Genomic DNA, 115,343 nt, shown 5'->3' with positions numbered 1-115,343 from the left:
CTTGATGCCGTACCTGCGCACGGTCACCGTCTGCTCCGTCTCTTCCTTGCCGCCGACGACGAGCAGGATCGGCACCTTCCGCGTCGCGCCCTCCTGGATCTTCTTGCCCATCGTGGCCGAGCTCGTGTCGAGCTCCACGCGCACGAGGTCCTCGCGGAGCAGCGCCTCGATCTTCTTGCCGTACGCGAGGAACTTGTCGCTCACGGGGATGATCACGACCTGCACCGGCGCGAGCCACGTCGGGAACGCGCCGCCGAAGTGCTCGATGAGGAACGCGATGAAGCGCTCGTGCGTGCCCATCGGCGCGCGGTGGATGCAGTACGGCGTCTTCTCCTTGCCGTCCTTGTCCGTGTACGCGAGCCCGAAGCGCGCCGGGACCGCGAAATCGAGCTGATTCGTGGAGAGCGTGAACTCGCGGCCCGTCACCGTGATGAACTGGAAATCCACCTTCGGCCCGTAGAACGCCGCCTCGCCGGGCGAGAGCTTGTAGTTCGCCCCCATCTCCTCCAGCGCCTCGGTCACGAGCCGCTCCGAGAGCGCCCAGTTCTCCGGATCGTCGACGTACTTCGCTCCGCGCTTCGGATCCGCCGGGTCCCAGAGCGACAAACGCATGAAGTAGTTCGTCAATCCGAACAGCGCGTAGTACCGCTCGTGGAGCTTCATGACGGCCTGGAACTCCTCCTTGAGCTGCTCGGGCGTCACGTAGATGTGCGCGTCGTTCATCGCCATGCCGCGCACGCGGGTGAGGCCCTGGAGCGCGCCCGCGCGCTCGAAGCGGTAGACCGAGCCGTACTCGGTGTAGCGCAGCGGCAGATCGCGGTACGAGTGTTTCTCCGAGGCGAACACCATGTGGTGGTGCGGGCAGTTCATCGGCTTGAGGTAGTACGACTCCTCGGGCCCGCCCGCGCCGCGCCCCTCCTCTTCGAGGACCATCGGCGGGTACATGCCGTCCTCGTAGAGCGGGATGTGCCCCGAGGTCTCGTAGAGGCCGCGCTTCGTGATGTGCGGCGTCGCGACCTTCTTGTAGCCCGCGCGGAACTCCATCTCGTGCGCGAGCTTCTCGAGCTCGTGCCGGATCGCCGCGCCGTTCGGCAGCCAGAGCGGCAGGCCCTTGCCGATCTCGTCGCGGATCGCGTAGATGCGAAGCTCTTGCCCGAGCTTGCGGTGATCCCGCTGCTTGGCCTGCTCCACGGCCGCGACGTACTCGTCGAGCTCCGCCTTCGTGTTGAACGCGTAGCCGTAGATCCGCGTCATCATCGCGTTGCGCTCGTCGCCGCGCCAGTACGCGCCCGCCAGCGCGTGCAGCTTGAAGGCGTCCGCCGGGATGTCGCTCGTGCTCGAAACGTGCGGCCCTTCGCACATGTCGACGAAGCCACCGTTTGCGTAGAAACTAATTTCGCGGTGGCCCTTCTTGTCCGCGAGCTCCCGCGCGTACTCGGCCTTGAAGGGCTCGCCCATCTGGCCCTCGATGCGCGCGAGTGCCGCGTCGAGGGGCAGGTCCTCGTGCGAGAAGGTCTGCGCCGCCGCGATGATGTCGCGCATCTTCGCCTCGATGGCGGGCAGCTCCGTGTCGCTCAACGTCTTCGGCAGGATGAAGTCGTAGTAGAAGCCGTCGTCGATGGCCGGGCCGAACCCGAGCTTCGTCCCCGGGTAGAGCGTCTGGACCGCCTGCGCCATGACGTGAGCGAGCGAGTGGCGGATGCGAAACAGCTTCTCGTCCTGGGGTTTCTCTTCGATGACGGGCATGACTCGGATCTCTCGGTTGGGCTCGGCCCTGTCCACCGGCCGAGCCCTCTCGGTCGAGGCCCCGGCCAGCACAAAGCTCTTGGTTTGGGGCGCAGAACGTGCGCCACCGCGGCCCCGAAAGCAAGCGAGGTCCGCCCGCGCTGGCCGCCTCCGGGTCGGAAAAACGCCCGGGGGAGCGCAGGCCGAGGTTGCCTCCGAGGGGCCACCTCGCTACCTTCCGCGCGCTTTGCGGCGCGGTGCGCCCGGGGCGCACACTTTCGAGGAGTAGTGAAGGCATGAGCGGCCACTCCAAATGGGCCACGATCAAGCGCAAGAAGGGCGCGCTCGACGCGAAGCGCGGCAAGCTCTTCACGAAGCTGATCAAGGAGATCACCGTCGCGTCGCGCATGGGCGGGGGCAACGTCGACGGCAACCCGCGCCTGCGGAAGGCGGTCACGGACGCGCGCAGCCAGGCGATGCCCGCCGACACGATCAAGCGGGCGATCCAGCGCGGCACCGGCGAGATCGAGGGCGTGAACTACGAGGAGATCGTCTACGAGGGCACGGGCCCCGGCGGCACGCTCTTCATCGTCGACGTGATGACGGACAACAAGAACCGCACCGTCGCCGAGGTCCGCAAGATCTTCGAGAAGCACAACGGCCAGATGAGTTCGGGCGGCTCGGCGGCGTGGGCCTTCGATCGCAAGGGCCTCATCACGCTCGCGAAGGAAGCGGCGACCGAGGACCAGCTCATGGAGATCGCCGTGGGCGCGGGCGCCGACGACTACACCGACCAGGGCGAGGAGTGGCAGGTGACGTGCAGCGTCGAGCTCACGGACCCCGTCGTGAAGGCGCTCGAGGACGCGAAGATCGCGGTGAAGTCGAGCGGCCCTGCGTACGTCCCGAAGAACAAGAAGCAGGTCGAGGGGCGTGACGCCGAGCTCTGCTTGAACCTCTTCGACACGCTCGACGATCACGACGACACGCAGAACGTCTACGCTGACTTCGACGTCTCCGAAGACGAGCTCGCCCGCATCGCGGGCTGAGACACACGAACGAAGGGGATCTTCCGCGTCGGAAGGCCCCTTCTGCGTGTGGAGCAACATTCGGACTCGGACGAGCTCTGCAACGAGCCTGGGGAAGGACCGTCTTACGAGGCCGCCCACGTGATCGCGTGGGCCTCGATCAAGACGGTCCCTGATACCCTCTGCCTTCGCATCGGAAGGAGACCCCATGGCTGACTTTGGCAAGCTCGTGCTTTCGGTCCTCGCGTTCCCGGCGTTGCTCCTCGCCTCGTCCCAGGCGCTCGCCATCACGACCCCTCCCGAGTGCGGGAAATTCGATTTCAACAAGAACGGCCTCGGCTGCGAGATCCGCGTCGAGGGCGGCTGCGAAGCCGACTGCACGTCGCTGCGGTTCACCGCCGGCTGCGAGGGCGGATGCACCGCGTCGGCGTCGACGTCGTGCACCAACAACTGCGGCGAGAGCTGCATCGCGGAGTGCGACCCCTCGAAGCTCGATTGCATCCAGGGCTGCCACGACGAATGCGAGCAGCCGTTCATCGCGGATTGCCAGGCGAACTACCCGCAGCGTGATTGCGTGACGGATGCGAAGGCGAGCTGCACCAGCCGCTGCCGCACCCAGTGCCAGGTGCAGCCGAGCAACTGCATCGAGCACTGCGACACGTGCTGCACGGGCGCGTGCACGGCGAACATCAACATGGACTGCGACCTCACCTGCTACGCGAAGCTCGAAGGCGGCTGCAGGGTGCAGTGCCAGGAGCCCACGGGCGCGCTCTTCTGCAACGATCAGTACGTGTTCGCCTCCGACGTGAAGGGCTGCATCAGCGCCCTGCTCGAGCAGGGCCTCCAGGTCGACGTCTCGGCCCAGGCGCAGGGCGAGTGCACGATCACGCTCGGCGGCGCGGATTGCGCGGGCTCGGGCGAGGCCAGCGGGCTCGGCTGCTCGGCGTCGCCGGGACAAGCCGAGTCGCCCTTCGCCATGACGGGCATCGCGCTCGGCCTCGCGGCGATGGGCATCTCGGCCTCGCGGCGTCGCAATCGCAAGAACGGCTGATCCGCTCGCGCGATCGAGGTGGAGTCGAGGCGCTCGCGGGCTGTCCGCGGGCGCTTCGCCATTTCGGGCTCAAGGGCTCCAGATCGGGAACTCGAACACGCCCCACGTGAAGAGCGCGTGCGCGAAGAGGGCCGGCGGCAAGCGATCCATCCGCATCGCGAGCCGCCCCCACACGAGCGAATAAGCGACGCCGGCCGCGACGAGCAGCGGGTTCGGCCCCACGCGCGTATCGCCGAGCAGGAACATCGTCGGCAGGTGCGCCACGCCAAACAGCGCCGCCTGCAGGAGCCACGCGCGCAGCCACCCGAACGGCGCGAGCAGCACGCGCTGCACGAGGCCCCGCCAGACGAGCTCCTCCAGCGCCGCCACCACGAAGACCACGCCCCCGAGCAGGTGCCGCCCCTCCGCCGACGGATCCCCGAGCGTGGCGTAGACGTGCATGATCCACGCAGCCCGCGGCGACGGCGGCGACGTCACGAGCAGGTGCACGCCCGTCGCCACGCCGTACAGCACCGCCGCCACGATCGCGCCCACGGTCAGATCCCCGCCGCGCGGCCGGAGCTGCTCGTCGAGCTCGCCCCGCGCGCGCAGGCGCCACACCGTGAACGCCGCGAGCGCCGCGTACACGATCACGAGCGACCCGAGCATCCACGGCGTGCCCGCGTACTCGTCCGAGAACGCAAACCCCACGGCGAGCCCGCTCGCCACGGTCACGCCGCCCGCGATGAGGAGAGCCTCGCGCTTCGACGTGGGCTCGGCTTCGACGTCTTCACCTGCGTCGACGTCCTCGTCCGGGGTCTCTTCGTCCGAGGCCTCGCTCACCGGCACCTCTGCGCCACGCGATCGAGGATGTGATCCGCGAGATCACGCTTCGACAGGACCCCGAACGCCTCTGCGCCGTGCGAGGTCACGATCGTCGCCCGGTTGTCCTCGCGCCCGAACGAGTCCTGCGCGTGGTTCGCCACCACCATGTCCACGCGCTTCGCCTGGAGTTTTCCGCGCGCGTACCCCACGATCCCCGCGTCGTCGGCCGTCTCCACGGCGAAGCCCACGAGCACCGGCCGCGCCCCCGTCCGCGCCGCGCCCACCTCGGCGAGCAGATCCGGGTTCGGGACGAGCTTGATCTCGAGCGGCTCCGCCGAGCGCTTCCGCTTCGTCGTGCTCTGCTCGGCGGGCCGGTAGTCGGCGACCGCGGCCGACATGATCAGCGCGTCCGCGCGCCCGAGATCGGCGCCCATCACCTCCCAGAGCGCCTCCTTCATCGCGAGCGCGCTCCGCACGTCGACCCGCGTCACGCCCCGCGGCGTCGCGAGCGCCACCGGCCCCGAAACGAGCGTCACCGACGCGCCTCGTGACGCCGCGCGCTCCGCGATCGCGAAGCCCATCTTCCCCGTCGATCGGTTGCCGAGGAAGCGCACCGGATCGAGGTCCTCGACCGTCGGCCCCGCCGTCACCACGATCCGGATCCCCACGAGATCCCGCGTCTCCACCGCCGCGAGCGCCGCGTGCGCGATCTCGTCGGGATCGGCCATTCGCCCCATGCCTCGTTCGCCCGAGGCCACCTCGCCCTCGATCGGACCGATCAGCGACACGCGCCCATCGGCCGCGAGCGTCGCCACGTTCCGCATCGTCGCCGGGTGCCCCCACATGCGCGGGTGCATCGCGGGCGCCGCGAGCACGGGCCCGCGCGCGCAGAGCACGAGCGCGGTCAGCAGATCATCCGCGCGGCCCGCGGCGAGCCGCGCCAGGAGATCCGCCGTCGCCGGCACGATCAACACGAGATCCGCGGCGCGCCCGAGCTCGACGTGTTTCTCTCCGGGGTAGCCCGGATCGAACATCTCCTCGTGCACCGGCTCGCCCGTGATGCCGGCGAGCGTTTGAGGTCCCACGAATTCGCGCGCCGAACGGGTCATCATCGGGACGACCCGCGCTCCGGCCTTCTTCAGCAGCCGCGCCACCTCCACGGCCTTGTAGGCGGCGATGCTGCCGCTCACGGCGAGCACGATCGTCGGGGGGACGGACGAGGGGAGAGCGGCGATCACGGGGCCGGAAAGGTTGCACGAAATGGGGCGAGCGTACATGCCCCCCGCCGCGGTAGGCTCCGGCCGTGTCCGACGCGCCTGAAACCTCTTCGACATCCGCCGATCCTCACGCCGCGCAGCGCGCGCGCCGGGACACGCTCGCGGCCGAGGCGGACGAGCTCGCGCGCCGCTCCGCGCGCCTCTCGGGCCTCCGCGGGCTCCTCTTCCTCGTGGCCCTCGGCTCGCTCGGATACGGATTTTTCCGTTCGCTCCCGACGCTCGGCTGGGTGCTCGTCGCGCTCGGCTGGGTCGTGTTCATCGCCGTCGTCGCCGTGCACGGCGCGCTCGTCACGCGCGAGTCCGAGGTGCAGACGCGGCTCGGGATCGTGGACCGCTCGCTCGCTCGCCTCGCCGGCAAATTGCCCGACGCGCTCCCGCACGGGCCCGCGGCCGAGCCGCGCCATCCGTATGCGGTCGACCTCGACGTCTTCGGATCCGCCTCGATCTTCCGCCTCCTCGACGAGACGCGCACCACGCCCGGCACCACGACCCTCGCGCGCTGGCTCGGCGAGCGCGCCTCGCCCGCCGAGATCGCGGCCCGACAGGAGGCCGTGCGCGAGCTCGCGGGCATGCCTGCGTTCCGGGAAGACCTCGCCACGATCGGCGCCTCCGCGGGCACGCGCGGCCGCCCCACCGAGCCTCTCGTCACATGGGCCGAGGCCGAGCCCGTGCTCCGCGGCGGTTTTGCGCGGACGCTCGTGCGCGCGGCGTTCGTCCTCGTGCCGCTCACCGTGGGCCTCTTTGCGCTCTCGCAGGGGCTCGGGAGCGCGCTCCCGCCGCTGCTCCGCCGGGCGTACCTCGTCCCGTTCGTCCTCCAGGTCGTCGTCCTTTTCCTCATCAGCGCGAAGATCCAGCCCGTGCTCGCGCAGGCCGCGTCGAAGGAGGCTCCGTTCGGCCGATACCGCGACCTCTTCGCGCGCATCGAGGCCGAGCCGCTGCGCGCGCCGCGCCTCGTCGAGCTCCGCGCGGCGCTGCTCGGCGGCGACGACGGCGCCTCGGCTTGCCGCGAGCTTGCCACGTTCGAGCGTGTCCTCGGCTTCGTCGAGCTTCGCCACTCGGGGCTCGTGCACATGCTCGCGAACGTCTTCTTGCTTTGGGACGTCTTCTGCATCGCCGCGCTCGAGCGATTCCGCCTGCGCGCGGGGCGCCACGTGCGCGGCTGGTTCAAGTCCCTCGGCGAGATCGAGGCGCTCGCGAGCCTCGGCGCGCTTGCGTACGAGCATCCGACGTTCACGTTTCCCGTCGTCGAGGAGGGCCCGCCGTGCTTCGTGGCCGAGCGGCTTGGCCATCCGCTGATCCCGACGCGCTCGCGCCGGGAGAATGACCTTTCGATCGACGGGCCGGGGCGCGGGATGCTCGTCACGGGCTCGAACATGAGCGGCAAGAGCACGTGGCTCCGCTCGATGGGCCTCGCGGCCGTGCTCGCGCAGGCGGGGGCGCCCGTGTGCGCGAAGAAGCTCCGCATGACGCCGCTCTCGGTGCGCACGAGCATGCGGATCAGCGACTCGCTCGAGCAGGGCGTCTCGCATTTTTATGCCGAGCTCGAGAAGCTCAAATCCGTGGTCGACGCGGCGGATCGTGACGAGCCCGTCTTTTTCCTCCTCGACGAGGTCCTCCACGGAACGAACTCGCGCGAACGCCACATCGGCGCGCGCGCCGTCGTCGTCCACCTCCTCGACAAGGGCGCGATCGGCGCTGTCACCTCGCACGACCTCGCGCTCGCGGACCTCGAAGAGCAGACGGGCGGCCGCGTCGTGAACGTGCATTTCGAGGAGCACGTCGAGGAGGGGAAGATGACGTTCGATTACGTGCTCCGGTCCGGCGTCGTCTCCACCACGAACGCGCTCCGGCTCATGCGGCTCGTGGGGATCAACGTCGCGCTCCCCGAGGCGTGACGAGATTCGCCGCGATGTTGATCTGCGGGCCCCACGTTCCGTAGAATCGGCGTTCGCTTTTCCTCGCTCGGTCTCTGGGGCCTCGCCCCGAGGAGCCTCGCCATGGTCCGACGAAGACGAACCTACCTGCGCCTCGCCGCCGTGGGGCTCGTCTCGCTCTTCGCTTCCGCGCTCCCTTCGGCCTGCGCGCTCGACGTGTACGGCTCGTTCGATCCTGACGCGCCCTGCACCGTCGGCGTCTCGGCGCCCTGCTACTCGGGCCCGCTCGGCACGGCCGGCGTCGGGGCCTGCAAGTCCGGCACGCACGTTTGTCGTATCGATCGCACGTTCGGCGCGTGCTTGGGCGAGGTCGTCCCCCAAAAGGAAGATTGTTTCGCGCCCGGGGACGAGGATTGCGACGGCAAAGCCCTCGGGGACGACGAGTGCCTCTGCGCGCCCGGCGACACGCTGCCGTGTGAGACCGGGCAGCCCGGCGTGTGTGCGGGCGGCGTCCGCACGTGCACGCCCGACGGCCTCTCCTTTGGGCCCTGCCTCCCCGCCATGACGCCTCTCCCCGAGGATTGCGCGACCGAGGCCGACGACGATTGCGACGGCGTCGCGCCCGGATGCACGGGGACCACCGATCTCGGCCTCTCCCGTGGCGGCCTGCTCTCGGACGTGGCGTTCGGCGTCGCGACGAATGGACTCGTCCACGCGACGGCCGGCGTGGTCGACGGCGACGTGACATTCCGGACCGTGAGTGCCGGCTCGTTTTATGTGGATCGGCGCCTTTCGAGCCTGACCTCGATGTGGAGCCTGGAGGTCCCTGCCATGGATGGCAAGGCGCTGGCGCGTGGCGTCGCGGTCGCGGCCGGGTCCGGGGACATCCTCGCCGCGGGGGAATTCCAGGGCTCGATGAATTTCGGCAATGGCAAGGTCCTGACGAGCGCGGCGAGCGACACCGATTCCTTCGTCGTCGCGGTGAACGCGGGCGGCGCTGTGCGGTGGGCGCGGGCGTTCGGGGGCGACCAGGTCCAGATCGCGAATGCCGTCGCGGCCGGGCCGGATGGGTGGATCGCGGTCGCCGGCGAGGCGTCGGGCGTCGTCAATTTCGGCGGCGGCGACCGCCCGGCGAGCGGCGCCGACGGATTCGTCGCCATCCTCGACGCCGACGGCAACCACATCTGGAGCCGCGTGTTCGGCGACGCCGCCCCGCAGGCGGCCTACGGCGTGGCGTTCACGGCGAGCGCCGACGTCGTCGTGGCGGGTGAATTCGACGGCTCGCTCGATCTCGGCAGCGGCGTCCTGCAATCGGCGGGCGGCGGCGACGCCTTCGTGGCGCGGCTCTCGGGCATCCATACGAACTCGAAATGGAGCGTCAAGATCGGCGACGACGCGTCCCAGCAGCGCGCCTACGCGGTCGCGGTCGGCCCCTCGGGCGAAATCGCGGTGACGGGGATGTTCGCCGGATCGATCACGGTCGCTGGCACGACGCTCACCAGCATGACGTCGGTGGACGCATTCCTCCTCGTCTTCGAGCCCGACGGCGCGCTCCGTTTCGGAAAAAAGCTCGGCGACACGACCGGCGGTGATCAGATCGGCACGGCCGTCGCATTCGACGCGGCGGGCAACGTCGTCGTGACGGGCAGCTTCGACGGCGCCATCGATTTCGGCGCCGGCGCGGTCCCCTCGGCGGGGGCCTCCGACGTGTTCGTCGCGAAATACGGGAGCGTCGACGGCGCGCTCCTCTGGGCGAGGACGGACGGCGATGACCAGGCGCAACATGCCTTTGGCGTCGCGGCCTTGCCGGAGTCGAGGACGCTCCTCGCGGGCGGGTTTGCCGGGACGATCGAATTCGACGCCCCGGTCGCGCCGCTCGTGAGCCAGGGCGAGCACGACGTGTTCGTGACACGCCTCGCGCCCTGAGCCCGGGATTTCGACGCGGAGAATTTGCGGGCAATCGTTCATCGATTTCGCGTATCCTCTCCTCGCCCATGACCTCGCTCGCCCTCGGCAGCCACATCCGCCGCGTCGTGGTCCACGCGCGCGGCGCCCTCGTCACCCGGGTCGTCACGCTCCCGACCGCGCTCCCGAGCGAGCCGTGCGAGCTCGTCGTCCCCGGCGTGACGCCGCTCTCCGAGCCGTCGAGCTTCCGCGCGCTCGCCAAGGGCGCACGCGAGGTCGTCTCCGTCGGCGCGCGCTTCGTCGTCCCCGAAGGGCCCGCCAAGACGGGCTCGGCGCGTGAACGCCTGCGTGTCCTCGAAGCCGAGCGCGACGCGCTGAACGACACGCGCACGCACGTCACGGGCCGCCGCAACTTGCTTGCCGGGTTGTCCTTCGACCTCGGCATGGATCGACGCCTCCGGCAGGCGAATCCCCGCGTGCGGATCGAGGATGCCCTCGCGACCTCGCGCCTTGCCCAGGAGGAGCTCGCCGTGCTCGACGCGCGCCTCGCGGAGACCGAGGCCTCGCTCGAACGCGTCCAGCGCGCAATCGACGCCGCGCGCCTCGCCGAATCGCAGGCGAGCGTCGAGGAGCGCGCGGGGTCGTCCCGACCGACCCTCGCTTGCCACGTGCGCCTCGGCGCGGGGCAAGGCGCGATCGAGGCGCTCGAAATCGAGTATGTCGTGCTCGCCGCGCGCTGGTGGCCGACGTACAAGGCGTGGCTCACGAAGAATGCGACGCGCGTGCGGCTCGAGCTCGACGCGCTCGTCGTGCAGGACTCGGGCGAGGACTGGAAGGACGTCGAGCTCTCCCTCTCGACGGCCGACCTCGTGCACGACGCGCGTTTGCCCGAGCTTCAATCGCTCCGGTTTGGCCGGGCGCAGCCCCCGGCGAAGCGTGGGTATCGCCCGCCGCCGCCGGGGCTCGACGCGATGTTCGAATCGTACGATGCGGCCATGGCGAAGCTGCCGCGCGCCGTGGAGAACATCCCTGCACCGCCTCCTCCGCCGCGTCCTCTGCGGCCCGGTGTGGCGGCGCCTCCCCGGGCCGGCGTGGTGCCGCAGCCGCAATCCGCCGCCGCGCCGTCTCCGCCGCCGGGGTTTGGCCCGCCGATGGATATGCCTGCGCCCGCGGCGGCCATGCCAAGGGCCGCCATGCCCATGCCCGCGCGGTCGGCGCCTGCGCCGGCCAAAAAGGCGGCGGCGGCGAGGGAGGAGGGAGAGGTCTTGTATTCTCTCGCGGCGACGCTCGGCGGGTATGGCGGCTCCGGGGATTCCCTCGAAGAAACGAGGGGCGGCGCCTACGACGAAAGCGCGCCGCTGCCGCCCTCCGAGCCCGACGATAGCTGGCTCGAATTCGACGCCCTCGTGCTCGCCCCCGTCGACGACAAACCGCGCCGCGGCCGCCTCGGCCGCGTCCCCGACGACGCCTCCCGCCGCGAGGCGAGCGCCGCGCGCGAGCGCATCGAGCACCTGCCGAGCCCTGCGCGCACGCAGGATCCCCTCGTCTCCCGCGGCCGCTTCGATCACCGCTACGACGCCGAAGGCCGCGGCGACGTCCCCTCGAACGGCCGCCCGCACCGCGTACACGTCAAGGTCGGCGAGGGCCCTGCGAGCCCGCGCTTCCGCGCCGTCCCGCGCGAATCGACCGAGGTCTACCGCGAGGCCCGCATCGAAAATCCCCTCGGCGCGCCGCTCTGCGCCGGCCCCGTCGATGTCTTCCTCGAAGGCGCGCTCGTCACGACCGCGGAGATCGCGGCCGTCGATCGCGGCGGCTACGTGCAGGTCGGCCTCGGCGTCGAGGAGCGCGTGCGCATCGCGCGAAACGCCCGCATCGACGAGAGCTCGGCCGGCTTGCTCGGCGGATCCACCGTCGTTGATCACCACGTCACGGTGGACCTCACCTCGTCGCTCGGCGTGCCCATTCACGTCGAGGTCCTCGAGCGGATCCCCGTCACCGACGACAAGGACGTCACCGTGAAGCTCACCTCCGCCGAGCCCGAGCCCGAGGTCTACGAGCAAGCGGACATCGGCGCGCCCGTGCGCGGCGGCCGTCGCTTCCGGGTCGAGGTGCCCGCGGGCGGCAAGTCGAAGATCACCTACGCCTATCGCATCAAGTTGCCTGCCAAGAGCGAGATCGTCGGAGGAAACCGCCGTGAGTGAGCCCGTGGTGGAGCAGGTTCGTTCGGACGAGCCTTCGCAGGATCGCGCTCATCCGAGCCGTCCTGCGCGCGTCACGCTCTTCGAGGACCGCGCCGAGGTCGTGCGCCGCGCCTCCTTCCACGCCTCGAAAGGCGCGCGCTGGGAGGCCCTCGCCGGCGTCTCGCTCCTCGTCGACGACGGCACGGTGCAAGCGAAGGTCACGAAAGGCGAGGCGCGTGTGCTCTCGGCCCGCGTGCTCCGGCGCGCGCACGAGGAGCGGGCGCTCGGGCGTGAGGAGATCGAGGCGCTCGAACGCGAGGCGCGCGCGGCGCGGGATCGCGTGGCCGCGGCCGACCGCGCGATCGAGCGCTCGCAGCGCGGTTTGCAGCACCATTACGAGCTCGCCACGCAATGGGTGAAGAGCGCCTCGCTCGGCCCGCGCAAGGCGTCGGATCCGGACGTCGCGGGCGCGTACCGCGACGGATGGCGCGCGATCGACGGCGCGGCGAAGGCCTCCCTCGACGAGGTCGCCCGCCTCCGCGAAGAGCGCGCCCAGGCCGAGCTCGATCGTCGGCGCGCCGAGACGCGCCTCGCCGAAGGACGCGCGGAAAAACCCCGGTACGACGCGGTGATCGAGGTCGAGATCGACGCGGCCGAGGCGGGCGAGGTCGAGGTCGAGATCACCTACCGCCTGCCCTGCGCGCTCTGGCGCCCCGAGCACCTCGCGCGCCTCGTCTCGGACGGGCCCGAGGCGACCGCGGGGTCGGTCGAGATCGTCACGTACGCGACCGCGTGGCAACGCACGGGCGAGCAATGGGACGACGTCGATCTGCGCTTCTCCACGGCCCGGCCCACGCGCGCGGCCTCGCCGCCTCTGCTCGCCGACGACGTGCTCGCGAGCCGCAAGAAGACCGACGAAGAGCGCCGCAACATCGTCGTCGCCGCGCGCGAGCAATCGATCCAGCTCGCGGGCCTCGATCGCGGCGATCGCGCCGCCGCCGAGATGCCCGGCGTCGACGACGGCGGCGAGCCGATCACCTACGCCGGCAAGGAGCGCGCCTCGCTCCCCTCGAATGGACGCCCGTGCCGCGTGGAGATCGGCCGCGTGACCGTGAAGGCCGAGCTTGCCCGTGTGGTCATCGCCGTTCGTTCGCCTGCCGCGCACCTTCGCGCCACGGCCACGCTCGAAGGTGCGGGGCCGCTGCTCGCGGGCCCGGTGCGCCTCGCGCGCGGGGCGAGCCTCGTCGGCCGCGCGCGCCTCGATTTCGTGGGCAAGGGCGAGCCTTTTGAGCTCGGCTTTGGCCCGGACGACGCGATCCGCGTGCGCCGCAGCGAGGACGAGAAGCGCGACACGCAAGCGATCACCGGCGCGCAACGCATCGAACGCAAGGTCACGTTGTACCTCTCGAACCTGTCGAACAAGGCGCGGAAGGTCGTCGTCACCGAGCGGATCCCGGTCAGCGAGATCGAGGACGTCGAGATCCACCTCGCCGAGGCGGGCGGCTTCTCCCTGGACAAGGACGGCTTCTTGCGCGCGACGATTGACGTCGGCGCGCACGCGACGCGCACGCTCGTGTACACGTTCGAGCTGCGCGCCGGCGCGCGCGTCATGTTGCCCGCGTTCTGACGTCGCGCTCAGCCGAGCACGAAATCGATCTCGAAAACGTCGTAATGCGCGGCGTGCATCCCCATCGCCGCGTACGTCGCTTGCGCGTGGTGGTTTTCCTTGTCCACGTAGAGCCGCACGCCACAGACGCCTTTGTCAGTCCGCGCCTTGCCGAGCACGTGATCGTGCAGCGCCCGGTAGACCCCCGTGCGCCGCGCGCCCTCGGCGACGTAGACCGACTGGATCCACCAGAACATCCCGTCTCGCCAGTCGCTCCACTCGAACGTCACGAGGAGCTGCCCGACCGTCACGCCCTCGCGCTCGGCCACGAGGTAAAATCCCTTCGCCGCATCCTCGATCACCGCCCGCGTGCCCCGGATCGTCGTCTCCGGATCGAGGGTCTTTCCTTCGGTCTCGAGCGCCATTGCGCGGTGGTTTTGCGCGAGCGCCTCCACGTCCCCCGCGTGCGCGAGGCGAATCGACACAGGCTCCATCGGCGCTTGCCTCACTTCCCCGGCGGCGCGATCGAAGGCTTTTGCCGTTCGTCGGGGTAAAACGTGCGGGGGATCGGCTCGTGCTCCACGAGGTAGCCGAACTCCTTCTGAAAATCCTCGATCGAGATATCGAGCACGTTCGCGAACCGGGCGAGCTGGCTCGAATCGTCGAAGTCGTCCTTGCGCAGCCGCAGCATGTATCTCCGCGCGATCATGTACCGGTCGCTCGCGATGTCCACCATCCGCACGCGCATGCGGCCCGTCCTCGGGTCCATGATCGTATCGAACGGCACGGCCTGGAACGAGCCCTGCACCATCGCCACGAGCGCGCCCGTGCCGCCCTCCGCGAGATACTTCGCCGCGCAATACCCGAGGTCCCGCGCATACTCCATGTCGTACGGGATCGGGTCGGCGCAGCGAAGCTCGTAGCCGATGTTCTTCGGGATGATCGTCGCTTTGACCCCGAACTGACGCAGCCGCTTCTGCACCTCGGCCTTCAGGATGTCGGCGAACGCGATCTCCGCGATCCGTACGTGCCCGTGCGCGTCGCGCTCCACGCCCGCGAGCCCTTCGAGGTCGTGCTCCTCCATGCGCTCGACGAGCCCCTCGGCGATCATGGCCACGCCGTCCGCGCGCCCTGTCGCGAGGCGCTTCACGATCGCGGCCGCGAGCAGGTCCACCACGGTCTTCAGCCGGACGTGCCCCTCTTGCGGGAACTCCTCGGGGATCAGCGTGAGCGTCGCGCCCGCGGCCTTGCCGATGCCGAGCGCGAGGTGCCCGGCCTTGCGGCCCATCGCGACCACGAAGTACCAGCGGTGCGTGGTCTTCGCGTCGACCATCAGGTTTTCGACGAGCTCGACGCCGATGTGGCGCGCCGTCTGGAAGCCGAACGTGTCGGCTTGCCCCGGCAGATCGAGGTCGTTGTCGATCGTCTTCGGCACGTGCACCACGCGCAGCCGCCCCTTCGACTGGAGCGCGATCTGCGACGCCGAGAACGCCGTGTCGTCGCCGCCGATCGTGATGAGCTTGTCCACTTCGAGCCGCAACAAGGACAGGACCGTCTCTTCGAGCAGCTCCTTCGACTTCGTGGGGTTCGCGCGCGCGATCCCGAGGTACGAGCCGCCGCGGAAATGGATGCGGCTCACGTCGTCGATGGACAGCGGGCGGGCGTGCTCCAGGTCGCCCTTCATGATCCACTGGAACCCGTCCTGGATCCCGATCACGTCGTAGCCGGAGAGGACCGCGCGGATCGTGGCCGCGCCGATGACTGCGTTGATGCCCGGCGCGGGCCCGCCGCCGACGAGGATACCGACCTTCTTCGGACCGAGGCTCATGACTTCGGCCCCTAGCATCCCTGGAGGGCTTTCGCTAATCTGGACGGGTGACGAGGCGCTTTGGTTCGGTCGTCCTCTTGTTCGCGCTCGTCGCGTCGCCGCTCGCGACAGCCGGCTGCGCGTCGCAAGATCAGACGCCCGAGGCGGCCACGCCGCCCGCGCCCAGGCCGAAAAACGCCGCGGAGATCGCGCGCGTGATCGTGGGCGCCCGCGTCGGCGTGATGGTCTGGCCCGAGCGGCTGAAAGGCCACCCGCTCGAGCTGCGCTTGCGCGTGATGAACCCGCTCCGGAGCATGCTCGAAGGCACGGGCATCGACGCGATCAACGACGTCGCCGCGGCCTACGTCGCCTCCACCGGCGTCACGCAGAGTGATCTCGTGGTGGCCATCGTGCAGCACAAGCTCGACGAGCAGCGCGCGCGCCAGGGCCTCAACATGATGATCGCTCGCAGCCAGCCGCGCGGCGAGTGGCTCACGACCACGAGCGTACCCACGGCGCGCGTCACGGTGCGCGGCCAAACGCGCGTCGTCGCCCTCGTCGAAGAGGGCTTCCTCGCGGTCTTGCCGGAGTCGCTCGCCCTGCAGGCGGCGCGCTTCGAGGGCACGGGTGGGTTTCCGGATCCCCTCGGGCCCGAGGCCGTCGTCGCCACCGCCACGGACCCTTCGCGGAGCCTCGCGGGTTCGCACGCGCCGCCCGTGCCGTCGACGATCCGTTCGGCCGAAGCGCGCTTGCGCCTCGCCGCGGACGGCGGCGTCGACGTATCGAGCACGGGCGAGAGCACGGACCCGGTGCAGGCGGGCGCGGACGCGGCGGCGCTCACGGCCTCGGTGGATCGGGCGACCTCGCTGAACCTCGGGATCGTAAAAGTTCGTCTCTTCGCGCCCGTCGTGTTCCGCGCCGAGGGGGCGCAGGTGAAGAGCGACCTGCACCTCACGCAGGCCGAGATCGATCGGCTCCTCACGCTCGCCGATACGTTGATGCCGCGGTGAGGCCAGGACGCGGCGCGGGGGCCGCGTCCCGCGGGGTCACGGCGCGCCGGGAGGGGGCGCCTCGATGCGCCGCTCCGGCGTGCAGGGCCGCCGGTAGAACGCGTCGATGGCGTCGCGCAGGACGGTGCCGTCGATCGTGCTCGTGCCCGCCGCGGGGCCGTGCGAGGTGACGTGCTGCGAGTCGTAGTCGGCGAAGCACGAATGAAGGGAGTCCGTGCTCGCGAGCAGCTCGCGCGTCCGCGCCGCGTAGCGCTCGGTGTAGCCGGTCTCGCCCGCATCCATGTTGCTGTCGACATCGACGCCGAGGTGCCCGAGGGGGTTGTGATCGTACTGGTTCTGGATGATGAGCAGCGGCGTGCGGATATGGCCGTGGGTCGTGAGCCAGCCGGGCTCGCGGCAGGACGTGTGCTCGTCCGAGGTCGTGGCCGCGGCATGGCAGCTCGCGTCGCCGCGGCCTCCCCAGTTGCCCGCGGCGACCTCGATGAAGATCCGTTGATCCGTGGGAACGGCGGTGCTCTCCAGGCCCGTGTTCGGATCGTAGGACGGGTGATCGAAGCGGAAGCCGGCGTCCGGCATACCCATGAAGCGCGCGCCGGCGGGCATCTGCGCTTGCACGTCGTCGACCGTGAAATGAACGCCTCCGGCGCCCGCCGAGCCGCCCGCGTAGACGATGTCCGTCGCGGCGGGGAGGTTCTCGTGCAGCATCAATTCGCGGAACACGGCCTGGATGATCGCGCGGCCGCGGAAGTGCCAGTGCTTCACGTCCGTCACGTCGGCCGCGGCCGGGTCTGCGGCGCGATCCCCCGACCAGACGTCGCTCGAACAGTAATTGAGACGAACGACGTTGGCGTCGTGGAACGTCGGGTTCTCGTTCGGATCGACGGAGAAGACGCCCCGCGAGGGGAATTCGAGCGTGCCCTGCGCGAATCGGGTGGTGAGCTGCTTGGAGCTCATCAACTTGTTCCCGCTGCTGTTCCAGCGCTGGGCGCAGGTCGCCGAATCGTAGCAATTGCCTCCGCCCTCGAGCCAGATGAGCCACTTCGTGGACGTGGTGTTTCGGTGGATCATGTACGTGCCCGGGGTGCCGTCATTGCAGAGCGCCTTGGGATAGGTCGCGGTCGAGAGCTCGACGAGCTCCCACGCCTCGCTCGTGCTGGGACCGTGCGTGACGGGCCGATCGGGCAGGGTGCAGCTCAGGGTCGCTTCCGCGCCTTGTGGCTCGGCCTCCAGCGCTTCGGAAGATGGTCCGGAGGAAAGGAGGTTGTCCGGAGGAACATCTCCGCAGCCGACGAGGAGGAAGGCGAAGGCAAGGAGGGGCTGTCTCATGCTTGTGTGCTCCACGTGGAAAGGTTCCGCGCAGAGACACGCGAGCGCAGGGGATGGGAAAAAGGAAAGTGCGCGTGGCGCTCGCCTCGTGTGCCGTGGTTCTTTGGTTATGGGCGTGGCTCCCCATTGCCTCCGGAGAGTTCGGCGAGGAGCGCTGATCCGGGGGAGGATCCCTTCGCGCCCGTCGTGTTCCGCGCCGAGGGCGCGCAGGGGAAGAGCGACCTTCACCTCACGCAGGCCGAGATCGATCGGCTGCTGACGCTCGCGGATACGTTGATGCCGCGCTCGGCGGATGACGGCATGCGCTCGGCGGATGACGGCATGCGCTCGGCGGATGTTGGCATGCGCTCGGCGGATGTTGGCATGCGCTCGGCGGATGTTGGCATGCTCCCCGGCGGATGACGGCATGCTCCCCGGCGGATGACGGCATGCGCTCGGCGGATGTCGGCATGCGCTCGGCGGATGTCGGCATGCTCCCAGGCGGATGACGGCATGCTCCCAGGCGGATGACGGCATGCGCTCGGCGGATGTTGGCATGCTCCCCGGCGGATGTCGGCATGCTCCCCGGCGGATGTCGGCATGCGCTCGGCGGACGACGGCATGCTCCCAGGCGGATGTCGGCATGCGCTCGGCGGATGTCGGCATGCGCTCGGCGGATGTCGGCATGCTCCCAGGCGGATGTCGGCATGCGCTCGGCGGATGTCGGCATGCTCCCAGGCGGATGTCGGCATGCTCTCAGGCGGATGTCGGCATGCGCTCGGCGGATGTCGGCATGCTCCCAGGCGGATGCCGGCATGGTTCTCGTCGTGGTCGCGGCCGTGTCGTTGAAGGATAAAACCGACGAGGAAGCTGAGAGGGAACGGTGCAAGAATGCGGCCTATACCCCACTTGAGGCATGTTACAATGCGTGCGAAGCAATTTGGAATATGGACAATGCGCGCTGCCGCAAGTTGCCAAGTGCGAGGGACAGGGCCATTTGCTGGGCGCAATCGAATGAGGACCGGGCGAACTGTCGGCGCGCCTGCGAACGAGAGGCAATGAAGGACAAATGCCCACGATGAAAAGGGTCGTCGCCGAAAGGATACTCGAATTCCGTCAGTCCCAGGAGTCAAAGCCTAAAAATGTCAGGGTGCGAATCGGCGCGCCTCAAAAAGAAGGAAACGATTGGTCCGTCGAGTACGAGATACGCGGGCCCGGTAGGCGGCGAGAAAAGCGGAAAGTTTGGGGGATCGATTCCGTGCAAGCGCTTCATATGGCAATGGGAAGCGTGCCCGTCGACGTGCGAGGAATTGAAATGTTGACGGGCGGCAAGGTGACATTCCTCGGAGGGGAGGATCTCATGTTTCCAAGCTTCAAATGACACTGCCCACGCACCGACCCGTCGTGCAGGGCCTCCAGAGCGCGTTCGTCCCGGAACCGAAAGGTTGTCCCCGTACGAGACACCCCGTTGCGGGACGACTTGCGGCGTGTGGACGCGGGAAATGCCATGAGAACGGTTGACGGAGGCGTTTCGGCACTCGTAGCCTTCCCCACCTGCGTCGAGGCCGAGGAGGCGGGGTCATGAGGGGGCAGCGGCTCGCAGGGGCGACCTTGGTCGCGACGTGCATGGCGGTGTGCATGGTGCCGATCGGATGCGGGGCGCGCGACGAGCACGACCGCCGCGCCCAGGCAGGGCAGCGGGCTCGCGCTTCCTCCGAGGACGGTCCGGGCGCTTCAAGCGTGCGTCGAAGAGGGGGGCCAGCGGCTTCGGCACAACGCGTACGAGATCGAGTTCGCGGTCGAGATGACGGGCGACCACGTCACGGAGGTGAGGCCCAAGGGACCGCGGCTCGACGATACCGGTGTCCAGCAGTGCATGAGGGAAGCGCTGCGGAGGATGGTGGACGCGGGGTTCTCGCCGGACCCTGACGAGCTGGTCTCGCGCGGCGGCCTCTTGCCGACGCGAGGCATGCTGGCGAACACGTGGGCGCCGCCCGATGCATGCGAGAGTGCATGGAGGCAGAAGGGTGTTCATTTTAGGAGTAAGGCTATGAAATTAGACACGGTGGAAGCTGCACGAGTCGTACGCGATGCCAGCATCGAGGCAATGGATGCTCTAAATTCGGTCGTGGTCGAGGTCGCCCCCCTATTGTCGGAGGCCAGCAGCAAGGCCCTACGATTGGCAGTCGCAAGGAGCATGACGGCGATACTCGACAATCTCGTGAACCCTGTGCTGGAAGAATATCCAGGACTCGAAGTAGATGAGGATACCTGGGGGGATATTGCAGCCAATAGGGCCAGAGCGCGGCTGGCCGCTGCCACCAATTCGTCGAACGAATGATCTGTCCAAACATCACGAACAAGACCAATGGCGACGAAGACGAACGACAAGTCGTTCGGCGCGCTGCCGGCTATGCCGTTGAAGGGTCCGACGTTCACGGAGCGAGCCGCAGAGCTGAAGCCGGCGTCTCCTCCGAGCGAAACCGGGAACCCCCCATGACGTTTCCCATGGGCGGGCCCGGGCCACGGGTGGACCACCCCCCGCGACGCTCGCCTGGCTCTTCCGCTTCGCCGGCAAGTGATCCCTCACCACCCGTTCGTCCCGGAACCGTCCGAAAAGTTTGTCGCGGCGCTTGACAACTCGGTTTGTCACGGGTAGGGTTGTCCGCGGAGGCTGACGCTGGGCGTGCGCTCCTGACCCGAGTAGCACCAAGACGCTCGCGTCAGCCTCGTCTTTTCCGGCGCAGGTTGCAGTATGCTATCCCCATCATGCCGCGCGCCGCAGCCCTCGTCCCGCTCCTTTGCCTTTCCCTCCTCCTCATCCTCGCGCCTGCGAGCGCGCGCGCAGGCGATGAGCCGAACCGCGTGGCGTTCCGGTTCGACTATACCCCGCCCCGCACGATCCGCGGCTGCATGGGCCGCGACGACTTCATCATGTGGCTCGCGTCGGGGTTCGGTTATCCGGTTGTCCGGGACGACGCGCGCGCCCTCGTGCGCGTCGAGCTGAAGCGCAGAGGCCGCGAGATCGAGGCGCACGTCTCTGCTTTGGACGAGCACGGCGCCGAGCGTTGGAACGCCGTCATCCCGACGCCGCTCGATTGCCGCGAGCTCGTGCAGGACGCGGCCTACGCGATCGCGCTGAACCTCGGGCGGTGGGAGCTGCAGAAGCAGCCGGCGCCGGAGTGGCTGCTTTTGCGCCCGCAGATCGAGGTCGGGCTCTCGGCCCCGTCCCCCTCGCTGCGACCCTTCGTCGCCTACGACGATGACGGCCCGCTTCGTCGACGCACGCCGGATCCGTTCTATGAGGTGACGACGGTCCCCGCCCCTCCGACAAACCTGACGGAGAGTCAAGGGCCAAAGTGGGAACTTGGCGCGGCGGGACTGTTCGCGCCGTACGGTTTGCCCAGGATCGGGTTTGGCGGGTCCGCCGCGGTGTCGGTGACCTGGTCCCGCTTCTCCCTTGGCGGTGAGGTTCGCGTCCTTGCGTCCCTCGTGCAGGAGAACATCGACCCCGAGCAAACCCTTCTGCTCTCCGGGTTGGTCGTTCCGTGCCTGGAGACGTCCTGGAGCTTCGCGGCATGCGCGCCCATCAGCGTCGGCCGCGCTCTCTATCTCATGGAAGGCGCGACATTCCTGGAGGGCGACGCCTTGACGGTCGCGCTCGGGCCACGGCTCGCATACAACTTCAAGGTCACCGAGCGGCTCCGGCTCCGGCCCTTTGTGGAGGCCCTGTTCGCCGTGGGCGGCAATCCGCTCACGGTGAAGCTGCAGAACGGCGATACGCGCGTACACCAGCCGCTCGCTCCGGTCTTCGTTCATGCAGGAATTGTTGTTCTCATTGATGTGCAATAGGAGAGTCGAACATGCGCGTGACCAACGTCGCGTATTTCATCACGCTCGCTGCCGCCGCCCTGCTTGGCGCGTGTTACACGGACGGCATCACGGTGGAGGTTCCCTGGTGTACCGATAACGAAGGTCGGCACATTCCTTGTGCCGACGCGGACGCCGGCCCAGGCGATGCGGGGACCTCCCAGGAAGGAGACGGCGCCACGCAGCCCGACGACGGAGAAGAAGAGGAGGCCGGCGCGGACGATGCAGGTCCACCATGCGAGGGCGAATGCGTCCCGCTCCGCCCGACGGATTACTCATTCACCGATCCGCACCATGTGTGGTTTGGCCCCGCGCAAAACCCTGCTGCTTGCCCGAGCGGCATGTTGCCGCAGTTCGTCCGATATGCGGGCCTCGTCGTTCCACCGCTCGCGTGCCCCGACTGCACGTGCGGCGCATCGACGGGCGCCTGCGCGCCACCAAGCACGTTCGTCGCGCAGGCGGCGATCTGCGATCTCGCGTCGGGTTCCGTCGAGACCTCCTTCGCCCCACCCGACGCGTGGGACGGCGCCTGCACGGCGGAGAACGCCGTCCCGGCGGACCTCGACTGCGAGGGCGTGTCGTGTATCCAGTCCATTGCGATCGGACCCGTCCAGAAGCTCGGCGAGAGCTGCGCACCGACGCCCCCGTCGACCTTGCCGATCCCCGCCACCTCTTGGGAGGAGATCGCCATCGCATGCGAAGGGCTCACCGCCATGGCCTGGGCCGGGTGCGAGACGGACGAGATGTGCGTCCCGAAGGCCGCGCCCGGCTTCCATTATTGCGTCGCCGCCGAGGGCGACGTCGTCTGCCCGACCACGGGTTATTCGGAGCGCCACCTCTTCTACCGAAACAAGGTGGACACGAGGACGTGCGCAGCTTGCTCCTGCGGGCCCGTCGAGGGCAGCTCGTGCACGGCAACGGCGACCGTATTCAAGGACGACGCGTGCGGCGTGTTCCTCCTCGGCACGTCGATCTCCTCGGAAGAAGGGGCATGTGTCGACATGAGCCGCGAGGACCGAGCCCTCGGGAGCAAGCGCGTGACCGACTTCATGTACGACCCTGGCGCGTGTGCTGCGAGCGGGGGCGGTCCGGAGGGGACGGCCACGCCGACGGGTCCCGTCACTTTTTGTTGCGAGCCCTGACGATTCTCGGGAGGGATCTGCTCGACGCGGATCCTACCAGTGGCATGAGCCACCCGAATGACGTGCGCGTCGCCATTCTCGCGCTCCGTCCTCGCCTGGTCCGCTGGTTTCTCCACTGGGAACATCAACCGGCCGACGCCGATGATCTTGCGCAGAGGGTGCTCGACATCGGCGTCGCACACGCCGACCGCTACGACCCCGAGCGGGGGAAGCTCTCGACGTGGCTCTATCGAATCGCGAAAAACGAGTCCTTTCGACACAAGAAAGGCGTCGCCGAGGAGGGCAACACCTCCTGGGGCGACCCCGACGACGCGCTGCGGGTGGCGTCGGCCGCGCCCTCGCCCGCAGCGCTCCTCGCCCGAAAGGAGATGGTTCAGCTCATCGACCGGCGCCTGCGCAGCATGGACCCGCGTTTGCGCGATGTGCTGTACGCGCATGTCTTCGACGAGCTCTCCGAAGGGGAGATCGCCGAAGCTCTCGGCATTCCCGAAGGCACCGCGCGCTCACGCCTCTCGCGGGCCTGTGCCCAGGCGCGCGAGCTTCTTCGTGGGTACGAGAGCGAGCTGCGCCCGTTCATGGCGGCGATCCTGGCGGGCTCCGCAGCGCGTCCCGCGGAATGGGGACGCCGCACAGCGGAGGTGCTCGTCTGCACCGCCGGCCTTGCCGGCGTCGCCTACGGCCTCATGAAGCCGCCCCAAGTCCTGGAGACCGCCCGGTCTTCCTCGCCCGCCGTGCAGGTGAACGTGAACGCCGGAGCCGTCGCAGAAGACCCGCCACCCGCGCCCGCGCCCGCGCCCGCGCCGCTCTGCTCGTGCGTGGATGCCTTGAACACGAGCCGGCCACGCGCGCTGGTTGCAGAGGTCGAGCACGCCGCTGCGCACGGAGACCAAGAGGCCGCTCGCGCCGCCCTCGTGCGTTACTTCCGGATGTACCCGCGCGACCCCCTGCATGCGCGCGCGCTTTTTGGGCACCTGCTCCAGCCTTAGAACACCCTCGCAGAAAAGCGATCGAACGCGGGAGGGTTCGTGGCCCGGCAGGAACTATCAGGGATGAGGCGGCGATGCGCGTCGCCCTCCCGCCCGAGCCGAACGCTCTGCTCCCGGCCTCATGAAACGAATGGGGCGCCATACGCGGGCTCGGGCGGGACTTTTTTCGATGAACGACCGGCAGAAGTGGGCGATGGAGGCGGCGCATGTCTGGGCAAGCACCTCGCGCCTCCATCGTCCTCTTCTGCCGGCCGATCCTCGCCGTCGTGGCAGCCACGAACGCCCCGCGCGCCGGGCTGACGCTCGCGCCATCCCACTGCTACGCTCGGCCCCCATGAGGCTCGTAAAGATCGGGGTTGCCAGCGTGAACGCGACGATCGGCGCCGTCCGCTCGAACGTGGATCGGTGCATCCGCCTCGCGACGGCGATGGCCGAGGACGACGTCACGCTCGCGGTGTTCCCGGAGCAGGTCGTCGGCGGGTACGCGGCGGAGGACCTCGTGCAGTGGCAGGCGTTCGTGGAGAGCCAGCGGCGCGAGCTCGAGCGCTTCGCCGTGGAGACCGCGCGGCTGCGCACGGTGTTCGTCCTCGGCCTGACCGTCGGCGTCGACGGCGACCTCTTCAACGTCGGCGCGCTCGTGCACGGCGGGAAGATCCGCGCGTTCGTGCCGAAGGAAAAACTCCCGACGTACAACGTCTTCTACGAGGCGCGTGTCTTCTCGCGCGGCGTGCCCGGCTTGGACCTCGATGCGCGTGGCGTGTTCTGCGGCGATCGGATCTTCCAGTTCGATTTCGGCCTCCTCGCGATCGAGGTCTGCGAGGACATCTGGTCGCCGGACGGCCCGATGCGGCGGCGTTGTTATTCGGGCGCGGAGATCGTCTGCAACCTCTCGGCCTCGCCGTTCCGCGCGGGCGTCGTGGGCACGCGGCGGGAGATGATCGCGACGCGGGCCGCGGACAACCAGTGCACGATCGCGTACGCGAACCTCGTCGGCGCCAACGACGGCCTCGTCTTCGACGGCGGCGGGTTCGTCAATCAGAACGGCCGGCCCATGCTGGAGGCGACGCGCTTCCGTGAGGGATACGCCGCGACGGTCGTCGACCTCGATCGCACGATCCGCAGCCGCCGCGAGGCGAGCACCTGGAGAAGCGACCTCGAAGCCTTCCGGCGCGAGCAGACGCCCGTGCCCGTGACCGCTCTTCACGAGAAGACGGCCGATCGCTCGAAGCTGCGTTACCCCGCGCCGCCGCCCGGGACCTCGTTCTTCTTGCCCTCGGCGAACCTGCCGGTGAAGACGCCGCGCGAGGAGCTGCTCGACGATTTCTACGACGCGCTCGCGCTCGGCGTCGCCGACTACTATCGCAAGATCGGCGCGTTCCGCCGCATCGGCCTCGCGCTCTCGGGCGGGCGTGACTCGCTGCTCACCTTGCTCGTCGCGCATCGCGCCGCCGAGCTGCTCCACCCCGACCTCGAAGGCGCGGCGCTTCGCGAGGCGGCGGGCTCCATGATCAGCGCGTTCTACATGCCGTCGCGGTATTCGAGCGACGCCACGCAGAACGCGGCTGCGCGCATCTGTGCTGACCTCAGCGTCTCGTTCATGATCGTGCCGATCGAGGACGCGTTCGTGCGCGAGCTCGACGCGACGCGCACCCTGCTCGGACCGGGCGGGCCCGAGCCGACCGAGCTCACGAAGCAGAACGTGCAGGCGCGGATTCGTGGCCAGCGCATGTGGAACTGGTCGAACACGAGCGGCGCGCTCTTCCTGCAGACGGGGAACATGAGCGAAAAGGCGCTCGGGTACACGACCGTCGGTGGGGATCTGGAGGGCGCCTTCAGCGTGATCGCGAACCTGCCGAAGACCGTGGTCATCGCGCTGCTCGAACGCCTGGAGAAGCGGTTTGGTTATCCGGGCATCCGCGCGACGCTGGACACGACGGCGGGCCCCGAGCTCGCGGCGAACCAGTCGGGCGAGGCCGAGCTCATGCCGTTCGAGGTGCTCGACGCGTGCCTCTACCTCTACGGCGCGGAAAAACTCGCGCCGAACGAGGTCGCGCTCGCGCTCACGAGCGTGTTCCCGGATCGGGATCCGGCGCAGCTCGCCCTGTGGGCGGAGAAGTTCGCGCGCCTGTTCACGCAGTCGATCTTCAAGTGGGTGCAATCGCCGCTCGCGATTCACCTCGGCTCGCTCGACCTCGACCGCGAGCGCGCGTTGCAATTGCCCGTCGTGCAACGGACGGAGTGGAAGGGCGGGTGAACCGAGCGGGTTTCACTGGTTGCGCTTGATCACGTGAAACCCGAACGGCGTCTCCACCACGCCGCTCGTCTCGTCCACCTTCAGCGCGAACGCCGCGTCGCTGAAGGGTTTGACCATTCCCTCCGGCTTGAACTTCCCGAGGCTGCCGAGCCTCTCCACCGTCGCCGCGTCGTCCGAATACTCCTTCACGAGCGCCGTGAAATCGTCGCCGGCCTTCGCCTTGGCGGCGACCTCCTCCGCCCGCTTTTTCGCGTCCGCCTTCGAGCGCGTCACCGTCTTCGGCGCGTTCTTCGCGCCCTTGTACGCGACGAGCACGTGCTGGGCCGCGATCGACTCCGGGGGTTTTTCCGGCGCGGCCGCGGCCTTCTCGGGCGTGGGCGCGGGCGCCGCCGTCGGCGTGGGGGTGGGCGTGGGCGCGGCCGCGGGGGCCGCGGACGTGGCGGGCGCGGGGGCCGGCGGCGGCGGATCCTGGCAGGCGAGGAGCAGCGCGGGAACGAGCAGGAGCAGAGAGCGCGGGGAGAGCATGGGGATCCTCATTTCGTCATCGTCTTCGAGAAGACCACGGCCCCGCTTCTGTCGATGAACTCGAACGAGAGCTTCGGCCCGTCGAACTCCATGTACGCGAACCCTTCGACGGCGTCCGAGAAGTAGAGCTGCTTCTCGTCCTTCGGGACGAACTCGAACGTGTCGCGCGTCTTCGCGCCTGCGCCGCTCACCACGAAATGCGTGCCGGGGCAGTCGCCGTCGCGGCCCTTGTCGATGAACTCCAGGTTGTGGTCATGCCCGGTCATGAACATGTCCGCGCCGCAATAGACGGCCTTCTGGAACGCGAACATCCCCGCGATGCCGAGCAGGTTGTTGTCCCAGAAATGCTCGCCCGAGGTGAACCGCGGGTGGTGGCCGAAGACGATCTTCCACGTCGCCTTCGAGGTCTTCACCTTCGCGCTCATCTGGTCTTTCTGCGTCCCGTTCAGGAAATCGACCGTGTCGAGCGCGAAGAGGTGCACGTGGCCGATCGTCACGTCGTACCACGCCGCGGGCATGTGCCATTTGTCGCTCGGCCGCATCCCGGGGCCGCTCCCGAGCGGCAACGACGCGTAGTCGATCTGCGCTTGCTTGTTCCCGCTCGACGTGGGGCCGTGGTCGTGGTTGCCGAGCACCACGTAGAACGGCACGCCGTGGAGGTTCGGCCGGTCGTAGGGCGCCTCGAACTTCTCGCCCCATTGCGGGTCGTCCACGCTCGCCACGCCGTTGTCGTAGAAGTTGTCGCCGTTCACGAGCACGGCGTCGCAGCCGCCCACCTTCTCGCATTTCTCGTTCATTCGATCGGCGACGGCGTGCTGGGCCTCGTTGCCCTCGCCCGTGTCGCCGATCGCGAGCAGACGGACCACCTTCGCCCCCGGGCCTCCGCCCGCGCCGCCATGGCCCGTGCTCGACGTCGACGAGCTGCCCGTCCCGCCTGCACCACCCGCCCCGCCTGCACCACCCGTGGCCCCGGCGCCGCCGCTCCCGGCGCCCCCATTCCCCGCGCCGCCTGCGCCCGCCGCGCCCGCGCCGGTGGTCGCCGTACCGCCCGTGCTCGTGGACGTGTTCACCGCGTCCCCCGAGCTACAGCTCACGATCGCGAGAGGCCCGAGGCAGCACAGGACGAGAGACGAGGCGACGAGGCGCCACGTCCGCGAAAGAGAGCGTCCGAAGTCAGCCATGGAGCGCAATGTACACAATTCGTTCGCGGATGTCGTTATGATAGGCTCCGCCGCGCGGCCGTCATGAGCGCAGAGCCCCTCGTCGTCGCGAGCTCCTCCATCGAACACCGCCGCCCCAGGCTCGGCGGGTGGCTCATGCGCGTGGGCTTCGGCGGCTTCGTCGGCTTCCCCGGGCTCATCGTGACGATCCTGGCGATCGTGGGGCCGTCGAAGGCCGATGCGTCGGTGCCTCTCTCGGTGCTGATCTTCTTCCTCGCCGCCCTCGGGCTCCTCGTCGCGCCGCTCGTGTCGATCGTCGGCGCCGTCCTCACGGCGTTATCGCTCCCGCTGCGGAGCGTCGGCGTGCTTCGGATCGATGGCCAGGGCCTCGTGGTCGTGCAGGGAGGAAAGGAGCGCCATTTCGCGCGCTCGGCCATCGAGGGCGGGCTCGTCCTGCCGGGCACGCTCCTCGATGGGAAGCGCCCGCGGGTCGAGCTTTACCTTCGCCGAGGCGGCGTGCTCACGGCCGAGGTCCCCGACGGCATTGCGGCGCATCGGATCCTCGACCGGCTCGGCATCGACGTGTCGCGGCGGCGCGTGGCCGTCCTGAGCGGCTCGGTGTATCGGCCGCTCGTCACGGGGTGCTTCAGCCTCCCGATCGTCTGCCTCCTCCTGGCGTTCCCGCTCGGCTATTTCATCACGGAATACCCCTCCGCCGATTGGCCCATGCTCGCCTTCGCGTGGGGCGTCATGCTCACGATGGTGTTCATCGTGCGGCTCGTGATGCCGCGCGAGATCATCGTCGGCAGCGACGGGCTGCGCATCCGGAGCGGCTTCGACGATCGATGGATCCCGCATTCGCTTGTTTGCACGGTCGAGGAGACGCCACGCGTGTTGTTCCTCGTCGTCGGCGAGGCCGGGAGGCCCGGCCAGCGGATCGAGGTCGCGACGGGCGACCCGAGCTTCATCCTGGCGGTGGCCGGCCGGCTGCGGCTCGCGATTGCGCTCGGGTCGAACGGCGCGGGCGGTCCGCCGGTCGGGGCGGAGCTCGATCCGGCGGGCAAGTCGTTCACGGAATGGAAGGACAAACTCCAGTCCCTCCTGCTCCACGCGGGATACCGAAAATCCGCCGTGACGTACGAGGAGCTCGTCGCCGTGGTCGACGATCCGGACCTGCCGCCGGGGCAGCGGCTCGGGGCGGCCCTGGCGCTCGGCATCGCCAAGCACCCCGACGGGCGCGAGCGCATTCGCGTGGCCGCGGAGGCGTGCGCGGACGACGCGATGAAACACGCGCTCGAAGAAGCGGCCGAGGGCGAGCTCGACGAGCGAGCGCTGCGGCGCGTCCTCGATTGAAAGGGTCAGTTGACGTCGCGGTCCTGGAGCAGGATCGTCTCCGGGTCGCGCCGGTAGACGAGCTCGCCGTCGTCCGTGACGTCGAGCTTCGCGAGGTCGTCCCGCACGAGGCGGTCGAGCGCGCGCTCGGCTTCCCGCGTGTTCGGCATGCCGAGCTTGGCCGCGACCTCGCGGGCCGTCGCGCCGCCGCCGCGCAGGGCGTCGAGCAGCGCCGCGCGGCTCACGGCGTCCACGCGCCGCGCGGACTCGACCTCCTCGATCATGCCGAGCCCACGCCACACGAAGGTGACGCCCAAAAGGACCGGGAGCATGCCATAAAGGACAAACCCGAGCGCGAGCGTCAGGATCGAGGGGGAACGCAGGGCGGAGAGCCAACCGACCGCCCCGAACGCGCTCGACAGCGCGCCCACCGTGACGAGGGTATTCCCGACCAGGCTCCTGCGTCCGCTCGTGGGCGTGCTCTGTGTACCCATGATCGCCTCGCCGGTCGCCGTGGGGCAACGGGCACGCCATTCGAGGCGAGCAGGCAGAGGATGGGTGGACATCGCCCGGGGAACCTGGAAAGTGCTGATATCGAGGCGTTGGTTCCGGGATTGCGCCGCGTCGCGGGTGAACCTGGAAAGACCGGGGCCAGCAGCCTTCTGGAACGGGCGGGCGCGGCTGGCAGGCGGGGGGCCCTTGGGCGTGCGCTCGCTCGCCGGGCCGGGGACGAGGTTCACCATGATCGAAGGGGAGGTACCGTCGCCGCGGACCGCGGGCCAAATCTTCGACGCGCCTCGCCGGCGGGGCTACGCGCCTCGCCGGCGGGGTTGCGCGCTGCGCTGACGGACCGACGCACCGCGGCGGCGGGCGGCGTGCTCACCCTCCGTGGCGGCGAGGGTGCTCGTCACGGACATTTGCGACGACATTGGCGGATGCGTGGCCGAAGCGCGTCGTTTTTGTGACCTCGCGTCGCTCACCAGGCTTGACGTGACGCCCGCTCGGCTGCTCCGATCCGCGGTTCGGAGGGCAAAAGCATGCGAAACGGGTTCTTTTCTTCGGGTGTTTCGAGGGTCGTTTGCGCGGCGGCGCTGTCCGGCGCGTGGATCGCAGCTTGTTCGGCGACAGGTAACGACACCGAATTCGCCAATTCGGGCAGCGACAATGGCTCCGGCGCGGGGAACGTCGGGGGCCAAGGCGGCGACGGCGGAGGCTTCATCCCGGCCGGCGCCGGCGGCAACACAGGCTCGGGCGGCGGCGATAGCTGCGCCGCCACGAAAAACCAGGCCCAGCAGGTGCCGCTCGACATGTACATCATGTTCGACCAGTCCTCCTCGATGAAGGACAACTCCAAGTGGAGCTCGACGACGGCGGCCCTCAAGGCGTTCCTCGAGCAGCCTGCCGCCGCGGGGATCGGCGTCGGTATCCAGTATTTCCCGCAGTCGAGCGGGGTCGTCTGTCCCGTGATCCCATTCTGCAATGTGGACGCCGATTGCGGTCCGGCCGCCTGCGGCCCCTGCGCCCCGCCCGCGCCCGGCTTCCCCATCAAGACCTGCTCGACCGCCGGCGGCGATTCGTGCAAGCCCTCCGACTACGCCGTGCCCGACGTGCCCATCGCCCCCCTGCCGGCGGTCGGGACGACGATCATCAACTCGATCAACGCCCATTCCCCGTCCGGGAGCAGCACGCCGACCGGGCCGGCGCTCCAGGGCGCCATCGATTACGCCAAGCAATGGGCGACCTTGAACCCCACGCACACGACGGTCGTCGTGCTCGCGTCGGACGGGGAGCCGACCGGCTGCTCGGGCGCCATCACCTCCGTCAACGCCGCGGCGGCTGCGTATAACGGCGTGCCCAGCATCAAGACGTTCGTCATCGGCGTCGGCAACATCACGAGCCTGAACAGCGTCGCCGCGGCCGGCGGGACGGGGTCGGCGTTCATCGTCGACGGGAGCCAGAATGCGACCGAGGAGTTCCTCAAGGCGATGAACGAGATCCGCGGCGCCGCGCTCTCGTGCTCGTACCTCATCCCGCAGCCGCCGCCCGGCGACGACATCGATTACAACGCGATCAACGTCGAGTACACGCCGGAGTCGGGGATCTCGGTCGTCATCCCGCAGGTGAAATCGGCGGCCGACTGCCCCGCGGCGGGCCTCGCCTGGTACTACGACGTCCCCGGGGCGCCGAAGCAGATCGTGTTCTGCGATGCGACGTGCTCGCAGGTCGCGAAGGACACGAAGGCCGAGATCGACGTCCTTGTCGGCTGCGCGACCATCGTGAAGTAAGATTCTCTGGAATCCGAGGTTGACAGTCGTCCCGCTTGCTTCGTAGCATCCGAAAATACCCGAGATGCATCGAAGCGCGCGTTCTTATTTTCCTTTCCTCTGGGCAACGATCGTCCTCGCCGGGTGCTCCGGCGGGGGCGGGGAAGGCACGCCTTCGGACGTCGGCGGCACCGGCGCGGGCGGCTCCGGCGGCGCGGGCGGTTCGTCGTCGTCCACGGGCGGCGAGGGCGGCGCCGGAGGGCAAGGCGGCGCGACGTGCGGGCCCTGCGGCGACCATGCGAGCTGCGACGCGAGCGGCATGTGCGTCTGCGACGCCGGATTCGTGAACGACGACGGCGATTGCATGGACGTCGACGAGTGCACCGAGCAGCTCGACGATTGCCATCCGACCGCTGCTTGCGCGAATACGGTCGGCTCGTTCACGTGCGCATGCCCGCCGGGCACCGTGGGGGATCCGAAGACCGGCTGCGAGGAGCGGTTCGTCGAGATCACCGCGGCGGCGTACCACACCTGTACGCGCCGCATGGACAACGCGATCTTCTGCTTCGGCGCCGGCGGCGGCGGCCGGCTCGGCAATGGCCTCGGCGCGAACCAGTCCGCGCCCGTGCGGGCCGGCGCGGCGGACAACTGGATTCGTGTCGTCGCGGGCTCGGCCCATACCTGCGGGATCAAAAAGACCGGCACGCTGTGGTGCTGGGGCACGAACAACTTCGGCCAGCTCGGGCTCGGGTATACCGACAACCAGACGCTCCCGGCGTTTCTCTCCCTCGAACGCACGTTCTCCAGCGTCGCCGCGGGCGACAACCATAGCTGCGCCGTGGAGAGCGACGGCGGGCTCTTCTGCTTCGGGCGCAACCAGGCGGGGCAGCTCGGGATTGGCAACCTCGACAACAAGCTCGAGCTCTCGCCCGTGAGCGTCGACCCACTCGCGGCGACGCCGGACAAGGACTGGAAGGAGGTCTTTGCCGGCCGCGACACGACGTGCGCGACGAAGCAGGACGGGCGGCTTTATTGCTGGGGGCAAAACAACGAGCTTCAGGTCTCGAAGGTCGGCGGCGGCTCCGTGAGCGCGCCGTTCCTCGTGGAGACCGCGCCGATGGCGGCGGACGCCGATTGGGCGACGGCCGCCATCGGCTTCACCACGTGCGCCGTGAAGAAGGACGGGCGGCTTTATTGCTGGGGCCGCGGGAACGAGGGCCAGCTCGGGACTGCGCTCGGGCCGGCGACGGCGGCGCCCGTGGCGATCGGCGCGGGCAAGGTCTGGAAGCGCGTGCGCGCCAATGCCTTCCACCTCTGCGCGCTCGACGATCAGAACGCCCTCCACTGCTGGGGCCGCAACCAGGCCGCGCAGATCTCGGGCGAGGCGCCGGGCTGGGTGACCGCGCCGATCGACGTCGCGCCGGGGACGAAATGGCTCGATTTCGCGGTCGGCGTCGTGCACAGCGGCGGCGTCACCACGGAGGGCCGCGTGGTCACCTGGGGATCGCGCATCTATGGCCAGCTCGGCGACGGCGCGATGAGCCTCTGGACGGCGACCGCCAACATCGGCGCGGACACGACGTGGTCGAACGTCGCCGCGTACGGCGAATCGGGCTGCGCCGTGAACGGCGCGGGCGAGCTTCAATGCTGGGGCAACAACGAGAGCGGCCAGCTCGGCTTCGGCGACAACAAGACCCGCTCCGCCCCGGCGAAGGTCGAGTTCGAGGCTGCCGCAATGGCTGCCCCTGGCCGCCAGCACACGTGCGTCCTCACGGCCACGGGCAACCTCGCCTGCTCGGGCCGCAATGCGCAGGGCCAGCTCGGCCGGGGGACGAACACCCCGGCGACGTCGTTCGCCGAGATCCTGAAGACGGGCAAGCCTTACGAAGCGCTCCAATGGAAGGAGCTCGTTGCGGGCGAGGAGCACAACTGCGCCATCGCGACGAACGGGACGCTCTGGTGCTGGGGGCGCAGCAACGAAGGGCAGGTCGGCATGAAAAACCCGGCCCTCGGCAACCTCATCCAGCTCGAGATCGTCACCGGCCAGGCGCCGCCCACCGATTGGGTGAGCGTGGCGGCCGGCCAATACCACACGTGCGCCGCGCGGGCCACGGGGTCGCTCTATTGCTGGGGCCGGAACGTGGAGGGGCAGATCGGCAATGGAATGCCGGCGGCCGGCAAGACCGCGCCGTATTTGCTGGGTGACGACTGGAAAGGGCCCGTGGCGGCCGGCGTCAACCACACCTGCGCGATCAAGAAGGACGGCACGCTCTGGTGCTGGGGCCGGAACGCGAACAACCAGATCGGGGACAATACGGCCGTCGATCGGCCGTCCCCCGTGCAGATCGGCGCGGCCACGGATTGGGCCTTCGTCGTCGCAGGCAACGCGTCGACGTGCGCCGGCAAGGTGGGCGGTGGGGTGCAATGCTGGGGCGCGAACAACGTCGGCCAGCTCGGGCTCGGGGACACGGGCCAGCGCAAGGTGCCGACGGCGCTCTCGGGGGCGTTCGTCGTGACGACCCTCGGCTTCGGCCATGCCTGCGGCGTCACGCAGGCGGGCAACCTCGCGTGCTGGGGATCCGGGGAGATCGGTCAAAATGCGCGCGGCGACGGGCTCGCGTTCGCGCCCGTCCCCATCGCGGCGTCCTATTGAATTCATCTGAAGGAGATCGGTGTTGATGTTGCGAGGCGCAAGGGCTCGGGCGTGGTTTGTCCTCGTGTCGCTCGCCGCCGCCGCGTGCGGAGGCGGGGGCGCAGGCGGGAGCGGCGGCAGTGGCGGCGCAGGCGGAAGTGGCGGCGGTGGCGGCGCCGGGAGCGGCGGCAGCGGCGGCGCGGGTGGTGATCCGTTCGCCGTCGACGAATGTGCGCTCGGCCTCGACGATTGCGCGCCCGACGCCGAATGCGTCGACACGCCGGGGTTTTACACCTGCACGTGCAAGCCCGGGTACGAGGGCGACGGCAAGACGTGCGCGGACGTCGACGAATGCACGACGCTTCTCCACGACTGCGACACGAACGCGACCTGCACGAACATGCTGGGCGGGTTCCAGTGCGCCTGCCCCGCGGGTTTCTCCGGCGACGGCAAGACCTGCGACGCGAAGTATTCGTCCGTCTCCGCGGGCCAATACCACGCTTGCGCCATCCGCACCGACAAGACCCTGCATTGCTGGGGCCTCAACACGAGCGGGCAGGTCGGCACCGGCACGTCGGACCAGGTCTTTTTGCGCCCCGTACCCGCCTCCGGCGCGACGAACTGGGTCTCCGTGAGCGCGGGCGGCACGTTCACCTGCGCGCTCGACGAGACCAAGCGCATCTCGTGTTTTGGCTCGGGGAGCGTCGGCCAGATCGGCGACGGCCTCGGCGTCGCGCAATCCACGCCGGCCATCGGCGCGGGCGGCTACGAGGACTGGGTGTCCCTCAGCGCCGGCTCGACCCACGCTTGTGGGATCCGGACGGGCGGCGCGCTGTATTGCTGGGGCCAGAACAACCGCGGCCAGATCGGCGACAACACCACGAACAACGCGCTCTCCCCCGTGCTCGTCGACGCGGGCCCGTGGTCGATGGTCTCGGCGGGGACGGAGTTCACCTGCGGCGTCAAAACGAACGGGACCCTTCATTGCTGGGGCTTCAACAATGCCCGCCAGCTCGGCGACGGCACGAACGCCGGGCAGCGCCTCGTGCCCACGCAGGAGTTCACCGCAGCCACCACCTGGGTGAGCGTATCGACGGGCAACGCATTCACCTGCGCCGCGAAGACCGACGGCACGCGCCATTGCTGGGGCGCGAACTCCGTGGGTCAGGTCGGCGACGGTTTGCTCGCGACGGTCCTCACGCCCAAAGCCGCCGACATGGCCACGGATTGGTCCGCGAACCTGGACGTCGGCGACCTCGCCGGCTGCGGCCAGAAGGCGAGCGGCGAGCTTCATTGCTGGGGGGATGGCAGCGTCGGACAAACCGGCCAGCCGAACAACGAGGGGCCGACCCTGACCCCCTTGCCCGTCGCCAACATCAGCGACTGGGTCTCCTTCTCCAGTGGTCTGCGCTTCGCCTGCGGCGTCCGGCAAACCGGCGACCTCCTTTGCTGGGGCTCGGCGAGCCGCGGGGCCCTCGGGCTGGGTTTCTCCGCGGACCGGACCGAGGTCACGCCCGTCTCCGCGGATACGGACTGGGAGCGGGTCGACACGCAGCTCGACAATGGTTGCGGCATTCGCACCGGCGGAAAGCTCTTCTGCTGGGGCCGCAACGTCTACGGCCACCTCGGCGACGGCACGACGCGCACGCGCGTCACGCCCGTGGAGATCGGCGCGGGCAAGGTCTGGAAGCGGATCACGCTCGGCCGCACGCACTCCTGCGGCATCGCGAGCGACGGCGGCAGCGGTCCGGATGTCCCGTATTGCTGGGGCCTCGACGGAAATGGCGAGCTCGGCAATGGTCCGGTCGTGACGAGCCAGCTCCTCCCCACGGCCGTGAATCCCACCGCCGGCAACGAATCGCCCTGGGTCGAAATCGCCGCGGGATACAACCACACCTGCGCCGTGCGTCAGGACAAGACCCTCTGGTGCTGGGGCCGCAACGCGAGCGGCCAGCTCGGCGACGCCTCCACGGCGACCCGGACCGATCCGAAGCAGATCGCCCCGGCCGAGCCCGCCGATTGGCTCGACGTCGCGGCGAGCGGCGATTTCACCTGCGGCCTCCGCGAGGGCGGAAACGTGTCTTGCTGGGGCCTGAACAACCTCGGCCACCTCGGGCAGGGCGACGTCGTCTCCCCCGTGAACGTGCCGAAGCCCGTCCCCGGGACATATGCGGCGATCGACGCGGGCGCGAATCACACCTGCGGCGTGCGCCTCGACGGCACCCTCTGGTGCTGGGGCCGCAACAACAACGGCGAGCTCGGCCTCGGCAATGCCGTCACGCCGATGATGACGCCCATGCAGGTCGGCAATGCGACCGACTGGGCGCGGCCGTTCCTCGGGCAAGGGTTGTCGACCTGCGCCACGAAAAAAAATGGCGACCTTCATTGCTGGGGCGTCGGCTCCTTCGGCCAGCTCGCCCTCGGCAACCTATCGAGCTTCAACGCGCCGCAGAAGATACCGAGCGTCGGCCCGTGGAAGGTCCTCTCCCTCGGCAACGAGCACACCTGCGGCATCGCGCAGGACGGCGTGCTCTCCTGCTGGGGCGCGGCGTATTACGGGCAGCTCGGCAGTGGCCTGCCGTTCCTCTCGACGCCGACGCCCGTGCTCGATCCCATCTGAAAGGAAAAAGGCCTCGCCCGGGTGAATCCCCCGCGCGAGGCCCTTCTCCGTCATCGAGCCCTTTCAGGCGTTCTTCAGCATCGCCTTGATGAGCTTGGGATCCTGGTTCGAGATGTGATCGTAGGGCAAACCCGCAGCCGTGAGGATGGTCGCGTGCACGTCCGACGGTTTCACGATCGTGCCCATTTCGTCGTCCGGCGCGCCGGTGTCGAGGTTGATCGGGCGCACGTCGTAGTTCGTGTCCCGCGTCGCGCCGATCGCCATGTTGCCTCGGATGCCCTTGCCCGCGACGAGGCACGACGACGCGAGGTGGTGATCACGGCCGCCTTGCTGGTTGATCCGGGGCGTGCGCGCGAACTCCGAGAAGCAGAGCAGCGTCGTCCGATCCCAGTAGGGCTTGCCATTCCCATCGAGCGTGTTCTTCAGGTACGTGATGAGATCACTCACCGCGTCGAAGCCCGCCCGCTGCCGCGCCGGGTGGTTCGACGGCCAATCGTCGTCGAAATGGGCGTCCGTGACGTTGACGAGCCGCAGGAGGACGACCTGCGAGATGCCATTCACGAGCGCCTGCGCCGCCAGCGCGGCCTGGCCCTTCGGCTGCCCCGCGAGCGTCGCCCCCGGGTTCGTCGGGTTCACGCCGAACGTCTCGTAGAGCTTCGCGAGCTGGCTCGTGGCGGGCGGGTTCGGCTTGAAATCGAAATGCTTCCAGAGCCCGCCGTTCGCCAGCGTCTGCGCCGAGCGCCACGCCGACAGGTGCGTCGAGATCTGCTTGCCCCGGGCGTCGAGCTGTTGGTGCAGGCAATAGTCGTCGTGGTGGAACTTCGCCGCGGCCTGCTCCACCTTGCCGTCGAGCGAGAGCGACGCATTGAGCGGCCGCAGCACCTGCAGCATCTCGTTGTAGCTCGGCACCGAGAGCCCACTCGCGAGCGGCGAGAGCCCCTCGTTGTACGTCTCCGCGCCGCCCGCGACGAGGTTCGGAATCTCGTGATGGTCGAGCAGCCCCGAGGCCGCCGCCCACCACGTCTCCAGGGAGCTGCCGCTCGCGGCGAGGCCCCGCGGGAACTTGCCCGTGAGGAAATACCGCCGCCCGACCTCGTGCGTCAGCGTGCCCATGCTCATGCCACGCACGACGCAAAGATCTTTATAGTGCGTGTTCGCGAGCTTCGACATCGTGGGCCCGTAGGCGACGCTCGAACCCACGGGCTTCACGAGGCCCGTGCCGCCCGTCTCGTCCTCGATGACCTTCTTCGTGGGCCCGTCGGTCACCATGTCGAAGCCCGTGTAAATGCCTCCCGCGGGCTCGCCGAAATCGTGGTGGTTGCGCGGGTCGAGGCTATACAGCGTGTCCCAGCCGCCCGAGAACTCGCACATCACGAGGAGCGGAGCGGTGTCCGGATCGACGTTGTCCGCGCGCGCGTGGCGCAGGCCGAGCAGACCGTCGAGGAGGAGCGCGCCGCTCGCGGCGCCGAGCGCGCCGAGGAGCGTGCGTCGTGAAAACTGGCCTTTTTGGCTCATGGCGTGTTCCTCCTCAATCGTTGTGGAAAAGGGGAGACTCGAAGAGCGTGACGCACACGCCCCGCCATCCCTCGGCTGCGGCCGTGATTTCGCTGCCGTTCGGCGACGCGACGCTCGAGACGCCCGCGTCGTAGACGGCGCGCAGGTTCGTGATCATCGCGTCATCCGCGGCCACGCGCAGGCCGAGGAAGCGGAGGACCACGTATTGCAGGTTCTCCGTCACCTCGGCGTCCGTCGCGGTCCCGTCCACGGGCGCCTTCGGGAAGAGCGCGCGGGAAGCGCCCGCGCGCTTCATGTCGTTCTTCGCCATCTGCATGCAGATGTCGCGCGCCGCGTCCCCGACGAACTTGAGGTAGAGCGCGTTCGAGACCGTGCTCTCCTCGGTCGAGGTCTGGTAATCGGGCCGGCCGAGCGCCTTGCCGAATGCGAGGTCGCTGAACCCGTCACGGTTGTTGACGCGCCAGAAGATCGGAGCGCCGTACACGTCGTTTCCGGCGACCTTCGTCATGGCGGCCTGGAGCGTGTCGATGCGCAGGCGCCGCACCCCGGCCGCGGGGCCCGGGAGCGTGCCGCCGCCGAGGTCTTCGGGCGCTTTTTCGGTTTCGCCGTTTGCGGTGACCGAGGGCGCTTCCCAGGGATCCGCGGGGCCTTTCGTGCCGGCGTCCGGCGCTTCTTTCGTGCACGCGGCCGCGGTGAGCGCGGCGAGCGCGACGAGGTACGTGAGGCGAGACGCGCTCATGGCATCCTCCGATAGGCGGGCAACTTGACGAGGTCCCGGACCGCCTGACGAATGTCGTCGTGGACCCGGAAGTCCGCGGCGATCTTGGCGAGCGCGTCGCCCTCGTAATCACCCGTCGTCGGATCGAGGTTCGGCTCGCGTTTCATGAGGTACGAGAAGAGGTGCTCGATGGCCACCTCGTGGAAGCGCCCGCTCTCGATGTCGGCCTTCACGAGATCGGCCGGACCCGCCTCGAAATGCGGCCCGATCTCCGGATGCTCGTCGTCGGCGTACTGGAGCGCCTTCAGCGTGTACGGCCTCAGATCGGGGTCCGTCTCGTCCGGGATCGCCACGTAATGGCGGTCGCACCACCCCGCGTTTTGCGGCGCGATGCCCTTGGCGCAGGCCTTGCGGGTCGGGTATTCGCGGGCGAAATCACGCAGGGACATGCTGCCGGCCTCCGTGAATTGCCCGAAGTACGCGGCGATCGGCTCCAGCGTCAAGTGGCAGTTCCGGCAGACGCAGCGGCGCGTGAGGTCGTCACTCTCCTTCGCGCAGTTCGTGTCCTTCGTGCTCGGCGGCTGGAAGTATTGCCCGAGGAACGCGATCCGGTAGCGATTCGCCCGGCCGCGGTTCGTCTGGAAGCGCAGGAGGAACGCGGGCAGGGTCAAGAGGCCCGCGTGCGGCGCCTCGCGTTCCACCGCGACCCACGTATCCACGTCCGTGAACGCGAGATCGGGCAGCGGGCCGTCCGACGCCTGGTGCTCGTTCTGGGTCCGCGAGAGCGTTTGCCGCTGCGCGTGGTACTTGAAGTAGAACGCGAGCGGACCATTGTAATGCACGCGCTTCGTCGTGAGCAGCCCCGAATACGGCTGCGTCCCGTCCGTGTGCTCGTCGACGAGCCGGAGCAACTGCTCGCGCAGCGCGGCGTGCACGAGCGGCTGCACGACGCCGGCCGGCATGCAATAGCTGAGCTCCGGGCCGCAGCCGCAGGACTTCGCCTTGTTCGTGGCGAGCAGGTGATCACACGAATGCGTCCCCGCGTCCGGATCCCCGGGCGGCAGGGTGTACGTCGCCGTCGTCTGGGCGTCGAACGCGCAGACCTTCACCTTTTTCGCCGGGTCGGCCTCCCAGAATGGATGCACCTCGACCCAGCCCTCGGCGGACCACGCGCCCGCGGCGTCGTTGCCCATGGGCTCGACGATCGGCATTCCGGTCACGGGATCGTACCCAAGCGCGTCCTGGGGCTTGTTCTGGCAGGTGTGCGTGCCGTCGCCGCCGCGGAAGAGCGCGGACTTGCCCTGGCCGGGGACGTAGTAGACCGGGCTCCCGTCGAGGTTGACGGTGCTCAGCGAGAAACCCACGTCGGCGAGGGCCGGGGCCGGGTTCGTCCAGAGCAGGCTCTCGTGATAACGACGGATCTGCACGCGGAAGGCGTCGCTCGCGAGGTACTCGTCGAGGAGCGCGTCGGGCAGCTCCGAGAGCTTCGCGACCGCGTCGTATTCGGCGACGTCGGGCACGGTCCCGCGTAGATCGATCGAGAGGCGTCGGAGCTGCCGTTCGACGGGTAGCTCCCGGTGCAAAAAACATTGCTCACCCTCGTCGGCGAGCGCCACGGAGGGCGCGGTCGCGAGGAGGGCGAAGCATAGCGCTTGCCAGCGTCGTTTGCTTTTCATGGGGGGTACGGCTCGGGGTCTAAGGGGGGCACCGCGGGCGCAGCGGACCAGACTCCAGTGGAACCGAGCCATAACGCTTCGTCAACCATCTCTTGGGCGTGGGGACGAAATTTGTTACCCTGCCAGGCCGTGCTCGACTCCCTCAATCTACAGTCCCATCGAAGAATGCCGCGTAGGCACCTCCTGCATCTCGTCGCGATGCTCTCCGTGATCACAACGGCGGCTTGCGGCGAGGCACCTCCCACGAATGCCGGCCCGAGCGGCGGCGGGAGCGGCGGCCCGCCCGAGCTCGCCGTCGTCTACGGCGCGCCCACGACATCGAACAACGAACCCGAGAGCGCCACGTTCACGATCGAGGGATACTCGACCGCGATGGGCAGCCAGGGCGCGCTCGTCACCGTGGGCACGACGACGGGCGTTTACGAGCTCGCGGCGTCGGGCCCGACGCTCCTGCCCATCGTCGGCGACGCGCCCGATTTGCCGAGCGAGACCGGCGCCGTGCGCGCGATGGTCGGGTATGAAAGCGGCGTGCTCGTCGCGGCCGAGGCCGGCGTGTTTTTCACGCCGGGCGGCGTGCTCCAGCGATCGCTCGGCGCCGCGGAGCTCGCGCCGCTCGGCATTCAGGCGATGCGCGCGCGCGTGGCGGACGACGACGGTGACGGCACGGCCGAGACGCACCTCGCGATTCGCACGGAACAAGGCGCTTACGAGCTCGGCGGCGGCGCGCTCGTGGCGTGGACCGTCGAGGGCGAGGCGGGCCGGCCCACGGCCGTCCTCGCGCAGAAGGAGCGCGTGTATCTGGCGTATGGCGAACGCGTGTACGAGATTGACAAGGCGAGCGGCAAGGCGTATCCGCTCGTCTTCGACGTCGGGTTCGTCCAGGCCATGGCGTGCGGCAGCCTCGCGTGCGAGGACGGCTCGCTTGTCTATTTCGCCTCGGACGCGGGGCTCGTCGAGCGCTCGCCGAGCGGCGAGTATTCGCTGTATCCGCTCGCCGCCGAGGGCGGGTCTGCGACGGGGATCGACGCGTTCGCGCTCGACGCGAGCAAGCAGCGCTTGTACGCGCTCGCGGGGGATTGGGTCCTCCGCGTGCGCGCGGGCGAGGTGCCGGAGATCGTGGCGACGCTCGGGCCGGCCGAGGCGCCGCGCTCGCTCGCCGTCGACAAGATCGGTGACGTGTGGACGGGCGAGGGGAAGACGACGCAGAAGCTCGCGCTCGGCACGCCGCTCTCCTTTCTCACGGACGTCAAGCCCATCATGCGCGAGTATTGCGCCGATTGTCACGCGTCGGGGACGCGCGGCGCGCCGAAGATCGATTTCGAGAACTACGACGTCGTGCTCGGCCTCGTCGACCGCGTGATCGCGCGCGTGGCCGACGAACGATCGATGCCGCCGCCGAACTACGAGAAGAAGCTCCCGGCGGACAAGATCGGGATCGTGAAGGAGTGGGCGGTCACGAAGGCGCCTTGAGGCGCCTCCCGGGCATCAGGAACGATAACGCGCGTCGTACAGGAACGCGCGCTTCGTGGTGGCCTCTTTGCCGTCGGGATTGCGCACGACGACGTCGACCATCTCGCCGTTCTTGCCCGGCGGCGTCTTGACTTCGAGCGTCGAGGCCGAGACGAACTTGACGCGCTGGGCAGGCTTGCCGCCGAAGAGCACGGCCGACTCGGCGACGAAGTTTTTCCCTTCGATGCTGACCTCCGTGCCGCCCTCGACCGAGCCTTTGTTCGGCGCGACGGAGTCGATCGCGGGGGCGGGCGAGGGGTCGTAGCGGAACGCATTCTTCACGACCGTGTTGCCCGCGTCGCCGCGGCCGACCTCGATGTCGACGAACCCCGACATGCGCGACGGCGGCGTCACGGCTTCGATCATCGTGGCCGAGCGGACGACGGCGCGCTTCGGCGCTTGCCCGCCGATCCGCACGAACACGTGCTCATCGAAAAAGTCGCCTTCGAGGACGATGCGCGTCCCGCCGACCATGGGGCCATTGCGCGGCGTGACGCCGTCGACGCGCGGCGCCGGGCGTGACTCGTACGTGAAGGCATCCTCGCGGCGCACGACGATGCCGAACCTGTCGACGAGCTCGATCGCGACGAGGCCCGGCTGCGTCCTTTGCGGCAGCTCCACCTCGATCTCGTGCCGCGAGCGCGTCCGCGAAATGGCCCGCACCTCGCCGATGCGCACCACCGTATCCGCCTCGAAATTGTCGCCGGCGAGCCGGATCGTCTGCCCGCCCGCGCAATAGCCGCGGTCGGGGCGCACCTCGACGAGCAGCGGCGGCGTGGGCTCCGCCTCGTACGTGAAGGCGCCTTCGAGCTTGGTGATTTGCCCGTCGGGGTTTTCGATTTCGAGGTCCACCAGGCCCGGCTCGTTCGCCCGCGGCGTCACGAGCTCCAGCGACTCGGCGCTGCGGAACGTGACGGTGGCCTGCTTGCCGCCGAGCCGCGCCACGCATTGCGGATGGAAATCGACGCCCGTCACGGCGACGCGCTTCGAGCCGCCGACGAGGCCCGACGCGGGCGAGACCTCGCGCGCGTACGGCGTCGCCAGCCGATAGGTGAAGAGTTCGGCCGCGAGCGCGGAGAGGCCGTCGGGGTTCGTCACGCGCAGCTCGCCGTGGAAGAGCTGCTCCTGCGGCGGCGTCACGAACCGGATGCGCGAGGGGCTTTCAAAGACGACCTCGGGCGCGCGGTTTCCGAAGAACGTGACGCGGCAGCCCTCCTCGAAGTTGCGGCCTTCGACCACGACCTCGGTGCCGCCGCGCGGCGAGCCTTCGAGCGGGGAGAAGCGCTCGATCGACGGCCCCTCATCATAGACGATCTGAATGACGGAGCGCTGCCCGTCGGGGTTCTCGATCACGATCTCGACCGACCCCGGCGCGTGCGGCGGCGCCTCGATCTCCAGCGTGAAATCGTCGAGCCGTTTCGGGTTCGTACAATCGTCGCCGTCGACGAGCACGCGGCAGCCGTCGGCGAAGTTCGCGCCGTAAAGCGAGATCTTCGTGCCGCCTTGGGTCGAGATCTTCGCCGGCCGCGCCGCCGTGACCACCGGCCCCGGCGCGCCCATCATCGGCGGCGGCGGAGGCGGCTCGGTCCCGCGCTTCTCCTCGGCCGCGGCGCCTTCGCCTTCGGCTTTCGTCGCGCTCTCGGTCGCTGCCGCGGCCTCCTTATCGAGGTCGAGCGCCGAATGCATCTCCAGGCGCACCGGCGGCTTGTCCACGAGGGCAGGCGGCTCGACGATCGCGGGTTTGTCGACAATCACGGGCGGCTCCACGGGCGCCGGTTTGTCGACCAACGCCGGCAGATCGGGCGGCAGCGGCACCGGCGCGGGCGGGAGCGGGGGCGCGTCGAGGGCGGGTTTGTCCACCAGCGGCGGCGGCGCGACGCTCACGGGTTTGGCGCGGGGCTCCCACAGCTCGACGTCCCGGCCGTCCGGATCCTTGAGCGACGCGAAGACGCCCGAGGGCCTTTCGAGGATCGGTCCCACGTCGATGCCGTCCTCGCGCAGGCTCGACGCGACGGCCTGGAGGTTCGGCACGCGCAGCGAGAGCGCGCATTCCCTGCGGCCTCGCGCGAGGGGTTCGAGCGCGAGATCAATGACGAGCGACGTCCCGCCCGTGCTCATCGACTCGTAGCGCCGTGTCCCCTCCACCCGATCAAACGAGAGCCCCGCGGCGCGCGCATAAAACGCGCTCACGGCTTCGGGGTCCGCTGCGTAGAGGACGATCTTGCCGAGCCCGAACGTTGCCATCATCACACCCGAATGCCCTTCCGCCGCGCATGGTAACAGAGCCGCGGGGGCATGGGAGGCTCTTCCCTTGACGGCGCGCGACAAGGCTGGCCTCCTCCGGGACATGTCATCGCTCGAATCGTATTTCCCGACACTCGACACGGCGCGTGCGCGGCTACCGTTGCCGGCAGGGGAGCCGGTCTTGGTGGAGCGGCTCGCGATGCTGGTCGTGCACGCGGCGTTGATCCGGCGCACGAGCTGGGCGGAGGACGTGGAGGGCGCGCTTACGACGCTCGAGCGCGGCGAGCCCTCGGTGCCGGACGATCTCGAGGTGCGCCACCATGTACGGCTCGACGCGGACCTCGGCGGCGGCCCGTGCACGGCATGCGCGGCGACGCCGGGCAAACGGACCTGCCGTGTCTGCGAGGGCAGGGGTACGATCTTCCTGTCGCCCTGCTCGTGCGCCAATGGATACATCCCGTGCCCGACGTGCGGCGGCACGGCGAAGTCGAACCGGGTGCGGCTCCGCTATTACACGGACGCGCCGGCCTTCTTGAGCGAGGCCTACATGCCCACGTACATCACGGCGGTGCCGGCGCTCTTCGGGCTGGAGAGCCGCATGGAGCAAGACATCCAGTTCCAGCAGGCGTTACCGGAGGAGCTGCGCTGCCACGACCTCACGGGCCGCGTCGTCGGCTCGGCCTATCGCGGCGGCGAGCGTCTCGTTCGGCCCGACTTCCACGGCCATGATTTCGCAGACACGATCGACAAAGGGCTCGCGGGCCTCGCGGCGATCGGTGCCGGCGCGAGCGTGGTGCGCCACGTGGTCCGGGCCTATGCGTGGCCGTTCTTGCGGGTCCAGTGGGGGACGGGGCAGGACGTGGCGATTTACGTGGACCGGATCGGGAGCCTCAAGGTGTTCGGGGAGGGCAGCGTCCTACCGTCGCATGATTGACGGGTTCCCGTTCCACCCCGGAAACGTTCCCCAAACTTTTCACGCTCCCTGGAGCCTCGCTCTCTTGCCGGCCGGGCCGGGCGTCCACTATGACGCACAGCACCATGACCCGCGTGCTGACGGAGCTGATCGAGCTGCTCTCGCTGGAGAGGATTGAAACCAACCTGTTCCGGGGCCAGAGCCAGGACCTCGGCTGGGGCCAGGTCTTTGGCGGTCAGGTGCTCGGCCAGGCGCTCTCGGCCGCCGCGCAGACCGTGCCCCCCGAGCGCCAGGTCCATTCGCTCCACGCGTATTTCCTCCGCCCCGGCGACGCGCGCAAGCCGATCGTCTACGACGTCGATCGCATCCGCGACGGACAGAGCTTCACGACCCGCCGCGTGGTGGCCATCCAGAATGGCCAGCCCATCTTCAACATGTCCGCCTCTTTCCAGGTCGAAGAGGAGGGATTGGACCACGCGGACAGCATGGAGAGCGTCCCTGGCCCGGACGGGCTTTCGAGCCAGCGCGAGATCTGGAGCCGCCTGGCGCACAAGATCCCCGAGCCTTTCCGCACCCGCGCCGTCGCCGAGCAGCCGATCGAGATTCGCCACGTGAGCCCGATCGATCCCTTTCATCCGGAGAAAAAAGAGGCCCACGAGGCCATCTGGATCCGCGCGGCCGGCGCCCTGCCCGACGATCCGGCGCTGCACCGGTACTTGCTCGCATACGCGTCGGACCACGCGTTCGTCACCACCGCGCTGCGCCCCCACGGCGTCACGTGGTTCGATTTCTCGATGCAGGTCGCCAGCATCGATCACGTGATGTGGTTCCACCGGCCTTTCCGGATGGATGACTGGCTCTTGCACGTGATCCACAGCCCGTCGGCGTCGGGGGCGCGTGGGCTCGTGCGGGGCAGCGTGTTCTCGCGGGATGGTCGGCTCGTGGCGTCCACCGCGCAGGAAGGGCTGTTGCGGCGGCGGAAGCGGGGGTAGGGAATCCGATCGCGTCTGGGCTGCCTGATTTTTCTCGGCCCAGGAGCAGGACAAAATTAGATATAATTGCTCCTGCTCAACGCCTTATCGGCATCCCAGCAGAACTCGGGCACGGTCACGGCGAAGGACCATCACGCGCTCACCGCGGGTGCTCAACGCCTTATCGGCATCCCAGCAGAACTCGGCGCGCAGGAGCTGCTCGCGCTGCGTCGGCTCGACGTGTGCTCAACGCCTTATCGGCATCCCAGCAGAACTCGGGCGAGCGCTTCGTCAACCTCATCGAGCTCCTCGAGTGCTCAACGCCTTATCGGCATCCCAGCAGAACTCGGCTGCTCGCGCACGTACCGCCAGAACGACGGCCGCCACGTGCTCAACGCCTTATCGGCATCCCAGCAGAACTCGGTTGCGTACCTCCTCGCCCTTGGGGGTCCACTCGACCTTGGTGCTCAACGCCTTATCGGCATCCCAGCAGAACTCGGAGACCTCGCCGCAGAGCCAGTCCGAGCACCGCGCCTTGAGGTGCTCAACGCCTTATCGGCATCCCAGCAGAACTCGGGCACGCGTCGATTCTCACGTGGGGCACCGTGGGGCTGTGCTCAACGCCTTATCGGCATCCCAGCAGAACTCGGTCGCACCGCTCTGCCGCCGCCCTGATGTCTGCAACCGTCACGTGCTCAACGCCTTATCGGCATCCCAGCAGAACTCGGTGGGTTTGCCGAAGCGCTCGCCCTCGGCAATCTTCGGTGCTCAACGCCTTATCGGCATCCCAGCAGAACTCGGAGACTATATCGGCTCTACCGGAGAATGCGCCGGTGTGCTCAACGCCTTATCGGCATCCCAGCAGAACTCGGCTGGCGTGCGTCCAGAAGGCTTGGCTCAGGGCATGTGCTCAACGCCTTATCGGCATCCCAGCAGAACTCGGAGGTTACGAACGAAAAGAAGGACGCGGTGTAACAGTGCTCAACGCCTTATCGGCATCCCAGCAGAACTCGGTGCTTGGGCGCTCACTGTCACCGCAAGCGGGAACGAGTGCTCAACGCCTTATCGGCATCCCAGCAGAACTCGGGCACCGGGCCGAACCCGCCACGGGACGAGCGCGGCGAGGTGCTCAACGCCTTATCGGCATCCCAGCAGAACTCGGGACTCCGTGAGCGAACTAGCTACCGCGATTCCGATGTGCTCAACGCCTTATCGGCATCCCAGCAGAACTCGGCCCGGTGCTCGCAAGGCTTGGCCCGATGCGCACGGGCGTGCTCAACGCCTTATCGGCATCCCAGCAGAACTCGGGTAGGTCAGCCGTCCACTCACCGCGTTGGGAAAGCGTGCTCAACGCCTTATCGGCATCCCAGCAGAACTCGGAGACGCTGTTCGACGCGCATCGCGCAGGCACCCTGCCGTGCTCAACGCCTTATCGGCATCCCAGCAGAACTCGGTCCGCACGTTTTCGAGTTGGCGCACAAGCCGCCGAAGTGCTCAACGCCTTATCGGCATCCCAGCAGAACTCGGCAGCGCCAGGAAAACGGCGGTGGCGGCGCGGACCCGTGCTCAACGCCTTATCGGCATCCCAGCAGAACTCGGGAACTGACGTATTCGTCGGCGCCTCCGGGTTCATATTGTGCTCAACGCCTTATCGGCATCCCAGCAGAACTCGGCATTCAAGATTGCCGTCGACAACAACCTGGGAGGGTGCTCAACGCCTTATCGGCATCCCAGCAGAACTCGGGTGTTGAACGATGACTGCCGTTCTTGCGCAGGATCCGCGTGTGCTCAACGCCTTATCGGCATCCCAGCAGAACTCGGCTTTGCTGAATGCCGGATGCTCGAGCACGCCGCCCGTGCTCAACGCCTTATCGGCATCCCAGCAGAACTCGGGGAATGCGGACCTCGGCTTCACGAACGGCCAGCAGGAGTGCTCAACGCCTTATCGGCATCCCAGCAGAACTCGGCCTTCGGATCGTCCTTGTAGACCCGCTCCATCATGTGTGCTCAACGCCTTATCGGCATCCCAGCAGAACTCGGAGCGATGACTGGATCGCGACGTACAACGACGCCCTGTGCTCAACGCCTTATCGGCATCCCAGCAGAACTCGGTCCGAGGAGGGCGAGCGCGCCACGCGCCACCGCGGGTGCTCAACGCCTTATCGGCATCCCAGCAGAACTCGGCGGCCGACGAGTCCCGCCTCGCGGCGGAGCTGCTGTGCTCAACGCCTTATCGGCATCCCAGCAGAACTCGGTCACGGCTCCGCTGACAAGGATCTGCGCCGCCGGCTGGACCGTGCTCAACGCCTTATCGGCATCCCAGCAGAACTCGGGCGCCGTCCCCGATGCCGCCCGTCCCTTCGCGGAGCCCTAGTGCTCAACGCCTTATCGGCATCCCAGCAGAACTCGGCCGGTGCTTTTCGAGGCTCTCGTACGCGGGGTCCGTGATGTGCTCAACGCCTTATCGGCATCCCAGCAGAACTCGGTGAACCCTGACCCGATCGACGGAGATTCGCCGTGAGGAGGTGCTCAACGCCTTATCGGCATCCCAGCAGAACTCGGCAGCGCCGTTCACGGGCTGGAGGTTCAGCCGGCCGGCAAGTGCTCAACGCCTTATCGGCATCCCAGCAGAACTCGGTTCCGCGCGATCGGATCGATCGATTCGTACATGCAGGAGTGCTCAACGCCTTATCGGCATCCCAGCAGAACTCGGCGCGCGCCCTCCGGCAACGTTGGAACTTCCTTCCTTCCAGCGTGCTCAACGCCTTATCGGCATCCCAGCAGAACTCGGGCCGCCGTGGCGCTCAGCTCCGCGTCGCACGAGTCGGTGCTCAACGCCTTATCGGCATCCCAGCAGAACTCGGGCGGACGGCTGTTTCGTCGCGAATCGCTCGATCGCGCGTGCTCAACGCCTTATCGGCATCCCAGCAGAACTCGGCCGCCATCCACCTCGTTGGGGCCCTTTTCGCCCAAGTGCTCAACGCCTTATCGGCATCCCAGCAGAACTCGGAAGGCCCACAGAAAGGCGGTTTGAACGTGGGCGAGGTGCTCAACGCCTTATCGGCATCCCAGCAGAACTCGGCGAGCATCGAGGCCCTCGGCGCCTTGCTCGACCCGGTGCTCAACGCCTTATCGGCATCCCAGCAGAACTCGGGCGCGTGCGTCTTGAGCGCAAGACGGCGCTTGATGCCGAGGTGCTCAACGCCTTATCGGCATCCCAGCAGAACTCGGCATCATCCGCGCCAAATACGCAGGACTCCGCGCCTGGGTGCTCAACGCCTTATCGGCATCCCAGCAGAACTCGGACGAGACACGTCATGCGGATCAGAATCGTATTCAGTGCTCAACGCCTTATCGGCATCCCAGCAGAACTCGGGACCGCACGATCCGCGTGGTGGACAAGCTTTCAAAGTGCTCAACGCCTTATCGGCATCCCAGCAGAACTCGGGCCACCTCATCCCCGTCGATCTCCTCGGCGGCGATGATGTGCTCAACGCCTTATCGGCATCCCAGCAGAACTCGGAGGCGTAGCTCGTGCCCACCGACCTCCCACGCCGGTGCTCAACGCCTTATCGGCATCCCAGCAGAACTCGGCAGTGGATCCGCCGCAACACGTTGTCGCGGGCGCGTGCTCAACGCCTTATCGGCATCCCAGCAGAACTCGGGCGCTCGGCCTCCGAGATCGAGGACGTGCGCGCCTACGTGTGCTCAACGCCTTATCGGCATCCCAGCAGAACTCGGCCTTCTCGCCCACCGCCGTCGAGATCACGACAGAGTGCTCAACGCCTTATCGGCATCCCAGCAGAACTCGGGGCCCCACCCCCGTAGCCCTCGAAACTCCACGGGAAACTGGACCCCTTTGCAAGCACCTGCGCTCCCACCGGCTCCTCGCCCTCTCTTCCGCGCCCTACCACCTTGCAACCCTTCGTCTTCACATCGCTTCTCCTCGATCAAGCACCTCCACGCCTTCATCCCGGTTGTCAAACACCAAGAAGATCGGGCACTTGACTCTCGGCGCGGACCTCTCCGGGGCCGGCTGAGGCCAGCACCCGGAGATCCTTGATCTGCCCGATCCCTCCGTCCACGCTCCTCCCTACCTACACGATCTTTGCCGGGGTGTCATCCACCACCCACACGTCCTTCCGGTTTCGCATCACCATCCTTGCCACGCACGCCGAGCAGAGCGGCACGAACAGCAGGCTGTCCTCCGCGTCCAGCACCCTCTCCAGCTCCCACCGCAGCTCCTCCAGCCGCCGCACCGACAGCCAGCAACGGAAAATCGAGTACTGGACCCGTGTGCCGTATCCGCGCAGCACCTTGTATCCCTTGCGCCATCGCTTCGGATCCCGGATGTCGTACGACACCAGATACCATGATTTCGCCTCGCTCATCCTTCCCTTCTTTCCCCCACGACCTCAACGCAATCTGAATTTCGCGAACAATCCCGGCGCCCCGCACCACTCCTTCTCCAGGAGCCGCGCCTCCAGCTCGATCATCCGCCCATACGACAGCGAATACCCCACCACGGAATGCTTCCACTCCTCCGCACGCCTCCGCTCGTACACCTCCACGAGCTTCCGTTTCCCGGACGTGCTCAGCCATATGCGCGGGCCTGTCACGGAGAAGTCCTCCTCCGGATCCCATTGCCCCCGCCGGATCGACGCCATCACGACCATGTCCACCAGCGGCACGCGGAAGAGCTCCATCAAGTCCAGCGACAGCGGCGGCGCGGAGCTTCGCGGCCGATGGTAGAACCCGAATGCGGGCTCCAGCCCCACGCTCGTCAGCGCCGTCGTCACGTCCGAGAGCAGCAGCGCATACCCGAATCCGAGCAGCGCGCTTACCCGGTCCCGCGGCGGCCGCCGCGTCCGCCCTTCGTACCGCAGCCGCTCGTCCACGTCCCCGAGCAATGCGTTCCACGTCGAGAAGTAGGCTCCCGCGCCGGCGCCCTCGTTCCCGAGCAGCTCCTCGACGGTCGCCGCCGCATGTGCTCCCCGAACGGCCCTTCGCAGACCCTCGAGCGCTGCCTCCACCGCGGCTGGTCTCTCCCGGTCCCCGCGCGTCGAACGCAACACGAACCGGAGCTGACCTTCGAGCTTCGCGCCCACCAGCCGCCGCGCCAAACCCAGCGCGAAGTCCTCCTCCCCGAGCGCCTTGTATTGACGAATGCGCCGCTGCACGGCCCCGGCCCCCGCGGCGAGCGAGCCGATGAACCGCCCGCCTGTCGTCACCCACGACACCCCCACCTCCCGCTCCGCGCACAAATGCAACGCCTGCGTCGAGATTTGCGACCCTCCGTGGAGCACCACGTGCCTTGTTTGCCGCGATGGTATCCGCGTCTCGTCGCCTTCGCGCGGCGTCACCACGAGCTCGTCGCCGCTTCGCCCCACGCGTGATCCGTGCGACGTCACGTGCAGCGCTTGCCGGTCGTCGTCCTTGGGTACGAGACGCGGAGGTTCGTGCGCCTCGTCTTTGGCCAGCCGCTCCTCCTCCGGCAAACACACCGGCGCGAGCGAGCAATGCGTGCAGAGCCGCTCGTTGTTCGTCACGGGCGGCCGCTCCACCGTGGCGCGCAGCGCCCTTCCTCGCTGGATCGCTGCGCGCACCTCCGCACGCAGCGCCTCGTCGATCGCGACGCGCACGGTCACGTTGTCCGCGTGGTATCGCAGCCGCCCCTCGGGGACGGCCTCGCCGGTCGCCTCCTCCACGAGCATCGCGTAGGCCCCGATCTGCAATCGATCCGAGGGCCATGCTTCAGGCGCCTCCTTGCCCTCGCCCCGCTTGCAGCGCCCTCGCTTGTGCTCGTAGGGGATCCACCGCCCATCGCGCCGCCGCAGCGCGTCCACCTCCCCGCGCAATCCGAGCGCTTCGCTCTCCAGCACGAACCTCTCCGAGGGCCCGTCCCCCTCCTCCCGCGCGAGCTCCGCGTGCAGCGTCCTTCCCGCGTACACGCGCGCGTCCGCGACGCGGATCTCCTCCACCTCTTCCAGGAAAAACAATCGCTCACAATACGCGAGCGCGTGCAACGCCATCACGCGCAGCGGCGCGCCGTCCCCCGAACCATCCATGGCATACCTCCCCGACAGGAACAGGTTTTACCGGAGCGTACGGGCGCTCGCGTCGGGGGCCAAGTTTGTCGGCGGAGTTTGTTAGGGAGCGGGCGCTCTTGGATCGAGGATCGGAACGAAGTGATCCAGCGGCGGGGTCCCGGTGAGCGGTGCCTTGGGGGCGAGGTGGTACCGCCGCCATCGCGTATCGAGCGCGCCCACGTGATCGACCCACACGGGCAGATCCATCGTCCCGTCGTCCCGCGGCACGAGCAGCCGCCATTCGCCGATGGGCTCCTCCACGAGCGCGATGTCGTCCACCGCATCGTCGCTCATGCCGAGGCACACCACCCCCGAACGCGTCACGCGCTCGGGGTGCCTGATGGCTTCGACGATGCGCTCCTCGAGCCTCGGCGTGCCCTCCTGCGCTCGCGTACCGTGTTCCCTGCGGCTCTCGATCCAGCAGAGGAACGACAAACCACACAGGACCTCGACATAATCGGGCGCATTGCCCATCTTCGATTGCTTGGCCGCCACGCCGTACTTGTAGCGGCTCAGCTTGCGGAGCACGGTCGCGACCTTGGGCTCGCGCTCGTAGGCGAATGCGAGGGCGACTCCCGCGTGCGCCGCGCGCCGCCACTCCCCGACGAGCGAGAGCAGCATCCCGTAGACCGTCGCGGGGGGCGCGATCGGATACGTCTCCGCGAACGAGCGCGCGTACGACTTGCGGAAGCTGGCGTAAGGCGCTTCCACGCGCACGGCGATCATCTATCAGCCTTCGCCTTCACGGCCGCGTACTCGACCCCAATACGAGCGATCCGGGCCTTGGCTTCGCGTACGGCCGCGTGCACCCCGTCGACCACGGTCACGCCTGCGGCGCGCAGCTCCGCGCCGAGCGGGGAGCGCGCGATCTCTCCGCCCAGGATTACCTCGCTCCCCGGGATGTCCCCGCTCCGCACACGCTCGAGCAGCCGACGCGTGGTGATGCCGCGGGTCTTCTCGTCGTGATCGAAACAGTTTTGGATCCTCGACGAATGCGCGTTCGTCAGACGGAGGACGATCGACGCGGGCGAGAAGTCATAAGCGAACCGCGCGTGGTTCCCCGCGACCTGGGGCGGGTCCGCGACGGCGTCGAGCAAGTGCCCGATGTGTTCCTTGTGGATCACGCTGCCGAGGTTCAGGCCGAACGAATACTGATACTCCGTCGTATGGATCTCGGCGTTGTAGAGCGAGAGGCTCCCCTTCTCCTTCGTCCCGCTCACGCAGTTGAACGAGAGTTCCCCGCGGTAGGGCCGCAGGGACACCGCGCGCCCGACGGCGAGCGGGCTCGGCCGCTTCGTCGTCTTTCCTTTCGACTTTTCCTTCTTGCCCTTCTCCTTCGCCTTGCCCTTCGCCTTCGCGTCGGCTTCTCCCTCGTCCCCTCCGTCTTCGCCCTCCTCGTCCTCGCGTTCCTTCTTCGCCGCCTCGGCGTCCATGAAGCCCATCAGATCATCGTCGATGAGCGCCTTGCCCTTCGGATCGAAGTACGTCCGCTTCTCGTCCTCGTAGCTGAGCTTCTCGTCCTCGTACGTGCGGTTCGTCGAGAGCCCTTCGAGCTGGAAGCGGTACCGCAGCGCGAAGCGGATCGCCTCGGCGGAGACCGATGTGTGCAGGTCATCGTGCAGGAAGACCTTTTGCAGCGTCGTGGTGTTGCCGATGTTGTCGGCGCGGTTGTTCGCGGCGACAGCCTCGCCCGTGACGATCGTTCCGTAGAGATAATGGGTCGCCATGGTTCATTCCTTCTCGTCGGTCTTCTTCGGTCCCTCACCCGCGTAGCTCACGAGCGCGAAGAGCAAGAGGTTCTTGAGCCGCTCTGTGTTGCGTGGGTCGAACAGGAACTTTCGTAGCGGTTCGGCGTTGGTCTTGATCGTGAGCAGCGCCGCGCCCTTCGTCGAATCCGCACAGAAGCGAAGGAACCACCCCGCGAGCGCGTCGGCGGTCTTCGCGCGCAGGATCGCGTTCCGCATCCGCTCACGCTCCACCTCCGTCATCCGCTCGAACGATGAGCCGTCCCTCCGCGCGCGTTCCCCGAGCGCTCCCATCGTGCGGTTCCACGCTTCGTGAAATGCCGCAATCACGGCGCGGTCGTCTTCGTCCTCGATCGCTTCCTTCATCTTGCTCAGACCTCCCTGCGCGAAGCGCATCCGCTCGTAATCTTGTTTCTTCTCGACCAGCGCACGAAAATGCGCGGCCCAATGCCTGCCGACCCCGAGGTTCGACGCGACGAGCTCCGGCACCGGGCTCTGCGGCACGGCGAAGCCCTCGCCCTTCTGGTTCCGGAGCATGCGTGGCTTGCCGAGATGCGTGACGGCGGCCAAGAACACGTTAAGTTCCGGGACTTGCAGCCCGATGCGCACGCTGCTCGACCGATTGACCTGGTTCTTGTCCCAGGCGACCTTGCCCATGGCCACGGCGAGGCACCCGGCAACCGAAGGGCGCTCCACCACACCCTCGGTCACCTTCCAGTCGAGCAGGAACCGCAGCGCCGCCTCCTCGGCGCCGCCCACGATTCGCCCGAGATATCCGCTCGTCAGGCGCGGCGCGTCCTTCCCGAGCGTCGCGAGCGCACGCATGACCCTCGCGAACGCCCGGAGATCACGGATGTCGGGCACCACCAGGCACGCCTGCATGCGTGAATCCGCAGAACGCGTTCGCAAGAGGAAAACGACGCTGCCGACCATCAGGTACAGGAGCAGGAAGACCTCCTCCGCGCGTGCTTCGAGCGCTGACGCGCCCGTCATGGCCCCGGGCACGACCGATTGCGGGATCGTCGCCGTCCTCGGCAGCGCCCCTGCTGGCTCCCCCTGCTTGGGCTTGTAGTCGAGGAGCCCTGTCCCTTGTGCTTTTTGGTGCGCGTAGCTCGCGACGCCCTTGTACGTGAAATGGATGGGCGTCTCCCCGTCCACGCTCTGGAGCGGTACCCGCCGTGCGTCCTTCTCCCCCGGCACGCCCGGCCGCATCTTGTTGTGCTGCAAGAAGGTGGCGCAGAGGCCGTTGTGAATGGCCAGCCGCAATCCGCTCTCGGACGAGGGGATCATGTGTCCGACGAGTTCGATCATGTGGTCGCCCGTCACCCGGAACGAAGCTTCGAGGATTCGCCGCAGCGCCTCCTGATCCGTGAGCTCGTCTCCCCAGCCCAGGCGCACCTCGTCCTTCGTCACGCTTGCGCGAATCCCCGCTGGCCCCTTCTTGCCCCAGGCTTCCACCGTAGCGGCGAGCCCACCGAGCGCCGCGCGATGGTAGATCGTGTACCCGGGGTCGGTCAGCCGGTAGATCATTTCTCTCGCCATTCCGCGCCCGTCCCTTCGTATGTCTCCTCGTTGTAATCGTAGGCAACCGCGTCGCTTGGTGCGCTGGGCACGCCGCGAATCCGATTCCATCCGAACATCTCGTTCTTGATTGGAATCGCGACCTCATGCTCGCGCAACCAATCCCGATCCGGCTCGTCCTTGCCGGTCTCGTCCCGATATCGGCGAACGTCCGCCTCGAGTACGACGTTCGCCGTATACCCTTCGCCGCGCGTCGTTCCCGGCCGCGTGCGCCACACGCCGCTATGGCCTGGCACGCCGACGAAAAATGCATCCTTCTCTGCGGCCTCGATGTCGATCCCTGGCCCCGCCGCGCCAGCCGTGAAGTGCGCCGCGAGGTCTCGCTGGCTGAGGGATCTGCCGAGGGCGCGCAGCGTGTCGACCCACGCCCAGCCGGCGCGAAGCTCCTCGTCGCCGTACGGCTTGGACCCGTTCTTCGGCGCGCACACGTATGCAGGCTTCGGATCCGGAGGCCGTGTGGGATCGGCTCTTCGGTTCAGGCGTCCAAGGCGCTGGATCAGTGAAGGTACCGGCGCGACGTCGGTGATGAGCAGATCCGCCGAAAGGTCGAGAGACATTTCGGCCACCTGCGTCGCGACGAGCAATGTCCCGCCGCGTCCCCCCTTGAAGTGATCGACGACGCGACGATGCCGGCGGCTCCGGTCCTTGTACCGAAAGCGCGAGTGATACACCTCGACCGCTGCGCCTGGCAGCCGGCGCCGCCCTTCCCTGTACGTCTCGTTTGCCGACGCCACCTGGTTGCGAACCCAGAGCACCTTGCCCCCGCCCTCCACGTGCGTCGTCACGGCGCTCCACACCGCTTCATCGTCCTCCGCGCGCTGCAACTCGTACCGCGGTAGCGCTTCGAGTTCCGCGGGACCGGGGACGATCACCAGGTCGGTACGAACTTCCGCGAGCGCGCGGCGTCGCACCTCGGGCAGCGACGCCGTCATGAGCAGCACGGGCAGGTTCGGAAACGTCTTTAGGAACATCAAGAGGTGCCCGAAGAGCTGCTCGTCGAACGCGTGAATCTCGTCGAAGACGATGCACGACTGCACGATCGCTGGCAGCGCGCAGATTGCGCGGAGCGCGTTCGGCATGAGCCCGAGCACCGTATCGGCCGTGCACACGGCGAGCGGCACATCCCACAAGGAGAGCGCTTCGACCTTCGCGCGCTCCGCGGCGAGCGCTGCCTGCGCATGGGAAGCCGTCTCCGTCGCGTCCTCCTGCTGCGCCGTTCGCGCGATCGTGCGCAGGTCGATCCTGGCGCGCCCGTGTGCAAGCGCCGCGTCCACGCCCGCCTCGAGCGCGTAATCCTTGAAGTGCTCCGTCGTCGTGCCTGTGGTCGGCAGACAGAAGAACATTCGCATCGGCTGCTCGCTTCGCTCGTGGAGACGTGCGCACCACTGCTCGGCCCATAGGTATGCGGCGAGGCTCTTCCCCGAGCCACACCCTGCCTCTGCGAGCGTCAGGCGTGATGTCGACGACGCGACCTTCTCCTGGAACGGACGCACGACGAACCCGGGTGGGAGCTGTGCCTCGTCCCGCTCCGCGTCGGGAGGGGCCGCGTGATTCCACGCCCAGTGGCGCACGAGCCGACGCAGGTCTTCGACGCCGAGCCCGATGGTGAGCTGCTCCTCGATGAACCGATCGAACTCCACAGGCTCGCTCGTCGCGACACGTCGCGGCAGCGCGCTCGCCGTCACGTCCGCTGCGATGCCGAACGCCTTGATCAACGCGAGGAGCCGCCGCGTGCCCTCCTCGGTGAACGCGACCTCGTGATCCATGAAGGCTTCCTGCATCGCCTGGAGATCACGGCTGACATCGAAGTCATACGCGCCGACACGCGCGCGGCCGAGGACGAGGTGTCGTTCGATGCGGGGTGGCGGTCCGAGGCCCAGGTCCTCGGCCATGCCGTCGAGGATGGCCTTGAAGTCCTCATGTGCTGTGTAGATCGTCGAGGGCGCGACGAGCGCGGGCTCGAGGAACTCGTCGAACTTGCGGTGGTGGCCCACGGCGCCCCAGAGCGCGAGCGTCAGGTCCTCCCCGAGCGTGTCGAGCCATGCGCGCAGGGGCGCGTACTGCCACACGAGCAGGCCCGAGATCGCCTCGTGGCGGAGGAGCTGCGTGATCTCGGGCTGGCCTCCGACCATCGCTTGGAAGTGCTCGTTCGCCTTTCCGATGTCCTGCATCCACCCATCGGCACAGAGCGCGCGCGTGAAGCGATCGAGCATCCCCTCGGGCAGCCCTGCGGCTTGCAGCGCCGCAGGCCCAGCGACGCGGCTGAGCGCCCGACAAGCCTGGACGACGTCGCGGCTGTGTTGCGTGAGCAGCGCGTGGTCGGGGGGCGCATCGCGCGGCCCGTGGAAGGATTTGGCGAGCAGGCGGCGCGGCACGAGAGGGCTCGTCTTGGGACTCCCGCTCACGCCCGCGCCTCCCTCCCGACCGGCCCGAACACCCCGCAGCCCATTCGTTGCCGCCCGCCGATCCCCGCCCTTTGCACGACGAGTGATCCTTCCTCGGAGAGCCCCCGCAACGTCGTCCCGAAGCCGACCACCTTGTCTCCGGCGATCGTCACGATTCTCCGCCGCCCCACCTCGATCGACGCCGCCACGCTGAGCGCATCGAGCTGCCTCTTCACGGCCTCGGCGAATGGCTCCGGCTCCTGAAAACCCTTGATCACCACCATTCTCGCCGTCAGCGCCTCGGCGGGCCGGAGCGGATACACGCGGGACACGCCGACGTGCACGCGATATCCATCGACGTCGAGCGCCTTCCCCGCGAGCGCGAGCACACGCGGAATCTCCGCGGGCACCACGCGCAAGCACAACGAGCCGCGCCGTGGATGCAACGCGAGCAATCCATCCGGCCGCGGGATCCCCCCGAGCGGATGCACCGCGAGCCACGATGCGCCGTGCAGATCCCCGAGCACCCGCGCGAGGGCGCCGAAGAGGGCGTATCCGTGATCGCGTGGCACCAGCGTGCCTGCGAGCGGGAAGACGATGTCGACGCGGTCGGCGGGCGGCGAGGATGGTGCGGACGGGGTCACGTGCAGGCTCCGTGGGCTGGAAGGGTACGCACGCCACCCTATCTGAAAGCCGGCCGCTTGTGGATACTGCAACGTTTCGGAGCAGCTATCTCCTGACCCGACGAACGTCCCGTTGACAGGTCCGCAGCTCTTGGGCGAAGCACAGCGCCCAACGCACGGGGGGATCGTGCGTGGAGGTTTTCGTCATGCGCTGGGCTGTCCTGGTCCTTTCCTTGCTGCTCGTCCTTTTTCCCTTCGCGCGCGCGAGCGACGAGCCCATGCCACCCGCGCCGCCGGCGGAGCCGTCGGAGCTCCCCGAGCCGGCCCTCGCTTGTCCGACCTACGCCGGGCACCACGCATATCCGGCCATGACCCCGCTCGAGAAGGCGCCTGCGCAAGGCGCCCTGTCCCTCGACGGATCGTTCGCCGTGTCGGCCACGGGTTCGGCGACCCATACCATTCCGCTCATCGTGCCCCCGGGGCGGATCGAGCCCGCCCTCTCGATCACGTACGATAGCAGCGTCGACATCGGCCTCCTTGGCAAGGGGTTTTCCCTCCGAGGGCTCTCGATGATCCACCGCTGCAGCACGAACCTCGCGCAGGACGGCGCGATCCGCGGCGTCCGGCTCGACACCGCGGACCACGTTTGCCTGGATGGATTGCGCCTGGTGCAGGTGGGCCAAGGGAAGGACACGGTCGGCAATTTCGCCGAGTACCGCACGTTCCCCGATACGCAGACGAAGATCCACGGGTATGGCGCGCCCTCGAAGGATGGCTTCGATGCGATCTATTTCGTCGTCTTTCGGCGCGACGGTCGCGTCGTCGAGTACGGTAAAAGCAATGCGGCGCGCGTCGTCTGGCGGCACGGCATCACGCGCGCCTGGAGCATCGAGCGGGAGCGGGATCGGTTCGGCAATACGATCCGGTATCATTACGCAACGGACGCGAACGCGCAGAGCGGCGCCACGCGCGAGCGAGTCCCCGACCGGATCACGTACGCGGGTCACATCGGCGCGAACGGCGTCGAGACGCAGGGCAGCCGCGAGGTTCGATTCCGCTATACCGTCAACGACGGCGGCGCCATGTTTCACGAGGGGGAGCGCATCTCGCGGGACAAGCAGCTCGCTGGCGTCGACATGTTCGCCGACGGGGTGAAGGTCCGCTCATATGAATTCGATTACGACCCGGACCCCATCACCGACCGCTCCTTGCTCGTGAAGGCCGAAGAATGCGCCGCGGGGGACCTCGCGCAATGCAAGCCTGCCACGCGGTTCGGCTGGAGCGACGGCGGGGCCCAAGGCGGCTTCGAGACGAGCGCGCTCTGGCCCCACGTCCCCACGAAGAACGAAGACCCTCAATATAGCTGGACCCTCGCCGACGTGACGGGAGACGGTCTCCCGGACATCGTCACGTCCACCACCCACCCCGAGACGGGAAGGAATCGCTGGTTCGTGTACGAGAACGTCGGCGGCGGGAACCTGGGCGTGCCCGTGGAGTGGGCGGACCTTTCCTATCCGACGGGCTTCCTCGGGCAGTGGCTCATCTCTCCTCTCGACTACAATGGCGATGGTCGCATCGACCTCCTCATCGATCAACCGTCGGGCGTAGGCTGGAACTTCCACCACGTCCTCGTATCGAAGCCGGAGCCGTCGCCCCACTTCGAACGCGTCGCCACGAAGATCAGGCGCCAGGCGCATTTCCGAGCATCGGAGTTCACGCCCGAGAGCGCTTCAGGCTGGACACTCGCGGATCTCGATGCCGACGGCATGCTCGATTTCGTGGGGTGTGACGACGAGCGGACGTGGTACGCCGGCGTGAATTACGTGGAGGACAATTGCCTCCCGGGCGAAGACTGCAAGCCATCGCTCGCGCACTGGCGCGCGCACCTGTGGAGACCGGGCGGATTCGAGGAAAAAGAGCGCCCCATTCCGGCGCTCGATGGCGTGTCTTGCTGGACGATGAAGCGGTTCTTCGGGGCGGTCGACTGGGACGCGGACGGGCAGACGGAGCTCGTCACGGTCGACACGGACGCGAAGTGGTGGGTGCATCGGCTCGATGTACCTTCCCTCGCGTGGGAGAGCCGGTCGACGGGTCTTCCCATGGCCAATGCCCTCGGCGTGGGAGTGTCGGAAGACCCGGTCGCGGAGATGGTCGCCTATCCGCTCACGAAGGTGCACGCCGCGAGCATGAACGCGGAGTGGGAAGCGCTCCGGGTCCTCTTCCCCGACATCAATGCCGACGGTTATCCGGACCTCCTCCATGTAGGCAACCTCGGCACGGACATCATCCCCTTCGTGTACGAAAACCACGGGCGCGACGAATTCGAGTTCTTCGGTGCGGTCTACGCTCCCTTCCCGGCCGCCGGCTCTGAAGCGTTCGTGTACTCGCCTTACGCGAGGGTCTTCGACTCCAATCGTGACGGCCGCGACGACCTGTTCCTGCCGGTGCCGGGATCCTGCGGAGATGACACGTGTTACGTGGTGTACGAGAGCGGCAAGCTCGGGGAAAACGCGACGGTCACGGCCACATCGATCCAGTTCGAGAATCCATACGGCGACACCGTGGCCCCACAATACCTGCTCCGCACAATCGATCTCGACGGGGACCAGGACACGGACATCGTGTATCCGTACCACGACGCGCAGATGGTCGCGTACCGGAACCGGGCGCCGCGGGATCTGCTCACGACCCTCACGACGGGACGGAACCCTAAAGACCCAAGCGATCCCGGGTTCTTGCCGGATCTCGAGATCACGTATGGTGATCTGGTCGATCGAGGTGAAGCTACCTATGCGCCGCGCTCGGATCCGGAGAACGATTGCATCTATCCGCGTGCCTGCGTCGTGGGTGGCGCCCCTGTCGTATCGTCGTACCGGCTGAACAATGGCCAGAACGAGGCACGAAGGTTCGAGGTCGAGTATCGCGATGGCCGCGCGCACCGGCACGGTCGCGGGTTCCTCGGGTTCGGTACGCGTATCGTGCGTGACCTCGACACGGGCACCGAGGTTCACGAGCGCTTCGACAACGTGACGTTCGATTCCGCGCGGCGAACGTTTCCGTTCGCCGGAATGGTGATCGAGTCCGAGACCCGGATCTCCGCCGCGAAGGAGGAAGTGCGTTCGTCCTACGTGGAGCCGGAGGTCATCCCGACGAGCGGCGGCGCGACCTATTTCGTCACGACACGGAGGACGGAGAAGCGCCGCGAGCAGGACGGGGACCTCCTCGAGCGCACGTGGACCGTCGTCGATGACGTCGACACGTTCGGGAACGTGCTCGAGATGCGATCGTTTACCGAGGGCGTCGACCTCCTGAACAAGACGACGCGCACGGTGACCCATGACCCCGCGCTGTGGCTGCTCGGCCTCGTCGAGAAGGAGAAGACGTGCAGCTCGGCGCTCGGCGAGACCCGGTGCCGGGAGATCGAGCAGGCGTTCGACCTCCGGGGCGCGCTTTGGCGGAGCACGCGCGCGCCGAACGACCCCGCCGCGCGGCGCGTGGTACACTTTCTGCGCGATGACTTCGGGAACGTCACGAGCGTGCTCGCGGACGATGCCTTCGGGCATCACCGGGAGGCATGCGTGACGTACGAGCCCTCGGGCACGTACCCGTGGGCGACGCGGAATGCTGCAGGGCACACGTCGTATCACGTGTTCGACGCGGGCCTCGGCGTGGAGCTCTCGATGCGCGATCCAAACGCGCTCGTCACGAAATGGCGCGTGGACGGGTTCGGTCGCGTCGTCGAGGAGCACAGGCCGGATGGGGTCGTCCGCACGCGGAGCCTCGCGCGGGTCAAGGATGGCGGGCCGTTCGCGAATGAATGGGCGCTTCACGTGCAGGAGGCGACGCCGGGGCACGGCGCGCGGGAGACGGTGCTCGATTCGCTCGGGCGCCCGGTGCGGCAGCGATCGAAGGGGCCGGATGTGCTCATGTCCGGGATCTCGGCGTTCGGGGTCGGGAAGTGGATCGTCGCGGAGAGGTCGTACGATTTCCACGGGCGAAGGGTGTGGGAGAGCAATCCGCACATCGAGGGCGACGCTCCGGCGGCCGGGCTCGGCACGACGTGGGAGTACGACAACGCCGGGCGCGTGATCTCCACGAAGGCACCCTGGGGCGCGATTTCGAATCTTACGTACGACCACGACCAGGTCTTCACGCAGGAGAGCAATCCCGATGGGGGCGTCCTGACGAAGAGGACCCTACTCGACGCGATCGGGAGGCCGATCTCCGTCGTCGACGCGAAGAGTGGCGAGACGACGTATATCTATGAGCCGTTCGGGCTCGTGCGCAGCGTCGAGCTGCCCGACGGGACGTCCCGGGAGACGGTACACGACGATTATGGCCGAGGTATCGAGGAGACGGATCCAGACCGGGGCAAGACGACGTCCGTTTTTGATGGCTTCGATCAGGTCACGGATCTCGTCGACGCGCTGGGGCGGCATTACAAGTTCGAGCACGATGTGCTCGGTCGGCTCACGCGCCGCGAGCAGGGCGGCGGGATCTCGACGTACGAGTTCGACATGGCGGACCATGGCGTCGGCTTCCCATCGCGTGTGATCGGCGCGGACGGGCACCGGGTCGAATACAAGTACGATTCGCTCTCGCGGCCGTGGTATACGACGCTCCGGCTGGCGGATACACGCGCGTTCACGGCGTGGCGTAGTTATGACACGTTCGGTCGACTCTCGGGGATCACGTATCCGGACGAGAGTGATTTCAGCGTCTACCACGAGTACGACACGACAGGCACGCTGACGGCGGTTCGCCAGGGGGTCACGCGGGATCTCATCTGGCAGCTCGACATGATCGACGGCGCGGGACGCACCGTCATGGAGACGTTCGGGAACGGGGCGCTCACAGAGCGTGATGTTTCACCGCAGAGCGGCGCCGTGGAGAGCATCTTCACGCACCACGGCACGAACATGCTTCAGGGACTCGTATATCGGCACAATGTGCGGCTGAACGTCGATTCGAGGGAGGACAAGCGACAGCAGAAGATCGAGCGGTTCCAGCACGACGAGCTCGATCGGCTCACGTGCAGCCGGGTGGAGGACTGCGAATCCCCGCTCTCGTGCCTCGAATGGAGTGGGCCGTGCGATACGGTGATCGAGTATGACGCGGCCGGCGATATCACGTTCAAATCGGACGTCGGGACATACACGTACGATCCCGCGCATCCGCACGCGGTGCAGCTCGCGGGGAGCGCGGCGTTCGCAAACGACGCCGTGGGCAATCAGATCACGCGGCCGGACGTGACCATCACGTATACGGACTTCGACCTGCCGCGATCGTACGTGCCAACGGCTGGTGGCCCCGCCACCACGTTCGAATACGACGGCCATGGGGCGCGGGTGCTCGGCCGGCGTGGGGAGCGGGAGACGATCTATTTCGGGGATCTCTTCGAGCAGGAGACGCGCCCCGAGGGGGTCGTCGACCGGTACTTCGTGAGCAATGGCGAGCGGATGGTCGCGGTCTTCGAGCGGCGCGGCGAGAACGAGACGCGGCGTTATGTGCACGTGGACCACCTCGGCTCGGTCGACGTGATCACGGACGAGGCCGGCGCGGAGGTGGATCGGCGGAGCTTCGACGCGTTCGGGGCGCCGCGGGATCCCGCGTGGGGTGGGAGTGCCGGGGCGACTGCGAGCACGGGGATGCGGCGTGGGTTCACCTGGCACGAGCAAGACGAGGAGGTCGGGCTCGTCAATGCGAAGGGGCGTATCTACGACCCGAGGATCGGGCGGTTTCTGCAGACAGATCCCATCGTGGCGGATGTCCTGTCCGGGCAGGCTTGGAATCCATATTCGTATACGTTCAACAATCCGCTCGCATACGTGGATCCGAGCGGGTATCAGGCGATCTTGCTCGGCCAAGCGGGGCAGCCCGTATTGACCGGGCCGGATGGCGTCATCAACGTCATTGTCATCGGTCCGCCGCGGATACCGAAGGACCCGGAGGCGCAAACCGGTATCGTGGCGGCGTTCCGCGCGCATCTGCCGAGCCCACCGGCGGCGTCGTTGCCGGATGCGGCCGAGCCGGAGATGAGCTTCAAGGAATTGCCCGCGGTGCAGTATGGCGGCGGCGTCGTGTCGGGGGCGATGATCGGCGTGGTGCCCGGCGGGAGTATCGGGGCGCAGATCGCGATCGATTCGGGGACATTGGCGAAGGGGACGCCGCAGGCGCGACTCGGGAAGGCGATCGGCGAGATTGGCATCGGGCTCGTGCAGATGGCGCTTGGCGTGGGCGGGTCGTTCCTGGGTGGTGGGATGAGCACCACGGGCGGGGGCGCGATCGTCGGGGTGCCGATCGCGGTGGCGTCGGCCGGGATGCTCGTGAATGGGTATGCGGCGGTGGGGGTGGGGTGGGGTGGGTTTTGGCAGGCTTGGTCGGAGGGGGCGGGCTCTCCAAGCTGGGCGCCGACGCTCCTTGCGAGGAGAGGCGGTCCGTCGTCGGACGCGCTCGGACGGGCGCTCGAAAAGGCCGGGCATGCTCGGCCTCCGGGCGCTGCGGTGCATCATATCGTGGCTCGTGAAGCAAAATTGGCCGAGCCGGCGCGGGACGTGCTCGAACGGTTCGGTATCGGCATCGATGACGCGGTGAACGGCGCCTTTCTGCCTGCAACGGGTGCTGCGCTGAACCCGACGGGAGCCGCGGTCCACTCGACGCTGCACACGAACGCTTACTACAAAAGGGTGAACGATTTTCTCGGGACGGCGAAAACCCGGGCGGAAGCGGAGGCCATCCTCCAAGACATTCGCAACATCCTTCTCTCCGGAGGTTTCTGAGCATGGTGATCTATGAGCCGATTCCCGCGGAACATTACGAGTGTGTGAATGCGATCCACAGCGAGGAATACGAGGTCTTCAGGGAGTTCGACGGGTCGCCTCGCGCCGCGACGTGGAAGCCAATCGCGGTCCGTCGTGTCCGCGCGGACAAGCGTCAAGGGTTCAAGCCCTCGGACTTCCCGTCGCTCGGTTTTGGTCCCCTCGTCATGCGACGCACCGCCGTCGATGCGCTGCGCGACATCCTCGAAGCGAACGGCGAGGTGCTCCCGCTGTCCACCGACGACGGCGTCGAACTGTACGTGCTCAATGCACGCGTGATCGACGCCCTGGACGAGGCCAACTCGACGCTGAGGAGGATCCCTGGCACGGACAGGATCATGTGGATCAAAAAGCCTGCGTTCTTCGCGTCCGCGATCGAAGGCGTCGACCTGTTTCGTCTGCCGCATCGTGGGAGCTCCACCTACGTGAGCGAACGATTCGTCGAGCGGGTCAAGGCGGCCGGCCTCCGCGGCCTGGACTTCAACGAGGTCTGGTCGGGGTGACGCGCGGCTCCATCCCACCCACCGCCGCTAAAGATGGGCAAGGCGATCGGCGAGATTGGCATCGGGCTCGTGCAGATGGCGCTCGGCGTGGGCGGGTCGTTCGTGGGCGGTGGGATGAGCACCACGGGCGGGGGCGCGATCGTGGGGGTGCCGATCGCGGTGGCGTCGGCCGGGATGCTCGTGAATGGGTATGCGGCGGTGGGGGTGGGGATTGATGGGTTTGGGCAGGCTTGGTCGGAGGGGTCGGGCTCTCCAAGCTGGGCGCCGACGCTCCTTGCGAGGAGAGGCGGTCCGTCGTCGGACGCGCTCGGACGGGCGCTCGAAAAGGCCGGGCATGCTCGGCCTCCGGGCGCTGCGGTGCATCATATCGTGGCGGGCAATGCTCCCGCGGCACAGAGAGCGCGAGATATCTTGGCAAAGTTCGGGATTGGCATGGACGACGCGGCGAACGGGGTCTTCCTACCTGCAACGCGCGCTGCGCCGAACCCGACGGGAGCCGCGGTCCACTCGACACTGCACACGAATACCTACTACCAGACGGTGAACCAGATGCTCGACACGGCGAAAACCCAGGCGGAAGCCGAGGCAATCCTCCAAGATATTCGCAACATTCTTCTCTCCGGAGGTTTCTGAACATGGTGATCTATGAGCCGTTGGTAGCGACGAATTATGAGTGGGTGAATACGATCCACAGCGAGGACACCGAGGTCTTTCTTCAGTTCGACGGGACGCCTCGCGCCGCGACGTGGAAGCCGATCAGGGTCCGTCGTGTCCGGGCGGATAAGCGCCAAGGGTTCAAGCCTTCAGACTTCCCATGGCTCGGTTCTGATGCCCTTGTCATGCGACGCACCGCCGTCGATGCGCTGCGCGACATCCTCGAAGCGAACGGCGAGGTCCTCCCGCTGTCCACCGACGACGGCGTCGAGCTGTACGTGCTCAATGCACGCGTGATCGACGCCCTGGACGAGGCCAACTCGACGCTGAGGAGGATTCCTGGCACGGACAGGATCATGTGGATCAAAAAGCCTGCGTTCTTCGCGTCCGCGATCGAAGGCATCGACCTGTTTCGTCTGCCGCATCGTGGGAGCTCCACCTACGTGAGCGAACGATTCGTCGAGCGGGTCAAGGCGGCCGGCCTCCGCGGCCTGGACTTCAACGTGGTCTGGTCGGGGTGACGCTGTGTATTCTGGACAATCGACGGACGAGCTCTTGGCCCTCGAGGGGGAGTACAGAACGGATTCCTTGGTCCTCGTGTTCGAGCAGGCGTTGGATCAGAAAGCGGCGCGTGTCGGCGATAAAAATCTGACTCGGGAAGAGCGGACCATCCTTGCGATTGAGGCGTTCGAGCGCGAAGTGAACAATGGTGGATTCAGTCAGTTTTTTGTCAACTCCTCCAAGGAGTATGCCCCGTTCCTCGTCGAGGCTCTCAACGATCTGGGATGTACCGAGATCGCCGCCTTGACCAGGCAGGCAATGAAGAGCCTAGGCATTGAGGGAACGATCACGGTTGAGGCCATCGATGGCGTGATGGCAGTGCAGGACGAAGAACGTGAGGCAAAATTAGGGGAGTACGACAGCCGGTACTTCGAAATCGCGGGTGATGTCGCGGGGCGCCTGCTTGATTTCATCAAGAGAAACAGGCACAAAATCGTGTTGCGTACGTGAAGTTGCGGGGGCGGGCTCTCCAAGCTGGGCGCCGACGCTCCTTGCGAGGAGAGGCGGTCCGTCGTCGGACGCGCGCGAGGGCGCCGAAGAGTGCGTATCCGTGATCGCGTGGCACCAGCGTGCCTGCGAGCGGGAAGACGATGTCGACGCGGTCGGCGGGCGGCGAGGATGGTGCGGACGGGGTCACGTGCAGGCTCCGTGGGCTGGAAATGTGTGCGTGCCATCGTACACGACCGTGAGGACGTGCTCCATCCCAAAGGAGATGCCGCCAGGCAGGCCACAGGCGCGCCCAGCCTGTGCGATCAGCTCCGCCAGGCGGATGAGCAACGTGACCCCGAGCCCAGCGAGGATTACGAAGGCGACGACTTGCAAAGCCACGTGCGCTGGTGCGCGCCCCAGGAGCGGCGCCAGCAAAATCCAGCAGAGCCGCTCCCACACGCCCACGCGGCGGTGGGGGGTTCCCGGCTCGACGAGCTGAGTGCTACGCTGCCCCGAGGAAGAAGATGGCGCGACGAGATAGACGGGAGGACTGCTAGACGAAGGTGCGCTTGCCATGGCGGGTTGATCTTTCGATGATGTTGAGGTTAGTTGCTGTCTTCCGTTGTAGACCGTGGCGATCTACGTACGGCGATCGTTGTTGTCAACACGAGATCGAACCCGCTTACGTGTTTCGCTGACATTGGAAGTTGGGTTCCCGAGCGCTTGGAACGGAGAATGTGTTGTTGGGGCCACAAGATTGGCGCCCCAAGACCTTGTCAGATGCCATTGGTGGCGTTGAGCACATGTTCAGTTTCGTTGCAGGCTGAACAGCTCTCTCGCTCTCAGCTGTGATGCCGAAAGGCGTTTCCTTGCGGTTCTTCTCACGAGTATCTCGTCGCTCCGGCCGACGTACACCGTCCCCCGCCTCCTTCCCCCTCGCCACGCGGTGACCCTCGTGCGTCTCGTCGACGCGTGCCCCTCGGCTCCGCGCCGACGGCTCCGCGCCACGAAGACGCGCGCGCCTCTCCTCGTGCCGACCTATTCGTGTCGCATCGACGTGCGCGTTCGATCTCGGCGCCGACCTGTTCGTGTCTCGTCGACGCGTGCCCCTCATCTCGCGCCGAGCCCTTCGTGCAACGACCCCGCGCGCCGTGCGCCCGGCGACCGAGCCACACGGACAACCGTGACGCGCGCCCCTCGCCCTGCGCCGACGCTCTCGCGTCGCTCCGACGTCGAACTGCTGCTCTGCATCGAATGGTTTTTTCCCGTCTCCGTTTAACGGGGACCCGCCGATGCGTGTGGCTCGGCAGGGGCTTCGGAACCAACCAGACCGGGCCTTGGGCCCAGGGATGACCTCATGCGCAAGTATCGCAGCAATGCCTCGTCGACCGTCCGTTTCGAGTATGGCGTCGAGCTCGCCGCCGGCCTCGCCTGCTTCCCCGAGATGGCCTCCGCCACCGCCGACATCCAGGCTGCCAATGACTCCCTTGCAGCCCAGCACGACAAGCGCCGGGACCTCCATGTCCCCGTCGTCCAGACTCGTGCCGCGCTCCGCTTTGGCGAGTACAGCGTCGAGCGCATCGTTCGGCTGGCCCTTCGCGCCGCGGAAATGGAGGACGGCGGCAGGCGCGGGCGGATCTGCGCGAGCGTCTATCCGAAAGGCTTGAAGCCCATCCTCACCCCCGTAGGCAAAAGCCAGATCAAGCCAGTGCGGGAGCTCGTCGAGCGGCTGGAGAATTCGAAGGTCGCCAACATCGAAGGGTATCGGGCCGCGTGGCTCCCGAAGCTGAAAGCCGCGCTCGCGAGCTTCGAGGCCACCGTCGCCGCACACCTGGTCGCCCTCGCGGCGCACGACGAAGCCTTTAAGCTCGAGGTCGCGCTTCGCGACGCGCACCACGATACCGTCGATCGGATCATGGGCCAGGTCCGTACGGCATTCCCGCGGGATCGCGTGACCCAGGACGTCATGTTCCCGGCCCCGGCGGCGGCTGACGCCGCCACCTCCGTGAGCGAGAGCGGCGGGGTGGAAGAACCGCTCCCCTCGCATCCGCTCCCGCCCGCCGACGCCTGATCTCCATCGGAGAGGCGCGCGACCCGTCTCGTACAGTCGCGCGCCCTCCTCCCCGTCTGCGTCCCCCTCGCCTCGACACACCCATCCAGGTTCGGTAAACTTTCCCCCATGAGCTTCGTCGCGCATGACGCCGACCGTGCGTCCCCCCGGCGCATGACGATCGAGGAGTGGGCTGCGCTCCCCGAGGACGAGCCGGGGGAGCTCGTCGATGGCGCGCTCGTCGAGGAAGAGATGGCCGGGTACGTCCACGAGGTCGTCGTCGTTTGGCTCGCACACCTGCTTCGGTCCTGGGCGCTCGCGCATGGAGCGCGCGTCGCTGGGTCCGCGGGGAAGTTTGCGGTGTCGGCCACGCGGGGGCGCATGCCGGACCTCACGGTGTACCTCGCCGGATCACGCCGTCCGCCTGCGGAGGGGCCGATCCGCGTGCCTCCGAGCATTGCCGTCGAGGTCGTCTCGGCGACGCCCCGGGATGCCCGGCGCGACCGCGTGGAGAAATTGAGGGAGTACGCTGCGTTCGGCGTGAAATGGTACTGGATCGTCGATCCGGCGCTGCAATCGTTCGAGATCCTCGAACTCGGACCGGAGAGCGAGTACATCCACAAGGTCACGTCGACCGACGGGCCGATTGACTCGGTTCCGGGATGCGCCGGGCTCGTGATCGACCTCGACGCCCTCTGGGCCGAGGTCGCCGAGGTGCGGGCCGAGGGCGAGGTCGAGGCGCCGGAGAAAACCTGATCCAGAGCCCCTTCAGCGCGGCCGATCACCGACGATCGTCGCCCGCTCCATCCTCCGCACCGCCGGCCAATAATCCTGCACCGCATAATGCTGCGTGCAGCGATTGTCCCAGATCGCCACGCTGTTCTTCTTCCACCGAAACCGCACCTGATACTCGGGGATCTGCGCCTGGCTGATGAGATAACTCAGCAGGTGGCTCGCGCCGGGCGCGAAGTCCTGGCCGAAGCGCACGTTGTCCGGCGTGTGGAAGTTGACGAAGTGCGTGGTGAACGCATTGACGAACAAGACCTTTTCGCCGGTCTCCGGGTGGGTACGCACCACCGGGTGCTCCGCGTCGGGATAACGAGCTGCGAGCGCTTGGCGTTTCTCCATGGGCATGGCGGCGCCGAAGGTCGCCTCGATGCTGTGCCTGGCGCGCAGATTGGCGATTTGCCGCTGGATGGGCTCGGGCAGGCGGCGATAGGCCTCGACCATGTTGACCCAGATCGTGTCACCGCCGACGGCCGGCGTCTCGACGCAACGCAGGACGCAGCCCATCGGCGGCGCTTCGCGAAACGTCGTGTCGCAGTGATAGGCGTTCTCGTAATGCTCCGGCGGACTGTTCAGGTCCTTGTAAATGCGGACCAGCCCCGGATGGTCGGGATCGCTGGTGGCGACGGGGTGGTCTTCGAGCGCGCCGAAGCGCCTCGCGAAGGCGACGTGGTCGGCGCGCGTGATGTCCTGATCGCGCAGGAAGAGCACGCGGTGTTTCAAGAGCAGCGTGCGGATCTCGGTAAAGAGCCCATCGTCGCGCGCGGCGTCGGCCAGGCTCACGTGTTCGAGTTCGGCGCCAATCGTGCAGGTCAACGGCGAGACCTTCATGGAGCCTTGCGTCGCATGGCGGGGGATCGTCGATCGGCTTCGTGCTGCGCTCGTCATGGCGGCGTCTCCTGGGGGGTGGGTCAGGTGAGGAAGATCGACGAGCCCGTCGTCTTGCGTGATTCGAGATCACGGTGCGCCTGCGCCGCGTCCTCCAGCCGGTAGCGCTGGTGGATTTCGATCCGGATTCGCCCCGAGGCGACGTGGTCGAACAGCTCTCCGGCGAGCTCGGCCTTCTCCGCGGGATCAGCGATGTAATCGGCGAGCGCCGGACGCGTGACGAAGACGGACCCTTTGACCGCGAGCTTCGCCACGTCGAGCGGCGGCACCGGGCCCGAACTCGTGCCCACGCAGACGAGCAACCCGCGCCGCTTCAGGGAATCGAGCGAGCCGGCGAACGTGTCTTTCCCGACGCTGTCGTACACGACCGAGACGCCTGCTCCGCCCGTCAAATCGCGCACCCGCCGGGCCACGTCCTCGCGGCCGTAATGGACGATGTGGTCGCAGCCGTGCGCGCGAGCGATCTCCGCCTTTGCCTCGGTCGACACCGTGCCGATCACCGTGAGGCCGAGGAGCTTCGCCCATTGCGACACGATCAGGCCCACGCCGCCCGCCGCCGCGTGGAGCAGGATGACGTCGCCGGCCTTCAAGGGCCAGATGCGGCGCATCAGGTAGGCCGCCGTGAGGCCCCGCATGGTCATGGCCGCGGCGGTCTCGTAGCGAATGCCCTCGGGCAATCGAATCAGCGGCGCCGCTGGCAGCGTCCGCTCGGTGCTGTAGGCGCCGAGCGTGTCCCGAAAGCCGGTGTACGTCACGCGGTCGCCCGGCGCGACGTTCGTGACGCCTTCCCCGACCGCCTCCACCACGCCGGCGGCCTCCACGCCAATGCCGCTCGGGAGCGGTACGGGATAAAGCCCCGTGCGAAAGTAAGTGTCGGCAAAGTTGAGCCCGACGGCGGCGTGCCGGACCCGGGCCTCGCCCGGACCCGGGCTGCCGACGGCGACCTCCTCCCAGCGCAGGACGTCCGGTCCGCCGGTCTCGTGAAATCGGACCGCGTGTGCCATGGAAATGCCCCCCTTCGCCTACGCTAGGCCGCCATGCGCCGCGGGACCCCGCGCTCGCCCGCCTTGCGATTGGGCGTATACCCGAGCTTCGACAGGGTCTCGTCGGCGTCCTTGTAAAATGTGCCGATCTTGTAGATGCGGCGGGCCTCCTTGCCGTCCGCCACGTCGCGGCCGAGCTCGCGCGCGATGCGGACGAGCTGCTCGATTTGCTGCACGGAGGTCATGCGCTGCCCCTTGCGCCCCCAGAGCGTGTCCTCGATGCCGCAGCGGGTGTGCAGCCCCATCGCGATGGCCATCGTATTGATGGGGAGCACGTTCCGCATGACGCTCTCCAGCGTCAGGCAGGCGCCGTTCGGCACGCGGCGGATGAACTCCATCATGTTGCACGGGTTCGGCCCGTCGAATCCGCCGCCGATGGCGACCCAGGTGAGGTTGAGCGGCCCCGCATAGGCGCCGTGGCGGATCAGGCGCTCCACCGTTTCGAGCTGGGGGACGCTGGCGAGCTGAAAATGGGTCTGGATGCCGGCGGCCGAGAGCCGCCGGAGGTGCTCCTCGACCCAGGCCGGGCCGGCCGGCACGGTCATTTCGCGGTAGGCGTTGTACACGTCGGGCCGCGCGAACGAGCTGCCGGCATAGTCGTCCTCGGTCATCAGCTCGACGATGTTCATCTGGCTCGTGTTGATCGCGATCGTCACCTGGTCGGGCTTCGGCGAGAGCTCGGCCAGCATGTGGCGCGTGTCGTCGCTCAGCCATTTCGCCTTCTCCCCTTCGCTCTCCGGGGAGAAGGAGATCGAGCCGCCGACCTGCAGGATCATGTCGGGCACGGCGTCGCGCAGCCCCGCGAGCAGCTCGTTGAACCGGGACAGGCGCTTGGAGCCCTTGCCGTCCGCCTCGCGCGCGTGCACGTGCAGCACCGTGGCGCCGGCGTTGGAACAATCCACCGCTTTCTGAATCTGCTCTTCCATCGTCACCGCGATGTCTTGCGGGAAATCGGCCGGCTCCCACTCCGGCCCGTACGGCGCGACCGTGATGACGAGCTTGTCCTGGGTCTCCGGGAACAGAGAGTCGTCGAGGAAGTCCATGGGACCTTCGTGGTTCCCGGCCGTTTCGAGCGCAAGCGCGGCGATCCCCTCACGTCGCCCGTCAGTCGTGCACCAGGGCCACCCACGTATCCATCGCGCTGATGCTACAGCCGAATTTCTTGTGTCCCTCGCCGAGGCTGAGCGCCTCGATGATCTGCGCGCAGCTACAGCCGCCCGTGTCCACGATCGAGTACGACCTCCCGGGGCCGACGCCGCTCGGTGACGTCGTGTCGAACACGCCGTCGCCGTCCGTATCGGCCCACCGGTTGACCCCGAGCTTCACCGTCGGGACCGATTCGGGCAAGACGGTGTCGGGGCATTGGTCCGCGGCGCCGCATACGCCGTCGGCGTCGGGGTCCGGACAGCACACGTCGCCCTCGTCGACCTCGCCGTCGCAATCGTCGTCGACCTCATTGCACGTCTCCGCGGCGCCCGGATGTACGGCAGGGTTCGCGTCGTCGCAATCGACGCACGAGTTCGCGCCGTCCCCGTCGTTGTCGATGAGGTCACAGGGCACCGTGCCGGTGCAGTTGTCCCCGACGCAGCCGTTCAGGCCAGCGAGGAAGACGCCGCTGTCGAGGATCTGATCACCCGCGTCGCAGATGACGATCTCGAGCACGTTGCCCGTGGAGCCGCCGGCGAGCGGGGCTTGGGTCGTCAGGAGCTCCGTCGAGCCGTCGTATTCGGTCCCGGTCGCGGGCTCGACGATGACGGCCCCCGACGAGAAGAACGGGCCGTTGATCGTGATGGGGTCACCGCTGGCGTCGAAGGCGATCTGCGTGCCGTTGAGGTACACGCCATACACATCGTTGAAGTTCGATCCGACGAACTCCGGGTACTCCTCGGAGCCGAAGATCGATTGGAACGAAATGCCGTCGAAGTTCGGCGCGAGGTCGAACGTGATCGTGAGCTTGGTCGCGTCGAAGCTCGTGAAGCCCGGGATCAGCGCGTTGCAGAGCGCATCGCCGCCAAGGTTGTTGTTCGTGCTCGTGCTCGGGCTGTCGCTCGGGGGAAGCGCGGACTCGGCGCTGCCCGTCGTGAAGAGGGCGCCGTCCGCAATGCCTTGCGGACCCTCCGTGTAGGTCCCCGCCGCAGCGGCCGCGCCGCTATAGACGACGGACGTGATGGTGATCGCGCTCGTGCTGCTCAGGAGCGCCGTGGCGAGGGCGTCGGGATCGTTGGTCGTCTGGATGGCAAGCTGGGCAGCGGCGCTCGAACCGTAGACCACGACGGACATCGCAGCAGATAGAACGAGGACAGGTCTCATGCATGTACTCCGGATCATCATCGATCGCCGCCATCCGATGCTGCGATAACCGCCGTGGTGCTGGAATCGGAGCACGAATTTTTCGCTCCCGTTGCGCGAGGCGTCCGGAGCCGATCCGATCCGTTCCTGGACATTTCCGAAGCTTCGATCGTACGATGCGCAAAGACCGCTTCCGAGCGCCCACGTACACGCCGCCAGGAGAAATGGCCACGCCGTGAACCAGCTCCCTCCATTTCCGCGAAACGGCCGCGTCTTCCATCGCCACACGGGCGCGCGCTTCGTGGCCCTCTCGTTCGCCGGGCTGCTCTTCGCCGCGCCCGCCCTCGCCCAGACGACGCCGGCCGCGGCGCCGAAGCGCACCTCCGGAATGTCCGTTCAGGATCAGCTCGACATGGATATCACGCCCCTGCCCACCGGGTACGGCGCCGTATTCGTGCCGAGCCCCGCGGGGAGGCTGCCCGGCGCGAGCGTGCTCGTGCAATACGACGGGGAGACCGTCGCGCGGGGATACATCGGCGAGCGGATCCCCGTGCCGCCGGGCCAGTACCGCGTGCTCGTGGGCTCGGGGCCCGAGGCGCTCCGGGCTTCGAGCGAGGTGACGGTGGTCAAAGGAATGACCGTCACCGCGGCGCAGAACTTCGGCGTGCTCCGCGTGAGCCTCGTCGACGATCGAAAGGCGCCGATCGAGGACAAGTTCGTCGTCGCGTCCGCGGACGGGGCCCGCGTGTATGGCCCCGTTTCGACCTCGGTCGACAAGGCGGCGAAGCCGGAGGCGCTCATCCTGCCGCCGGGCAGGTACATCCTCGCGCTCGGCACGAATCCGAACGCGACCGTGAATTCGATCGCGATGCAGGTCGGCGGCGGCGAGCTCATCGAATACCGCGTCGTCGTCGAGGACGGCAAGATCGTACGGACCGAGTTCGGTCGTCCCGAGGCCGAGTACGAGCCGAGCCCGTGGCGCGTGCAATGGGTCGTCGGCGGCGACGTGTCGTTCGCCCAGCGGATGAACCAGTTCTCGACGTACAACGGCGACGTCTTCATGGCGGGCGGGTTCACGAGCTTCGAGGGCGCTTACGACTCCGGCCGCCACCTCGCGCAGCTCAATGTCGGCATCGACGAGATGGTCCTCTCCTTGACCTCGCCCGTCGAGCAGGCGTTTCCGCTCCGCAAGGTCGTCGACGAGGTGAGCGCGGAGCTGCTCTACAACTATCGTGTCGTCGGCATCCTCGGCCCCTACGCCCACGCCATGGGGTATACGACGCTCTTCAACACCACCTATCGGGACGAGCAGCCCTACCGCGCGACGACACGCGACGCGCAGGGGAAGGTGGTGAAGCAGGGGGAGTATTTCGCCGGCGACGAGCTCGAGACGTTCGCCGGGGGGTTTCCCCTGTTCGTCCAGGAGGGCGCGGGGTTCGGGACACGTGTCGATTTCCTGGGCATCACGCTGGGCATCCGCGCCGGGGCCGCGATGCGGCAATCGTTTTATGGCGGCGGGCGTTACGTGCAGGGGCGCTCGGGCGCGAACCTCGATCTGATCACGCTGCCGGACGCCTTCGATTACGGCGCGGAGGCGTCGGGGCTCGTCGGGTTCACGCTCTTCAAGGTGCTCTCCGTCAAGAGCCGCCTCGATCTGTTCGTGGACTCGGATCAGTTCAGCGGGTTCCTCGGCGCGACGTACCGGCCCATCTATCGATGGGACAACATTGCGAGCCTGCGCCTCTCGCGGTTCGCGTCCGTGGTGTATACGGCCGTCCTCCGGCGCGACGCCGCCGCGGTCGTGCCGAACCAGTTCGCCCACACGTTCCGCCTGCGGCTCCAGGCGGCCATCTTTTGACCGGAGGCCTCGCGACGCCCATGCCATCGCTCGTTCGTCGCTCCCGAGGATTCATCCTGGCCGCGCTCCTCGGCGTTTCTCTGGCCGCGGTCGCGGGCTGCGGGCGCAATTACGGGCCTTATCCGGCCACGGCGCTCGAAGTGAACGAGCGGATCCTCCGCATCCGGGGGGCCTTCGAGAAGACGAAGGCCGATCCGCTCGCGAACGAGGTGCGGCTCGATTTGCAGCGGACCGAGACCTGGATCGTCACGGCCGAGGCCGAGGCCAAGGACGGGAAGGTCGACGAGCGGGCCGACCTCTACCTCACGACCGCCGAGGGGCAACTCTCGATGATCCAGACGCATTACGCGCGGCGCCGGGCGGAGGAAAAGCTGGCGAAGCGCAGGGAGCAGGCGCTCGCGCCGACGGCCGATGAAACCTCGGAGTGATGGCATGAGACGATCACGCTTTCGTTTGCGGCTCCCGGGTGCCCTCCTCCTCGCGGCGCGGTTCGCGCCCGCGCTTTTCGTCGCGGCGTGCGCGTCGGCGCCGCCGCCGGTCCCGCTCGCCGAGGCGGATCGGCTGCTCGCGCGCAAGGACGTCGGGGATATCAAGATTGCCCGGCCCGAGCTCGTGGCGGAGGCGCGTGATTTGCTGCGTCGGGCGAAGGCGGCCCACAACCTCGGCGATTCCGAGCATGCGACGCTTTACGCGTACCAGGCCATCCAGCTCTTCACGTCGGCGAAAAACCTGGCCGAGCGCGACGAGGCGGAGCGGCTCTTGCGGGTCGTCGACAAGGCCGCGGGCGCGAGCGAGGAGGAGCGGCGGAAGGTCGAGCTGGAGGCGCGGCTCAAAAACCTCGAAGAGCAAAGCAAGAGCTCACCCGAGGCGGCCCGGGCGATGCGGGCGATCGACCGGGCGCACGAGAAGCAACTGGCGGCGCTCGAAAAGGGCGCGACCGGGGGATCCGCGGGGGTTTATTTCCAGCAAGGGCAGGCCTTGCTGGAGGTCGCCCTCGACGCGTTCGAGGTGAAATCGTACGCGGAGGCGGCGAATGCGGGCCAGTCCGCGGCGGCTTCGTTCGTGTCGGCGATCGGCAGCGTGACGGAAAAGGACAAGGAGGCGGCGGCGCCCGGCGGCGAAAAGCCAGGGGAGCCGAGGCGAGCGGAGGAGACGAATCCGCCGCCCGTGGGCACGGCGAACGTCGAGGCGCCGCGCGCCGCCGCGCCGCGTCCGCGGGCGGGTGGGGCGCGCGCGGATGCGCCGTCGATCGAGGCGCTCGCGGACAGGACGCTCGTGTCGCTGGAGCTGCGGCGCGCGGAGGCGCTCGGCGAGCTGAAGGATCAGCGATGTCCGGGGCCGTTCCGCGAGATGGATGCAATGCTCTCGCTGGCGCAGAAGCGGTTCCAGGCCGCCGATTACGAGCACGCGTACGAATATGCGCTGCGCGCCGACGAGCGGCTCCGCGCTTGTGACAAACCCGGGCTGGTCGCGGCGCCGATGCCGGCCGCAGCGACGCAGGCCGGCCCGAAGCGCGCGGAGGACGCGGAGGAGACGGCCCGCAAGAAGGCCGTCGTGGCAATGCAGAAGGCGCAGGTCGAGAGCGCGCGGGCGCAGACCGTGAACCCGAACGATCCGGGGGTGTTGCAAGGGAATCTGCTGCTCTCGAATGCGGATGCCTGGCTCGGGCGGAGGTCGTACGAGGAGGCGGAGGACTTCGCCAATCGCGCGCTCGCCGTGCTCTCCAAGGTGAAGGCGCCGGAGCCCGCGAAGGTCGCGGCGAAGCCCGCGGCGCCGGCCGCGTCGAACCCCGCGCCCGCACCCGCTGCGCGCACCCCGAGCGCGACACAACCCACGCCAACGCAGCAACCGCAGCCCACGCAGCCGCAGGCCCCCGTGTATGTCGTCCAGGCGCCTCCGCCGGTGCCACCGGCGCCGCCGGGGACGACGGTGCGCATCGTCGACGAAAGATCGGCGGCGCGCGAAGAGCAGTTCCTCGCGGCACGCTTGCAGCAAATGGAGCAAGCGCTCGTGCAGATGCAGCAGCAGAAGCAAGGGCCGGTCGACGCCTCCTGGCGACCGGCCTACGAGCGGGTCTTTCGGGCGCTCTCCTTGCGGGACCGGGCGAGGCTGCGGTCGCCGGACGCGAAAAAGCGCCTGGAGGAGGCGGATGCATTGCTCGCGCAATCGCGCGCAGCCTGGCAGGCGAAACGTCACGCCGACGCGATGCGCCTCGCCGACGACGCGTCCGCGATTCTCGAACCACTCGCGGAGGTGACGGCGGATCGGGGCAGCCCCGAGGAGCTCGAAGAGCGCACGAGGAAGGCCGACACGCTCCTCCGGGAGGCGAGCGTGGGGCAGCAGGTCTGCGAGAAAGAGGCGTGCGGCGAGCGTGACCTCGCGGGGTACGCGAATGCGAAGGAGCTGCTCGCCTCGGCGCGCCAGGCTTACGTCGACAGGCGCTTCGGGTATGCGATCGAGCTTTCGGGCAAGGCCAAGGAGCAATTCTCGGCCGCGCTGCAGAAGCCGAGGAAGGACGCGTCCGATCCGAAGATCGCCGCCGAGAAGCTCGAAGCCTTGCGGGAGGCGGCGGACAGCTCGCTCCGCGAGGCGAACATCACGAAGAAGATATGCGAGACCCGCAATTGCCGCGCGATCGACGGCGAGGCGTGGATCCGCGCGACCGAATACATGATCTCCGCGCAAGCGGCGTACGTCGACAAACGTTACGAGGTCGTGAAGGACCTCGCCGACAAGGCGGACAAGATCTTCAAGGACACGATCGCCAAGCAGCCGGAGTTCCTCCTGCCCGCCGGCGTGACGCGGGTGGCGCGCTTCGGCGCGCAGCTCCGCTTGAATCCGCCCGTGAAGTTCTCGAAGGGGACGACGCTCACGCCCGCGAGCGAGGTCTCCCTCGATGAGCTCGCCAAGGTGCTGATCGAAAACAAGGCGGTGTACAAGCGGGTGTCGCTCCTCGGATTCACGGATGGCTGGGGCGCCGCCGCGACGAACAAGAAGCTCTCGGCCGACCGCGCCGCGGCCGTGCGGGACGCGCTCATCCAGCGCGGCGTGTCCGCGGATTCTTTGATCGCCGAGGGGCGCGGCGCCGAGAGCCCGATCGCGAACAACAACACGCCGCAGGGCCGCGAGGACAATCGACGGATCGAGATCCACATGGAGCTCGTCGAGGGCATCAAATGACGAAAAGGATGAAGCGGCTCACGGCAAGCGCGCTCGCCTGCGCGGCCTGCGCCGCCGTTTCGCTCACGGCCGCGGCGCAGCCGGATCCTTTCGCCGATTACGAGGCGATGAAGCGCGGGCAGACGCCGCCGCCCCCGCCCGCGGCGTCGCTCCCCGCCGCCCAGCCGATCCCTTCGCCCGAGCCCGAGATCCCCACGGCGCCGTGGAAATGGAGTTTTGGGGGCCGGAGCGCGTTCAGCTACACGGGCATCTCGAACGATACGCTCCTCGCCCAGGAGCAGAGCAATACGACGCTCTTCTTCCGGCTGACGCCCACGGTGGGATTGACGGTGTACGAGCGGGTGCTCGTCTCCGCCTCGTTCGGCCTGCTCGGCAACAACCTCACGCGTGAGGACGGCAGCAATGCGACCTCGGTCGCGGCGCTGCTCGAGTTCACGGGCCATTACATCCTGCCCGTCACGCGGCGGCTCGCGTTTTTGCCTGGGCTCGGCATCGGTCCCTATTTCGGGTCGAACGACCGCAAGCTTCGGCTGCCCGACGGGCGCAAGGTCGACGAGGCTTCGAGCACGGTCGGCGTCGCGATGTCGATGTATGGAATGTTCGGCTATCAGGTCTCGCCGAACCTCTCGGTGCGGACCGGCATCGCGCTCTACAGCCTGTTCCAGACCGAGCGCGTCGAGAGCGCGAGCAAGAGCCTCGGGGCCTCGGCGGTGCACGTGGGGCTGCCGATCGAGCTTCATTTTCACGTTCTCTAGCCTTTACCTCGGCCCCCCGGGGCCGCTACCCTCGGCCGCGATGGTCGATCCGATCCGCCTCGAAGCCGCTTCCAATCGCTTCCGCGCCTTCTTCGACGAGCTCCATCACCTTTTCCTCGAGCGCGACGACGTGCTCCTCCAGCTCACGCTCGCGCTGCTCTCGCGCGAGCACCTGCTCGTCACCGGCCCTCCGGGGACCGCGAAGAGCCAGCTCGCCTCCGCGGTCCTCGGGCGAATCCTCGACGAGGAGACGGGCGCGCCGAGCCTGTACGCGCGGCAGATCGGCGAGAGCACGGTCCAGACCGACCTGATCGGCCCCATCGATTTCAAGACGCTGATGGAGACGGGGCGCACCGAGCATTTCACCGACGAGGGGATGCTCGGCGCCGTCCACGCGTTTCTCGACGAGATCTTCGACGGCCGCGACATGTTGCTCCGCTCGGCGCTGAACGTGCTGCACGAGCGGGAGGTGAAGCAAGGCGGGCAGGTGAAGCGGGGGCGCATCGAGTGCGCATTGATGACGACGAACCGGTACATCGCCGACGTGCTGGAGAGCTCGCGGGAGACGTTGCTCGCGTTCGTCGATCGTATCGCGTTCGTGTCGTTCGTCCCGCGCGGGTTCGCCGATCCGAATCAGCTCGGTCTCGTGCTGCGCCGCCACGTCGGGGGGTCGTCCCGGCCGCTGCTCGAATCCACGCTGAGCGTCCAGGACCTCGACGCTTTGCAGCACCTCGTCGACGAGGTCTACGTCTCCGATCCGGTCTGCGACGGCCTCGCGATGCTGCTCGAACGTTTCGATCGCGAGCTCAACGCCGCCGTGCGCGCCGATCCGGCGTTCGTGCCGACGCGTTACATCTCCACGCGCACGGCCGTTCGTTCGGGCCGCGTGCTCCGGGCGGCCGTGGTCGCGGATCGCCTGCTGCACAATCCGAAGCGATCGCTCGAGGTGCTGCCTTCCGATTTCAAATGGCTGCGGCTGCACCTCTTGCTCTCGGGCCCCACGCCGGATCAGACCGAGGCGCTGATCGGTCGCGAGAGTGATCCGAACGAGCGGCGGCAGCTCGGGATCGTGCGCACGGAGCGCTCGATCTTTGAATCGTGCCTCGCGCAGATGCCGCCCATTCACGTAAAACCCCGGCCCGCCGCGGTCGATACGCCGCGGCCCGACGCCGTGACGGTGCCGGCGGACGCGGGCAAAAAGAAGAAGCGCAAATCCGAGCCGCCGCCGCCCGAGGACAAGCCACGCGTGATGGTCGAGCAAGCCATCGCCTCGAAAGACGCGACGCGCTTGCTCGTCGCCATGCGCGAGCTCGGGGCGCAGGCGCGCGCGGGCTCGATCGACGCGGCGCACGCGGGCGCGCTCGTGAAGGACGCGACCGGGGCGCTGACGGCGCTCGTGTTGCGCCGCGGGATCGACGCGGCCGCGGGCGGAGAGACGCGGCCGATCGGCGAGGTCGTGAGGGATCTGTCGCGGCTCGCCGCCGAGATCGAGGACGGCACGGCCGGGACACGCGCCGTCGCGCGGTGGCTGCGCGGTCGGGCGCTCGTGATGGTCGACGAGGCCGCGGGGCACGCGGCGGGCGCTTCCTCGACGGATCTCGTCGCGTCGATCATCGACGACGGCACCGAGGCGCAAAAGAGGGCGCGCGCGCGGATCGAGGCGCTCGAATCGCTCTACGAGCAGCGGCGCGAGCTGCTCGGCCAGGGCGCGGTGCACGAGACCGGCGAGGAAAAAGCCTGGCAACGCGCGGTGGCCGCGGCCGAGGACGACATCACGATCCTGCTCGACATCTCGCTGCGCAGCGTGGTCACGAGCGCCTTGAAGAGCGCGCCCTCGCGCAGGCTCGCCGAGGTGCTCGCGGCGATCGCGCCCGAGCTCGATCGGCTCGACGTGATGGCGACGCGCCTCGCGGGCGTGCGCGGCGCGCCCTCGTCGCTGAAAGAGAAGGTCACGGGGCCGCGGCTCGGCGCGCTGATCGAGGTGGTGTTCAAGGGCTTCGACGCGCGCGACCGGACCGCGCTCGTGCGCGAGGTCGAGGCGCTCGTCGCGGTGCTCGGGAGGGCGGGGCTCGCGCGGGCGATCGCCGCCGAGGCGTTCCTCGGCTGGGCGGCCGAGGCGCTCCTGCGCGGGGATGCGGCGCCGAATGTCGGCGAAGGACAAACCCACGATTACGACGGGTATCGCCGCCTCCGCGGGACCGAGCGGCGTGTCTCCTCGGCCTACACGCTCGCCGAGATCGCGCTCGTCGTCGCCGCCGAGGGGGTGCGGGAAGCGCCCTCGCCCGCGGAGGCGGCGGCGGCGATCGCGGCCGCGTGTGGCAAGCTGCCGGAGGCGGTGCGCGGGCGGGTCGTCGCCGGGGATCTCGCGCGGATCGGGCGGTCGCTCGATTACCTGGAACGTTTCTGGCGCGACCTCGAAAACCACGCGGACGGCGCCGAGGCGAGCCTGCGCGCGATCGTGCAGTCGCGGTTTTTTGATCTCCTGTGGGACGAGGGGGCGCTGACGCGGTTTGCCCTCGAAGCGCGGAACGTCGCCGAGGTGTTTCCGGCGCACGCAGCCGAGGTCGACGCCGTGCGCCACCGCATCGACGCGCTCGACGCGAGGACACGCACGGCCGTGACCGAGCTCTTCCGGCAGCGCTCGGACGCCGCGTGGGCGCAAGCGCTGCGGACCGGGAACGCATGACGGACGAAGTGCTCTCGTCGTTCGGCGAGCGTATCGAGCAGCTCACGGCGCGGCCGCACGACGTGCGCGCCCCGCTCGTGCGTCTCGCGCGGCCTTTGCTTCGGGCGCTCGGGTATCGCCCGCCTTTGCGCACGGCCCGCGTCGCGGCGCTGCTCGACGCGCTGCGCGCGCCCGGGGGCAAACCCGTGCCGGAGGAGCTGCTCAAGGGCGCCGTGCGCGAGCTCGAAGACAACGTGATCGCGCTCGAACGAACGCTCGTGGTGCACGGGCGGGTGCCGCTCGCGCACGCCGCGTGGGTGCGCCGGCTCTACGAGGTCACGGTGCGGGCGGCGCGCGCCGCGAGCGATCAGAAAAACGAGGCCGCGCGCCGCGTCGCCGCCGCGATCGATCCGGTGCGGATCGCGCCGCCGCTCGCGATCACGCCCCGCACGCTCGGGGGAACGGGCGAAAAGGGCAAACCCAGCGCGGCCGGGAAAGGCGAGGCGGCCGCCGCGGCGGCCGAGAGCTTTTTCGAGACACCCCTTTCGGCCGAGGAGGAGCGCCTCGTCGAGGTCGAGCTGCTCGCGATTGATCACCTGCTCGACGCGGCGCGGGGCGAGACGGAGTTTCTCTCGCGCAAACGACGCCTGCTCGAAGCGGCGCGCAAGCTCTTGCTCGACGCATCGGCGGCGCTTCCGCTCGGCAAGGAGGGCGTGGAGGTGCGCAGGCGGCACCTCGCCATGGAGATCGCGCGGATCGATCGGCTCGAAGCCGCGGGGCTCTCGGCGCACCGCGGGCTCTTGCACCAGGCGAAGGACGCGCTCGCGCGGGGCGAACGGCAGAGGCTGCACGCGGCGCTCGTCGCGCTCGACGGCGCCTCGCTCGCGGCCGGCGACGAGGCGCTCTCCGCCGCGTCGTCGCGCGCGCGAAAGAAGCTCGGCGACGGCGAGGGCGAGGATCTGGAAGGGGACAAACTGCGCGGCTTGCGTCGATCGAGCGAGGAGATGTTCGGCGGCGCAGCGATGACCGCGATCGCGGAAGGGTACGTGAAGGCGCGCCGCGTGCAGGAGAAGGCGCCGAAGCGCGAGAGCGACGAGGATAAAAAATACCGCCTGCTCGCCTTGCAATGGCTCGCGCCCGAGAACGAGGCCGAGACGCACGCGGCGCTTTGCGCGATCGACGGCACGGTCGACGTCGGCGTCCCGCTCGCGCCGGTGCGCGTGACCGAGGTCGAGACGCGCGCGCGCCTGGTCCGCCACCCGACGCAGGATCTTTTGCTCATGCCCGCGCGCGACGTGACGGATGTCCCGCACGCGGTCATCGAGGATCCACGCACGGTCTTGCTCGCGCTCGCCGAGGGGCGGCTGCTCGCGCGGCGGTACGTCGAGCAGGAGGTCAAGAAGCGGACGCGGACACGCCTCGTGGGCGAGGCGCGTATCTACGTGCTCGACGGGTCGAGCTCGATGCTGGAAGACGGCAAGAAGGGCGCGCGCGCGCGGGTGCGGGACGCGATCCTGCTCGCGGAGCTCGGCATGCTGGTGAGGCGTTTCGCCGAGGGGGATCGGTCGACGCGCCTCACGCTGCATTATCGATACTTCACGAAGAAGATCGGGCCGATCACGCGGATCGGCAATGGGAAGGAAGCGATCGCGGCGATGGCCGACGTGGTCGGCACCGTGCGCAAGGGCGGCACGGACATCGAGAATGCGCTTTTGTCGAGCTTCGAGCAGATCCGGGCGGCGAAGGAGGAAGATCCGGACCTCGCGCGGGCGCAGATCGTGCTCGTGACCGACGGCGACGCCGTGGTGCGCGAGGAGGTGATCCAGGCGGCGCGGGAGAAGGTCGGCGATGTGCCGATCGCCGTGAGCGTGGTCGCGCTCGGGGAGGAGAACGAGGCGCTGCGGGCGCTCGTCGCGCGGCAGCGGGCGCGCGGGGAGCGGGCTTTTTATCATTTCCTCGACGACGACGCGCTCGTCGAGATCTGCGAGGGCAAGCTCTTCACGGGGCCGAAGATCCACGTGGAAGGTCCGCCGGACGAGAAGGACCTTTCGGTCGAGGTGCGGGCGGCGCGGCTCCGGGCCGAGCTCGGCGGGCTCGTGGACGAGCTCGGAGCGCTCGCGGAGAAACGAAGCGCGGCGGCGATCGAAGCGCTCGCGGCGGAGGCGGACGCGAGCGCAGAGGCGGCGCGCGCGGAGGCGGCGCTCGGGGTCGCGGCGGACACGGCCGCGAAGGGGGAGGGGTCGCGGGCGCTGCGCGAGGCGGTCGAAAAGGATCGGCGCGCGCTCGAAGGGCGATTTCTGCGGTGGTTTCCAGCGCCGGCGGCCGAGATCGGCGAGAATGCCCCCACGGGCCGTTCGTCCGATTGCGAGGCCGTGATCGTCGTGCTCTCGACGATCGCCGAGGTGGTGGCCGATTTCGGCGGATCCGATCTCTCGCGGCGGGCCGAGGCGATCGATTTGCTGGAGCGGCTCCTGCCGGACTCGATGCTCACGCCGGCGCGGTGGTTCGCCGTGATGCGGGACGAGGCGGGCGCTGTCGCGCAGGCGATGCAGGCGGTGCACGCGGCCGTGATGGGCACACGACGCGTGTTCTAAAGCATCGATCGGGCGGCGGGTTTTCCCTTTTCATGCGGCTCGGGGGTGACCTATCCTCCCGCCCGAGCGTATGGCAGACCTTATCACCCTGGAATCGAGCGCACTTCCCGAGAACAGTCGCGTCGCCACGTTTCGAGGCGTGGAGGGCATCTCGCGGCCCTACGAGTTCGAGGTCATGGTCGTGGTCGAGGAGGCCGACGGCGAGGAAATCGATCTCGCGGACGGCATCGGCGGCAAGGCGCGGCTCGTGATCGACCGCGCGGACGACAAGCTGCCGCCCTACATCTTTGCGGGGATCCTCGGCAGCCTGGAGCATCTGCACAGCTACGGAGGCCGATCGCTCATCCGCGCCGTGATCGTGCCGCGCCTCTGGACGCTCGGGCTCTCGCGCCACTCGCGCATCTTCACGAAGAAGAGCGTGCCCGAGATCCTCCAGGCGATCCTCGAAGACAATGGCTTCACCTCGGACGACTTCGAGATCCGGCTCTCGGGGTACGCCAAGGAAGACCACGTCTGCCAGTACCACGAGAGCGATCTCGCGTTCATCTCGCGGTGGATGGAGCGCGAGGGCATTTATTATTATTTCGAACACTCGGAGAACGGCGAGAAGCTCATCCTCTGCGACGCGGAGTCCTACCCCGAGGAGCCGCTCGGCGCGCCGGTGCGGTATTTCCCGCAGACGGGCATGGATCGCAGCGCGGGCCCCTCGTTCCGCACGTTCCGGGCGCGCCACGCCTCGCTGCCGGCGGTGGTCAAGCTGAAGGACTACGATTACGCCAAGCCGAACCTCGACGTGTCGGGGCAGGCGAACGTCTCGCAACACGGGACGGCGGAGGTGACGGTCTACGGCGCCCGGTTCTTCTCGCCGAGCGACGGCAAGCGGCTCGCGCAGATCCGCGCCGAAGAGATGCTCGCGCGCGAGGTGGTCTTCCGGGCGATGGGGACGCGTTCGCACCTGCGGAGCGGCTACACCTTCGAGCTCGACGAGCACCCGAAGGCCTCGTTCAACAAGAAGTACCTGGCGATCGAGGTGCACCACCACGGCAACCAGGCCGCGGGGCATACGCAGTGGAAAGAGCTGATGGAGATCGAGCACGACGAGGTGTACTTCGTCGAGGTCGACGCCATCCCCGCCGATACGCAGTTTCGGCCCGAATCCCGCACGCCGTGGCCGCGCATCTTCGGCGTGGAGAACGGGGTCATCGACGGCGCGGCCGACAGCGAATATGCGCAGATCGACGATCAGGGGCGCTACCTCGTCAAGTTCAAGTACGACGAGAGCAACCTGAAGCAGGGCAACGCCTCGACGTACGTGCGCATGATGCAGCCGCACGGCGGCGGCATCGAAGGGTTTCATTTCCCGCTGCGCAAGGGGACCGAGGTGGTGTTCACGTTCCTCGGCGGCGACCCGGATCGTCCGGTGATCAGCGGCGTCGTGCCGAACGCGCTCACGCCGAGCCCGGTGACGAGCGGCAACCACACGAAAAACGTCATTCAGACGGGCGGCAGGAACCGGCTGGAGCTCGAGGATCTCGCCGGGCAGCAGCGCGTGACGTTGTCGACGCCGTATTCGAACTCGTACCTGCGGATGGGCTCGCCGAACGACGGTCACGAGGTCATCCTGCGGACCGACGACAACACGCTGCTCGATTTCGGGAGGAACTTCGATCTGGACGTGGGCCTCATGGGCGGCGGGACCTGGACGGTCGACGTGGCGACCGACTGGAAATCGTACATCCGGGGCGGGATGGGGCTCGGCGTGGGCGTCGGGTATGGCCCGACCGGGGCCGGATGCATCGGGATCACGGCGAACCAGAGCATCAGCATGACGGCGAATCACGGCAGCTACTCGCTCACCGTGAAGGAAGGGCCGTGGACGACGCGCGTGCCCGCGAACACGATGACCACGACGACGCAGGGCGATTACACGGTCAACGTCACGACGAACAACACGAAGTTCGATACGAAGGGCAAGACCGAAATCCAGAGCGAGGGATTGGTCAAGGTCGAGTCGACCGCCGCGACGATGGACCTCCTGAGCAAAGGGCTGATGCACATCAAGGGCGTCGAGGGCGTCAATATGGAGACGCCGCTGGGGATGGAGATCAAAGCCGGGAAGGACATGCTGATCGAGGCCAACAAGGTCGACGTGAAGAGCAAGTCCGAGTGGAAATGGGAGGTGCTCGGCTGCGAGGTGAGCGTGAAGGGCTCGCAGTCGGAGACCTATCTCGGGCTCAAGAACGAGAACATCGTCGGCCTGAAGGTGGAGTCGCTCGTGGGCGGCAAGATCGAGGGCGTCCTCGCCGCGGAGGTCCGGTTCGGCGCGACGTTGTCGCTCGTCGACAAGGTCGCCGAGTTCGAGCTCAAGAAGGGCAAGATCGTCAAGAAAGAGGCCGAGCTCGGCTCGGTGAGCATCACGCTCATCCAGCAGAGCGTGACGATCACCCAGGTCGGCATTTTCATGCTCGCATGAAGACGATCAAACCCCTGCGCCTCGGCGTCATGACGGGCGTGTTCGAGGCGCGCCGCGAACCCCATTTCGTCGTCTCGCTCCTCGCGGGCTTCACGCTCGACGAGGAGGCCTCGCTCGTCCCCGAGGCCGCGCTCTGGCTCTCCATCACGAAGGAGCTCGGCCCGAACGTGCCCCTCGACGTGTGCCGGCCCAAGCCGAACGGCGAGGTGCTGCTCAGCGGAAAAGCGTATCCGCCCGGCGGTCCGGCGCCGGTTTGTCCGGTGCGGCTCAAGGTGGGCTCCGTCGACAAGCGGCTCGCCGTGTTCGGGGATCGCTCCTGGAAGCTCGGCGTGCCCTCGCAACCCGCGCCATTCACCGAGATGCCGCTGACGTGGTCGAGGTCGTTCGGCGGCAAGGGGTTCACGAAAAACCCCGTGGGCCGAGGAGTTGCGCCGGAGAAGGCCGAGGGCGGCGGCGAGGTGCATTTTCTGCCGAACGTGGAGAACCCGAAGCGGCTCGTGAAGGCGCCCGGGGATCGGCCCGAGCCGGCGACGTTTGGTCCCGCTGACCTCACCTTGCCGGAGCGGTGGGCGAACTCGGGCACGTACGACAAGAAGTGGCTCGACAACGAGGCGCCCGGGATGCCGAGCGATTTCGACTGGAGCTTCTTCAACGTCGCCCCGCCCGATCAACGCATCGAAGGGTTTTTCTCGGGCGGTGAGGCGATCGAGCTGGAAAACGTGCACCCCGAGCGGGCGCGGATCGTCTCCCGCGTCCCCGAGGTCGTGGGCCGCGCGTTCCTCACCCAGCGGAAGGCCAGCGGCGAGGAATGGGTCGAGGTGCCGTTGCGCATGGAGACGGTGCACCTCTTGCCCGGCGCGCTGCTCGGGATCCTGATCTTTCGCGGGGTCGTGCGGATCGCGGAGGACGACGCGAAGGACGTGCTTCATTTCCTCGGCGCGCTCGACGCGAAGGATCAGAAGCGCTCCTCTGCGTATTACCAGGAGGTCTTCGCGCGCCGCATCGACAAGGAGAAGGGGCATTTGCATGCCCTGCGCGACCGCGAGCTTTTGCCCATCGGCGCGTCGTACGCGGCGTTTCGCGCGGACGAGGTGGGGTTGCCCGGGACGACGACCGAGCGGCTCGTCTCGAAAAACCTGCGCGCCGGTATGGAGGCGCGGCTTGCCGCGGTGGAGGAGGGCCTCGACGATTTCCCCGACAGCAAGAAAAACGCGAACGTGCCGAAGGCACTGCCGCCCGAGGCCCCGCTGCCCGACGTCGACGACATGGCCGAGCACGTCGAGCAGATGGAAAAGGAAATGGAGAAGGCCCGCGAGCAGGTGAAGAAGCAGCGGGAGGAGGCCCTCGCGAACGTGCGCGCGCGGTGTGAGGCGGCCGGGCTCGATTACGACGAGCAGATGCGCAAGGCCCAAGCGGAGGCGGCCGGGCCGCCGAAGTTCTCGGCGGATGCGCAGCTCGCCGAGCTTCGGGCCCTCGCGACCCGCTATCGCGCCGAGGGGACGCCGAACGAGTCGTTCGAGGCGTACCTCGTGGATCCCGAGTTCGAGAAGAAGCTCCGGTTCACCGAGCAGAAATTGCGGGAGATGTACCAGCGGTTCGCCCATCACTTCCCGCCGGCAGGCGCGCTCGTCGGCGAGCCAATGGCGCGTGCGCGTGCGGTCGTGCTCGAAGCGCGGGCGACGGGGCAATCGCTCGCGGGGCGGGATCTCACGGGCGCGTCGCTCGAAGGAATGGATCTCTCGGGCATGGACCTCGAAGGCGCCATGCTCGAAAACGCGAACCTGCGGGGGACCGTGCTGCGAAAAGCCAGGCTCGGCGGCGCGGTGCTCGCGCGGGCGGACCTCACCGGGGCCGATCTGGAAGAGGCGCAGCTCGTCGAGACGAACCTCGGAGCGGCCACGCTCACGGGCGCGAAGCTCGGCAAGGCCGCGCTCGCGCAAGCCACGCTGGACAAGGCCGACCTCGCGGGCGCGGATTTCTCGGGCGCGGATCTTTCGGACGCGTCGCTCCACGAGGCGAGCTTCGGCGACGTCGTGTTGCGGCGGGCCACGCTCGCGGGCGCGCGGCTGCTCGAAGCGAAGCTCGCCGCGGTGGACTTCTCCGAGGCAGATCTCTCGGGCGTGACGTTCCTCGAATGTGATCTCTCGGGAGCGCGGCTTTCGGGGGCGAAGCTCGTCTCGGCCGTGTTTTTGCGTTGCAAGGCGAAGGGCGCGAACCTGGAGAAGGCGGCGCTCGACAATGCTCGGTTCGTCGAGGAGAGCGACTTTTCGGGCGCGTCGTTCAAGGGAGCCACGTTCGTCGAGGCGAACTTGCGCGGGACGTCGCTCGTCGAGGCGGATCTCACGGAGGCCAAGATCGATCGGGGTGACCTGAGTGAGTGTGATCTGCGGGGCGCGAAGCTCGATCGGATTCGCGCCCGCGATTCGCGCTGGGTGCGGACGAACCTCGACAAGGCGACGTTGCGAGGGGCGGATCTGATGCACGCCGTCATGCAAAAGGCCAAGGTAGCCGGGGCCGATTTCCGCGGGGCGAGCCTGTTCCGGGCCGATCTCGCGCGGATGAAGGGCGACGACAAGACGAGCTTCGACGCGGCGAACGTCACCCAGGTGCGCTTTTCGCGGGAGGGCGGGGCGTGAACAAGGAAGAGCTCGAGCGCCTCGTCGGGCGCGGAGAGGTTCTCGATCGGCTGGATTTCTCGGGGCTCGACCTGCGGGGCGCGTCCATCGGGGGCCTCATCGCCGAGGAGAGCAAGTTTTCCGGGGCGAACCTCGCGGGGGCGAACCTGCGCGAGGTCATCGTGCATCGCAGTGATCTGCGGGGCGTGAACCTCGCGGGCGTGGACGCGCGCCACGCGTCGTTCGTGGAGTGCAACCTCGAAGGCGTGTCATTCGAGGACACGAATCTCTCGTTCGCGAATTTCAACAAATGCAACCTCGCGGGCGCGAAGTTCGAGCGCACGAAGGTGCACAACACGAACCTCCTCGAAGGGAAGCTCGAAGGCGCGAGCTTCGTGGACGTCGTGCTCGACCGGTCGGCCCTGGTCGCGTGTGACCTTTCGGGGCTGCGGTTCACGCGCAGCGCGCTCAAACAAACGGCCGTGCTCAAGACGGATCTGCGCAAGGTCGTCCTGGAAAAGGCGCGCTTCGAGACGGCCGTGCTGGTCGGCTCGAACCTCGCGGGGATGTCGCTCGCCGGCGTGGAGCTGGGCCTGACGCAGCTCATGGAGTGTGATCTCCGCGGGACCGATCTCTCGGGCGCGTACCTCGTGCAGGCCAATTTCAAGGGCGCCGATCTCTCGGGTGCGAACCTCGACGACGTGAACGCGAAGAACGCGCTCTTCGTGGAGGCGAAGCTCGTCTCCGCGCGGGCGCGTCGCGGTGATTTTCATCAGGCGGTCTTCGCCGACGCGGATCTCTCGGGGGCAAACTTCGCGAAGGCGAAGCTCGGGCAGTGCAACTTCCACCGCGCGCGCTGCGTGGGGGCACTCCTGCCTGCCGCGGACCTCACGTACGCCGATTTCTCGAACGCCGATGTGTCGAAGGCCGACTTCTCCGGCGCGACCCTGTTCCGGGCCAAGTTCCACCGCACGGTGGAGACCCAGGCCATTTTCACCGATCGTGCGCTCGCGCTGGGCGACGATCGTGAGCTCGCAAAGGCGGAGAGCTTCGTTCCAAGCTGAAGGAGTGTTTGTCATGCATATCGAGCCGCAACGAAAGCGAGCCAAATCCCCCCGAGGCCGCGCCGTCCAGGAGGTCGGGACGGTGCACGCCATCGAGGGAGAGCTCATCCGGGTCGAGGTCGCCGACGACATTCTCCTCGCGCGGCGCGCCGCGAGCTGTTTGCTCGCGCCGGCGGCGGGCGACGCCGTGCTCGTCGTGCTCCTGGAGAGCGGCGCGGCATACGTGCTCGCGGTGCTCGAGCGGGACGCCGAGGCGAGCTCGCGGATCGTCCTGGAAGGGGATGCCTCGATCGAGGCGCCTTCCGGCAAGGTCCGCGTGCTCTCGCGCGAGGGCGTGGAGATCGTGACCGAGCAGGAGATCAGCCTGATCGCTGGGCGCGCCACGATCCAAGCGGCCGACACCGCGGTGTCCGCCGAGCGCCTCGGCGTCTTCAGCTCCGCGGTGCATGCCGAGGTCGGCGTGGTGAAGGTCGTGGCCGAGGCGCTCGATTCGATCGCGGATCGGATCTTCCAGAAGGCGAAGCGCGTCTATCGGGTCGTGACCGAGCAGGACAATCTCCGCGCCGAGAGCATCGACCACGCGGCCAAGCGCACCCTGAGCATGCGCGCCGAGCACGCGATCGTGATGGCGAAGGAGCTCGTGAAGGTCGACGGCGAGCAGATCCACCTGGGGTGATGCCATGTTCGCGAATACGCAGATGATGGGAATGGATCTCGGGTTTCCGGACGTGTGCCTCACGCCCATGCCCGCGCCCGCGCCGGTCCCTTATCCGAACATCGCCGTCGGGGTGATGGCCGTGTCGGCCTGTTACAAGGTCCTCTTCACGTGCACGCCCTCGCACAACATGACCACGTGTATTCCCATGACGAACGGCGACAACGCCGGCGTGGCGATGGGCGTGGCGTCGGGGACGGTGATGGGGCCGGCGCGGCACTTGACGGCCGCATTTCGTGTGCTCGTCGGTGGTATGCCGGCGACGCGCATGACGAGCATGGCCCTGCAGAATTCGACGAATTGCCCCGGCATGCGGATCGTGCCGAGCCAGCCGAAGGTGCTGCTCCTCGCGCCGTGAGGCGCGGGATCAGCGCTTCTTGACGCGCGGGGTGCCGTCGCGCGCGAAATCACCCTCGATCAGGGTGCCCGCGCCTTCGGCCTTGTACGAGCCGCCTTCGAGGACCTGCCGCCCTTCCGTCGTCACCGAGAACGTGCCCGCCCAGCCCTGGCCGTCGTGGTTCTGCGCGCTGAGCCGGAACCAGGCCTCGCCCTTCGGGCCCGATGCTTTCGCGAGCACCGTCACGTTGTCCTGACCCTGCATCGCGCGGATGAAGTCGCGACGGAGGGTCTTCGTCACGGCCATCGAGACCGAGACCGGGCTCCCGAGCGCCGCCGCCACGGCCGGGTCCTTCTCCAGGAGCTCGACCGTCCGGGTGATCGGCGGCGCCGAGACCGTCCAGAGGTGCTTGCCCACGCACGAGGACAGGACGAGCGCGAAGAAAAGGACCACGCCCAGGGTGACCATGACTTTGCCGGCAGGCTTCTTCGCAGGCTGGCTGACAGGCTGCATGCCGTCCATGAAAGGCGCGCAGGCGAGTCGGTGTCAAGCGCCCTCGACGTGCGCCCCTGGACCGGACATTCTCCGTCCCATCCAGGAGGTCAATTTCGTTGCCATTCCAGGGTGGATCCCGTAATGATCGAATCCACCGAGCGTTGACGTCCGCAGCGCTCGGCCACAATCGAATGCAGCACCCGCGGGGCTGGGAGACCTTGCCCCGATAGCGCCTCTCCGGGGGCGCACGCCTCTTCGGAGGCCATTTCGCCAGGCAATGCCTGAACACGGACGAAACTTGAAAGGCGGCCCTCATGAGCGCCCTCGCTCTTGCATGGCCAGCCGCCCCGGGCGGCGGGCCGAGCGCTTTTCTTTGCGACGAATTCCTGGCCCCGCGCGAAAGGTCGCCGCGCGGGCCGATCGAGCCCGCGTGCGTGGAGATCACGGCGCGCCTCGATCGCGCCCTCGAAGCGAGAGAGAGCCGCCTCCCGGATCTCGCCCTCTGCTTCGAGGAGTCCGCCCGGGTGGCGTCGCTCCTGGGCCGCCTGATCGACGCGCGGCGCCTCTACCGCGCGTCGATCGCGCTGCTCGCTTCATCGTTTGATCAAAATGGCGATCTCACGGCGCTCGCCCTCGCGCTCCGCGCCGCGCTTGGACTCGGTCGAATCGAAGGTTCACTCGGCCACGACGACGAGGCGCTTTTCTTATTCGAAAAGCTCGCGGCCTTGCCGCTCGGCGGCTCGCTCGAAGCGGGCCCGCTCGTGGTGACGGCCGCAAGGTGGGCCGAGGTGCGGGCGTTTGCGCCGCTGCTCGGGCCGAAGCTCGCGGCCGAGGCGATCGCAGCGGCGCTGGAGACCTTGATCTCTGGCGCGCGGTACGACGTGGCCCTCGCCGTCGCCCGTGTCCGCGAGGCGAACGATTCCCCTGCGCTCGACGCCTTCCGCCGCGAGGCGACGGCGACCGCGCTCGGTCGGATGGGCCTCTTCGGCGAGGCGCTCGTGTTTCTCGCGTCGGCCATCGCGCGCGAGCCTCTGCCCACGCGTCCGATCTTCGAGCAGAAGCGGGCCGAGGTGCTCGCGGCTTCGGGGCAGCTCGACGCGGCGCGGGCGCGCTCCTCGTTCGTCGTGGAGGCCCTCGAAGACCGCTTCCGGGCTTCTCCTGCGTCGCTCGACGATCTCGCGCTCGCGGCGCGCGCCTTGCGCCTGCTCGCGATGCTCGGTCAGGTCCCCGCCGCGTTTGCCGTGCGCGCGTTCGAACTCGCGGGCCTCGTTGGCGACGTGCCGCTCGAAGCCGAGCTCGCGCTGCGGGTCGTCGCGAGCGACGCGCCCCGCGGCACGCGGGAGCGCGCGGCGAACGTGGCCGTGTCCCTCGTCGGGCACCACGCGCCTTCGTTTGCCGCGCTCCGCGATCGATTGTGTTCGATCGCGGCGTGAGCGGGCTCGCCGCGCAGGGCGCGACGCCCTTGACAGACGCCACGTTCGCGCGATGTTCTGCTCCGACGCTCGGGCGTTGACCCAGCGCGTCGAGACCAGCATGGCCCAGGGAAAGCTCACGCACCTCAAGATGCTCGAGGCCGAGAGCATCCACATTCTTCGCGAGGTCGTCGCGTGCTTCGAGCGACCCGTGATGCTCTACTCGATCGGGAAGGACAGCACGGTCCTCCTGCACCTCGCGCGGAAGGCGTTCCACCCCGCGAAGCTCCCGTTCCCGCTGCTCCACGTGGACACGACGTGGAAGTTCCGGGACATGTATGCCTATCGCGACGGCTACGTGAAGGGCGAGCTCGGCGTGGATCTGCTCGTCTACACGAACGAGGAGGGGCGGCGCGCGGGCGTGGGTCCGATCACGCACGGGAGCAAGGTGCACACCGACGTGATGAAGACGCAGGCGCTCAAGCTCGCGCTCGACCAATACGGCTTCGACGCGGCGTTCGGGGGTGCGCGGCGCGACGAGGAGAAGTCACGCGCGAAGGAGCGCGTGTTTTCGTTCCGCGACAAGAACCACCGCTGGGACCCGAAGAACCAGCGCCCGGAGCTCTGGAACCTCTACAATACGGAGGTCCACAAGGGCGAGAGCATCCGGGTGTTTCCGCTGTCGAACTGGACCGAGCTCGACGTCTGGCAATACATCCACCAGGAAAAACTGCCGATCGTGCCGCTGTATTTGGCGGCGCCGCGGCCGGTGGTGGAGCGCGACGGCGTGCTGCTCATGGTGGACGACGAGCGGCTGCCGTTGCGGCCGGGCGAGGTGCCGATGATCAAAAACGTCCGGTTCCGGACGCTCGGCTGTTATCCGCTCTCGGGCGCGATCGAGAGTGAGGCGACGACGCTGCCCGAGATCATCCAGGAGATGCTCCTCGCGAGGCAGAGCGAGCGCCAGGGCCGGCTGATCGATTTCGATCAGTCGGGGAGCATGGAAGAAAAGAAGCGCGAAGGGTACTTCTGAGATGAGCCACGAAGAAGACCTCGCCCAGACCGATATCGAGGCCTACCTCGCGCGGAACGAGCGGAAGGAGCTCTTGCGCTTCCTCACGTGCGGGAACGTCGACGACGGCAAGAGCACGCTGATCGGCAGGCTGCTGCACGACACGAAGGGCATTTACGAGGACCAGCTCGCGGCCGTCGCGAAGGACAGCAAGGTCTTCGGCACGCAGGGCGGCGCGCTCGACCTCGCGTTGCTCGTGGACGGGCTGAAGAGCGAGCGCGAGCAGGGGATCACGATCGACGTCGCATATCGGTATTTTTCGACGCCGCGGCGCAAGTACATCATCGCGGATACGCCGGGCCACGAGCAATACACGCGCAACATGGCGACGGGCGCGAGCACGGCCGAACTCGCGGTGATCCTGATCGACGCGCGCAAGGGCGTGACGACGCAGACGAAGCGGCACGCGTTCCTCACGAGCCTGCTCGGGATTCGCAAGGTCGTGGTGGCCGTGAACAAGATGGACCTCGTCGGGTATTCGCGGGAGGTCTTCGAGGAGATCCGGCGCGCCTACCTCGATTTCGCGGCGCTCTTGCCGGACCGGCACCATTGGTTCCTCCCGATGAGCGCGCTCGCGGGCGACAACGTGGTCGAGAAGAGCGCGGCCATGCCGTGGTTCGAGGGCGAGCCGCTGCTCGAATTGCTGGACACGGTGCCGCTCGACGAGGCGTCGAACACGGTGGATCTGCGGTTCCCCGTGCAATACGTGAACCGGCCGAGCCAGGCGTTCCGGGGGTTTGCCGGGACGATCGCGTCGGGATCGGTGCGGGTCGGCGACGAGGTGGTGTCGCTGCCGTCCGGGCGCACGAGCAAGGTCGCGCGGATCGTGACGTGGGAGGGGGATCTCGCGGAGGCCGCGGCGCCGATGTCGGTGACGTTGACGCTCGAAGGCGAGATCGACGCGAGCCGCGGGGATGTCTTGTGCCACGCGGACAACCGGCCCGAGATTTCGACGCGCGTGCTCGCGATGCTCGTATGGATGGACGAGCGGCCGATGGTGCCGGGGCGCGAATACTGGATCAAGCACGGGCCTTTGCGCACGCCGGGCAGCGTGACGCGGATCGTGCACCGCGTGGACGTGAACACGCTGGAGAAGAGCGACGCGCCGGCGCTCGCGCTGAACGAGATTGGGCGCGTGGAGCTACGCACGAGCCGGCCGCTTTTGTTCGACGCGTACACGAAGAACCGGGCGACGGGCGCGTTCATCGTGATCGACCGCGTGACGAATGGAACCGTCGGCGCGGGGATGATCGTCGAGAGCGGGGAAGGGCGCTGGGACGATCCGGCGCAAGGCAGGCTCACGCGGGCGGAGAGCGCGGTCACGGGCGAGGAGCGGGAAAAACGGTATGGGCAGCGGCCCACGACGATCCTGATCACGGGGCTCGCGGGGTCCGGAAAAACCAGCGTGGCGCGGGAGGTCGAGCGCAGGCTTTTTGATCTCGGCCGCGCGGTGGTGGCGATCGACGGGCAATCGATGCGGCACGGGATGAACCGGGACCTCGGCTTCTCCGCGTCGGACCGCTCGGAGAACCTGCGCCGCTCGATGGAGGTCGCGAAGCTCCTGAACGACGCGGGTCTGCTTTGCGTGGCGTCGTTGGTCGCGCCGGAGGACGCGGTTCGGCAGCGCGCGCGCGAGCTCGTGGGCCCGGAGCGGTTTTTCCTGGTGCACCTCGCTGCGCCGCTCGAATGGTGCCGCGAGGTCGATCGGAGCGGGATTTATCGGGATGCCGCGGCGGGCAACGTGTCGAACGTGCCGGGGCTCGATTTCCGGTACGAGCCGCCCGAGGACGCGGACCTCGTGCTGCCGAGCCATGAGTTGAGCGTGGCCGAATGCGCCGAGCGAATCGTGCGGGAGCTCGAACGGCGGGGGCGCATCGTGTAGGTGCGTGGCACCACGTCGTCGGCGTTGACAGGCCTCGGGAGTGTGTTCCGATGGCGTCATGCGTCGTGCCCCCGTCTACATCCTTTCCGCCTCTCTCTTTGCGCTGGCCGCCGGGCATGCCCCCGCTGCGACGGCGACGAGTGGGTATTTCGTGTCGGCGCTCGGGTCCTCGAAGGTCACTCGGCACCGCACGCTGCTCGTGTCTTCCGCGCAGAAGACGACGGTCGTCGATCAGGTCGAGTTCGCGCCCGTCCCGGAGTCGTTCGCGTGGGTCTTGCCGGTGCCGGCGTCGGCCACGATCGATCTCTCCTCCGACGCGCTTTTCAACAATCTCGACGTGGTCACGGAGACCGTGATTGCGCCGCCGCCGCTCGTTTGTCCACCCTCGGACTGCGGGACGGGGGGCATGGGCGGCGCAGGGGGCGGGGGCGGTGGAATGCCCGCGGAGGTCGTTCCCGCGCGGGAGACGGTCGGGCCCTACAACACCGCCTTCCTGCAACCCGGCGACCCGCAAGCCCTCAAAGATTGGCTTGCGACAAACGGGTTCGCCGTGGATGCCGGGACGTCGACGCTCATCGATTCCCTCGCGACCGTGCAGGGATATGGCTTCTTCGCGCTGAAGGTCGTCCCGCCCGTGGGCGTGACGGTGACGCGCCCGATTCGCGTCACGCTGCAAGGCTCGGTTCCCACGTTGCCGATGCGCTTCTCGCGGGCCGGTGCGCCGATGGCCCTGCCGACGCGGCTCTACGTCGTCGCCAGCGCACGCGCCGATACCCAGAACATGCCCTCGGTGACCGTTTCTCTGGACAATCTCCTTTGGAACTGGGACACGGGGACGAGCAACTACGCGTCGCTGCGACAGGATGCTTTCAACGTCGTCGGTGGGAAGGGGTGGGTCGCCGAGTATGCCGCGCCTTTCCCGGTGAACACGTTCAAGAGCGACATGCTCGCCTTGGCCACCTCGCAACCCGCGGCGAGCGGCTGGGGGCAGGACGTGGCCGAGGCTTCGAGCGGCTGCGCGGCTGACCTGGACGCGATTTTCGGGGGGTTCGACCCAAACGCGACCTGGGTGACGCGATTCGAAGGAAACCTTGCGCCCGACGGCCTGATGACGGACCTCACCGTGGGAGCATCGGCGAATCAAACTGCCGTGCCGAGCACGATCGTGGTGAAGGACGGCGCGACCGAGGGGACCCCGCCGGCATGCCCTGAGCCCTGTGGGACCGGCGGTATGGGCGGTATGGGCGGTATGGGCGGTATGGGCGGTATGGGCGGCCTGGGCGGTATGGGCGGCATGGGCGGCATGGGGAGCAGCAGCGGCGGCACGGGAGGAATGCCGAGCGGAAACGGGGGGAGCGGCGGCATGGGGGGCAGCGGGGCAAGCCCCGGGGTGTGTATTCCGGGCGAGCAGGTCGAATGCGCGTGTCCGGGTGGATCTCCAGGGGCGCAGGCCTGCAATCAGAACGGGACCGGATACGCGGCTTGCCAATGCAGTGCGCTCGAGGAAAACGGCGGATGCGGCTGCGAGGCGGCCGGGGCCGGCACGGGCTCGGCCGGCATGGCCCTCGGGTTTTTGGCGGTGGTCGGAGGCCTGTTCAGGCGCAGGCGGGCGGGCCGGTCGTAGACACGCGCTCCGGCCGCTCGCCAGCGGACCTCGTTCGCCTTATACACACGCCCCATGTCGACCGCCGTCCTCGTCTCCTGCCACGGCACCGTCTCCCGCACCGCCGACATCCCCGCGTTCCTGAACAACATCCGCCGAGGCCGCCCGACGCCGCCCGAGCTCCTCGCGGAGGTCACGCACCGGTTCGAGGTGATCGGCGGCTCGCCGCTCATGGTCATCACCGAGGCGCAGGCGCGCGCGCTCGAAGCGCGGATCGGCATTCCGGTGGTCGTCTCGGGCCGGCTCTGGCACCCGTATCCGAGCGAGGTCCTGCCCGGGCTCGTCGCGAAGGGCGTGCGGACGATCGTGTCGCTCCCGCTCGCGCCGCAATCGGTCGACGTGTATCACGGGCCCGTTCGCGAGGCCGCCGCGAGCCACCCGGAGCTCTCCATCCGCGCGGTGCCGGCCTGGGGCATGGAGCCCGCGCTGATCGACGCGTTCGTCGAGACGATCGACGAGGCGCTCGCTGCCGTGCCCGAGGCAGAGCGGACGGCGGTGCCGATCGTCCTTTCGGCGCACAGCCTGCCGCGCCGGGTGATCGCCATGGGGGACAAGTACGAAGCACAGTTCCGCGAAATGGCCGCCGCCGTGGCGGCGCGGCTCGAAGCGCGGGGTTTTTCCGCGCGTATCGCGTTCCAGAGCCAGGGCGCGAGCGCCGAGCCGTGGCTCGGGCCGGACCTCGCCGAGACGTTCGCCGATCTCGCGGCCCAAGGCGCGACCTCGGTGCTCGTCGCGCCGATCGGGTTTCTCGCCGAGCACGTGGAGACGCTCTACGACCTCGACATCGAGGCGCCGAAGATCGCCGCGAAGGCGGGGCTCGGGCGGTTCTACCGGGCCAAGGCGGTGTGCGACCGGCCGCGTTTCGTCGACGCGATCGAGGCCGTCGTGCGGCGGGAGCTCGACCGGTAGGGTTTGGCGGCGACAGCCCGCCGGAAAACGTACATGACGAACGGTCGGGAACTTTGCGTGCTTCCGTGCTGCAAGGGCTTGTCCTGGATGCGGCTCCGCTGGTAGTTCTCGATCTGTCACGATCGGAGGCCCGCACAGATGGAACGCGAACGAACGTCCCTCTTCGCGCGTCGCGCCCTCGCGCTTCTCGGAGGCGCCGCCCTTGTCGGCATGACCTTGCTCGGACCCGAAGCCGCCGCCGGAGGTTCGGCGCCGCCCGACATCCGTATGGTCGAGGTGAAAGGCAGCGACACGCCGAAGGTCGTGGCGAAGGCCGTGATCGATCAGCCGCCCGAGAAGGTGTGGCAGGTGGTCTCGGAGTGCGCGAGTTACAAGAAGCGCATGCCGCGCATCGAGGCGTCGAAGCTCGTCAAGCAGGACGGGAACAAGCACACCTGCGAGGTGACGATCGCGATGCCCTTCCCGCTCTCGAACCTGACGGCCGTGACCGAGGCCGTGCACGAGGTGAGCGACAAGGGGATGTCGCGGCGCTGGAAGCTCCTGCGCGGCGACTACAAGTTCAACGAGGGGAGCTGGGAGGTGAAGCCCCACGACGGGGGCAAGAAGAGCCTCCTCGTGTACACGGTGCACGCCGAGCCGAACACCGCCCTTCCCGGCTGGATCCGCGAAGCCGCACAGAAGAAGGCGATCCCGGAGCTGTTCGAACGCGTCGGGGACGAAGCGGCCAAGCTGAAGTGATCGGCGGGGTACGGTAGGCACCCGGGGGGTTTGGGGGGCAGAGCGCGGCGTTTGTTGCACGAGCCCCCCAACGCGGGGGGTTTGGGGGGCAGAGCGCGGCGTTTGTTGCACGAGCCCCCCAACGCGGGGGGTTTGGGGGGCAGAGCGCAGCGTTAGCTGCGCGAGCCCCCCAACGTGGATGACGCGAGGAGCGCGCATCGACCGAGGAGCCCGCGCTTCGGATCGCGCAGCGCATCACGCTCCGGTACGTCCTCCGCGGGGGCGAGCGCGAGGAAGCGGCGTTCTTCCAGGCGCAAGAGCGCCGTGTCGAGCGCACTGCGTGAGACCTCCGGCATGTGCGCTCGCAGCGCCGAAAGCGGAATGCCGCCCGCGGCGCGGTCCTCCGACTCCAGCGTGCCGAGGGCGTCGAGGATCCTCGCTTCGGCGTAGGCCTCGGGGCCGAGCTGGCGCAACGAGACCACGCGCTCGATGTGCGATGCGAGCACCTCGAGGTCCGTGTCCTCCATCGTCCATACGAGGTCCGCGAGCGCGCGCGCCGTGCTCCGCGCGTGCGAGGCCGCCGGGTTCGGCGGCGTACGCTTCATCGCGAGGCGCGCGACGAATTGCTGCACACGTCCCCAGATGGAAGGCGAGGAGGCAGGCGGCTCCTCGGAGGCCGGGATCGGGGTTTCGTCCCAGGAGGTCGCGGGTTCGTCCGCGCACATCGAGGTTTCCCAGCCGAGGTCGGCAAATGGGCCCGGAGCCCGGGGCTCGCCGAGGTGGGTAAAGCGTGCCGAGGGTAACGTCTTCCGATCAGACCGTATTGACAATCCGGCGAGGGCAGTGAGCGCCGCGTCGTCATCGTCGGAGTCGGCGAACGCCGCGGGGAGGACCGGCTCGGCGGGTTCGTCGTCGTCCCAGGCCTCCGCGTCGCCTCCGTATCGATCTCCTTCGTGTCCGAGCAGCGCCGTCTCCCGTTCGTCCGGGCTCATGGCGCGGGTCGCGGGGCCGTCGCTCGACGCGACTTCGTCGGCGAAGAGCCCTTCCATCGCGCGCTTCGTGGGTGCGTCGTGGCGGGTGTCGGGCGGCTCGTCGTGGGGGAAGGGGTCGAAGGTCATGGCGTCGTACAGCGCGTTGGACGGGGCAAACCTCAAGAAGGTTTCACTGTCCCAAAGGCCGAGGCAACGAGACTCTGTTCGGCGTATGCACTTTTTGGTTTGGCCAGGTGCACAGCGGCGAGTGGATCGTGACCAGGGCGGTAGGACGGATCCGCCCTCCTGGGGGCTTGCTCCTAAGGGAGGCCGGGCCGGCGTGCGCCGATCAGACCTCCCCTGCTTTCCTGGATGCATGTGTCGAGAAGGCCATTCGTCCGAACGAAAGCGACGAGGCCGTTCTTTTTTCGACGCGCGTGGGTTTCGTGCTCCAAACCACAGCGCGGGTCCGAGGGGCGGACGGGTGGGGAGAGTTACTCGGAGCAGATGTACTGGAGCGGGCAGGACTCGGCGATGGCACAGGTGTCGCCGCACTCCTCGAAGCAGCTCATGCACTGCTGGTAGGCCGCGTCGTTCATGCAGGCGGCCTTGGCGGTGCGTTCGAGGTCGCACTTGGTCTGCGCCTCCTCCTGCGAGTAGCCGCCGCAGGCAGCGAGGACGAGGCCAAGGAAGGACGTGAGAACGATGGTTTGGAGGGCGCGTCGCATGATGATCTCCTCGTTGGGTGCGTTCGCCCCCCTCATACCACGACCGCGCGAAGCCACGGGCAGGCGTTCCGGCGGGTGGGCACCCGAGTTTCCACTTTGCTAGCCCGCGTACGCTGCAAGTCGGTATCTTCCCTCGCGCGGACGAGGTCTCACGGTACGCGGAAGGTGCGTCGAGGCATGGTCAAGCCGGAGGTTCGGGAGGATTGGTGGCCGCTCCGGGCGGGGCGTCCGCACGGGTTTCGCTTCGAGGCGCCGGACCTCTTCGTCAGCCGTGTTCAGGGCGACGTCTCCGACGTTGATGTGGCGCGTATGTTCGAGCTCGTCGAGGAGCTCGCCACGCGCACGGGGAGGCAGCTTTACTGGATGGCGGACATTTCGAGGCTCGGGAAGCTGCGTGAGGAGGTCGGCAAGCTCGCCCTCGATCGGGACCTCAAGCCGTTCCTGCGTGGGGTCGTCATCTACGGGGGCAGCTTTCATCAGCGGCTCCTCGCGACCATGGTGACGAAGGCCCTGCGTGTCCTCAGGCCGGAGCGGAGGACGGACAGGGTCGTCTTCTGCGCCACGGAGGCGGAAGCGAGGGCGATCGTCGAGGCGCAGCGGCGTTCTCAGAACGGCGCGTCGTAGGGGCGTTCTTGCGGCGGCCGCATTCCTGCTTTGCTGGCCGGTCGTCGCGCAAGTCGGTATGTTTCCCGAGGGGGCGAGGGTTTCCAGGTATGGGGGAGGGTACGTCGAGGTATGGAGGCGCGGTGAAGGAAGAGTCGTCGGAGGATTGGACGCCGCTCGGGGCGCATCGGTATCGATTCGAGGCGCCGGACCTCTTCGTCATTCGTGTCGTGGGCGACGTCAGCCTCTCCGATACGCAGGCCATGTTCGAACGGATCGAAACATTCTCCGGCAAAGCAGGGCGGCCGATCTTCTGGCTCTCGGATATCTCGGGTCTCGGGCAGGTGACCCCGGACGCCCGCAAGTTCCCCCTGGCGCTCGACGCCACACGTTGGCTCCGGGCCACGGTCGTGTTCGGGGGCAGCTTTCACCAGCGGCTCGTGGCGAACCTCGTGATGAAGGCGATCCCGCTCCTGCGTCCGAGCCGGCAAATGAGGCCGCTTTCTTTTTTCCCCACCGAGGCCGAGGCGCGGGCATACGTCGAGGCGGAGCGGCGAGGCGGGGGAAGCTCGTCATGAGAGGCAAGGGGCCATGAGGTTTTTCGTTTTGCAGATCGGCGTCGGGTCGAGCCACGAGACGGCCTTCGTGCCGCTCGAACCCTCGTTCAAAGAGGGGCTCACGTGCCCGGCCTGCGGGCGTGCGCTCACGGAAAAGGAATGGATCCCGCCGCTCCGCGCCGAGCTTTGGGCGCGCGGCGAGGCGCTCGGGGACGTGGCGTTCGCGTCGGGCCTCGATTTGCTGATCTCCGAGCGTTTCCTCGAAGCATGGCGCGCGGAGAAGCTCTCGGGGTTGCACGGGCTGAAGGAGGTGGAGATCCGGAAGGTTCACCCGGAGTCGGCCGCGCCGCATGCGCGGTATCACCTCGCGATGGCTGGATACGGAATGACGCAGATCGACCCGAAGCGGAGCCGCGTCGTGCGCGAGGGCGAACCCGATTGCCTGCAATGCATGGGAGGCGCCGAGGTCATGCTGGTCGAGGGAATGACGATCGACGAGCCGACGTGGAGCGGCGAGGATGTCTTCGTGCCCTGGGGATTCGGCGCTTGCCTCGTGGCGACCGAGCGGGTGCTCGCCCTGCAGGACAAGTACGGCCTGACGAACGTGACGCTCGTGCCGACGGAGGCCTTCGCCTGGAAGCGGCCTTGAGGGGGATCAGGGCGTCTTTTCTTTGCGCAGGAGCGCGACGATGGCCTCGGCGACGCCGGCCGCGGACGCCGGGTTCTGTCCCGTGACCAAGCGGCCATCCACCACCACCTGCTTCTGCCATTTCGGCGCGCCGACGAAGCGCCCGCCCCGCGCGACGAGGCGATCTTCGAGCAGGAAGGGCACCACGTTTTCGAGCTTCACCGCGCGCTCCTCCTCGTTCGTGAAGCCATTCACTTGCTTGCCGGCGACGAGGTACGCGCCATCCGAGAGGCGCACGTTCACGAGCGCCGCGGGGCCGTGGCAAACCGCACCCACCACGCCGCCCGCCTCGTAGATTCGCGCCGTGGCCTTCACGAAGCTCGGATCGTCCGGGAGATCCCACATGGCGCCGTGCCCGCCGGCGAAAAAGATGGCGGCGTAACGCGAGGGATCCACCGCGCTCGACGGCAAACTCTCGTGCAAGCGTCGTGTCGCCTCGGGATCGTCGAGGAAGGCGGCGTTCACCGCGTCGGCGCGGTCGACGCCGTCGAGCGGGACACGCCCGCCGCGCACCGAGGCGAACTCGACGACGAGGCCCGCCCGGGTGAACACCACGTACGGATGCGCGATTTCGGGCAGGTAGGCGCCGGTGCTCTCGCCGGTGTCGCCCTTCTTGTCGTGGCTGGTCATCGCGAGCAAAACAGGCTTCGTCACGGTGTCCTCCTTGGGTTCCGGTTTGTCGGGAACGACGTCCTTCGCGGTCGCGGAGGACGTGGCCGGTCCGCCGCACGCCGCGAGCAGGGCCGCGGCGAGCAGCCACACGGGCCGGGCGCGACCGGCGACCGGCCGCTCCGTTTCGGGGTTCGACATGCCCCTCTTGATAATCGCCCCCGTGGGCGTTCGGTAGACGACCCCGCGTCGAAGCATTTGTACTATCGTGTTGAACGATGACGGCGCCGAGCCTCGCGGGCACGCTCCCCAACCTCGAAGCCTTTTGCCGCACGTACGAGACCGGCAGCTTCACCAAGGCCGCGCGTGCCCTCTCCGTCACCCCGCAGGCCACGAGCCGGAGCGTCGCCCGGCTGGAGCGCGCCCTCGGCGTCACGTTGTTCCGCAGGACCACCCGCAGCCTCGCGCCGACCGACGCGGCGCGCCGTTATTATGACCTCTGCGTGCAGGCCCTCTCGCTCCTCTCCACGGGCGAACGCGAGCTCGCCAGCGGAAAAAAGGCCGTGGAGGGACGCGTGCGCATCAGCGTGCCCACCACGTACGGCCATCACCGCCTGCTGCCCTCCCTCGGCACATTTCGCGAGCGGTATCCCGGCATCGGCGTCGAGGTGAACGTCTCCAACCAGAACGTCGACTTCGTGCGTGACGGCTTCGATCTCGCCATCCGGATGGGCACGATCGACGACAAGACCCTCGTCGCGCGCAAGCTCGGCGATTTTGCGCTGGGCGTGTATGCGAGCCCCTCGTATCTCGCCCGCCATGGCGCGCCGCGCACGCCCGGCGAGCTCGACGAGCATACCTGCGTGGCGTTCGTCATGCCGCGCTCGGGCCGCGTGCTCCCGTGGACCTTCGTGCCCGCGCCGGAGAGGTTCGAGCCGGAGGCGCCTTATCGATGTTCGGACGACGTGCTCGGCATCATCACGCTCGCGCGCGCCGGGGTGGGGCTGGTGCAAGTGTACGACTTTCTGGTGGAGGACGACGTGGCGCGCGGCGCGCTCGTCGAGGTGCTGGGTTCGTTTCGCGGCAAAAGCCGCCCGTTTTCGCTGCTCTACCCGAAGAGCGTGGAGCCCTCGCGCCCCGCGCGCGCGCTCATCGATTACATCGTGGCGACGGCGCGCGAGGGGCGCGGGAGCCCGGGGGCGCTCGTGTCGACGGAGCCGTCCGCGCGGAAGCGTCCGTGAGGGGGATCAGGCGACGTGGCGGCCAAGGGCGAGCTTTTCGAGCCGCTCGATGGCCGCGAGCACGGAGGGGGTTTCCGTGAGCAATGCCGCCATGGGGTCGAAGATGCGCGCGACGCGGCGGGGGACCGTGCGGATGTCGAAGGCGCGGGGATCGAGGGTGTCGTCGACCTCGTCCCAGGTGAGCGGCGTGGAGACGCGCGCGCCGGGGACCGCGCGGACGGCGTACGGGGCGACGATGGTGCGCGACGCGCCGGTTTGTCCGGTATCGACATACACGCGCGGGCCGCGGCGCTGCTTCGAGCGTTCCATGGTGGCGATGTCGGGGTGTCTGCGGACGAGCATGTGCCCGAGCAGATCGGCGAGCGCGCGCGCCGTCTCATAAGAGACCGCGGGGCCGAGCGGGACGAAGACGTGCAGGCCCGATTGGCCGGAGGTCTTGGGAAAACCCGTGAGGCCGATCTGTTTCAGCAGATCCATGAGTGAGCGCGCGAGGGTGATGACGTGGGCGAAGGTCCCGTCGCTGACGTCGAGGTCGATGTTGAAGAAATCGGCCTCTTCGAGGTGCGGGACGCGGGAGGCGATCACGTGCATGGGGATCGCGCCGAGGCTCGCGACGTAAAGGAGCGTGGCTTCGTCGCGGATGTGGAAGACTTCGAGGAGGTCCTCGCGCCCCGGCAGGCGGACGCGGAGCGTGGGCACCCAGGCGGGCAAGCCCGCAGGGACGTTCCATTGATAAAAAAACTTGCCGGTGATGCCGTCGGGATACCGCACGAGCATCACCGGCCGGTCGCGGAGGTGCGGCAGGAGGACGGGCGCGACGGCAGCGTAATAATCGGCGATGTCCTGCTTGGTGATGCCGTCCGCGGGGAAGAGGACCTTGTTGGGGTTGGTGACGGGGACCCGGGCCGGTTCGTCCGCGGCGCCGCCCGTCGGGGTGGATTCCGCCGCGAGGCGCTCGATCTCGGCCTCTTCCCGATCGGCGTGCGGCGAGGCCACGCACTCCTCGGGCGCGACGTCGTCCCGGATCCCGCGAAACACCGGGAAACGGAGATTGCCGTCGTCGGTATACCCGGAAAAACGCACGGACACGACGAGCTCGGGGCGGACGTGGACGCGGCCGCGCGGCGCGGCGTTGTAAGGGCCACGCGCGGTGGGTTTGTCCGTGCGCAAGGGGGTGAGGCGCGCGAGCAGGGCTTCGATGGAATTCGCGTCGAGGCCGCTGCCGACCTTGCCGCGGTAGCGCAGCTCGCCGGCCTCGTAGGCCGCGACGTCGAGCGCGCCGAGGCGGGCGCGGCCGCCTTCGCCGAGGGTGTAGCCGACGACCACGAAATCATCGTCCCGTTCACACTTGAGCTTGATCCAGTCGTACGAGCGCGAGGGGCCGGGGCGATACGGGGCGTCCCGGCGCTTGGCGACGAGGCCTTCCATTCGGCGCTCGCGGCAGAAATCGAAGAGCAGGGTGGGGTCGCCCTCGATCCTGTCGAGGGTGCGGATCTCGCCGGGCGCGCGGACGAGGCTTTGCAAGAGCTCCTTGCGCGCGTGGAGCGGGAGGCGGCGCAGGTCGCGGTCGCCGATCGCGAGCAGGTCGAAGACCACGTAATGGACGGGGATCCGGGTCTCGGCGCGGCGGATGTCGTCGCGATTCGCGAGGTGGATGCGCTGGGCGAGGCGCTGGAAGCTCGGCTGGCCGGCCTGGTCGAGGGCGATGAGCTCGCCGTCGAGGACGAGGCGGGCGGCGGGGAGTTTGTCGACGGCGCGCGCGACCTCGGGATAGACGCGCGAGACGTCGCGGAGGGTCCGCGATTGGAGGAGGACGTCCGCGCCGTTTTTCCGGGCAATGCAGCGGACGCCGTCCAGCTTGAGCTCGAAGATGTAGTTCGAGCCGAGCAAGCCCTTCGGCGCCGGGCAGGCGCGCATGGGGACCATGGTTGTCTCGATGGAACCGACGGGCGCGCCGAGGGCCGCGGCGCGCGCTTCGAGCTTCGAGGCGATGTCCGAGGCATGGCCGAGCTCGCCGATGTCGAGACCGGAGAGGACGGAGCGGGGTTTTTCCTGGACGATGTCGCGGTCGGGCGCCGCGAAGGCGTCGTGTTTCTTGAAGAGGAGCCAGTCTTTCTCGGAGTCCTTCAGCCGGATCAGGAGGAAGCGGCCGTGGAGCTTGTGGCCCGAGAGCTCGAACTCGAGTTTGCCCTTGTGTAACTGTTCCTCGGCGGGTTCGTCCAGGTACCGAACGCTGCCGGCGTCCCACACGATCATGGGTCCGGCACCGTAATTGCCCTCGGGGATGACGTCCTCGAAATGGAGATATTCGAGGGGGTGCGGCTCGGTGCGGACGGCGAGGCGGCGCTCGCCCGGGTTCAGCGTGGGCCCCTTGGGCACGGAGAAGCTCTCGAGCGCGCCGCCTACCTCGAGGCGCAGGTCGTAATGGCGGCGGCGAGCGTCGTGTAGATGCACGACGTACGCGCCTTCCCGCGTCGCGCCGGGCGAGCTGGCTGGCCCTCCGAAGGGCTCGGGGGTTTGCCCGGGATCACGCCTTTTCCGGTATGCGTCGAGCTTCGCCGATCCGTCCACAGGGTCCTTCGGCATCGTCCACGACCTTTGCAAGGATCGATGCGTATGGCTGCGCGATCCACGGGTACGGGGACCATCTCGTTTGGCCTGGTTTCCATTCCGGTCAAGATGTACACGGCCACGTCTTCCCACGGCGTCGGTTTTCACATGCTTCACAAGAAATGCGGGACCCGGGTCAAGCAACAATTGCTCTGCCCGTACGACCGCGAGGTGGTCGAGCGATCGGACACGATGCGAGGATTCGAGTACGCGCGGGAGCAATACGTCGAGGTGACGGACGAGGACCTCGACGCGGTGCGCGCCGAGCGGACGGACCGGATCGACATCGTGGAGTTCGTCCCGGCCGAGACCGTCGACCTGCTCTACGTCGACAAGACGAATTACCTGGGCCCGGACAAGGGCGGCGCGCGGGCGTACAAGCTGCTCGCGGGCGCGATGGAGCGGACGAAGAAGTTCGCGGTCGGCCGGTATGGCGTCCGCGGCAAGGATCAGCTCGTCCTTTTGCGGCCGTACAAAGGCGGGCTCCTCATGCACCAGGTGTATTACGCGGACGAGGTGCGGCCGTTCGAGGAGCTCGCGTCGCCGGCCAAGGTGGATTTCCGGCCGCAAGAAGAGGATCTCGCGGACCGGCTCATCGGCGAGCTGTCGACCGATGCGTTCCACCCGGAGAACTACCACGACGAATACCAAGAGCGGTTGATGGGGCTCATCGAGAAGAAGGCGGCAGGGCAGGAGATCTCGCTGCCGCCGGCCGAGCCGCAGGCGCAGATCATCGATCTGTTCGAGGCGTTGAAGCAGAGCCTGTCTGCAAAACAAAAGGCCCCCGCCGCGGCCGCGCCGAAGGAAGCGGAGCAGCCCGCGGCCGAGGAGGCGCCTGCCGAGGAGGAGCGCGCGCGTCCGTCGGTGAAGAAGGCCGCGCCGAGGCGCGCGCCGCGCGAGCGCGTGAGGAAAGCAGGATAACGGAGAGCGAGCAGCGTCGTCGGCGGGCGGGCTCCGTGGTACATAGGCCGGATCATGGGAGATCCGGACAAACCTGCTGCCAAGGATGCGTCGCTCGGCCGCTTGCTCGGGCTCGCTCGTCCGGAGACCGCTCGGCTCGCGGGCGGGACCGTGTTCCTCGTCATCGGCACGCTGATGGGGCTGCTCGTCCCGCAGGCATTCCGGGTGATCCTGGATCGCGCGGTGGGCCAGGCGGGCGGCTTCTGGACGATCGATCGCGCGGCGCTCGCGCTCATCCTGGTGGCGGCCGTGCAGGCGGGCGCGACGGCGCTGCGTTTCGTGCTCTTCACGAGCGCAGGCGAGCGGGTGGTGACGCGCCTGCGGCGGGATCTCTTCGAGCACCTGCTCGCGCAGGAGATCGCGTTCTTCGACGAGCGGAAGACGGGCGAGCTGACGAGTCGGCTCGCGGCGGACACGACGCTCGTGCAAAACGCGGTGAGCGTGAACATCTCGATGGGCTTGCGTTTCGCGGCGCAGGTGCTCGGCGGCGTTGGCTTCCTCGTCTACACGTCACCCATTCTCACGGCCGTGATGCTCGGGGTGGTACCGCCGGTGGCGCTCGGCGCCGTGGCGTATGGGCGCCGGGTGCGCAAGCTGTCGCGCGAGGCGCAGGACGCGCTCGCCCGGGCGAACGAGGTCGCGGAGGAGACGATCGCGGGCATCCGGACGGTGCGGGCGTTCGCCGCGGAGACGACGGAGGCGAAGCGATACGCGGCGGCAGTATGGGACGCATTCGCCGTGGTATGGCGGCGCATCGTGACGAGCTCGGTGTTCATGAGCGTCTCGTCGTTCGCGGCGTTCGCGGCGCTCGCGCTGGTGCTCTGGTACGGCGGGCGGCTCGTTTCGCAGGGCGCGATGACGCCCGGCGGATTGACGTCGTTCTTGATTTACACGCTGATGGTGGCGTTTTCGCTCGGCGGGATCAGCGAGCTGTGGGCTGACCTTATGCGGGCGTCGGGCGCGGCCGAGCGGGTCTTCGAATTGATCGATCGTCCCCCGACGATTCCGCTCACGGAAGGCGCGCGGCCGGGTTCGGTGGAGGGGCGTATCGAGCTCTCGCGCGTGAGCTTCGCGTATCCCTCGCGGAAAGACCTGCCCGTGCTGCGGGACCTCGACCTCGTGATCGCGCCGGGCGAGGTGGTGGCGCTCGTGGGGCCGTCGGGATCGGGGAAATCGACGATCGCGGCGTTGCTCCTGCGTCTGTACGATCCGACGGACGGGCGGATCGCCCTCGACGGAAAGGATTTGCGAGAGCTTTCGCCGGAATGGCTGCGGCGTAATGTGGGGGTGGTGTCGCAAGAGCCGATGCTGTTTTCGTGCAGCGTGGCGGACAACGTTCGGTATGGCCGGACAACCGCGACGGAGGCCGAGGTGGAGGCAGCGGCGCGGGCGGCGAATGCGCACGAGTTCGTGTCGAAGTTCCCCGAGGCATATGCGACGCTCGTGGGCGAGCGGGGCGTGAAGTTGTCCGGCGGGCAGAAGCAACGCGTGGCGATCGCGCGCGCGGTGCTGAAGGATCCGCGGATCCTGGTGCTCGACGAGGCGACGAGCGCGCTCGATGCCGAGAGCGAGCACCTCGTGAAAGAAGCGCTCGACCGATTGATGAAGGGGCGAACGACGCTGATCATCGCGCACCGATTGTCGACGGTGATGGGGGCGGATCGGGTGGTGGTGATCGAGGACGGAAAGATCGTCCAGAGTGGGGACCACGCGACACTGATGCAGCAAGGCGGGCTTTATCGGAAGCTCGTGGAGCGGCAGCTCGAAGGTGGGCGAGACGGGGCGCGGGGGGAGGTTGTGAAGGCGCCGTCGGTCAACGCATTGGCGATCGTCCCGACGGTGGAGGGAGCGCAGGTTCTTTGAGCTTTCGCCGCGAGACTCGTGGTAGTCTCATCTTGAACCATCATGCCCGGATGGGAACTCCACGACGGCGAAAAGAAGCTCGGCCCGATGAGCGAGGAGGCCGTGCGCTGGGCCATCATGCGAGGTTTGCCCTCGGCGACGCGGGTGCGGCCCGAGGGGCAGGAGGCGTGGATCGCGCTCGATGATCACCCGGCGTTCGCGGACGAGCTCGTCGCGCGGAGCACGCGCGAGGGGCGAGCGCCGCGGCGCGGTCGGTGGCTCGCGTATACGCGGATGGAGCTCGTACGCGTGGCCGTGGCGCTCGCGTCGGTCGTCGTGGCGGTGGTGGCGTATGGCCACGTCGCCGAAAACAAAGACGGGATCGTGCGCGAGATCGAGGATCGGTGGCGCGAGAGCACCACGCAGAGTGCATCTGCGGAGCCGGCGCGCCCCGCGGTGTCCGTGGAGGCGCCGGGCGCGGTCGAGCAGGCGATCGAGGCAGCGAACGCCGCGCAGCTCTCCACGAGCGAGCGGATGAAATTGGCGAGCGCGGCGCTCGCGGATGCGCGGATGGATGGGCGCGCGGCGGTTTGCAAGGCGCGGGCGCTGCTCGAGACGTTGCCTTTGGCGGAGAAACGAAAGCCCGAGGTGGCGCGGACCCTCGCGCAGCTCTCGTCGAAGGAGTTGCCGCTGTTGCGGGCCGAGCAGGCCGAATTCGAGAAGACACGCGGGATCCTCTGCGGCGACGGTACGAAGCCGAGGGATTGTCCCTGCCACGGGGCCCACGAGGCCTGTTGCGTGCTCCACAAAGGCGTGGCGCGGTGCGAGCCATTGCCCACGCGCATTCGTTGTCCCTGAGCGTACCTAAAATTTCGCGCAACTGCTGAGGGGGTCGCGTCGATGAAGGGGCATGACGCGAGTGGCCATCGTTGTGCTCGGGGTGCTTGGGGTATCGGCGTGTCGGGAGGGAAATCCGTTGGAGGTGAAACGTATTTCTTCCACGGAGGAAGCGTGGTATGGTGTGGGGTTTGGCCTGCAGGGGGAGGTCGTGGTCTTTGAGGGGAAGACCGGGGCCGTGACGAGCTCGGCCGAAGGGGGCGGAGGGACGCCGCGCGACGTGGCGGTCGATCCGGGCGCCTCGCGCGTGTGGGTGCTCGAAGAAAACGAGGATGCGTCGGGCGGCGAGATCCGGGTGTGTCCGCTCGACGCGGGTGCCGTGGGGGCGTGCGCGCACGCGGCGTGGGTGGATGGAGGAGCCGCGCTTTTCGCGACGGACGAGGGGCTGTGGGTGTTCGAGCAGGGGACGTACGGGCCCCGGTGGAAGGTGCTGCGGGAAGGCACGATCGCAAAAGGGGTCTACGCGCCGCGGCCCGCTTCCGTGTGGAGGGAGGGGGACCGGATGGAGGTGCTTTCGTACGGCGTGAACGAGGACCGATTGACGCGGATGTCGGGGATGCTGACGGAAAACGGGTTGGTCGTGACGACGGGCCTCGACCTCGGGGCACCGGCGCTCCAGCCGCCGACGGCGCGATTCGCTCCGCTGTCGGCCGAATCCGGGCTGCTCTGGGACGTGGTGGGAGGGGATGTCGCCGCGCGGGAGGTGGGCGCGGAGGGCGCGGGGGCAGCCGTGATGCTCGGGGTCGGGCCGGGAATCGAGAGGATCGAGGCGGCGGCGGTGCTCGGCGGGGCGGCGCTCGTGCTGTCGACGAATACGTTGTGGGTCGTTGAGATGGCGCAGGAAAACGGGGGCTTCGATGTGACCGCGGTCGCGCTTGGGGGGGAGGTTCGTCGGGCTGGTACGTTTTTCTCGCGCGACCTGGCCACGGCTGGGGACCGGGCGCTCGTCGCGACCGACCAGGGCGTGCGCGCCATCATGGTGGAAAAGGACGGCGGGCCTGTCTTCCTCGACGAACGGTTCGAGGGCAGTTCGTTGCGGGGTCCACTTTGGGTGGGGCGCGCTGCGAATTGACGCATCGCGTGCCACCAAGATGTCACGAAAAACGGAGTGCGGTTTGGAGGGAGAACCTGTACATTCGAGCCGTGGCCTCCTCCCGAACCTTCATCCTTTGGGCTCTTGGGTTGGTCTCGGTCGTGGGTTGCTCGGACGAGCCGGTGCTCACGCCGAGCAACCCCCTTCCGGTGGACGACGAGGGCAATGGCGGTAGCGGCGGCGACGCCGGGTCGGGCGGCGTGGGCGGCATGGGCGGCGTCGGCGGCGTCGGCGGGACAGGCGGCGCGGGGGGAATGGGCGGCGTCGGGGGAATGGGCGGCGCGGGCGGAGCAGGGGGCGCGGGCGGCAGCGGCGGCGGCGACGGGGTCCCGGTCGAGACCGATTGCACCGCCGACCTGGGTACGCCCGAGGTGTCCAAGGTGGGGGTGCCCGGGAAGCTGCGGCTCATCGGGTGTGTGGTCACCCCGGACAAGGCATTCGCGGGCGAGGTGCTCATCGAGAGCGATACGCTGACGTGCGTGGGCCCGTCGTGCGAGGGCGCGCCGGGCGCCGCGGAGGCGACGGTCGTCAAGACGCACGGGATCATCCTGCCGGGGATGATCGACACGCACAACCACATCCTGTTCGACATTTTCGACGAGTCGGACTGGAGCCCCTCGAAGGCGTACGGCAATCACAACCAGTGGCCGAACGAGCCGCGTTACCAGGCGATGGTCGACGCGAAGCAATACCTGAACGGCGAGGGGACGCCGAACCTCGACCCGGGCTTCGGCTGCGAGATGAACAAGTACGGCGAGATGAAGGGTCTCGTCGCCGGGACGACGAGCATCGCCGGCGCGGCGAACCCGATCGACAAGACGTGTTATGGGTCGCTCGCCCGGACGATCGATCAGAAGGCGAATGATCTCGGCGCGGACAAGGTGCAGGTCTCGACGTTGTTCCCGCCGTCGAGCGGCAGTGCCGTCTGTGGCAACTTCCTCGTCGACAAGACGGACGCGTACGTCATTCATTGCGGCGAGGGCGTGGACGAGACGGCGAAAAAGGAGTTCACGACGCTCGGGACGACGACGAACCCGAACGGCTGTCTCTACGCGGCGGAGACGACGATCGTTCACGGGACGGCGTTCGGGGCCGACGAATTCGGGGTGATGGCGGACAGGGGCATGAGCCTCGTGTGGTCGCCGCGGTCGAACGTGTTTCTGTACGGCGGCGGGACGGACTTCAATAAGACGACGAACGTGCCGCTGGCCTTGTCGCTGGGCATCAACGTGGCGCTGGCGCCGGATTGGTCGCTCGGGGGCAGCCAGAACCTGCTCGACGAGCTGCGCTTCGCCAACATGGTCGACAATGAGGCCTTCGGCGACGTGCTCTCGCCGGCCATGCTGGTCCGCATGGTGACGGTGAACGCGGCGAAGGCGCTGGGGCTCTCGGAGGTGCTCGGGTCGCTCGAGGTCGGGAAAAAGGCGGACGTGACAGTGATCACGGGGGACGGGAGCGTGCCGTTCGATACGGTGCTCGCGGCGCGGCCGAAGGACGTTTCGCTCGTCGTGGTGAACGGCGTGCCGCTTTACGGGGATTCCGTGCTCGCGGCGATCGGGCCGCAAATGCCGGGATGCGAGGCGCTCGATATCTGCGGGGCCGCGAAGTTCGCGTGCGTGGCCGAGACGGGCGGCAACACGACGAACAAGTTTGGGCAGACGTGGGACGAGATTACGCAGATCCTGTCGTCGGAGCTCAAGACGTACGACGATATGAACCTGACGCAGTGGGATTTCGCGCCGCTCGCGCCGCTCGTGAAATGTGAATGAGCGCTCAGGCCGTTTTGCGGAAGACG

At 68.1% G+C, this 115,343-nt stretch carries 83 protein-coding genes, 1 pseudogene and 1 CRISPR repeat array (2 of these 85 only partly in view); of the genes and pseudogenes, 54 read left to right on the top strand and 30 right to left on the bottom strand.

Annotated features, from left to right (window positions below):
• Positions 1–1,746, bottom strand: partial view of a threonine--tRNA ligase gene (gene thrS / locus E8A74_RS03630; RefSeq protein ID WP_136927485.1) — the 5' portion only. It extends 84 nt beyond the left edge of the window; only the first 1,746 of its 1,830 coding nucleotides appear in the window; the start codon lies at positions 1,744–1,746; its stop codon lies beyond the left edge, outside the window.
• 275 nt (positions 1,747–2,021) lie between these two features.
• Here thrS and E8A74_RS03625 point away from each other — a divergent pair, with 275 nt between their 5' ends.
• Both E8A74_RS03625 and E8A74_RS03620 read left to right on the top strand, forming a co-directional pair.
• Positions 2,022–2,771: a YebC/PmpR family DNA-binding transcriptional regulator gene (locus E8A74_RS03625; protein ID WP_136927484.1), complete on the top strand. Its 750-nt coding sequence runs from the start codon at positions 2,022–2,024 to the stop codon at positions 2,769–2,771.
• Between the two features lie 187 nt (positions 2,772–2,958).
• Entirely contained in the window at positions 2,959–3,801 is an 843-nt protein-coding gene (locus E8A74_RS03620; RefSeq protein WP_136927483.1) for a hypothetical protein, read from the top strand.
• A gap of 69 nt (positions 3,802–3,870) precedes the next feature.
• Here E8A74_RS03620 and E8A74_RS03615 read toward each other — a convergent pair whose 3' ends face one another.
• Together E8A74_RS03615 and coaBC are read right to left on the bottom strand one after the other, a co-directional pair.
• The gene (locus E8A74_RS03615) at positions 3,871–4,623 is read right to left on the bottom strand and encodes a CPBP family intramembrane glutamic endopeptidase (protein ID WP_136927482.1); all 753 of its coding nucleotides are present in this window, start codon (positions 4,621–4,623) and stop codon (positions 3,871–3,873) included.
• The gene (coaBC, locus tag E8A74_RS03610) at positions 4,620–5,843 is read right to left on the bottom strand and encodes a bifunctional phosphopantothenoylcysteine decarboxylase/phosphopantothenate--cysteine ligase CoaBC (protein WP_232379352.1); all 1,224 of its coding nucleotides are present in this window, start codon (positions 5,841–5,843) and stop codon (positions 4,620–4,622) included. Before coaBC ends, E8A74_RS03615 begins: the two co-directional genes overlap by 4 nt.
• A 65-nt stretch (positions 5,844–5,908) precedes the next feature.
• On the opposite strand from coaBC, the gene E8A74_RS03605 reads away from it, so the two are divergent.
• The 4 genes from E8A74_RS03605 to E8A74_RS03590 all read left to right on the top strand — a co-directional run bounded on the left by E8A74_RS03605 (position 5,909) and on the right by E8A74_RS03590 (position 13,468).
• Positions 5,909–7,777, top strand: a complete 1,869-nt coding sequence (locus E8A74_RS03605; RefSeq protein WP_136927481.1) for a MutS family DNA mismatch repair protein — start codon at positions 5,909–5,911, stop codon at positions 7,775–7,777.
• Positions 7,778–7,879: 102 nt separating this feature from the next.
• Positions 7,880–9,682: a WD40 repeat domain-containing protein gene (locus E8A74_RS03600; RefSeq protein ID WP_136927480.1), complete on the top strand. Its 1,803-nt coding sequence runs from the start codon at positions 7,880–7,882 to the stop codon at positions 9,680–9,682.
• Positions 9,683–9,750: 68 nt separating this feature from the next.
• Positions 9,751–11,862, top strand: a complete 2,112-nt coding sequence (locus tag E8A74_RS03595; protein WP_136927479.1) for a DUF4139 domain-containing protein — start codon at positions 9,751–9,753, stop codon at positions 11,860–11,862.
• Positions 11,855–13,468 carry a DUF4139 domain-containing protein gene (locus E8A74_RS03590; RefSeq protein WP_170228832.1) on the top strand — a complete coding sequence of 538 codons (1,614 nt, stop codon included), beginning with the start codon at positions 11,855–11,857 and terminating at the stop codon, positions 13,466–13,468. The genes E8A74_RS03595 and E8A74_RS03590 overlap by 8 nt, the downstream gene beginning before the upstream one ends.
• An 8-nt stretch (positions 13,469–13,476) precedes the next feature.
• On the opposite strand, the gene E8A74_RS03585 is transcribed toward E8A74_RS03590, so the two are convergent.
• Both E8A74_RS03585 and pfp read right to left on the bottom strand, forming a co-directional pair.
• Complete coding sequence (locus E8A74_RS03585) at positions 13,477–13,941, bottom strand: GNAT family N-acetyltransferase (protein WP_136927477.1); 465 nt, start codon at positions 13,939–13,941, stop codon at positions 13,477–13,479.
• A gap of 11 nt (positions 13,942–13,952) precedes the next feature.
• The gene (gene pfp, locus E8A74_RS03580; protein ID WP_136927476.1) at positions 13,953–15,275 is read right to left on the bottom strand and encodes a diphosphate--fructose-6-phosphate 1-phosphotransferase; all 1,323 of its coding nucleotides are present in this window, start codon (positions 15,273–15,275) and stop codon (positions 13,953–13,955) included.
• 47 nt (positions 15,276–15,322) lie between these two features.
• Between pfp and E8A74_RS03575 the strand changes: the two genes are divergently transcribed.
• The gene (locus tag E8A74_RS03575) at positions 15,323–16,264 is read left to right on the top strand and encodes a hypothetical protein (RefSeq protein ID WP_136927475.1); all 942 of its coding nucleotides are present in this window, start codon (positions 15,323–15,325) and stop codon (positions 16,262–16,264) included.
• Positions 16,265–16,300: 36 nt separating this feature from the next.
• Here E8A74_RS03575 and E8A74_RS03570 read toward each other — a convergent pair whose 3' ends face one another.
• A complete protein-coding gene (locus tag E8A74_RS03570; RefSeq protein ID WP_170228831.1) occupies positions 16,301–17,590 on the bottom strand; it encodes a pectin acetylesterase-family hydrolase in 1,290 nt (429 codons plus the stop codon).
• Positions 17,591–17,776: 186 nt separating this feature from the next.
• On the opposite strand from E8A74_RS03570, the gene E8A74_RS51835 reads away from it, so the two are divergent.
• The 7 genes from E8A74_RS51835 (at position 17,777) to nadE (ending at position 25,821) form a co-directional block, all read left to right on the top strand.
• Positions 17,777–17,992 (top strand): hypothetical protein, encoded by a 216-nt coding sequence (locus tag E8A74_RS51835; RefSeq protein WP_170228830.1) that lies wholly within the window; start codon positions 17,777–17,779, stop codon positions 17,990–17,992.
• Positions 17,993–18,647: 655 nt separating this feature from the next.
• The gene (locus tag E8A74_RS03565; protein ID WP_136927473.1) at positions 18,648–18,950 is read left to right on the top strand and encodes a DUF6968 family protein; all 303 of its coding nucleotides are present in this window, start codon (positions 18,648–18,650) and stop codon (positions 18,948–18,950) included.
• 669 nt (positions 18,951–19,619) lie between these two features.
• Positions 19,620–19,910 carry a hypothetical protein gene (locus E8A74_RS03560; RefSeq protein WP_136927472.1) on the top strand — a complete coding sequence of 97 codons (291 nt, stop codon included), beginning with the start codon at positions 19,620–19,622 and terminating at the stop codon, positions 19,908–19,910.
• A gap of 428 nt (positions 19,911–20,338) precedes the next feature.
• Positions 20,339–21,421: a hypothetical protein gene (locus tag E8A74_RS03555; RefSeq protein WP_136927471.1), complete on the top strand. Its 1,083-nt coding sequence runs from the start codon at positions 20,339–20,341 to the stop codon at positions 21,419–21,421.
• A gap of 11 nt (positions 21,422–21,432) precedes the next feature.
• On the top strand, positions 21,433–22,581 hold the full coding sequence (locus tag E8A74_RS51830; RefSeq protein WP_170228829.1) for a hypothetical protein: 1,149 nt from the start codon (positions 21,433–21,435) through the stop codon (positions 22,579–22,581).
• 44 nt (positions 22,582–22,625) lie between these two features.
• Entirely contained in the window at positions 22,626–23,567 is a 942-nt protein-coding gene (locus tag E8A74_RS51825; RefSeq protein ID WP_170228828.1) for an RNA polymerase sigma factor, read from the top strand.
• Positions 23,568–23,901: 334 nt separating this feature from the next.
• Positions 23,902–25,821 (top strand): NAD(+) synthase, encoded by a 1,920-nt coding sequence (gene nadE / locus E8A74_RS03545; protein WP_136927469.1) that lies wholly within the window; start codon positions 23,902–23,904, stop codon positions 25,819–25,821.
• Positions 25,822–25,833: 12 nt separating this feature from the next.
• Here nadE and E8A74_RS03540 read toward each other — a convergent pair whose 3' ends face one another.
• Together E8A74_RS03540 and E8A74_RS03535 are read right to left on the bottom strand one after the other, a co-directional pair.
• Entirely contained in the window at positions 25,834–26,346 is a 513-nt protein-coding gene (locus tag E8A74_RS03540; protein WP_211365276.1) for a peptidylprolyl isomerase, read from the bottom strand.
• An 8-nt stretch (positions 26,347–26,354) separates the two neighbouring features.
• Positions 26,355–27,527 carry a metallophosphoesterase gene (locus E8A74_RS03535; protein WP_136927467.1) on the bottom strand — a complete coding sequence of 391 codons (1,173 nt, stop codon included), beginning with the start codon at positions 27,525–27,527 and terminating at the stop codon, positions 26,355–26,357.
• 63 nt (positions 27,528–27,590) lie between these two features.
• Between E8A74_RS03535 and E8A74_RS03530 the strand changes: the two genes are divergently transcribed.
• Positions 27,591–28,859 carry a hypothetical protein gene (locus E8A74_RS03530; RefSeq protein WP_136927466.1) on the top strand — a complete coding sequence of 423 codons (1,269 nt, stop codon included), beginning with the start codon at positions 27,591–27,593 and terminating at the stop codon, positions 28,857–28,859.
• 5 nt (positions 28,860–28,864) lie between these two features.
• On the opposite strand, the gene E8A74_RS03525 is transcribed toward E8A74_RS03530, so the two are convergent.
• On the bottom strand, positions 28,865–29,404 hold the full coding sequence (locus tag E8A74_RS03525) for a hypothetical protein (RefSeq protein ID WP_136927465.1): 540 nt from the start codon (positions 29,402–29,404) through the stop codon (positions 28,865–28,867).
• Between the two features lie 471 nt (positions 29,405–29,875).
• On the opposite strand from E8A74_RS03525, the gene E8A74_RS03520 reads away from it, so the two are divergent.
• The 3 genes from E8A74_RS03520 (at position 29,876) to E8A74_RS03505 (ending at position 36,354) form a co-directional block, all read left to right on the top strand.
• Positions 29,876–31,123, top strand: coding sequence for a VWA domain-containing protein (locus E8A74_RS03520; protein WP_136927464.1), 1,248 nt, complete (start codon positions 29,876–29,878; stop codon positions 31,121–31,123).
• A gap of 64 nt (positions 31,124–31,187) precedes the next feature.
• Positions 31,188–33,755, top strand: coding sequence for an RCC1 domain-containing protein (locus E8A74_RS03510; RefSeq protein WP_170228827.1), 2,568 nt, complete (start codon positions 31,188–31,190; stop codon positions 33,753–33,755).
• Between the two features lie 64 nt (positions 33,756–33,819).
• Positions 33,820–36,354, top strand: coding sequence for an RCC1 domain-containing protein (locus E8A74_RS03505; protein ID WP_170228826.1), 2,535 nt, complete (start codon positions 33,820–33,822; stop codon positions 36,352–36,354).
• Positions 36,355–36,417: 63 nt separating this feature from the next.
• On the opposite strand, the gene E8A74_RS03500 is transcribed toward E8A74_RS03505, so the two are convergent.
• The 3 genes from E8A74_RS03500 to E8A74_RS03490 are packed head-to-tail and all read right to left on the bottom strand — an operon-like array spanning position 36,418 to position 40,263.
• Positions 36,418–37,869 (bottom strand): DUF1501 domain-containing protein, encoded by a 1,452-nt coding sequence (locus E8A74_RS03500; protein WP_136927460.1) that lies wholly within the window; start codon positions 37,867–37,869, stop codon positions 36,418–36,420.
• 13 nt (positions 37,870–37,882) lie between these two features.
• Positions 37,883–38,608, bottom strand: a complete 726-nt coding sequence (locus tag E8A74_RS03495; RefSeq protein ID WP_136927459.1) for a hypothetical protein — start codon at positions 38,606–38,608, stop codon at positions 37,883–37,885.
• Positions 38,605–40,263: a hypothetical protein gene (locus E8A74_RS03490; RefSeq protein WP_136927458.1), complete on the bottom strand. Its 1,659-nt coding sequence runs from the start codon at positions 40,261–40,263 to the stop codon at positions 38,605–38,607. The genes E8A74_RS03495 and E8A74_RS03490 overlap by 4 nt, the downstream gene beginning before the upstream one ends.
• Positions 40,264–40,428: 165 nt before the next feature.
• Here E8A74_RS03490 and E8A74_RS03485 point away from each other — a divergent pair, with 165 nt between their 5' ends.
• Complete coding sequence (locus E8A74_RS03485) at positions 40,429–41,733, top strand: hypothetical protein (RefSeq protein WP_136927457.1); 1,305 nt, start codon at positions 40,429–40,431, stop codon at positions 41,731–41,733.
• Positions 41,734–41,748: 15 nt separating this feature from the next.
• Here E8A74_RS03485 and E8A74_RS03480 read toward each other — a convergent pair whose 3' ends face one another.
• On the bottom strand, positions 41,749–44,019 hold the full coding sequence (locus E8A74_RS03480; protein WP_170228825.1) for an IPT/TIG domain-containing protein: 2,271 nt from the start codon (positions 44,017–44,019) through the stop codon (positions 41,749–41,751).
• Between the two features lie 64 nt (positions 44,020–44,083).
• On the opposite strand from E8A74_RS03480, the gene E8A74_RS51820 reads away from it, so the two are divergent.
• Both E8A74_RS51820 and tesB read left to right on the top strand, forming a co-directional pair.
• Positions 44,084–44,950 (top strand): hypothetical protein, encoded by an 867-nt coding sequence (locus tag E8A74_RS51820; RefSeq protein WP_170228824.1) that lies wholly within the window; start codon positions 44,084–44,086, stop codon positions 44,948–44,950.
• A gap of 104 nt (positions 44,951–45,054) precedes the next feature.
• A complete protein-coding gene (gene tesB, locus E8A74_RS03470; RefSeq protein WP_136927454.1) occupies positions 45,055–45,921 on the top strand; it encodes an acyl-CoA thioesterase II in 867 nt (288 codons plus the stop codon).
• 72 nt (positions 45,922–45,993) lie between these two features.
• A CRISPR array of direct repeats spans positions 45,994–49,712; the repeat unit is 37 nt; unit sequence GTGCTCAACGCCTTATCGGCATCCCAGCAGAACTCGG.
• Positions 49,713–49,997: 285 nt separating this feature from the next.
• Here tesB and cas2 read toward each other — a convergent pair.
• The 7 genes from cas2 to cas6 form a co-directional block, all read right to left on the bottom strand.
• A complete protein-coding gene (gene cas2 / locus E8A74_RS03465) occupies positions 49,998–50,291 on the bottom strand; it encodes a CRISPR-associated endonuclease Cas2 (RefSeq protein ID WP_136927453.1) in 294 nt (97 codons plus the stop codon).
• Between the two features lie 24 nt (positions 50,292–50,315).
• Positions 50,316–51,968 (bottom strand): type I-MYXAN CRISPR-associated endonuclease Cas4/Cas1, encoded by a 1,653-nt coding sequence (locus tag E8A74_RS03460; RefSeq protein WP_136927452.1) that lies wholly within the window; start codon positions 51,966–51,968, stop codon positions 50,316–50,318.
• 81 nt (positions 51,969–52,049) lie between these two features.
• On the bottom strand, positions 52,050–52,715 hold the full coding sequence (gene cas5, locus E8A74_RS03455) for a type I-MYXAN CRISPR-associated protein Cas5/Cmx5/DevS (protein ID WP_136927451.1): 666 nt from the start codon (positions 52,713–52,715) through the stop codon (positions 52,050–52,052).
• A complete protein-coding gene (locus E8A74_RS03450) occupies positions 52,712–53,716 on the bottom strand; it encodes a DevR family CRISPR-associated autoregulator (protein WP_136927450.1) in 1,005 nt (334 codons plus the stop codon). The genes cas5 and E8A74_RS03450 overlap by 4 nt, the downstream gene beginning before the upstream one ends.
• A 3-nt stretch (positions 53,717–53,719) precedes the next feature.
• Positions 53,720–55,276, bottom strand: a complete 1,557-nt coding sequence (cas8a1, locus tag E8A74_RS03445; protein ID WP_136927449.1) for a type I-MYXAN CRISPR-associated Cas8a1/Cmx1 — start codon at positions 55,274–55,276, stop codon at positions 53,720–53,722.
• Positions 55,261–57,720, bottom strand: a complete 2,460-nt coding sequence (gene cas3, locus E8A74_RS03440; protein ID WP_211365275.1) for a CRISPR-associated helicase Cas3' — start codon at positions 57,718–57,720, stop codon at positions 55,261–55,263. The genes cas8a1 and cas3 overlap by 16 nt, the downstream gene beginning before the upstream one ends.
• On the bottom strand, positions 57,717–58,343 hold the full coding sequence (gene cas6 / locus E8A74_RS03435; RefSeq protein WP_170228823.1) for a type I-MYXAN CRISPR-associated protein Cas6/Cmx6: 627 nt from the start codon (positions 58,341–58,343) through the stop codon (positions 57,717–57,719). The genes cas3 and cas6 overlap by 4 nt, the downstream gene beginning before the upstream one ends.
• A gap of 185 nt (positions 58,344–58,528) precedes the next feature.
• On the opposite strand from cas6, the gene E8A74_RS03430 reads away from it, so the two are divergent.
• From E8A74_RS03430 to E8A74_RS03400, 7 genes are all read left to right on the top strand, one after another.
• Positions 58,529–65,101, top strand: coding sequence for an FG-GAP-like repeat-containing protein (locus tag E8A74_RS03430; protein WP_136927447.1), 6,573 nt, complete (start codon positions 58,529–58,531; stop codon positions 65,099–65,101).
• Between the two features lie 2 nt (positions 65,102–65,103).
• Positions 65,104–65,643, top strand: a complete 540-nt coding sequence (locus E8A74_RS03425) for an imm11 family protein (RefSeq protein WP_136927446.1) — start codon at positions 65,104–65,106, stop codon at positions 65,641–65,643.
• 33 nt (positions 65,644–65,676) lie between these two features.
• Positions 65,677–66,276 (top strand): AHH domain-containing protein, encoded by a 600-nt coding sequence (locus tag E8A74_RS03420; protein ID WP_136927445.1) that lies wholly within the window; start codon positions 65,677–65,679, stop codon positions 66,274–66,276.
• A 2-nt stretch (positions 66,277–66,278) separates the two neighbouring features.
• On the top strand, positions 66,279–66,818 hold the full coding sequence (locus E8A74_RS03415) for an imm11 family protein (RefSeq protein WP_136927444.1): 540 nt from the start codon (positions 66,279–66,281) through the stop codon (positions 66,816–66,818).
• A 76-nt stretch (positions 66,819–66,894) separates the two neighbouring features.
• On the top strand, positions 66,895–67,308 hold the full coding sequence (locus E8A74_RS03410; RefSeq protein WP_232379362.1) for a DMP19 family protein: 414 nt from the start codon (positions 66,895–66,897) through the stop codon (positions 67,306–67,308).
• 1,336 nt (positions 67,309–68,644) lie between these two features.
• Entirely contained in the window at positions 68,645–69,358 is a 714-nt protein-coding gene (locus E8A74_RS03405; RefSeq protein ID WP_136927442.1) for a hypothetical protein, read from the top strand.
• A gap of 108 nt (positions 69,359–69,466) precedes the next feature.
• Positions 69,467–70,093, top strand: coding sequence for a Uma2 family endonuclease (locus tag E8A74_RS03400; RefSeq protein ID WP_232379351.1), 627 nt, complete (start codon positions 69,467–69,469; stop codon positions 70,091–70,093).
• 12 nt (positions 70,094–70,105) lie between these two features.
• Here the strand turns inward: E8A74_RS03400 and E8A74_RS03395 are convergent, their stop codons facing one another.
• From E8A74_RS03395 to E8A74_RS54550, 4 genes are all read right to left on the bottom strand, one after another.
• Positions 70,106–70,954: a TauD/TfdA dioxygenase family protein gene (locus tag E8A74_RS03395; protein WP_211365274.1), complete on the bottom strand. Its 849-nt coding sequence runs from the start codon at positions 70,952–70,954 to the stop codon at positions 70,106–70,108.
• An 80-nt stretch (positions 70,955–71,034) separates the two neighbouring features.
• Positions 71,035–72,015, bottom strand: a complete 981-nt coding sequence (locus tag E8A74_RS03390) for a quinone oxidoreductase family protein (protein ID WP_136927440.1) — start codon at positions 72,013–72,015, stop codon at positions 71,035–71,037.
• A 23-nt stretch (positions 72,016–72,038) separates the two neighbouring features.
• Positions 72,039–73,097: a beta-keto acid cleavage family enzyme gene (locus E8A74_RS03385; protein WP_136927439.1), complete on the bottom strand. Its 1,059-nt coding sequence runs from the start codon at positions 73,095–73,097 to the stop codon at positions 72,039–72,041.
• Positions 73,098–73,158: 61 nt separating this feature from the next.
• The gene (locus E8A74_RS54550) at positions 73,159–74,364 is read right to left on the bottom strand and encodes a choice-of-anchor L domain-containing protein (protein WP_170228821.1); all 1,206 of its coding nucleotides are present in this window, start codon (positions 74,362–74,364) and stop codon (positions 73,159–73,161) included.
• A gap of 214 nt (positions 74,365–74,578) precedes the next feature.
• Here E8A74_RS54550 and E8A74_RS03375 point away from each other — a divergent pair, with 214 nt between their 5' ends.
• The 11 genes and pseudogenes from E8A74_RS03375 to E8A74_RS03330 all read left to right on the top strand — a co-directional run bounded on the left by E8A74_RS03375 (position 74,579) and on the right by E8A74_RS03330 (position 92,620).
• Positions 74,579–76,201 carry a hypothetical protein gene (locus E8A74_RS03375; protein WP_136927437.1) on the top strand — a complete coding sequence of 541 codons (1,623 nt, stop codon included), beginning with the start codon at positions 74,579–74,581 and terminating at the stop codon, positions 76,199–76,201.
• A gap of 20 nt (positions 76,202–76,221) precedes the next feature.
• Positions 76,222–76,629, top strand: a complete 408-nt coding sequence (locus E8A74_RS03370; RefSeq protein WP_136927436.1) for a hypothetical protein — start codon at positions 76,222–76,224, stop codon at positions 76,627–76,629.
• Between the two features lie 4 nt (positions 76,630–76,633).
• Positions 76,634–79,381 (top strand): OmpA family protein, encoded by a 2,748-nt coding sequence (locus E8A74_RS03365; RefSeq protein WP_170228820.1) that lies wholly within the window; start codon positions 76,634–76,636, stop codon positions 79,379–79,381.
• Positions 79,378–80,136 carry a hypothetical protein gene (locus tag E8A74_RS51815; RefSeq protein WP_170228819.1) on the top strand — a complete coding sequence of 253 codons (759 nt, stop codon included), beginning with the start codon at positions 79,378–79,380 and terminating at the stop codon, positions 80,134–80,136. The genes E8A74_RS03365 and E8A74_RS51815 overlap by 4 nt, the downstream gene beginning before the upstream one ends.
• Before the next feature lie 40 nt (positions 80,137–80,176).
• Positions 80,177–80,779, top strand: a pseudogene (locus E8A74_RS55915) (AAA family ATPase); the annotation flags it as partial.
• Positions 80,780–82,818: 2,039 nt separating this feature from the next.
• Entirely contained in the window at positions 82,819–85,395 is a 2,577-nt protein-coding gene (locus E8A74_RS03355) for a VWA domain-containing protein (RefSeq protein ID WP_136927433.1), read from the top strand.
• A gap of 70 nt (positions 85,396–85,465) precedes the next feature.
• The gene (locus tag E8A74_RS03350; RefSeq protein WP_136927432.1) at positions 85,466–87,868 is read left to right on the top strand and encodes a type VI secretion system Vgr family protein; all 2,403 of its coding nucleotides are present in this window, start codon (positions 85,466–85,468) and stop codon (positions 87,866–87,868) included.
• Positions 87,865–90,504 carry a DUF2169 domain-containing protein gene (locus E8A74_RS03345; protein ID WP_170228817.1) on the top strand — a complete coding sequence of 880 codons (2,640 nt, stop codon included), beginning with the start codon at positions 87,865–87,867 and terminating at the stop codon, positions 90,502–90,504. The genes E8A74_RS03350 and E8A74_RS03345 overlap by 4 nt, the downstream gene beginning before the upstream one ends.
• Positions 90,501–91,547, top strand: coding sequence for a pentapeptide repeat-containing protein (locus tag E8A74_RS03340; RefSeq protein WP_136927430.1), 1,047 nt, complete (start codon positions 90,501–90,503; stop codon positions 91,545–91,547). Before E8A74_RS03345 ends, E8A74_RS03340 begins: the two co-directional genes overlap by 4 nt.
• Before the next feature lie 13 nt (positions 91,548–91,560).
• On the top strand, positions 91,561–92,223 hold the full coding sequence (locus E8A74_RS03335; protein WP_136965372.1) for a DUF3540 domain-containing protein: 663 nt from the start codon (positions 91,561–91,563) through the stop codon (positions 92,221–92,223).
• Between the two features lie 4 nt (positions 92,224–92,227).
• Positions 92,228–92,620 (top strand): DUF4150 domain-containing protein, encoded by a 393-nt coding sequence (locus E8A74_RS03330; RefSeq protein ID WP_136927428.1) that lies wholly within the window; start codon positions 92,228–92,230, stop codon positions 92,618–92,620.
• 9 nt (positions 92,621–92,629) lie between these two features.
• On the opposite strand, the gene E8A74_RS03325 is transcribed toward E8A74_RS03330, so the two are convergent.
• Positions 92,630–93,112, bottom strand: coding sequence for a Coa1/Tim21 domain-containing protein (locus E8A74_RS03325; protein WP_170228816.1), 483 nt, complete (start codon positions 93,110–93,112; stop codon positions 92,630–92,632).
• Positions 93,113–93,408: 296 nt separating this feature from the next.
• Here E8A74_RS03325 and E8A74_RS03320 point away from each other — a divergent pair, with 296 nt between their 5' ends.
• The 6 genes from E8A74_RS03320 (at position 93,409) to E8A74_RS03295 (ending at position 100,770) form a co-directional block, all read left to right on the top strand.
• Entirely contained in the window at positions 93,409–94,527 is a 1,119-nt protein-coding gene (locus E8A74_RS03320) for a hypothetical protein (protein WP_136927426.1), read from the top strand.
• A gap of 100 nt (positions 94,528–94,627) precedes the next feature.
• Positions 94,628–95,539, top strand: a complete 912-nt coding sequence (gene cysD, locus E8A74_RS03315; RefSeq protein ID WP_136927534.1) for a sulfate adenylyltransferase subunit CysD — start codon at positions 94,628–94,630, stop codon at positions 95,537–95,539.
• A 1-nt stretch (position 95,540) separates the two neighbouring features.
• Positions 95,541–97,460 (top strand): sulfate adenylyltransferase subunit CysN, encoded by a 1,920-nt coding sequence (cysN, locus tag E8A74_RS03310; protein WP_136927425.1) that lies wholly within the window; start codon positions 95,541–95,543, stop codon positions 97,458–97,460.
• A gap of 58 nt (positions 97,461–97,518) precedes the next feature.
• Positions 97,519–99,084 (top strand): DUF2330 domain-containing protein, encoded by a 1,566-nt coding sequence (locus E8A74_RS03305; protein WP_136927424.1) that lies wholly within the window; start codon positions 97,519–97,521, stop codon positions 99,082–99,084.
• A gap of 54 nt (positions 99,085–99,138) precedes the next feature.
• Positions 99,139–100,032, top strand: a complete 894-nt coding sequence (gene hemH / locus E8A74_RS03300) for a ferrochelatase (RefSeq protein WP_136927423.1) — start codon at positions 99,139–99,141, stop codon at positions 100,030–100,032.
• Positions 100,033–100,170: 138 nt separating this feature from the next.
• Positions 100,171–100,770, top strand: a complete 600-nt coding sequence (locus E8A74_RS03295; protein ID WP_136927422.1) for an SRPBCC family protein — start codon at positions 100,171–100,173, stop codon at positions 100,768–100,770.
• A 152-nt stretch (positions 100,771–100,922) separates the two neighbouring features.
• Here the strand turns inward: E8A74_RS03295 and E8A74_RS03290 are convergent, their stop codons facing one another.
• Together E8A74_RS03290 and E8A74_RS03285 are read right to left on the bottom strand one after the other, a co-directional pair.
• Positions 100,923–101,867, bottom strand: coding sequence for a hypothetical protein (locus tag E8A74_RS03290; protein WP_136927421.1), 945 nt, complete (start codon positions 101,865–101,867; stop codon positions 100,923–100,925).
• Between the two features lie 347 nt (positions 101,868–102,214).
• On the bottom strand, positions 102,215–102,448 hold the full coding sequence (locus tag E8A74_RS03285) for a hypothetical protein (RefSeq protein ID WP_136927420.1): 234 nt from the start codon (positions 102,446–102,448) through the stop codon (positions 102,215–102,217).
• A 177-nt stretch (positions 102,449–102,625) separates the two neighbouring features.
• Between E8A74_RS03285 and E8A74_RS03280 the strand changes: the two genes are divergently transcribed.
• The 3 genes from E8A74_RS03280 to E8A74_RS03270 all read left to right on the top strand — a co-directional run bounded on the left by E8A74_RS03280 (position 102,626) and on the right by E8A74_RS03270 (position 104,257).
• On the top strand, positions 102,626–103,072 hold the full coding sequence (locus tag E8A74_RS03280) for a hypothetical protein (RefSeq protein ID WP_136927419.1): 447 nt from the start codon (positions 102,626–102,628) through the stop codon (positions 103,070–103,072).
• Positions 103,073–103,194: 122 nt separating this feature from the next.
• On the top strand, positions 103,195–103,629 hold the full coding sequence (locus tag E8A74_RS03275) for an STAS/SEC14 domain-containing protein (protein ID WP_136927418.1): 435 nt from the start codon (positions 103,195–103,197) through the stop codon (positions 103,627–103,629).
• A 13-nt stretch (positions 103,630–103,642) separates the two neighbouring features.
• Positions 103,643–104,257, top strand: coding sequence for a hypothetical protein (locus E8A74_RS03270; protein ID WP_136927417.1), 615 nt, complete (start codon positions 103,643–103,645; stop codon positions 104,255–104,257).
• A 6-nt stretch (positions 104,258–104,263) separates the two neighbouring features.
• Here E8A74_RS03270 and E8A74_RS03265 read toward each other — a convergent pair whose 3' ends face one another.
• The gene (locus E8A74_RS03265) at positions 104,264–104,926 is read right to left on the bottom strand and encodes a type 1 glutamine amidotransferase domain-containing protein (RefSeq protein ID WP_136927533.1); all 663 of its coding nucleotides are present in this window, start codon (positions 104,924–104,926) and stop codon (positions 104,264–104,266) included.
• A 257-nt stretch (positions 104,927–105,183) separates the two neighbouring features.
• On the opposite strand from E8A74_RS03265, the gene E8A74_RS03260 reads away from it, so the two are divergent.
• Positions 105,184–106,146 carry a LysR family transcriptional regulator gene (locus tag E8A74_RS03260; protein ID WP_136927416.1) on the top strand — a complete coding sequence of 321 codons (963 nt, stop codon included), beginning with the start codon at positions 105,184–105,186 and terminating at the stop codon, positions 106,144–106,146.
• Positions 106,147–106,152: 6 nt separating this feature from the next.
• On the opposite strand, the gene ligD is transcribed toward E8A74_RS03260, so the two are convergent.
• Positions 106,153–108,732: a DNA ligase D gene (gene ligD, locus E8A74_RS03255; protein ID WP_136927415.1), complete on the bottom strand. Its 2,580-nt coding sequence runs from the start codon at positions 108,730–108,732 to the stop codon at positions 106,153–106,155.
• Positions 108,733–108,762: 30 nt separating this feature from the next.
• Between ligD and ku the strand changes: the two genes are divergently transcribed.
• The 5 genes from ku to E8A74_RS03225 all read left to right on the top strand — a co-directional run bounded on the left by ku (position 108,763) and on the right by E8A74_RS03225 (position 115,317).
• Positions 108,763–109,677, top strand: coding sequence for a non-homologous end joining protein Ku (gene ku, locus E8A74_RS03250; RefSeq protein WP_170228815.1), 915 nt, complete (start codon positions 108,763–108,765; stop codon positions 109,675–109,677).
• A gap of 54 nt (positions 109,678–109,731) precedes the next feature.
• Entirely contained in the window at positions 109,732–111,579 is a 1,848-nt protein-coding gene (locus E8A74_RS03245; RefSeq protein ID WP_136927413.1) for an ABC transporter ATP-binding protein, read from the top strand.
• Between the two features lie 42 nt (positions 111,580–111,621).
• Positions 111,622–112,416 (top strand): DUF4339 domain-containing protein, encoded by a 795-nt coding sequence (locus E8A74_RS03240; protein WP_136927412.1) that lies wholly within the window; start codon positions 111,622–111,624, stop codon positions 112,414–112,416.
• A 124-nt stretch (positions 112,417–112,540) separates the two neighbouring features.
• Positions 112,541–113,527 carry a hypothetical protein gene (locus E8A74_RS03235; protein WP_136927411.1) on the top strand — a complete coding sequence of 329 codons (987 nt, stop codon included), beginning with the start codon at positions 112,541–112,543 and terminating at the stop codon, positions 113,525–113,527.
• Between the two features lie 71 nt (positions 113,528–113,598).
• Positions 113,599–115,317, top strand: a complete 1,719-nt coding sequence (locus E8A74_RS03225) for an amidohydrolase family protein (protein ID WP_170228814.1) — start codon at positions 113,599–113,601, stop codon at positions 115,315–115,317.
• A 4-nt stretch (positions 115,318–115,321) separates the two neighbouring features.
• Here E8A74_RS03225 and E8A74_RS03220 read toward each other — a convergent pair whose 3' ends face one another.
• On the bottom strand, positions 115,322–115,343 hold the 3' portion of the coding sequence (locus tag E8A74_RS03220) for a DUF938 domain-containing protein (protein WP_136927408.1). The gene runs 575 nt beyond the window's last position; the window shows 22 of its 597 coding nt (coding positions 576–597); its start codon lies off the right edge, out of view; it ends in the stop codon at positions 115,322–115,324.

Source organism: Polyangium fumosum, from assembly GCF_005144585.1.
Taxonomy (GTDB): domain Bacteria; phylum Myxococcota_A; class Polyangia; order Polyangiales; family Polyangiaceae; genus Polyangium; species Polyangium fumosum.
The sequence above is the reverse complement of the archived record's forward strand: the minus strand, read 5'-3'. Positions and strand labels throughout refer to the sequence as shown.

Bases quoted from the DNA above. Each gene is read 5' to 3' on its own strand.
- E8A74_RS03625 (WP_136927484.1), top strand. From the start codon at position 2,022: ATGAGCGGCCACTCCAAATGGGCCACGATCAAGCGCAAGAAGGGCGCG.
- E8A74_RS03620 (WP_136927483.1), top strand. From the start codon at position 2,959: ATGGCTGACTTTGGCAAGCTCGTGCTTTCGGTCCTCGCGTTCCCGGCG.
- E8A74_RS03600 (WP_136927480.1), top strand. From the start codon at position 7,880: ATGGTCCGACGAAGACGAACCTACCTGCGCCTCGCCGCCGTGGGGCTC.
- E8A74_RS03595 (WP_136927479.1), top strand. From the start codon at position 9,751: ATGACCTCGCTCGCCCTCGGCAGCCACATCCGCCGCGTCGTGGTCCAC.
- E8A74_RS03585 (WP_136927477.1), bottom strand. From the start codon at position 13,941: ATGGAGCCTGTGTCGATTCGCCTCGCGCACGCGGGGGACGTGGAGGCG.
- pfp (WP_136927476.1), bottom strand. From the start codon at position 15,275: ATGAGCCTCGGTCCGAAGAAGGTCGGTATCCTCGTCGGCGGCGGGCCC.
- E8A74_RS03570 (WP_170228831.1), bottom strand. From the start codon at position 17,590: ATGAGACAGCCCCTCCTTGCCTTCGCCTTCCTCCTCGTCGGCTGCGGA.
- E8A74_RS03565 (WP_136927473.1), top strand. From the start codon at position 18,648: ATGAAAAGGGTCGTCGCCGAAAGGATACTCGAATTCCGTCAGTCCCAG.
- E8A74_RS03560 (WP_136927472.1), top strand. From the start codon at position 19,620: ATGAAATTAGACACGGTGGAAGCTGCACGAGTCGTACGCGATGCCAGC.
- E8A74_RS03555 (WP_136927471.1), top strand. From the start codon at position 20,339: ATGCCGCGCGCCGCAGCCCTCGTCCCGCTCCTTTGCCTTTCCCTCCTC.
- E8A74_RS51830 (WP_170228829.1), top strand. From the start codon at position 21,433: ATGCGCGTGACCAACGTCGCGTATTTCATCACGCTCGCTGCCGCCGCC.
- E8A74_RS51825 (WP_170228828.1), top strand. From the start codon at position 22,626: ATGAGCCACCCGAATGACGTGCGCGTCGCCATTCTCGCGCTCCGTCCT.
- nadE (WP_136927469.1), top strand. From the start codon at position 23,902: ATGAGGCTCGTAAAGATCGGGGTTGCCAGCGTGAACGCGACGATCGGC.
- E8A74_RS03540 (WP_211365276.1), bottom strand. From the start codon at position 26,346: ATGCTCTCCCCGCGCTCTCTGCTCCTGCTCGTTCCCGCGCTGCTCCTC.
- E8A74_RS03535 (WP_136927467.1), bottom strand. From the start codon at position 27,527: ATGGCTGACTTCGGACGCTCTCTTTCGCGGACGTGGCGCCTCGTCGCC.
- E8A74_RS03530 (WP_136927466.1), top strand. From the start codon at position 27,591: ATGAGCGCAGAGCCCCTCGTCGTCGCGAGCTCCTCCATCGAACACCGC.
- E8A74_RS03525 (WP_136927465.1), bottom strand. From the start codon at position 29,404: ATGTCCACCCATCCTCTGCCTGCTCGCCTCGAATGGCGTGCCCGTTGC.
- E8A74_RS03520 (WP_136927464.1), top strand. From the start codon at position 29,876: ATGCGAAACGGGTTCTTTTCTTCGGGTGTTTCGAGGGTCGTTTGCGCG.
- E8A74_RS03510 (WP_170228827.1), top strand. From the start codon at position 31,188: ATGCATCGAAGCGCGCGTTCTTATTTTCCTTTCCTCTGGGCAACGATC.
- E8A74_RS03500 (WP_136927460.1), bottom strand. From the start codon at position 37,869: ATGAGCCAAAAAGGCCAGTTTTCACGACGCACGCTCCTCGGCGCGCTC.
- E8A74_RS03495 (WP_136927459.1), bottom strand. From the start codon at position 38,608: ATGAGCGCGTCTCGCCTCACGTACCTCGTCGCGCTCGCCGCGCTCACC.
- E8A74_RS03490 (WP_136927458.1), bottom strand. From the start codon at position 40,263: ATGAAAAGCAAACGACGCTGGCAAGCGCTATGCTTCGCCCTCCTCGCG.
- E8A74_RS03485 (WP_136927457.1), top strand. From the start codon at position 40,429: ATGCCGCGTAGGCACCTCCTGCATCTCGTCGCGATGCTCTCCGTGATC.
- E8A74_RS03480 (WP_170228825.1), bottom strand. From the start codon at position 44,019: ATGATGGCAACGTTCGGGCTCGGCAAGATCGTCCTCTACGCAGCGGAC.
- tesB (WP_136927454.1), top strand. From the start codon at position 45,055: ATGACCCGCGTGCTGACGGAGCTGATCGAGCTGCTCTCGCTGGAGAGG.
- cas2 (WP_136927453.1), bottom strand. From the start codon at position 50,291: ATGAGCGAGGCGAAATCATGGTATCTGGTGTCGTACGACATCCGGGAT.
- E8A74_RS03460 (WP_136927452.1), bottom strand. From the start codon at position 51,968: ATGGATGGTTCGGGGGACGGCGCGCCGCTGCGCGTGATGGCGTTGCAC.
- cas5 (WP_136927451.1), bottom strand. From the start codon at position 52,715: ATGATCGCCGTGCGCGTGGAAGCGCCTTACGCCAGCTTCCGCAAGTCG.
- E8A74_RS03450 (WP_136927450.1), bottom strand. From the start codon at position 53,716: ATGGCGACCCATTATCTCTACGGAACGATCGTCACGGGCGAGGCTGTC.
- cas8a1 (WP_136927449.1), bottom strand. From the start codon at position 55,276: ATGGCGAGAGAAATGATCTACCGGCTGACCGACCCCGGGTACACGATC.
- E8A74_RS03430 (WP_136927447.1), top strand. From the start codon at position 58,529: ATGCGCTGGGCTGTCCTGGTCCTTTCCTTGCTGCTCGTCCTTTTTCCC.
- E8A74_RS03425 (WP_136927446.1), top strand. From the start codon at position 65,104: ATGGTGATCTATGAGCCGATTCCCGCGGAACATTACGAGTGTGTGAAT.
- E8A74_RS03420 (WP_136927445.1), top strand. From the start codon at position 65,677: ATGGGCAAGGCGATCGGCGAGATTGGCATCGGGCTCGTGCAGATGGCG.
- E8A74_RS03415 (WP_136927444.1), top strand. From the start codon at position 66,279: ATGGTGATCTATGAGCCGTTGGTAGCGACGAATTATGAGTGGGTGAAT.
- E8A74_RS03405 (WP_136927442.1), top strand. From the start codon at position 68,645: ATGCGCAAGTATCGCAGCAATGCCTCGTCGACCGTCCGTTTCGAGTAT.
- E8A74_RS03400 (WP_232379351.1), top strand. From the start codon at position 69,467: ATGAGCTTCGTCGCGCATGACGCCGACCGTGCGTCCCCCCGGCGCATG.
- E8A74_RS03395 (WP_211365274.1), bottom strand. From the start codon at position 70,954: ATGAAGGTCTCGCCGTTGACCTGCACGATTGGCGCCGAACTCGAACAC.
- E8A74_RS03390 (WP_136927440.1), bottom strand. From the start codon at position 72,015: ATGGCACACGCGGTCCGATTTCACGAGACCGGCGGACCGGACGTCCTG.
- E8A74_RS03385 (WP_136927439.1), bottom strand. From the start codon at position 73,097: ATGGACTTCCTCGACGACTCTCTGTTCCCGGAGACCCAGGACAAGCTC.
- E8A74_RS54550 (WP_170228821.1), bottom strand. From the start codon at position 74,364: ATGAGACCTGTCCTCGTTCTATCTGCTGCGATGTCCGTCGTGGTCTAC.
- E8A74_RS03370 (WP_136927436.1), top strand. From the start codon at position 76,222: ATGCCATCGCTCGTTCGTCGCTCCCGAGGATTCATCCTGGCCGCGCTC.
- E8A74_RS03365 (WP_170228820.1), top strand. From the start codon at position 76,634: ATGAGACGATCACGCTTTCGTTTGCGGCTCCCGGGTGCCCTCCTCCTC.
- E8A74_RS51815 (WP_170228819.1), top strand. From the start codon at position 79,378: ATGACGAAAAGGATGAAGCGGCTCACGGCAAGCGCGCTCGCCTGCGCG.
- E8A74_RS03355 (WP_136927433.1), top strand. From the start codon at position 82,819: ATGACGGACGAAGTGCTCTCGTCGTTCGGCGAGCGTATCGAGCAGCTC.
- E8A74_RS03350 (WP_136927432.1), top strand. From the start codon at position 85,466: ATGGCAGACCTTATCACCCTGGAATCGAGCGCACTTCCCGAGAACAGT.
- E8A74_RS03345 (WP_170228817.1), top strand. From the start codon at position 87,865: ATGAAGACGATCAAACCCCTGCGCCTCGGCGTCATGACGGGCGTGTTC.
- E8A74_RS03335 (WP_136965372.1), top strand. From the start codon at position 91,561: ATGCATATCGAGCCGCAACGAAAGCGAGCCAAATCCCCCCGAGGCCGC.
- E8A74_RS03330 (WP_136927428.1), top strand. From the start codon at position 92,228: ATGTTCGCGAATACGCAGATGATGGGAATGGATCTCGGGTTTCCGGAC.
- E8A74_RS03325 (WP_170228816.1), bottom strand. From the start codon at position 93,112: ATGCAGCCTGTCAGCCAGCCTGCGAAGAAGCCTGCCGGCAAAGTCATG.
- E8A74_RS03320 (WP_136927426.1), top strand. From the start codon at position 93,409: ATGAGCGCCCTCGCTCTTGCATGGCCAGCCGCCCCGGGCGGCGGGCCG.
- cysD (WP_136927534.1), top strand. From the start codon at position 94,628: ATGGCCCAGGGAAAGCTCACGCACCTCAAGATGCTCGAGGCCGAGAGC.
- cysN (WP_136927425.1), top strand. From the start codon at position 95,541: ATGAGCCACGAAGAAGACCTCGCCCAGACCGATATCGAGGCCTACCTC.
- E8A74_RS03305 (WP_136927424.1), top strand. From the start codon at position 97,519: ATGCGTCGTGCCCCCGTCTACATCCTTTCCGCCTCTCTCTTTGCGCTG.
- hemH (WP_136927423.1), top strand. From the start codon at position 99,139: ATGTCGACCGCCGTCCTCGTCTCCTGCCACGGCACCGTCTCCCGCACC.
- E8A74_RS03295 (WP_136927422.1), top strand. From the start codon at position 100,171: ATGGAACGCGAACGAACGTCCCTCTTCGCGCGTCGCGCCCTCGCGCTT.
- E8A74_RS03290 (WP_136927421.1), bottom strand. From the start codon at position 101,867: ATGACCTTCGACCCCTTCCCCCACGACGAGCCGCCCGACACCCGCCAC.
- E8A74_RS03285 (WP_136927420.1), bottom strand. From the start codon at position 102,448: ATGCGACGCGCCCTCCAAACCATCGTTCTCACGTCCTTCCTTGGCCTC.
- E8A74_RS03280 (WP_136927419.1), top strand. From the start codon at position 102,626: ATGGTCAAGCCGGAGGTTCGGGAGGATTGGTGGCCGCTCCGGGCGGGG.
- E8A74_RS03270 (WP_136927417.1), top strand. From the start codon at position 103,643: ATGAGGTTTTTCGTTTTGCAGATCGGCGTCGGGTCGAGCCACGAGACG.
- E8A74_RS03265 (WP_136927533.1), bottom strand. From the start codon at position 104,926: ATGACCAGCCACGACAAGAAGGGCGACACCGGCGAGAGCACCGGCGCC.
- E8A74_RS03260 (WP_136927416.1), top strand. From the start codon at position 105,184: ATGACGGCGCCGAGCCTCGCGGGCACGCTCCCCAACCTCGAAGCCTTT.
- ligD (WP_136927415.1), bottom strand. From the start codon at position 108,732: ATGCCGAAGGACCCTGTGGACGGATCGGCGAAGCTCGACGCATACCGG.
- ku (WP_170228815.1), top strand. From the start codon at position 108,763: ATGGCTGCGCGATCCACGGGTACGGGGACCATCTCGTTTGGCCTGGTT.
- E8A74_RS03245 (WP_136927413.1), top strand. From the start codon at position 109,732: ATGGGAGATCCGGACAAACCTGCTGCCAAGGATGCGTCGCTCGGCCGC.
- E8A74_RS03240 (WP_136927412.1), top strand. From the start codon at position 111,622: ATGCCCGGATGGGAACTCCACGACGGCGAAAAGAAGCTCGGCCCGATG.